The following is a 112,918-nucleotide window of genomic DNA, read 5'->3' as shown; positions in this document are numbered from 1 at the left end:
TAGGCGATGCGGTCGCCGGGCTTCAGCCAGTCGACGCCGGTGCCGAGCGCCAGCACGACGCCCGCTGCCTCCCCGCCTGGTATCAGCGGAAAGCCGGCAGGTGGCTGATAAAGCCCGGAGCGATAGTAGACGTCGATGAAGTTGAGGCCGATCGCCGTGTGCCGGATCAGGATCTGGCCTTCTCCCGGCTGGCCGGGATCGGCATCTTCATAGGCCATGACTTCGGGACCGCCATTGGCGTGGATGCGGATTGCCTTGGACATCGCTCAACTCTCTGAAGGATACGTACACGATATGGAACATGATCCCGAAAGGGAGAACCGGTTTTCGGAAATCATGGGCCGATATACAGCTAGGGCCAGGATGGTCATTCAGCCAAAAATATCCTGACCCAGGATCAGGACTTCTTGGCGCCCAGATTGGGAAACATCTGCATGACGCCTCCGATGCAGGCGAGATAGAGGCCCGTGATCGTGATGCCGATCTTGGTGAAGGTGCTGACCTGCTCTCCCAGCACGCCGATCTTGTCATAGAAGGCGGCAAGTGCTGCCTGCGCCAGCGCCAGTGCGCCGAAGGCGCACCATAGAAGCGTCATGCCGAGATTGGCCGGCCTCAGCCGCGCCACGCGAACCGGATGGATGAAATTGATCGGCACGAAGGTCAGGATGCCTGCGACCACCACAACAGCGAAAGACACCCATGGCCCCGGCTCTATGACGAAGAGCGTGAACACCACCATGTTCCAGACGACCGGGAACCCCTTGAAGAAGTTCTCCTTCGTCTTCATGCCGGTGTCGGCATAGTAGATCGCGCTGGACACGACGATGATGGCCGCAGATAGGAAAGACAGGTTCTCGCCCATGAAGCCGCGCTGATAGAGCGCGAAGGCCGGAATGAGCACGTAAGTGACATAGTCGATGATGTTATCGAGGAGCTCGCCCGACCACGTCGGCAGGATTTCCTTGACTTCGAGCCGCCTGGCGATCGGGCCGTCGATGCCGTCGACGAAAAGCGCCAGCCCCAGCCACCAGAACATCGCCGTCCAGCGTTGCTCGCTCGCCGCCACCAGCGACAGGAAGGCAAGGAACGATCCTGACGCCGTGAGCAGATGAACGGAGAACGCGCGCGCCTGCGGCCACGTCACCTTCTTCTTCGGCAGCGGAAGCCGCTCCGCGATCTTCTTGGCTGCCTTCCTGGCCGCTGTGTTCTTGCTCACGGTCCCCGCCAGTCCAGCTTGCAGATTTCGGCCGAGCGGCCGGCGAAATTCCAGTTGCGGCCGAAGGCACGCATCTTGCTCTTGTCGGACTTCGCCACAATGATTTCCGGCGCGATCCAATATTCCGAATTGGCGATCACCGTATCCTTCTCGCGATCCTTGCCGGGAATTGGCGTCACCGCACCGTCTATGATCTTCGGTATCTGGAAGACGCGCGTCTTGTCGCGCGTCTCGTAGGTGATCGGTACCTGCTCGACGCCGAGGAATTTCCCGACGAGGATCGAAAGCAGCGATGTCGTGCCGCCGGCCTTGCCGGTGAAGATCTTCGTCAGCGCCTTCACCGCATAGACCGAGGCGCGCTTGTCGATGAACAGTCCGGCCGTCCAGTTGCCGCGGCTCATATAGCCGGGGATTTCCATCACCAGCCCGAGATTGAGGCCTGACAGGTCGACGTCGCCGAAATGGCCCGCGTCGATGCGGAAGCCGGCCCAGGTCTGGCAATAGCCCTCGGTCGGCGGATGGCTGCCAAGCGACAGCACGCAGGGACAGAAAACCGTGCAATTGCAGGAGAGTACCAACTCCCCTTTCATTGCCCAGCTTGGGTCGGTCATCGAATTCTCCCTCACCCCGAAACTAATAGCAGGGCAGCCGCCCACACAAGCAGTATCGCACCGGCAACCCGGCTGGCCACCCTGCCAGTGGTCTGTTTTTCGATCAACGTGAACAGGCCGATCAGCGCCATCCAGAAGACGTTCATCGCCCCGACGGCGAACATCACCAGCATCAGCGCCCAGCAGCAACCGAGACACCAAACGCCCTGCTCCAGCCCCAAACGGAAGATACGGCCTGGTTTCGCGCTCCAGTTGGCGAACAGGATCGAGAACGGGTTGCGGCACTTTTCCAGGCATGCCTGTTTCAGGCCGCTGAACTGATAGAGGCCGGCGACGAGCAGCGCGGCGGCGCCGGCAATGCCGATGGCGGGATCGAGCAACCGGCCGGAGCCGGCAAAGGCGTAGATCGCAATCGTCAACAGCGTGAAGCCCGCGGATGCGCCAAGCCATGTGGTAAGATATCCAGCGACAAGCACCAGCGGATGAACGACCGGTTCGCCCTTGATCCTCGCCGTGTCGGCGATTTCGCAATAGGTGCGGATCAGCGGCGCCGCCGAAGGCAGCATCGTCGCCACGGCCATCAGGAACCACATCAGCACCAGCGCCGACGCCTGCAGGCCGGCCGGGCCGGCAAGCGGCGCCGGCGCGAGGCAAAGAGCGAAGAACCGGTCCAGAACACCCGGCAACGGCAGGCTCGGCAGATTCTTCAGCAGCATGTCGCCGGGGACGCCGGCGGGGCTGCTTTCAGCGCCGCGGATCGCCATCGCGCCGAGCAGGAGCCAGGCAAGAGCGACGCCCATGCCGATCGCCAGCATGACAGCGCGACGCGGGCTGCGCGCCACATCCGCCGTCGCCCGGCCCGCCCGGTCGAGATGGCTGAAATCGTGCTGCTCACCACTCATGACAATCGAATGGGCTGAATCGCCGCGTTGATCAAGCCGGCTGATCTGCCCTATATCCACACAAAGGCCCGACGGGTCGCCTCGCATTGTGGAAGCCTGGCGTGGAGCACAACGACAAAGCCCGCATCCTGGTTGCCGGCAGCGGTCCGGCCGGCTTGATCGCGGCGCTCGGCTTTGCCGAGGCCGGCTTCGGCGTGACGCTGGTCGGCCCTGAGGCCAACACCACCGACGGCCGCACCACCGCCCTGATGAATCCAGCGCTCAAGGTTCTCGACCGGCTGGGCATCCTTGCCGAACTGAAGCCGCAGGCCGCGCCGCTCAAGGTGATGCGCATCGTCGACGCAACCCGCCGGTTGATCAGAAGCCCGACCGTGACCTTTCGCGCCAGCGAGATCGGCGAGGAACAGTTCGGACTCAATTTGCCGAACAAGGTTCTGATCCCGATCCTCGCCAAGGCCGTTTCGGCCCATCGCGGCGTCGAATGGCTGAAATCCATTGTCGAGTCATGGCGCCTCGACGCCGATCAGGCCTGCGCCCGGCTGGCCGACGGCAGCGAAATCTCCGCGTCCCTGGCGGTCGCCGCCGACGGACGCCTGTCCCCGGCACGAGAGGCCGCCGGCATTCACGCCTCCGCCCGGCCCTATCCGCAATCAGCGCTCGTGCTCAATTTCGGCCACCGCAGCGAGCACGGCTTCGTTTCGACCGAATTCCACACCGAAAAAGGGCCGTTCACGCAGGTTCCGCTGCCCGGCAGGCGCTCGAGCCTTGTCTGGGTGGTCAAGCCGGAGACCGCGCAGGAGCTTGCCGCGCTCGACGATGCAAGCCTGTCGGAGCGTGTCGAGGAGCAGATGCAGTCGATGCTTGGCCGGGTCTCGGTCGAGCCGGGCCGCCAAGTCTATCCTTTGTCGGCGGCCTCGTCCGGTCGCTTCGCGCAAAACCGCGTGGCGCTGGTCGGCGAGGCAGCGCATGTGTTTCCGCCGATCGGCGCCCAAGGCCTCAACCTCGGCATCAGGGATATCGACGATCTGGTTGGAATCGCGAGTGAAAATAGCGGCGATCCCGGATCACGCCGCAGCCTGGCCTCCTATGACACGAGGCGCCGGCCCGACATATGGGCGCGCAGCGGCGCGGTGAACCTGCTCAATATGTCGCTCTTGTCCGACATGCTGCCGGCGCAGCTGGCGCGCAGCGCCGGCCTCAACGCGCTGGGCGGCTTCGCGCCGCTGCGCGCCTTCTTCATGCGCGAGGGACTGCGGCCCGGCAGCGGTTTTCGCGCGATTGCCGGCGGCCTGAGGAAAGAGGTTGGCCGGTAGGATTCCGTGCCGGAACAAGGCCGATGACGTTTTTTTTCGCTCAGGCGGGAAAACTCCTGCGCGGGCTACCCCGTTGCTTCGGCCAAGGTCAAGGACTTGGCTATTGAATTGCGGCCGCGTCTGCGCCAAAAGGCACCAAGCCGAAAGTTGGGGTCGATTTTTGGCCGGGTGACGTGTAAATTCAAGGTCTTAGGCTCCTTGCGCGCAGCCACGACAGGCGCCTCGGAACAGCGCATGACCCGAAAATCGGATCGATTTTCGAAGAGGATCATGGGCAAAACTAAAGTGCTGCAGCGTCCGTTGCGCGTCCGAGAGGACGCGCGGCGCTGCAGGTGGTGAACGTGATGAAAACGGCCAAATTCTCGATCGGGCAAGTGGTTCGCCATCGGCTGTTTCCGTTCCGCGGCGTGATCTTCGACGTCGATCCCGAATTCGCCAACACCGAGGAATGGTACGAGGCCATTCCCGCCGACGCGCGTCCTCGCAAGGACCAGCCTTTCTACCATCTTCTGGCGGAAAATTCGGAGACTGAGTACATCGCCTATGTGTCCGAGCAGAACCTGCTCGAGGACCGCTCGGGCGAGCCGGTGCGGCATCCGCAGATCGGCGAGATGTTCGACAAGCTGCCGGACGGCCGCTACGAGCCAAAGCGTCAGTCGAAGCACTGAAGCGCTAACGAACGTCGCCCAAGGCGCGCAGCGCGGCGCAACAAAAAAGCGAGGCATTTGCCCCGCTTTTTTGCTTTCCGAGAATCGCGCTTGCGCGATCAGTTCGCGGTCTTGGCCTTGTCCTGCTCGTCCTTGAGCTTCTTGGCGAAGTCCTGATTGTTCTTGGCGACGAAGTCCTGCAGCTTCTTCTGCCGGTCCTCGATGTCCGACTGCTGCAGCGGCGGACCGTCATAGGCGCCGCTGAAGCCGGTGAGCGCGATCTTGATTGGGTTCGGCTGGTTCTGGAAGTTGATCGACGTGAGCGTGATGCCCTGGCCCTTCTTGAAGGACGCGACGAGCTGGTCGCTCAGCGGCACTTCCGCGACGCAGCGATCCGGGAAGCAGATCACATAGTCGAGCTTCTGCGCCTTGCCGGCATCGATCTGGAGCGCAATGCCCGGAGGAACGAGGCGGCCGGTCGGAACCGTAACCTGGAAGACCTTGCGGTTCACCTTGCCCTTGAGCTCGATCAGGCTGACGCCGGTGACGAGCTGGCCGTTGCCGGCGGTGACGATGTTCTGCACATTGCAGATGTCGACGTCTTCCTGCTTGGTGCAGGCCTTGAACCAGCCCTGCGGGATCTGCGGCTGCTGTTGGGCCGAGGCGGTGAAAAGCCCGGCGCCCAGAACGCCGACCACGCCTGCGGCCAGCACCGAAAGGCGGTACGCGTTGATCGTCATATGGTGCACTTTCCTCTCAAATGATCCCGGGGACCGGCTTCTTCGTGCCGTGTGGTCCAGCTACCTGTTGCCCAAATGAGGCAACAGGATGACTTTGGAGCGCGTGTTACACTGCCAGCGGCATCGAATCCAGCCCGGTTTCCGCGATTTCTTCGCTGTTTGCTCTCCCGGGGCGAGCGTCGATAGGTGCCGGAGCGGCTGAACCCGATTCCCAATCGGGCACCGATTCAATCGGGTAAGGAAATGCTCTAGGGTGCATGGCGAATCACAAAGCCGCCCGGCAAGGAGACGGTCATGGACCGCGTTCTCGTTCGGCTGATCGCCGCGACCTCGTTTCTGGCTCTTTCGCTCCTTCCGGCACAGTCGGAGCCGAAGCACGGCATTGCCATGCAGGGCGAGCCGGCGCTGCCGCCCGGCTACCAGCATTTCGACTACGTCAATCCGGACGCGCCGAAAGGCGGAAGCGTCACCTATTGCGTCGTCGGCTCCTTCGACAACCTCAACCCCTTCATCCTGAAAAGCCTGCGCACCACGGCGCGCGGCATGATCGATACCGTTTACGGCAATCTCGTCTTCGAGCCGCTGATGCAGCGCAGCTATGACGAGCCCTTCAGCCTCTACGGACTGTTGGCCGACAGCGCCGACATGGACCCGGAGCGCAAGAGCATCGAGTTTCATCTCAACCCCAATGCGAAATGGTCTGATGGCCAGCCGGTGACGCCGGAAGACGTGCTGTTCACCTATGACGTCTTCACCGACAAGGGCCGCCCACCCTACAGCGACCGCATGAGCATGATCGCCAAGCTGGAAAAGACCGGCGACCACAGCGTGAAATTCACCTTCAACGACAAGGCCAACCGCGAATTCCCGCTGATCGTCGCGCTGACGCCGATCGTCCCTAAGCACGCCTTCGACAAGGACACGTTCGACAAGACCACGCTGAAGCCATTGACCGGCAGCGGACCCTACACCGTCGACAAGGTGCTGCCGGGGCAGCGCATCGTCTTCAAGCGCAACCCGGACTATTGGGGCAAGGACATTCCGTCGAAACGTGGCTTCGACAATTTCGACCAGATCACCATCGAGTATTTTCTCAACGCCAACGCCAAGACGGAAGCGTTCAAGAAAGGCATCTGCGCCCTCGATGACGAGACCGATCCGGTCAAGCGTGAGCGCGACATCGACTTTCCGGCCTTCCGAAAGGGCGATGTGAAGGAAGAATATTTCAACACCGGCATTCCCCCGGTGGTGACCGGCTTCCTGTTCAACACCCGGCTGCCGAAGTTCGAGAATCCCGTTGTCCGCCGCGCCCTCGGCATGCTCTACGACTTCGAATGGACGAACAAGAACCTGTTCGGCGGCAAGTTCAACCGCACCATGAGCTACTGGCAGAATTCCGAGCTTTCGGCGCTCGGCCACCCGGCCGACGATCGTGAAAAGGCGCTGCTTGCACCCTATCCCGGCCGCGTGCCGCCAGATGTGATGGACGGCACCTGGCGCCCGCCGGTGACCGACGGTTCGGGCCAGGACCGCAAGGTGCTCAAAGCGGCCTTCGAACTGCTGAAAGGTGCAGGCTTCCGTGTGCAGGACGGCAAGATGCTCGACGCGCGGGGCAACCCGTTCGGCTTCGAGATCCTGACCTCATCGCAGGACGAAGAGCGGCTGGCGGCCGTCTACCAGCGCACGCTGGAGAAGATTGGTATCGACGTCGGCATCCGTACCCTCGACGGCGATCAGATCCAGTCGCGCAAGCAGCGGTTCGACTTCGAGGTTCTGATCGGGACGAGCGGCTTCAGCAATTCGCTGTCGCCCGGCAGCGAGCAGCTCGGCCGTTGGGGATCGATCGCCGCGAAGACGGAAGGATCGTTCAATCTCGCCGGCGTCGCCGATCCGGCGATCGACGCCGCGATCGACGCCATGCTGAACGCCCGCACCAAGGAAGACTATGTCGCCGCGGTGCGCGTGCTCGACCGGCTGCTGATCTCGGGCAACTACCTGGTGCCGATGCAATACAACACGCAGCAATGGCTCGCTTACTGGAGCTATCTGGAACATCCGCAAAAGACCCCCATATTCGGCTATCAGCTGCCGACCTGGTGGCGAAAGCCAAACTGACGCAAGCCCAGCCATAATCGGGAACCGAAAAGGAGACGAGCATGAGCGCCGAGAACTCCATCACAGTCGATGTCGTGTCCGATGTCGTCTGCCCCTGGTGCTTCATCGGCCAGAGGCGGCTGGACAAGGCCATTGCTTCTGCAAGCGACGTCGACGTGCATGTCAGCTGGCGGCCGTTCCAGCTCGATCCGACCATCCCGCCAGGCGGCATGGATCGCCGCCAATACATGCTCGGCAAGTTCGGCAGCGAGGAACGCATCCAACAGATCCACGCGCGCATCGAGCCGCTCGGCGAGGCCGAGGGCATCCATTTTGCATTTGGCGCCATCAAGGTCGCGGCCAACACGCTTGACGCTCATCGCGTGATCCGCTGGGCGGGAGCCGCGGGTGAAGACGTGCAGAACCGGCTGGTGCGCCGCCTCTTCCAGCTGAATTTCGAGGAAGGCGTGAACATCGGCGACCACGCCGTGCTGGTAAAGGCCGCCGGCGAGGCCGGCATGGATGCGTCGGTGGTCGAAACGCTGCTGCCGACCGATGCCGACGTCGAGGCCGTCCGCAACGAGATCGCCACCGCTTCGCGCATGGGCATCACCGGCGTGCCCTGCTTCCTGCTCGAAGGCAAATACGCGGTGATGGGCGCGCAGGATGCCGACACGCTTGCCGACGCGATCCGCCAGGTGGCCCAAGCCAAGGCGCGCGGCGAGCTCGAAACCGTCGCAGGCTGAGCTTCCTTCTACGCAATTCCGCACGGAAAGCGGTCACGCACTTTTCCCGGAATTGCTCCTGCTCGCCAAACACGATCTGGTGAATCGCTTTGTACGCCACGCTAAGCTAGAACCGCCAAGGGTTTGGCTGATTTGGGGGCGACATAAATGGCAGTCAGGCGTCGCGCATTGTTGCTGTTGTGCTTGCCTTTCGCCTTCGGCCTTCCGCTGACATTGCAGCGCGTATCGGCCGAGGAAGCCGTTATGTCGGCGACCTTCGAAGGCAAACCCTGGACGGTGTCTTTCACCCTGGCACAGACGATGCAGATGGGCGGCAAGCCGGTTTTGAACCTGTCAGGAACAGAACAGGGCTCGCCGACCATGACCTTCAATTCGATGCTGGTCTTGAAGGATCCGAACGACTTTGCCGGCACCTATCCGCTCAAGACCGGGTCGTCCGCGAACAGCGCCAGCTTCAACATTCTCGATTCCGGCGCCATGGTTGGCCATGTCCGTTTCGCCAGCGGCGAGATCGTCGTCGACAAATACGATCCCGCCGCCAAGACCGTTTCCGGTCATTTCAGCGCGTCGGGAAAAGACGAATCGGGCAAGCCCGAAGATCTCATTGACGGTAAATTTTCGGGCATTCCGGTCACCGCCCAATAGCCGTTCCGGCCAGCGGATACCTCTTTTCCATTCACAAACCCGTGTTTTCCGCTTCCCCAAGGGAAGGTTGCCGCCGGCTGGCGCAATCGTCTTTAACGCACTGGAATAAAAGGCGAAATCAGAGCAGCTAACGACCCATGGGCTCGGCCTTTCTGTTGCCCTCGCGCCACGGCAGGTAACCCTGTTCACATTCCTCGGCAGAAAATTAATGGAAAATGATCAATTGGTGTTACCATGTGTAACAAAACTAAGAAAGGTTTGGGCGGGATCGTGACTGGGGTCGGTAGACCGCGACGTACAGTACCGGAGCAAACATCCAGCGAGGCAAAGACCTCGCCTCTGACGCCGGTATCGTCGATGCGTACATTCTGGGGGCTGATGCGAGCCTACTGGTTCTCCGACCGGTGGAAGGAAGCCTGGACCCTCACCATCGTCATCGCGCTGCTGACGGCGTTGTCCAGCAAGGCTGGCGTCTGGTTTGCCGTGGCATTGGGCGAATTGGGCAATTCGATCGCCTTTCTCCACGACGCTGCGAACACCCACCCGTTGCAGACCATCCTGACCAATGCCGGCATATTGGTGCTGCTGGTCATGCTGAAGGATGCCGGCTTCACCGGCGTGCGCAATCTCGTTTCAACGACCTTGCACCGCAAATGGCGGGGCTGGCTGAACAACCAGTTCAATCAGGCCCTGCTCGACGGCAACCATACCCATTTCCATGCCCAGCATGGTTCGGTGGCCGGCGGCATCGTCGCTCCGGACAACATCGATCAGCGCATCCAGGAATCGATCAAGGACATGACCGGCGGCGCTATCGGCCTTGCCATGGGCGTGCTGGGTGTCGCGACTTCGCTCTATTTCATCGGTGAAAACCTGATTGGGTCCTCGGTCGAGGTCAAGGGCCTGGAATTCCTGGGCAGCTACGGCACCGCGGTGCTGGCTTTCCTTGCCGTCGCCATCTACGTGCCGCTGAACACCTGGATCGCGGTCAAGCTCGGGCGCCTGCTCGAGCGGCTCAATGTGCGCATGCAGCAGGCCGAGGGCAGCTATCGCAGCGAGCTGACGACATTCCTGCGCCGCAGCTTCCACGTCGCCGCCTCGCATGGCGAGGGCGTGCAAAAGTCGATGCATGACAGGCTCTATGTCGACATCGACAAGACATGGGGACGGCTCAATGTCGTCAACACCAGCTACACGTCGTTCGAGCTGATCTACAATTTCGTCGGCGCCCGCATCGTTGCCTACTCGCCAGGCCTCGTGTCGTTCATCCACAACCGCCTCGATTACAAAGGCTACATCACCGGCTCCGAAATGGTCGCCCAGTTGATCAGCCAGTGCTCGTGGTTCATCCATGTGATGCCGGCGATCGCGACGCTCAGAGCCAACAGCCAGCGTGTGACCGAACTCGCCGGCGCCATCGAGAACGTCCAGCATCCGCGCGAATTCTATCAGCAGACCGGCCGCTCCGACTTCGGCTACGCCACCCAGAACCCGGTGTTCGGCCTGACCATCCAGAAGCTCGAGCTGGCGCATCAGGGCGAGGACGCCACGCCCTTCCTCAGCGCGGCCAATTTGCGTTTCCGCCGCGGCGAATGGACTTTCCTCAAGGGCGAGTCCGGCTGCGGCAAGACTTCGCTGATCAAGGCGATCAATGGCCTGTGGCCGTACGGTCGTGGCACCATCGTCTTCCCGGAGGGCGTGACGAGTTTCTACGCCGCGCAGGAGGTGAAGCTGCAGCAGGTCTCGCTGAAGCAGCTCGTCTGCCTGCCGGGTTCCGAGAACGACCATAGCGACACGCAGGTCGCGGCGGCCCTGCACAAGGCCGGGCTCGGCGACTTCATCGGCCACCTGGCCGACGAGAGCCGCGAGGGCAAGCTCTGGGACCAGGTGCTTTCGGGCGGCCAAAAGCAGAAGCTGGTGGTCGCGCGCATCATCCTGCAGCAGCCCGGCCTTCTGTTCCTCGACGAAGCGACCGGCGCGCTCGACCCCGAAGGCAAGATCGCCTTCCACCAGGCGATCAAGGACAATTGCGCGAACGTCACCGTCATCAGCGTCATGCACGAGGCGGTGGCTCCGCGCTCGCTTTCCGGCGAGGAATTCTACCACAGCGTGGTCTCGATCGCCGACGGCGTGGCTGTCAAGAAGCCGCTCGCTCCCAGCCTGCCGCGCGAGCTCACCACCATTCTCGCCCAGCCGCGGCCGGTCGAGGACAAGTGGCTGCGCTTCCGCCGACTGAAGCAGAAATAGCAGTCATACCAAGCCTTTGCCCGAGGACCACGCCCCGGCTTCGGCTGCCTGCGATCACAGTCTCGCGATCCGGCCTCCCCGCATCAATTTTCAGGGCCCTGCGCGATTGACTCGGCAAAAACCGCTCGTATGTTGCGCCCGCTCGCCAAATTCAAACCTACAGCGCCGCGCGTCGCTTGGACGCGCAAAGGACGCTGTAGAAACTTAGAATTTGCGCATGATCCTTTCCGAAAATCGAAACCGATTTTCGGGGTCATGCGCGAACCCCGCGAGCAGAAAGGTCAACCCGCCATGCCTGGCGACAGTCACAGTCGAACGCAACCGCCGTCCGCCCTGACGTGACCTGACGGCTCACGTCCTGCCGGACGGCAAGGAGTGAGCCATGAACGAATTCGCACCCGTATTGGACGACGAAGCCGTCGCCGTCGCCCGTGTTCTTGCCAACGATCACGTCGCCGACGTCGTCGAAGCCCTCAACCACGAGCCCCGCGAGACGGCCATCGAGCTGCTCTGCGCCGTGCCGTTCGAGCGGCTGGTCGAGATTTTCGACCAGCCGGAACTCGAAGCAGCACCTGAACTCGCCGAAGCCCTGCCCCGCCCCAAGGCGAGCAAGCTCCTGACCGCCATGTCGGTCGACCGCGCGGCCGACATTCTGCGCGAGCTGGATGAGCCGGCCCGCTCGGAGCTGCTCGGCGCTTTGGCCCCGCCGCTGCGCGCCACGCTGCTCTCCATCCTTGGCTATCCGGAAGGCAGCGCCGCCTCGATCATGACGACGGAATTCGTCAGCGTGCCTTCGGACTGGACCGTCGGGCGCACGCTCGACTACATCCGCAAGGTCGAGCGCACGCGCGAAACCATCTACGCCATCTACATCGTCGATCCGGAGACGCAGCTCCTGCTGCGTTCGACCGGATTGCGCCGGCTGATCACCGGCAACCCGGAGGATTCGATCCTGTCGGTGGCGCCCGATCGGGTGCCGGTGACGGTGACGCCGCTCACCGATCGCGAGAACCTGGCGCAGACCATCTCCAAATATGACCTGCTCGCCTTGCCGGTGGTCGACCACGGCAGGATCCTCGGCATCGTCACCGTCGACGACATCATCGACACGATGATCGAGGAGACGACCGAGGACGTGCATCGTTTCGGCGGCATGGAGGCGCTCGACGAGCCCTACATGAAGATGAGCTTCCTCGCCATGATCCAGAAGCGCGCCGGCTGGCTCTGCGCGCTGTTCCTCAGCGAGATGCTTACGGCCAACGCCATGCAGAGCTACGAGGGCGAGTTGGAGAAGGCGATCGTGCTGACGCTGTTCATCCCGCTGATCATGAGCTCCGGCGGCAACTCCGGCTCGCAGGCGACGTCGCTCGTCATCCGCGCGCTCGCGCTGCGCGAGATCGGGCTGCGCGACTGGTGGCGGGTGGCGCTGCGCGAGCTGCCGACCGGTCTGGTGCTCGGCTCGATCCTCGGCATTGTCGGCATCTGTCGCATCGCGCTCTGGCAGTATTTCGGCTTCTACGACTACGGCTCGCACTGGATGCTGATCGCGGCAACGGTGGGCGCGGCGCTGGTCGGCATCGTCACCTTCGGCTCGCTGTCGGGATCGATGCTGCCCTTCGCGCTGAAGCGCATCGGCTTCGACCCGGCAAGCGCCTCGGCGCCGTTCGTCGCCACACTGGTCGATGTCACCGGACTGGTCATCTACTTCTCGGTGGCGCTGGTGGTCCTGCGCGGCACGCTGCTGTAGGTCTGAAAACTTTACCGCTGCCGGACATGCCGGCGGCGGGTTGTCTCTGTCATCCGGCTTGCCGGCCGTAGATCGCGTCGCGCAGCGCGTCCGGGAAAGCGCCCATCATGCCGGCGATCGCCGTGTTGGTAAGCGCCACCACCGTCAGGTCGAGCGTCGGGTCGACGAACCAGGAATGGCCGTAGACGCCGCCCCATCGCCAGGTGCCCGGAGCCTGCGGCGTCGCCGCCGCCACCGGGTCGCGCAACACGCCAAATCCCAGACCCCAGCCCCAGCCTGGCATGGTCGTCTCCAGACCTGCGATCGCGTCCCTGGTCATTGCCGCCGTTGTCCCGGGGCGGATGACCGTCCCGTCTCCGCGCCGCAGCGCTTCGAGCAGCTTCAGGACATCGCCGGCCGTTCCGTTCATGCCGGTGCCGCCGGATGCAAAGGAAGCGGGATCGAAAGTGCGCCCGGGCGTGAACGAGATGGCGCCATCGCCGAAAGGCACGAGATGATGCTCGCCCATGACGACTGCCCCGCCGGGGCCGTCCGCGTAAGGCATCGCCAACCGGGCCGGGTCACGGACGGCAAAGGCGGTGTCGCTCATACCGAGAGGCCTGGCGACCAGGCGCTCGGCAAGGTCCGGCAAGGTCTCGCCCGTGGCCCTCGCCATCGCCTCGCCCAGAACGTCCATCGCCACCGAATAGCCCCAGCCCGCGCCCGGCGCGAAGGAGAGCGGCACCGACGCGATGCGGCGGAGGTTCTCGGCCATGGAAAGGCCCGGTTGGTCGAGGCCATCCGAGATGCCGGCCCGTTGATAAGGACCACCGGCGGGCTGGCGAAAGCCATAATCGAGGCCGGCGGTATGGGTGAGCAAGTGCCGGATGGTCAAGACGGGCTCGCTGCCGTCGGCCAGCTTCGGTCGGAACTCGGGGATGAATTTCGTCACCGGGTCGGCAAGATCGATCACGCCGGCCTCGACCAAGGCAAGCGCCGCGGTGGCGATGACCGGCTTGGTCACCGAGGCCAGGCGGAAGATCGCGTCCTGTCGCATCGGTTCGTTCGCCTCGCGGTCGGCGACTCCGGCTGCGCGGCCATAAAGGATCTCGCCGCGCCGGGCGACGAGAACGACCGCGCCGACGATACGGCGCTCTTCGATCGCGCCGTCCACGACCTGATCCACGCGCCGGGCAAAGTTGCGGTCGAGCGGCGCGGCGGTGGCGGACATTACGGTCTCCTTGAAATCAGGAATTGCGAACCGGCTGAATGTCAGACGCGTTCGCCGTTCTTCACGCGGTAGGTCGGCTTGTACATCGTCACCAGTTCCTCAGCCGCGGTCGGATGCACGGCCATGGTGCGGTCGAAATCGTCCTTGGTCAGGCCCGCCTTCAGCGGAATGCCGAGAAGCTGCGCCATCTCGCCGGCATCGGGGCCGAGAATGTGGGCGCCGATCACCTTCCTGGATGCGCCGTTGACCACCAGCTTCATCAGCATCTTCTCGTCGCGGCCGGACAGCGTGTGGCGCATCGGACGGAACGATGCGCGATAAATCTCGACATCGGGATAGCGCTTGATCGCGTCGTCTTCCGAGAGGCCGACGGTGCCGATCTCCGGCTGCGAGAACACCGCCGTCGGAATGGTATCGTGGTCCGGCGCGGTCGGATTGTCCTTGAAGGCGGTCTCGATGAAGCACATCGCCTCGTGGATCGCGACCGGCGTCAGTTGCACGCGATGGGTTACGTCGCCGATCGCCCAGATGTTGTCGACATTGGTGCGCGAATATTGGTCGACCATGATCGCGCCCGTCTTGCTGAGCTCCACGCCGACGCCTTCCAGGCCCATATTCTCGGTATTGGGAATACGCCCGATAGCCAGCATGACCTGGTCGACCGTCAGGGTTTGGCCGGAAGACAGCAGAACGTCGAGCCGGCCCTCCGCGGTCTTGCGCACCCATTCCGAAACGGTGGGGCAGAGGATCCTGATCCCCTTTTTCTCCATGGTCTCGTGCAGCGAGCGGCGCAAATCCATGTCGAAGCGGCTGAGAATCTCCTGGCCGCGATAGACCAGCGTGGTGTCGACGCCAAGGCCATGGAAGATGTTGGCGAATTCGACGGCGATGTAGCCGCCGCCCTCGATCATGATCGCTTTCGGCAGTTCCTTGAGATCGAAGGCCTCGTTGGAGAAGATGCAGTATTCGTGGCCTGACAGCGCCGGATGCGGCGCCGGCCGGCCGCCAGTGGCGATCAGGATCTGGTCGGCGCTGACCGTGCGGTCCTCGGCAACCAGATAGATGCTGTGCTGGTCGACGAGCACGGCGCGCGAGTGAAACGTCTCGCCGCCGGAGCCCTCGACATTCCTCTTGTAGATCGCCTCGAGCCGCGCGATCTCCTTGTCCTTGTTGGCGACCAGCGTCTGCCAGTCGAAGCTCGCCTCGGGCACCGTCCAGCCATAGCCGGCAGCGTCGGCGAAATGCTCGGGAAATTGCGAGGCATAGACATAGAGTTTCTTCGGCACGCAGCCGCGGATGACGCAGGTCCCGCCGAACCGGTACTCCTCCGCGATGGCGACGCGCTTGCCGAGAGCCGCCGCCACCCGGGCTGCCCTCACCCCGCCGGAGCCGCCGCCGATGACGAACAGATCATAGTCATAAGCGGCCATCGCTTGGGCTCCTGCGGATGAGAAAGACGGGGTCACAGGTAGGCTGCCAAGCAGCAAAAGAAAAGCCCGGGCAAACCCGGGCTTTGTGGTCCAGCCGCCGTCGGCGGATTGACAGGGATCAGTTCTGCGAATCGTCCGCCGGTGCCGAATTGTCGGCGGGAGCCGAATTGTCCGCCGGAGCGGAACCGTCGGCCGGCGCGGTGGCGTCCGGAGCCGGTGCCGCCGGCGCCGCGGCCTTGGCGGCGGCGGCGATCGTTTCGCCGACCTGCTGGGCGAGGTCGCGGGCAACGCCGTTCTGCCAGATCTCGGCGGCCTTCACGAGGTCGCGCGTGACCGCGGGGCCGCTGTCGAGCAGCTTCTTGCCGGCCGCCGAGCTGTAGAAGGTGGCGATGTCGTTGAGCTCCTGCTCGGAAAACACCTTGGCGTAGGCGAGCGCTGCTTCCTTTTCGAGATCCGCGCGCCGCGAGGCAAGGCCGAGCGCTTTCTCGGCCACGGTCTTGCCGATCAGCTCCTGCATGTCGGGGTTCTTCTGGATGAGCTGCGCCTCGAGCGCGCCGGCCGCCTGCGGCAGGATGTTGTCGAACGTGTCCGTGGCATGGATCGCCGCGACGGCCGCGCGCGCCGCCTTCAAATGCGATTCGCTGACATCCTGCGCAAACACCGGCGAAGACAGCGCAAGGACGGCCGAGGCCGCCAGAAGCATCGAAAGGCGGCGAACTCGTTTAGGCAACATCATGGTCGATAGAACTCCCTGGTTTCAGGCTGCATGGACGGTTTCAATACCGTCGCCGCCGGCGATGATGGCCGTTGACGCCAGCCCGATGAATAGACCGTGCTCGACAACGCCTGGAATGGCGAAGAGAGCATTCGACAGCGCTCTTGTATCCGGAATGCGGCCAAAAGATGCATCGAGGATAAAGTGGCCGCCGTCTGTAACAAATGGCTGGCTTCCCGTCATCCTCAATGTAACCGGGCCGGAAAGGCCGAGCTCTGCGGCGGCGGCTCGAACCGCGATTTCGGTGGCGCGCAGGCCGAATTTGTTGACCTCGATGGGCAGCGGGAACCGACCCAGTGTCCCGACCATCTTTGACTTGTCGGCGATGACGATCATGCGGTCGGATGCCGCCGCGACGATTTTCTCGCGCAGCAGCGCGCCGCCGCCGCCCTTGATCAGGGTCAGGTCCGGATCGACCTCGTCGGCGCCGTCGATGGTGAGGTCGAGTTCCGGCGTCTCCTCGAGCGTGGACAGCGGCACGCCGAGCTCGCGGCAGAGCGCCGCGGTGCGCTCCGAGGTCGGCACGCCAATGACCTTGAGGCCGGTCGCAACCTTCTCTGCCAGCAGCCGCACGAACGCCTCCGCCGTGGTGCCGGTGCCGATGCCGAGCCGCATGCCGTCGCCGACATGGGCGAGCGCGGCCCGCGCGGCTTCGACCTTCAACTGCCTTGCATCCATGGGGAGCCCCGATTTCGCCGGTTTCGCGCGCCTCGTAGCATTTTTGCCTGTCCCGTCAAAGGGCCGCGCTGTGGACCGATCGAGGCTTCTTGCTTGAACCCGGCCCAAGCTGTATCGGCTGCGGCAATTCAATCGCTACAGGAACGCACCATGCCGAGCCCGATCATCGTCTTCGACCTGGATGGAACGCTGGTCGATACGGCGCCGGACCTGCTCGACAGCCTCAATCACAGCCTGGCTGCAAGCGACCTCGCCGCTGTCGACGAAGCCGGTTTCCGGCGCTTCGTCGGCCATGGCGGGCGCGTCATGATCGAACGCGCGCATGCCGCTCAGAACAAGGCGCTGGTGGGGGAAGAGCACGACCGGCTGCTGAACCTTTTCCTCGATCATTACACGCTGAACATTCCCGGCAAGTCCCGTCCCTACCCCGGCGTCGTTGCCGCGCTCGATCGTTTCCAGGCCGCTGGCTATCTGATGGCGGTTTGCACCAACAAATACGAAGCCAATTCCGTGGCGCTGATCGGCGCGCTCGGCCTGTCGAGCTATTTTGCCGCGATCTGCGGCCAGGATACGTTCGCCTTCCGCAAGCCCGACCCGCGCCATCTCACGGAGACGATCCGGCTGGCCGGCGGCGATGCGGAGAACGCCTTGATGATCGGCGATTCGCAAACCGACATCGACACCGCCAAGGCTGCCGGCATTCCGGTGGTCGCGGTCGATTTCGGCTACACCGACCGTCATGTGCGCGAATTCGAGCCCACGCTGGTGATCTCGCATTTCGACACGCTGACGCCGCAACTGGCGGAGCGGTTGATCGCGGCGGCACGCTGAGCGCGCAGACCCGTCTTCCCAAGTGCAATTGTCGAAGAATTCGTCGGGCCATTCATCCAACACTATCAAGCTGTTGGATGGTGGGCGATGCAGGGATTGAACCTGCGACCCCACCCGTGTGAAGGGTGTGCTCTCCCGCTGAGCTAATCGCCCGCTCTTTGCCCGAAGGCCGAAGCGAGCCGCGATATAAGGTAGGCAAGCTCTCGAAGTCAAGGCGATGTGCCGACGATCTTCGAAGGACCGCCGAGCCGAGCCGGTTGAGCTCTAAATCAGCCCTCTCCGCACATTCATGCGCGTCACAGCCGTCACCAGAATGGCGCCGGTCATGAAATAGAGCGTGGCGATGATGTGGCCTTGATGGAAATGCAGCCCGGCAAACAAAAGAGCCGTGACCACGGCAAGGAAGGCGATGACGCGCGAGAATTGATCGGGCATGGGGCGACCTTGTGCAATGTGTCGGACGGCCGCCCTCATTCAGCCGCTCGCTCCATAGATCGGTTTTCGATTTTTCGCAATCGGCTCGGTGCGAACCTCAAACCAAATCCACCTCGACCCATAGTCCGCCTGGCCCGCGTGCCGCATCGCGCGGCGCGCTGCGCACCGCCTGGATCGAGCCGGACGGCGCGGCAAAAGCCGGCTTTCCGTTCTTGTCGGCGAGCCATGGATCGTCGGCGCGAATGACGCGGCCCTTGGTCTTCGTCTCGAGCGCGGTCAGGATGCCGTCATAGGGCATCTCGCCCCAGTGCACCCTCACCGCGTCGATCTTGTTGGTCGGGATGAAGGCCGACAGGTCGCTGCTCGTCAGCAGGTCAAAACCCCGTTTTTCCGGCGTGGCGTTCTGGCTGCCGTGATGGGCGACCTTGAGATAGACGGTGCGCGCCAGAAGGTCGGCCGACGTGACGGTGCCCTGCCCCGCCGGCCATGTCAGATCCTTCCAGCTCAGCCAGTTGCCGATCTGGGCATCGCCCGGGAACAGCAGCACCCGGCCCGAGTCGATGAACTCGAAGGCCAGTACAAGGCTGGTGTTGTTGACGCCGCGGTCAAGCTGCAGGGCAAGGTCGGCGGCAATCCCCATCCAGTCGGCGTCGATGCGCCGCCAGGACTGGTCGCGGTCTTCCATCGCGGCCGCGGCCGAAACCGGCCCGGAATAATGCTTGCGGACATAGGCGCCGACATCGATGGCCGGGTCGCTGCCCTTGTCGCCGTCGAGCGCCGCAGAAAGCGGCGTGCCGACATTGCGCTCGAACGGACTGAGCTCGTCGACGTAACCGGCATCGGCCGCCTCGTTAATGTTGAGACCGTTCGCCAGCGCCCGCGCGAACGGACCGCCGCCGGCCAGCGGGAACATCTCGCTCGCCTTCTCCTCCAGCCGAAGCGCCGCCTTGTCGCGCGGCGGGCCGAGCACATAGATGCGCAGATTGGGCAATGCGTCGATAGATACCGGCGGCCCGCCGGGCTCGAAATAGGTCGGCGACGGTTTCTGCGACAGCTTTGCCGCCGCGTCGCGGGCCGAACGCACCCGCTCCCCGGCGGCGCCGAACTGGAAGCCAAGCACGGACTGCAGGCCGTCGCGAACGCCGGCCATGTAGGAACTGAGCCCTTGCATTCCGTCGAGCTTCTGGCCCACGCCCTGCAGCGCGGCGATTGCCTGGCCCTTGAACTTGTCGAGTTCCGCGGCCTCCGCGTCGGCGGGATTTTCGGTCCACCCCATCCAGACATCGGCGACGACAAAATCCTTGAAAAGATCCTTCGCCGTCAGGAACCCGGAGACATGGTCCCAGTGTTCGTGCGTGACGACGAGGATGTCGATCTTGCCGCCGGTCTCCTTCCTGATGTCGGCGACGATGTCGCCGACCAGCGCCGGGCCACCCTTGATCGATACATGGATGCCGCAATCGATGAGCATGCGGAATGGCTTACCGTCCACCTTCTTGAACGTCAGCAGATGGCAATCGCCGATGCCCTGGCAATAATGCCTCACGGTAACGACCGATGCTGGCGCTACCGCTGCGGCCGTTTTTGCCGGCCTTGTCCTTGCCGCCGGCTTTCTAGACATGGTCGTCGTCTCCGTCGCTGGCATGCAGCAAGGCAAAGGGTTCTGACACGTCGCCGCCGAAATAGAGCGCTCGCAGCGGCGACAGATAGTTGGCGGCCATAGTCCCGGCCTGACGCTTCTGCCGGTCCGCGCTGCCGGTGTTCTTGATGATCGAGTAGCGGATCTCCTCGAACCCCTCGCGCGGGTCTATGATGATGGTGGCGCCGCCCCGGAACCAGAAGAAGCCGTCGCCCTTGGCCATGCCTTGCGGCATCGCCGTGCCGTCGAGCGCAACCGGAATGCGCTGCTGGATGACCGCCACGACCTCGACGCGGAACGAACCGTCCGGCTCGACGCGGCGCGTCGGGCGCACGCTGTAGATGTCGAAGGTCGTCTCGCCTTTCTTCGGCGCATGCATGACCGTGCCGTCCTCATTGTAGCGCGGCAGATCGGGCAGCAGGCCGAACTGCGTGTAGAGGTTAGGGTTGGAGGCGAAGGCCTTGTGCATCGCCTTCCACAGCGCGTAGCGGTTCTTGTCGTTGAGCGCGAAGATCTCGGCCCGCTTCAATTTCTGGTTCCAGCCGAGGTCGATCCTGCTGAGCAGTCCTTTCAGCCAGGTCGGCGACGGGTCCTCCGGCGCGCTCCAGGCGAGCGTCTCTTCCGAGATGGTGCGCACGTCGCGCGGCAGAAGCTTCCATTTGCGGAACGATTCCAGGAAGGCCAGGCGGTAGTGGAGCGGATCGTCGGGATAGGCGTCGCGGTCGGCGGTGATCAGCGCGCGCAGATATTCGCCGAAGGTGATGTCGACGGAAGGGCAATAGTCGAGCGCGCGGATGCACATGGTCAGCATTTGCCTGGCGGTCTTGGCGACCTCGTCGGTCAGGCGTTCGACCAGGCTCGGATGCAAGGTTCCCGCCGGCAGGATGCCGGAGCCGCCGGTGGCAAGCTGGATCAGATCGTCGGTCCGCCGATCGGCGATCGCCAGGAAGGCCTGGTAGGCGGCGAAGACCAGGATCGAGCCCCGGTCATGCGCCTCGAACGTCTTGTCGTAGTCGAGATCGGCCATGCCGGCGCCGCCATATTCACGCAACGGCCCGGCCCGGCCGCTGCCTTCGCCGAATTGCTTGGCGATGCCGGAAAGCAGCGAAGCGGCCGACAATTCGCCCCTCGCCTTGCCGATCTCGAAGCTTACCAGCTCCTTCAGCGTGAAATGCTGGAACAGCGCGACAATGTCGGCGAAGGCCTCGTGGAAGGCCGGCACGTCCGGGTTGGACGCTTCCTGGAAGCGGCGATGCAGCCCGTCGAGCAGCGCATGTGACATCTCATGCGCGACGATGTCGCTGGACAGGCAGGAGAACACCGTCGTTCCGGGCGTGGTGACATCGCCCTGATTGCTGGTCGCCGGGAAATAGCCGAACAGCAGCGCCTTCTTTTCCGGGCTGTAATAGGCATTCTGCGCGCGCAACGCATGCGGATAGATGCGCAGGCGCGGCACGTAGCGCGCCTTCACCGTCATGTCGCCGGTCCGGCCGGTAGCTTCGGCATAATGCGGCGCCCACAACGCCCGCCGGCCAAGCGCGCGCTCGAAATGGCCGATCGTGGTCATGGCGACGGCGTAGACCATCTGCTGGTGGAATTTCGGATTGCCTTCCGAAGGCGGCAGGCCATCCTGCGCCAGAAGCACCTTGTCGTTGAGGTCTACCGGATCGTAGACGCGGTCGGAGGCGGGGTCGACATCGACCACCTCGAGATATTCGCCGATCGGACCCGGCAGCAACGGCCTGTCCGTCGCCGGTTCGTCGTCCCACGGCACAGAAAGCGTCGCCTGGTAGACCGAAACCGAATCCAGCCGTTTCGCCACCGAAGGATCGAGCGCGTAAATGCGCAGGCGCCGTTGCGGCGGTGGCAGCGGCCGTGGCTTGCGCTTGATGGCCGGCGCGGGGCCCATGACCGGCGCCGGAACCGCTACGCTGGCGCCCGGCCGTCCGAGCAAACCTTCCAGAAAGGCCTTCAGCGGCTTCGACGGGTTGCCTTGGTCGAGCGCCGCTTCGAGATAGCGGTTGCGGGCCGCGGCCGAAATATTGCCCGGATCGCCGTCCGGGTCGGCGATCGCCTGCTCGATTGACGCCGTGGCTTGCGCCATCTGCATCAGTTCAAGCGCAAACATCGTCCGCTGCCGAAGCGTCGCCGGCGGTGGCGCCGCCAACGAATTCCCGCCGGTCAAAAGGTCGAGCCAGCTCCACGTGTAGGTGGCTCGAGCGAGCTTCGTCAGGCTGTTCGCCGCCGGCGGCGGGAAGCTCAGCGCATCGAAGGCCCGCAAAACGCCCTGCCCGATCTTCTCCTTCGTCTCCGCCGCATTCATCTTGGCCGTCGATTTCGAGGCCTTCGCGAACAACGCCTTGCGGACGGCCTCGACACGCATCCAGGGCTGAGGATAATTCTTCACCACGTCCCAGTGCTCGGCCAGCCACAGAGCGGCCGCTGCCGCGACCTGCGGGGTGGCGGCGGAGGTGCCGCTGCCGTCCATGTCGACGACCTTGCGGCAATCGATCTCGGCCCAGGGCACGTTCGGCGTGTAGGCGCCGAGCGCGGTGGCCATCTTCGAAGGCGGGCCATAATTGCCCTGCATGGTGCCGAGGGCGAGCCCGGCATAGGCGCGCCCGTCGCCCATCACGCCGCAGGCCGCAAGCACCCGGTTGTAGCGCGCGGGATAGACGATGCTGCGCGGCGTGATGGTGAAATTGTTGCCCGCCGCCGTGACCATGACCACGCCGTGATCGTAGGCAAGGTTGACGGCGTCGACCAGCGCCTGCGAGGCGAGGCCGCCCATGCTCATCGACAACACCTGCGCGCCCTGCTTACGCGCATAGTCGATGCCTTGCACCATGGTGCCGGTGGTCAGCCGCACCACCCAGTCGGCGATGCGCACCGGCAGGATTTTCGCCAGTGGTGCGCCGCCGACGAAATCGTTGAAGCCCGGCCAGTGCGGCGAGGAGCCATCGAGCTTGTTGCCGGCAAGCAGGCTGAGCGTGCCGGTGCCATGGCCGCGATTGCTGGTCAGCGTGCCGGCCGGAGCGTGGTCGGTCGCGTTGTTCGGGCCGGTCCCGTCGTTGACGAAATTGCGCTGCTGCGCTGTAAGAAGTCCTGCTGGAAGGGTTTCGTGACCAGGATCGAAACCGGTATCGAGATGGGCGATGGTGATGGTGGCCTGCTTGGCGCCGACGCTTTCGCGCGCGGCCTTGAACTGGCTGAAGTCCGGCGCGGCATTCCATGCGACGCGCCCCGCGACCACCGCCTGTCCGCCCTGCGGGTCCTGATCGTCGAATGCACAGACCGGAGCTGCGCTTGCCGCCATGCCGCGATCGCCGCCGCTGTCCTTGTAGTCCCACTGCTGCACGATATCGGGCTCGATTGCGAGCACCTCGGCGCCCGCGGCGGCCAGCGCCGGAGTCCGGGCGGCAAAACCGTGGGCGTGGTCCCAGGGATTGTCCGCATCGGCGGTATCCGTGGCCAACCGCAACCAGGTGGCGCCGCGATCAGCGACCGCGGCCGTACCGGCGCTAGCGTCGGCCGGCAGAGTAAGGATCGGCTCGGCTTCGATCCCGCCAATCCGCGGCGGCCCGCCTCGCACCGAGAGCCCCGCGCCGTCGCCGCGAATCTTTACAAGGAGACCCTTCGCGGCAGCCATGGCGTGCCCTCCCCCAAAGATGAACCATGGCGCCGACCGTCCGCTACAGTCAAGCCGAGGTTCCAGCCACGCTCTGACTGATCTCTTTGCCGACTAGGCAATCATACCGGCTGCAAGGCAACGATTGATCGAGGCGTGAACCATGCATCTCCGAAATAACCATCGGTCCGCCCGGCGCACATATCTGTGAGCACCTTCACATACGTCGGACAGGGCTTGCGCTCAGATGTTGCGACGGCGGCATCGACGGCCCTAGCTGACTACGGCGTCCGCAGCTGCTGCCCGACTGCGATTTGGATGCGGTTGTCGAGGAGAAATTTCGATCACCTAGCCATTTTCAGGTTTGCTGTCTGCGCGCATGGGCACCTCCCACCCAAGCGCGCGGACGGCGTTCCAAGGATCGGCCCGCAACCGCCAGTGCGCCCGGTCTCCTTACAGTTTGCCGGCTTATCCGATTTCGGCGTGTCAGGCGTGACTTTGGTCTTCCGTCCGTCACCCCGAGAATTCGGCAAGCCACCACAGAAGGAGACGACGCTTTGATCGAGCACGCACTTATCCTACAATTTCCGTCTAACGAGAGGCGGAATCGTATCATGGCTACAAACGGCGCGGATGACAGGAACCTGCCGCGCCTGGCGCGCATCGACCCGCGCCAGTTCGACCTGCTGTTCGGCGGCTGCAAGCTGGAACGCTATGCGGCCGGCCAGCATTTGTTCGTCCAGGAGGATGCGTCCGACCGCATCTATGGCGTGATGAGCGGCACCGTCGAGATTTCGATCTATTCGCCCGGCGGGCAGAAGCTGGTGGCCAACATCGAGCTGTCGCGCAGCCTCGTAGGAGAGATCGGAGCGCTGGACGGGCGCCCGCGCACGGCGACCGCCATCTGCCTCACGGCATGCGAGCTGGTTTCGCTGAGCCGGACACAACTCTTTGATCGCATTGAGAAAAACCCGCTTCTGGCCCGCGCGATGATCGAATTGCTGTGCACGCGGCTGCGCTGGGTCAGCGGCGAGCTGGGCGACCAAGCCTTTTTCGGCATCGAGGCCAGGCTGGCAAAGCGGCTGGTGTTCCTGAGCGGCGTCATGGCGGACACGGCCGGCTGGATTCCGATTTCGCAGTCGGAGCTCGGCGAATTCCTCGGCGCGACGCGCGAATCCGTCAACAAGACGCTGAACGACTGGCGCAGCCGGCAGATGATCGCCATCAGGCGCGGTGGCTTGCGCATCACCAACGCCGCCGCGCTGAACCAGATCGCCGATTCGCAGGACGACGACTGAGCAGGCTCGGCGACTTCGCCGTAGCAGGCTCGGCGGTTTCGCCACAGCTCCGTCGATTCGCCGCACCCGGTCAGAGCCGCGAGATCAGATAGCGCAGCGCCGAGCGGCTCGGCATGAAGAAATAGCCGCCGCCTTTGGTGGTGACGAACTGCGGCACATCCTTGAGCACGGTGACCTTTTCCCAGGATGGAATCGAGAACCGGCCGCCGCCGCCTCGCGCACCGATCGTCGGATCCGTCTCGCCGACAAGGCCCTGGAACGAGTTCGACGAGACCCAGGTCTGCTGGATGAACTCGTATTGGCGTTCGATATCGGCGTTGAGGCACATGAAGAGCAGGCCCTTCTCGGTCTTTCCGCCCCTGTCCTTCTTCTCGTAGGTGCGGCCGACGCGCAGGATGCGGTGGCGCTTGCCGATCCTGATCTGCGTCTCGCGGTCCTCGCCGAGCGAATCGCGCGGGTTGGACCGGCGTATGTGCGAGCCGAGCGGACAGGCATGTCCCTGCGGATCCTCGGCGCCGAGCGCGAAGTCATTGTCGATGCCGCGGCCCGGGCGCCCGTTCGGATTGCGCACCAGCGAGCTGCCGTCCTGCCAGCGGCCGAGCATCTTTGCCGCCACCCAGCGCTGATCGATGGCGGAGTCGCCGGTCTCATCGGCAGCCTGCGTCGCGGCTTTCCTGCAATAGTCGTCGAACAATTCGACATGCTGCTCGAACTGGCGCACGACGAGGAAGGTGCCGTTGCGGCCGAAATCGCGCGGTGGAGGTGGTTGCCCCGGCACCTGACGGTTGCGCCGCACTTGCGACAGGATGCCGGTTCGGTCCAGCGCCGCCTCCACCGACGGCGAAGCCGGATAGAAGCCATGCTCGTCGCGATAGCCGAACAGGAACTCGCCGGGCGCCAGCAGATGCATGGGCGCCGCTCCTTTGGCGGCGCGCTGCGTGCCCCGGACGATCGGCTGCGAGACGCCGTCGACGAAGCCGAAATGCTCGACCGCCCGCTTGCCGTCGCGCCGCACCATCAGCGGCAGTTCGGCGGCCACGGACATCCCTGCGCCTATCGTCTGTCGCTTCATGGCTGCGATTTCTGCCTTCAACGCCGCCGGCGTCCCGCCATAGCAGACGATGACGACGTCGACGGGCTTGGCGGACGACCCCCACTGCCATTTGTCGGGTGCGTCGGGACCGGTGTCGTTGAGGATGCGGCTGCGCTCGGGCGTTCCCATGCCTTGCCGGAAGGCGACAGGAAACGTGTCCAACGGCTCGTCGTCGACGCCGCCTTCCAGTCCGAGCCGGCGCAGCCCGTTGGGGCCGAACGCCACGGTCATGGCGCGGCCGGCGGGCACGCCGTCGCCGAAACTGGTTTTGTCGATGACGAAATCGAGCCACGCCTTGCGCTTCGTTGCCGGCAACCCTTCCGGCACCTGGATCGCAAGCATATGCGCGTGGCCGAGCGCGCCGAAGGGTCCGAAGAAGATGGATTGGATTTCCCCCGATTCCAGCTCTTCGAGCGGCGCGGACGCCGATTCAGGCAAGCTGGTCGCGTCCGCCGGCCGTGCTTGCGGGCGCGGCAGCGAACCGAACTGGCTCAGCCAGTCGCGCGCCTCGTTGCCGGTGGCCGATGCGATGCCGCGCCTGATCCTGGAGTTGATGCGGATGCGCGGTGTGTTGAGGTGCGGATAAGCGCTGTACCAGAACAGCGTCGGCACCTGCTGGCGCCGCGCCCAGCGCTTGAAACGGTCGCCGTCGCGCGCGCCGTCCAGGAACAGCCAGCGCGTGCGCGGATAGCCTTCGGTGTTGCTCCATACGCCGGTCAGGCCGGCCGAGGCCTTGGCGATGAAATCCTCCAGATAACTTTCCCAGCTGCCACCGTAATTGGAGAAGAACACCAGCCGGTCGGTGCCGGGCAGCAGCACCCAGCGGGCGAAATGAATGGTGTTGATGGTGGCGAGGAAGCCCGGCCTGAACACTTTCTGTGCCGATATCGAGATCAGGTAGAAGGAGAACCTTAGCGCCAGCCGCCGCAAGATGCCCGGCTTCATCGTCGAGATCGCGGTCAGGTTGTTCTGCGCGCAATGGTCCTCATTGGCGAGGATCTTTTCGAGTGCGCCGATGTCGACGGGCGTGTTCGCCGGCCGGTCCTTGTCCTCGAGCCGCCGCAGCGCAAGGAAGCAAAGGCCCACGAACAGGGCGAAAATGGCCAGCAGACCCAGCACCGTAAGCAGAAGCGCGGCGCCGGCGATAGCGATGTTGGCGAAGGTGATGCCATGCGGATTCCCGAACACCAGCACATAGGTCATGCGCCAAAAGGCCAGAATGACGATCGCGACAGTGGCGAACATCGCCGGCGTCAGCAGCGTCGTCGTCAGCGCGCGCGCCCAGTGGCCCGGCGGTCTTTCCAGCAGGCTTTCGGCGGGCTCGAACGCCCAGCCGAATTGCCCGAGGCAGCGGACATGCCGGCGCGCCTCGGCGAGCACATCCATCGCATTGCCGGCGCCCGCGCGCGGCTTCTCGACAATCTCGCGCACGCTGTCGGCGAGCCGCGCCTCGGCAAGGATGCGGCGTACGGAATGACCGGGCGTGCCGGAGAAAACCAGTCCCGCGGCGCTGCCGAAGGACGGCGATATCTCTATGTGATTCCTCTTGAGGAAATCCTCCAGCGAGCCACCGTCCGGCAGGCCGCAGACATCCCTGAAGATCGGCCGCAACCGGTGCCCGATCGATTGCGCGATGGCGGTAATGACATCGTCGGTGCTGCCGTCGCCGGAGATTTCGAACACCAGCGCGCCGGCCTCCATCCCCGTCTTTTCATCCTTGCCGGTCGGAGCGACGGCCAGGCTGGTGAAATGTATGGTGCCGACCTTGTCGAGCGCGGCGCTGAGCTCGCCGATCGCGGGATTGCCGAGGTCGGCGACCTTGTCGCGCACCGCGTCGAGCGGCATGGAGCGGGTGATCGGGCAGACAACCGTCACCATCGACTGGTCGGCTGCACGGCAAAGCGCCGAACGCTCGAAATCGACCTTGAGGCTTGCCGGGTAGGCGCCGACATTGACCATCTTGCCGGCCCTGCCCCGAACGCGGCCAAGCTTCGGTTTGCTGAACAGGGCGCGGATGCATTCGCCGATCTGGATGCGGGCGATCTCGGCGCCGATGCACAAATGGATGCCGTAGCCGAAAACCATGTAGTCGCGATGCGGGCGCGACGTATCGAACTCGTTCGGCCGCTGCACGATCTCCGGATCGAACATCGCTGAAAGCGTCGCCGGCATGACCACCGTTCCGGCCTTGACCAGGCGCTCGCGGCGCGTGCCCTTGCCGATGACGGCGTCACGCCTGGTATAGCGCCAGGGCCCGATCCAGATCGGCTTGAACCGCATGGCTTCCATGATCGCCCGGTCGAGCTTGCCGGTATCGCCGGCGGCAATGGCCTCATCTATGGCCTGCCGCGCATCGGATCGCGACAGGATCACATCCAGGCAGTTGCTGCCTGCAAGCACATTGGTCGGCACGAAGCCGGCGACCATGCCGAGCATGATGGAATGGATGTCGGGCAGCGACAGGCGCCCCTGATCCATCAGCGCTACGAGGCGGGCAAGCGGCCGGTCGTCCTTGCCCGCTCTTTCCCTGACCGCGGCGATCGAGCGGTTTATGACCTTGATCAGCCGATCGCCGCCGACCACGGCAAGCTGGCGCGTGGTGGGACTTGCCGTCGGATCGGAAAAGAACAGCGCGCTGAGCGCGATCGACCAGTCGGCGAACTCGGTTTCGTCGTCGATCTCGAGGCCGAAATAATCGCGGCAGATGCGCACCGGCACGATCTTCATCAATCCGGCGATGGCATCGAAGCCGGGGCTGGCGCGGGTCATGATGTCGTGCGAATGGCGCTCGGCGATCGGCCTGACGGCGGCTTCGACCTCCGCCGGCGGGAAAGCGCTCAGCACCGCCGATTTCATCTGCCGGTACGCGGCGCCGTCCTGCATGCCGAGAATGAAATTCGAGCCCCGGGCGAGCTCGGCCATTTCCGGCCCGTAGGGCGTTTCGAACTCGTCGCCCCGCTCCAATATGTCGCGGACATCCACGCCCTTGGTGACGAGCAGGAAGTTGCCGAAGCCGAGATTCGGCCAGAAACGGCGCAGCAGCGCCAAGAGCCAGCGTGGATCGCCAAGAAGAAAGCCGGCGATGCGGGAAGCAATGCCGCTCTTGGAACGCAGCCGGTCGATGTCGAACGGCGGCATCTCGGCGAGCGGACGCTGGCTCTTCTGAGCGGCGCGGACGGCGGCGAAGTATTTTAAAGTGATCATCGCGTTCAAGCCCCCCGGCTGTCCACGTCAATGCGATGCCGGCATTGTCTGGCCTAGGTTTGCATCGGTCCGGCGTATGTGAATTCGTTCACAGTCATTTGTTGTCGGCCCCGGCGATCATGCGGCAGACTTGGCTCGATCGAAATTACCGATCAGGAAATTGTTCTTGGCCGGGTCGACGAACGGTATCCAGCGTATCCTCTGCTCGGAAAAATCGGGGTGCCTGGTCATGAAAATCGCGAGTTCATGCGCCGCCTCGTCGCGCCGCCCGCTTCGCATCAGGGCGCCAATCTTCAGGAATCTCGCGTAAAAGTAACCTGGCGACAGGTTGAGCGAGCGCTCGGCGGTGGCGATCGCGGCCTGCCAGTCCTCGACGAAGCAATAGGCCGCGGCCAGTTCCCCCAGATTGTGGAAGCGATAGAGGTCGAACGGGCTCAACCGCTCGGTGTCGAGGAAGAACGGTATCGCGCCGGTCGCGTCGCCAAGCAAAAGGTACGCGCTGCCCATGGCCGAGCGGGCGAAGGCGAAGCTCGGATTGATGTGGATCGCTTCGGCAAGATGCTCGGCCGCCAATGCCGGAAGGCCACGCATGATGTCGGCCGCGCCGAGATAGGCATGCGGACGAGCATCGAGGCTGTCCATCAGAAGCGCCTTGCGCGCAAGCGTCTCGACTTTCTCAAGATCGTCGCTGTCGCCGAAACGCAGCCAGGCCCGCCAGAAATACCACCATGCGAGCTCGTTGAGCACGGCGCTCGAATTCGGATCGTCCCGGTAACCCTTGTCGAAGAAGTCGAGGGCGATTTCGGTGTCGCGCCGCGTGCGCCTGTTCATGTGCCAACGGCCGCGCCTGACCAGCTGCCAGGTTTCGAGGCTTTCCCACGGCACCTGGAACGTGCGCGCCTGCTCGGCGCGATCGACCTCCTTGTCGAGGATGGAAACGATCTCGCTGCCGATCTGGTCGCGCAGGTTGAAGATATCGACGAGATCGCGGTCGAAACGTTGCGACCACACCAGGCGCCCGTTCGAGGTGTCGGTGAGCGACGCGTTGAGACGAATCTGCCTGTCGGAGCGCGCCAGCGTGCCGCTGACGATGTAGCGCGCGCCTAGCGCGTTGCCGATGAGCCTCGTGCCGAGGCTGTCGTCGCGAAACTGGAAGCTCGAGCCCTTGGCGATGACAGAGAGCCAGCGCGTGTTGGAAAGACCGTAGATGATGTCCTCGGCGATACCGTCGGCCATATAGCCGGCATCGGGTTCGCCTCCGTTGCCCTGGAACGGCAGCACGGCGATTGCCGGGGGGCCCTTCGGGGCCGGCCTATAATGGCCCGGCGCGGCGGGGATGGAAGCGAAGGAAACCGCCGGAGCAGGTCCGTTGCCGCCACGACCGGCGATCAGCACATGCACCGGCAGGGCGATGTTCTTCAGGCTGAATTCGCCGAGATCGGTGAAGACCGCCGCCGTCTTGTCCTTCACGTGATGCCATGTCGTCGCCGAGATGGCGACGCCGTCATGCGGCGCGAATTCCTGAAGCCTGGCTGCGATATTCACGTCGTCGCCATAGAGACGGCCTTCCCGGACGATGACGTCGCCGGTATTGATCCCGGCGCGAAACGGCATGCGCATGTTCTCGGCGACTGCAGCGTTCAGCGCCACGATCCTGGCCTGGAAATCGAAGGCCGCCCGCAAGGCTTCGATCGGGTTGCCGAATTCGGCCATGATGCTGTCGCCGGCATCGCCGAACGTGCGCCCGCCAAATGCGCCGCAACTGCCGGCAATGATGTCGCGCCTTTCCTCGAAGGCGGCGACAGCCGACTCGTCGTCGATGCCCATAAGCCTCGAGAACCCTACGGCGTCGATCGAAATGATTGTCGCAAGCTGACGGGTATAGTTCCGTTCAGCCATGATCGAGCCCCCAGTCCCTGCTTTCAGTCCAGACAGGTGACCTGCGCTCTAAAGAAACGCGTCGCCGTCTGCCGACGGAAATCCTCGGCAGGCCCGGCGCACTGTTGCCACCCTGTTATGACCGGAATTCTATCAGGGTCTTGCCGAAAGCTCTACCACGAACAGCTAATATGACGAACTCTGGGTCCAGCGCATAGTTAGTCGTTCCTTACGTCAGGAGGCACATCCGAATCGTAACTTTACCATTTGAAATTATTTCCTTTTTCTCTGCCAGATAACGCTGGCCTTGCTCCTGCCGGCAAGGATAGGTCGTATCGAGGCATGCGCTGCAAAAATCCGTTATTGTGGCGCTGCGGAACCAACCCGCCTTGTGCGAGTTTCTGACGGCACTTACGCCGACGAGATTTGAGGGCTCTCATGCGCACTGTTGTTTTAGCAACCGGCATCGCTTTCCTGCTTATCAGTGGACAAGCCTTCGCGGCAGACGACCAGCCACTGCCGCCGCAAAATGCAAAGAAGCTCTCGGAGATCGTCGCCAAGGTCGAGCACCGCACCGACTTCCGCTATGTGAAGGAGGTCGATTGGGATAGCGACGGCTACACCGTCACCTACTACACCACGGACAAGGCCAAGGTCCAAATCACCTACGATCCCGTGACCGGCGAACCCAAATAGGCCTCGTTCGGTTGCCTGCCTCCGCCATTTCGCGGTGCCTGCGTTCGGCATAGACTTGATCGTCGAAACAGGCCGGACCGGAGGACAGACATGCGGCTTCTCATCTGCGCTAACGCCCTGCTGGTAGTCGCATCGATATTTGCGACATCGGGCCAGGCGCTCGCGGATGGCCCCTCTTTCGACTGCCGAAAGGCGCGGTTGCCAACCGAGAAGGCGATTTGCGCCGACCCGCAAATGTCAGCCATCGATGCTTTGGTCACCAAGGCCTATGCCGGTTTCGAACCCGCCTTCGGCGGCGACAAACGCGGGATCGCCAGGAAACTGGTCGCCGATCGGAATGCCTGCAAGACGGACGCAGCCTGCATCGTCAGCGCGCAGAACAATGCGCTGCAGACTTACGGCAACGCACCGCAATGGGTGCAGGACTACAATATCGCGCTCATCGGCAAGAAGGCGCTCGACTTTGCTGCAAGGACGCCGAAGCCGACCGATCAGCCCCTGCCCGTTTCGATCGGAAAATGCGGCTTCACCCATATCGCGGCGCTGACGACGAGGCTGGGTGACGACCCGCTGGAAACCGCCAGCCCGGACGCCGGCAGCGCGGCGCGATTTACCAATGGCGGCACGGCGGTCTCCTATGACCGCGAACCGGGACTGGCGAGTTCCAAGGTCGGCGATCCGGTCGTCACGTGCCTGATGGCGATCCCGCGCGACTGTCCGAAAGACGATCTGCGCGGCAGGGTCTACTACGCCGTCGACCTCGCCGCCAAAGGCACATGGGCCCTGCCCGACTCCCAGCATCTGTGCGGCGGCGCCTGAGAACCCTGACGCCGCGTCGCGGAACCAGCGCTATGGACGCCCTTGCATCGGCAAAACTTTGGTGGCTGACTGCGCCATGATTGCGGGCACGGGGGTGCATGGCAATGATCGGCTACGTCCTGAAACGCATCCTGATGGTGCTTGTCGGCTATCTGGTCGCGGTGCTTGTCGGGTTGATCGCAGTGGCGGTGATCTACGCGATACTGAGCTCGCTGCCCAACGCGCCGGGTTACTTCGAGCTTATGGCGTTCACACCCGTCGCCGCGCTGGTGGTGCCGCCGCTCGGCATGTTCATCTACTTTCTGACGATCATCCTGACGGCGATGCAGACGCTGCTCTTCGCCCTGATCGCCGAGTTCCTTTCGCTGCGAAGCTTTTGGCTGCATATCCTGTTCGGCGCTGCTGCCGCGGCTGCCGGTTTCATGCTGATCTGGCCGGACGCCGCCGATGATCCGGAACGCTGGGCCGACATGGGCATTATTGCCGCCGCCGGCCTCGTGGCCGGGCTGGTCTACTGGCTTATCGCCGGGCGCGAAGCCGGCTTCCGCCGGCCGCTCATCAAAGCACTTCCAGGAAACGTGTGAAGCGGTCAGGTTCGGCAGCTTCGCCGTGGCCTTCCGTCCGGAATTGCTTGAAAGCAGACAGCGCTCAGCTTGACGGCGTGCGCACCGCTTCGGTCGCGTCGAGCGCCTGCATCAGCTTGGAATCGCGGTCGTAGACGTCGTCGAAATACTCGACCTTGCCGGACATGTCCGGCCATGCGGTGAAATAGGCGACATAGACCGGAATGACACGCGTGACGTTCTCGGTCGAATGCCCATGCTTCAGCTTCTCGGCGATATCGTCGACGGTGGTGCCGAGCACGGCGGCGGCCATGCCGCGCGGATCCTGCAACCGCACGCAGCCATGGCTGAGCGCGCGCATGTCGCGTGCGAAGAACGACTTCTGCGGCGTGTCGTGCATGTAGATGGCATGCTTGTTGGGGAACAGGATCTTCAATTCGCCCAAGGCATTCGCTTCGCTCGGCTGCTGCCGCACGCTGAAGGGGATGTTGGCGCCATAGGCACCCCAATTGACCGCCGAGGACGGGATGCGCTTGCCGCGAGAATCCGTCACCTCATAGCCGGCGCGGTCGAGATAGCCCGGGTCGCCGCGCAGCCTCGGCAGCATCTCGTTGACGATAATCGACTGCGGCACGCCCCAATAGGGATGGAAGTCGACCTGCTTGATCTGGTTGTAGAAGAAGGCGGTCTGGTTGGTCACCCGGCCGATGACCGCGCGGGTCTTCAGCTTCTCCTCGCCATTGTCGATATAGCTGGCGGTAAAGGCCGGCTGGTTGATGAAGACGCGCGGGCTGCCGAGATCCGACGGCATCCAGCGCAGCTCCTCGAGCGCCACCTTGACCTTCTCGATCTTGTCGGCCTTCGAGGCGCCGGCCAGTGAGGCCACGGTGCGCGGGCCGATGACGCCGTCGCCCTTCATGCCGGCGCGCTGCTGCACGACCTTGATCACCGGCACCAGCTCGGGATCGTAGAACTCGCTCTTGCCCAGCCTGGCGAGCACCTCGCCATAGTTGCCGCCCATCTCATCGTCGAGATTGCGGGAAATCAGCGTCAGCAACTTCGGCAGTTCCGGGCTGCTTTCGCCGGGCTTGAGCAGGAGCTTGGGATCGACGACGATCTCGTTTTCCTCGCTCGCCTCGAGTGCTTCCAATTCGACGCGCAGCGACTGGTACTCGGCATTCTGCGGGTGGCGCGATTCGAGATAGGTGCGGACCTCCTGGGTATGCGCCAGCGTCTTCAGCGCGCCTTCGAGATCGAACGGCTTGGCCGGGAAATCGTAGTAACCGGTCATCCGGTTGGGGTCGACGCGGCCACTTTGGGCATCTTGCGCATAGCGCAGCACGCGCGCCGACAGCGCCATCTCGAAGCGGGCCAGTTCCTTGGTCCGCTCTTCAGGCGTAGCGGAAGTCGCGGCAGCCGGAACATCGACGGAATAATCGGCAGGCGTCAGGCCGTAGCTTGCCGCCTCGCCCAGGACGCGCACCGCATCCTGCGCTCGGCTGTTGGGGACGTTGTCGCTCACCCAGATGAAATCCGGATTGGCCGAATAATAGGCGATCAGCGCCTTGGCGATATCCGGCTCGGCAAACAGCTCGTAATCACTCAAGCCTGCGATGGCGTCGCGGAAGCTATTGCCCGTCACCGACGGGACAAAGGCGGCGTCCTGCGCGGTCGCCGGCTGCGGTGTCGGCAGCAGCGACTTGAAATCGATCCGCACGAGCTTGTCGGCCCTGTAGGTGCTGTAGGTCGGGCTGCTGATTCTGACACTGCCACCGCCCTCTCCCGCTGATGCTGCCGGCCGTATCTTGCGTGGCTTCGGCGGCGGCGGAAATTCACCTTGCGGGTTATGCCGGATACCGCCGCCGAACAGCATGTCGAACAGCCCTTGCGCGCTTGCCGGCTGCTGTCCGAAGGCCAGGGTCGCCGCGATGGCGATCGGCAGGACGGTTTTCGTGTTCCCGAGGATTTTCATGCTTCACCCGCACCGGTTGTAACCGGTTCCCGTTCCGCGCCGCTGGACGGTCCCGCCCTCCGCATGGCGGATGTATGACGTGACTATACCGATTCATACCGATTTCGTTAAGCTTCCATAAATTTTCGCGGCCGTGTTGCAGAACAGTTTCACATCATTGTGAGACCCGAGGCAGCGATTTGCCCCGGGCCTCACGTCCTCGCGAAGGCGCAGAAAACAATCAGGCGTTGGCGCCGCCGTCGATGGTCAACGAGGCTCCCGTGACGAAGCGGCCTTCGGGGCTAGCCAGCCAAGCCACCATTCCCGCGATCTCCTCGGCCTCGCCGAAGCGCGGCGTCGCCATCTTCCGGCGCTGGTGCTCCGCATGCGGCCCGTTGGCGGGGTTCATGTCGGTGTCGGTGGAACCTGGATGCACGATGTTGGCGGTGATGCCGCGAGGGCCGAGGTCGCGCGCGAGCGCCTTCGTCAACCCGATCAGCGCCGCCTTGCTGGTCGAATAGGCGCTGAGCCCGGTATCCGTCACGCGTTCGGCCAGATTGCTGCCGATCGAGATGATCCTGCCGCCGTCCACCATGTACCGGGAAGCGGCCTTGGATGCGACGAAAGGCGCCCGCAGATTGACCTCCATGCTCTCGTCGAAATCGGCGAGCGAAAGGGCATCGATCGGCGCGGCGCGCCATATGCCGGCGCTGTTGACCAGGATGTCGAGCCGCCCAAACGTGTCCATCGCCTGGTCGACGGCGCGCTCGATCGCCAAGGCATCGCGGCTATCGGCCTTGATGGCGACGGCACGTTCGCCTGCCGCCGCGATCTCATCGGCGACAGCCTGCGCCTGCGCCTCGCCATTCACATAGGTCAAAGCAACGCTCGCGCCCTCACGCGCCAGCCTTTTGGCGATTGCCGCGCCAATACCGCGGCTGCCGCCGGTCACTAATGCGGTCTTGCCGCGCAGTTGGTTGGAAGACATCGAATTCTCCTTTATGTAGCGATCGATACATAAATACCTGTCAAGCTTGCCCGGCGCCGTCAAGTGAATTATGTATCGATCGACACAGAAAGAAGAAGGACGTCATGTCGGACAGAGGCCGCCCACGCAGCTTTGATCGAGCCGCAGCCTTGCATCGGGCGATGGAAGTTTTCTGGGCCAAGGGCTATGAGGGCGCATCGCTCAGCGACCTGACCGCGGCCATGGGCATCAACTCGCCAAGCCTCTACGTCGCCTTCGGCAGCAAAGAGGCGCTCTTCCTCGAAGCAACCGACCTCTACACACGCAGCGAGGGCACCGATATCTGGTCGACGCTCGAAGAAGCCCCGACCGCGCGGCTGGCCATCGAGGGATTTTTGACCGAGACGGCCAAGGCCTATTCGCAGACCGACCGGCCGCAAGGTTGTCTTATCGCGCTCGGAGCCTTGCATCAAGATTCGACGCAAGGGCTCATCTGCCAGGATCTGCGCCGCCGCCGCGCCGAAAACCAGACGGCGCTCGAAACGCGTCTGAAGCGGGCCGTGGCTGAAGGCGAGTTGCCGGCCGACTTCGATTGCCAGGCCGCTGCCACCTTCTTCGCCACCGTACAGCATGGCATGTCCATCCAGGCGCGCGACGGCGCGACCCATGCCGCCCTGATGGCGACCGTCGCCGGCGCCATGGCAGCGTGGACGACGATGGCCGGTGCCAGAGCATGATCCCGAAAAGTGGGAACCGGAGAAAGATCATGCTCCAACAAAGAGTTAGATCGTGATGGCGATTCAACGAACGCCATCACGATCTAACGCCTGCCCCCGTGACAAACGCAAGGCTTTGTGATCGAAATTTCGGCGGCCGCGGCAAGCGTGGCCGGGAGGATTTACCGTGAAGAAAGGTTATCGCCAGCTGCTCGACGAGGCGAATGCCGAGATCGAAGTGGTTTCGCCGGAAGAGGCAGCGGGGCTGCTGGAGGACGACGATACCATCTTCGTCGATCTGCGCGATCCGCGCGAGGTCGAGCGCGACGGCAAGATCCCCGGCGCCAAGCACGTGACGCGCGGCATGCTGGAATTCTGGATCGATCCCGAAAGCCCCTATCACAAGCCGTTCTTCGCCAGCGGAAAGACCTTCGTCTTCTTCTGCGCCGGCGGCTGGCGCTCGGCCTTGGCCACCAAGACGGCGCAGGACATGGGCCTGACGCCAGTCAAGCACATCCTCGGCGGCTACACCGCCTGGAAAGCCGCCGGCCTGCCGATCGAGCCGGGGCAGAAAAAGAAGGCAGACTGATTGCAGTTTTCCGCAACGTCTGGAATCGATCGATGGTTTTCTGGATAGCGAGTGCGGTCGGATTGGCGGTCGCCTATCTGCTCGGCTCCACGCCCACCGGCTACCTGGCCGGCAGACTGCTCAAGGGCATCGACATACGCGAGCACGGCTCCAGATCCACCGGCGCAACCAATGTGCTCAGAACCTTGGGCAAGTGGCCGGCATTGGCGGTTCTGCTTGTCGATGTGCTGAAAGGCGTGGCGGCGGTCGTCTTTGTCCGCTGGTTTTATCCCTGGTGCTACGCGATATCGTCCGCCACGCCACCGACGGCGCTTGTACTGCAGACCTTGGCACCCTGGCTCGTTTGCCTGGCCGGACTTGCCGTGCTGCTGGGGCACGGCCGGTCGATCTGGCTGAATTTCGCGGGCGGAAAATCCGCCGCGACGGGACTTGGCGTGCTGCTGGCGATGTCGTGGCCTGTAGGATTGGGTGCCGTCACGGCATTTGCGGTCACCCTCGCTCTTTTCCGGATCGTTTCCCTGAGCTCGATGCTGGCGGCGCTGACGTCGGTCGCGCTTGTCTGCGGCTTGGAGCAACCATTGCCTTATCGGTTGCTGGTGATCGCGGGCAGCCTCTACGTGATCCTGCGCCACCGCGCCAACATTCAGCGGCTGCTGGCGGGAACGGAGCCACGCCTTGGCGGCGGCGGCCCGGGACCGAACGCAGGCCCGCAAATCCCCTAGTGGATGTCGCCCAGAAGTGTGCAGCGGTTCTGGGACAACGACATGCATCAAAACAAAGACCTAAAGCGCGTCGCCTGAATCCGTTTCAGCGCGACGCGCTTTAGTGCAGGGTCGCTTCCCGCTGCCCGGTCACAAAACCCACTGCGCGCGCGACCACATCCTTGTCCGCGAGGATACGGCGGTGGCCAAGCCCGTCGGCCCAATGCAGGTGGACATGCTCGCCGGCGCCCGCGTAACGCTTCGCATGCTCGGCATGGACTTCACGATCGTCCGAAGCGTGGATGATCAATGTCGGCACCGACGCCTCCACGAGCTGGCGGTCGCCGGTGAACTCGCTGAGTGGCCGGCCCGACAGATGCTTTACCCGATCCGCCATGGCGACGCGGGAGCGCGGCCCGACATTCATCATATCGCTGAAGTCGTCGAAGATTGCCGGCAGCGAGCTCGGCGCGGCAATCAGCACCAGCTTTTGCGCCGCAAGCGGCGGCATGTCCTTGACCGATGCGGCAACGGCATTGGCGGCAATCGCGCCGCCGAAGGAATGGCCGACGACGGCGGCAAAGGGGCCGAACCATTCGCCGGCGACCCGCGCCGCGTCCACGGCTGTCACCATGTTGAGATGGCGGCCGAGCGAATGGCCATGCCCTGGCAGGTCGAGCGAGACGACCTTGTAGCCGGCGCCGCAAAACCCTTCGATCAGGGCGCGCATATATTCGGTGCGCGAACGCCAGCCATGGATTACGAGCACCGTTCCGCGCGGCTCCCTGCCCGGCTCCGGGCGGAATTCATGCACCGCCACGCAGTCCGTTCTGGTCTTCAGCCGGTGGTGGCGCGCCTCGGCCATGAAATCCGAGGCGCGTTCGACAGCGCGACGCTCACCGTCGCTCAAGGATTTGACATTGGGTGTGCGGCAAAACAATTCGAATGCGGCGCGGCCGCCGAGACGCGGCATGACATGCTCGGCCGCGCCAAAGACGCCGCGGATGACCTTCAATCCAAATGATGCCATATTGGCGATCCATCCATTCGTTCAAGCATGAACATAATAGTTCAAACATGAACATTAAACAAGAGCTGCCCTGGGACAATCCTCGCTTTCGCAACTGGGTTGCGGTGGCGCGCGCCTGCCATGTGCTGGAGCGCACGCTGGCGGTGAAGCTCGCCCCGCTCGATCTCAAGCCGGCGCAGCTCGACGTGCTGATGAACCTCTATCGCCACCCCGGCATGTCGCAGCACGACCTTGCCCGCAAGCTGCTCGTCGGCCGCTCCAACATCACCATGCTGTTGCCGCAGCTGGAAGCCCGCGGCCTGCTGCGGCGCGAAGGCGACGAGAAGGACAAGCGGGTGCTGAGGCTGAACCTCACCGAGGCGGGCGAAGCCCTGCTGATGAAGGCGCTGAAGGTTCACATGGCGCTGATCGAGAAGGCGATGAGCCAGTCGACGCCGGAGCAGTGCGACATGATCGGCGAGCAGATGCGCAAGATCGCCGACGTGCTGAAGGAAGCCTGAGCCGGCTTCCGATTACCACATGGTTTTCTTCGCCCGCTCCGGCCATTCCTTGTCATAGGCCTCGGCATCGATGTTCTTGCGGCTTGTGACCTCGAGGATCTGGCCGGGCGTCGGCAGCGACTTCGGATCGACATGCCTGGCCGGGTTCCAGAGCTCGGAGCGCACGATGGCGCGGGCGCATTGGAAATAGACCGTGTCGACATCGATGACGGTGACCGAGCGAGCCGGCTTGCCGTCGACCGTGAAGGACGCGCAAAGCCCGGCATCGGTTGTGATATGAGCGCGGCCGTTGACGCGCAGCGTGGTGCCCGAGCCCGGCACCAGAAAGAGCAGCCCGACGCGCGGATCGCGAATGATGTTCTTCAGCGAATCGGCGCGGTTGTTGCCGCGCCTATCCGGCATCATCAGCGTCTTGTCGTCGACGATGCGTACGAAGCCCCCGAGATCGCCGCGTGGCGAGCAGTCGAGCCCCTCAGGACCGCTGGTCGCCAGCGCCACGAAGGGCGATGCCTCGATGAAGGCGGCATATTCGGGAATCACATGGTCGAGTTCCTTGACCGTCGAAGCTTCGCCGGGCAGCCCATAGAGCGCTTCGAGCTGTTCGACCGTGGTAATCTCAGACATTTTCCCGCCTCCGAACCTTTGCCGGCGTTACCCCAACTCTATGACGTCCTCGCGACGTGCCAAACCTGACAATCAGGAAACGGGTGTCGACACGATGATTTCCGGCGCAAACCGTGTTCACCGTACAAAACGGACGCGGAGATCGACATGGACAAAGCAGTTGAGCGGCAAAGCACCGCCATGGAACTTCTCGAAAACATGTTCGACGTTGAAATGCGATTCCTGCAATCGGAGTCGGGCAACATCGAGATGCTGACCAGCGCCTTCCACAGGGATGTCGTCGTGCATGAACCGCGCTCACTGCCCTATGCCGGCGACTGGAACGGCCTTGAAGGCATCGCCGCTCTTTTCCAGACGATGCACGAAAGCTGGAGCGGTGTTGCGGTGGAGAACCTTCAGGCGGCGCAAAAAGATGACGTCGTCTTTATGAGCTGCACGCTTTCGCTGACGGCGCGAGCCAACGGCGTGACGATAAAGCAGCCGTTTGCCGAAGTCCTGCGCTTCAGGAATGGTCGGCTGATTGAAGGCACACCCTTCTACTACGACACCAGCGAGATCCTGGCAGCCCTGGCCAAGCCGAAAGACGCGGACAGGATGGCCTAGCGGTCGCGGCTCAGCCCCTTCTCCTGGAGTTCCGCGAGATAGGCATTCCAGCGCTCGTCCTTTTCGTGGCCGAGCGTGTGCAGATAGCTCCAGGTGAAGATGCCGGTGTCGTGGAAGTCGTCGAAGGTAATGCGCACCGCATAGTTGCCGACCGGCTCGATCTTGAGGATCGCGACATTGCGCTTGCCGGGCACGGTGACGCGCTGCTCCGGCGAATGGCCCTGCACCTCCGCCGACGGCGAGGCCACGCGCAGGAATTCCGCCGGCAATTCGAACGGTTGGTGGCCGGGGAAGGTCACGGTCAAGAGCTTGCGGTCCTTCGAGACCCTGAGTTCCTTTGGCGCGGTCATGGCTGTCCTGTCTGGGTTGCGCCCTTACCTACGCCGCTTCGCTCGATCCGAAAAGGATCATTAGGAAGCAGCCGACACGCGATGTCGGTCGGGGAATGTTACCAAAGATCGAGACCTTCTATCTTGAATGCGGCATTGGATCGTATCACATAGCTGTATATAACGAAGCCGCTCAGGCCATGGGAAACGCTTGCAAATGGACATGATCGACCCCTTCGGTCGCACGATCAGCTACCTGCGCGTGTCGGTTACCGACCGCTGCGATTTCCGCTGCACCTATTGCATGGCCGAGGACATGACCTTCCTGCCGAAGAAGGATCTGCTGTCGCTGGAAGAGCTCGACCGGCTCTGCACCGTTTTCATCGAGAAAGGCGTGAAGAAGCTGCGGCTGACCGGCGGCGAGCCGCTGGTGCGCAAGAACATCATGCATCTGGTGCGCCAGCTGTCGCGGCATCTGGAAAGCGGCGCTCTGGAAGAGCTGACGCTGACCACCAACGGCTCGCAGCTTTCGCGCTTCGCCGCCGAGCTCGCCGACTGCGGCGTCAAGCGCATCAACGTCTCGCTCGACACGCTCGATGCCGGCAAATTCCACCAGATCACGCGCTGGGGCAATCTCGGCAAGGTCATGGAAGGCATCGATGCCGCGCAGAAGGCCGGGCTGAAGATCAAGCTCAATGCGGTTGCGCTACGCGACTTCAACGACGCCGAGATTCCCGAGCTGATGCGCTGGGCGCATGGCCGCGGCATGGATCTCACCCTCATCGAGACGATGCCGATGGGCGAGATCGAGGCCGACCGCACCGACCAGTATCTGCCGCTGTCGCTGCTGCGCGCCTCGCTGGAGCGCCAGTTCACGCTCGCCGACATCCCCTACAAGACCGGCGGTCCCGCCCGCTATGTCCATGTCACGGAGACCGGCGGCCGGCTCGGCTTCATCACGCCGATGACGCACAATTTCTGCGAAAGCTGCAACCGCGTGCGCCTGACCTGCACCGGCACGCTCTATATGTGCCTAGGCCAGGAAGACGCGGCCGATCTCCGGGCGCCGCTGCGCGCCTCCGAAGGCAACGAGCTGCTCGACGCGGCAATCGACGAAGCCATCGGCCGCAAGCCCAAGGGCCATGATTTCATCATCGACCGCCGCACCAGCCGTCCTTCGGTATCGCGGCATATGAGCGTCACCGGCGGCTGATTTTTTCTCCGGCTTGATGCATGATCGCTCCCGATCATCGACCAAAGGGGGGATCATGCAACATCTGCATCGTATCGACTTGTTTTCCGCGCTTCTGTTCTTGTCGACGAACTTGACGACAACGGCGCTGGCCAAGCCGTTCACTTATGTCAATGCGCGCTTCGGCACGGTGTGCGCTTTTCCGGACCAGATCTTCACCGAGCGCATGCCCGAGCCCGAAAATGGCGACGGCCTGGAGTGGCACAGCGCCGACGGCGCCAGCGTGGCCTGTTACGGCAGCTACAATGCGCTCGACGACACGCCCAAGAGCCTCGTCGAGAATGAAAAAACGAGCCCCGAGCCAGGCGAGAAAGTAACCTACAGCAAGACCGGCAAGAACTGGGCGGTGCTGTCTGGCACGAAGGGTGACAAAATCTTTTATCGGCGAAGCGTGTTCGGCAAAGAGGACGTAATCCATAGCGTCTTCATTGAGTATCCCGCGGCACTCAAGGCAAAATACGATCCGCTGGTCGGAGCCATCGGCGCCAGCCTGCACGAAGCGTCCGGGCCACACTGGAAATAAACCATCCACACCACCTTCCGTCCGATTTACCCCCGACCTTTTCCAGCCTAGCCTCTGCCTTGCGATTTTCGCTCTAGGGGGAGTGCACATGCGCACATTCATGCTTTCGCTTGCAATGCTTGGGGTTGCTTCCGTATCGGCCGCGGCTCAGTCGATCGGCGGCACCTATACCGTCGCCGGCACGAATTTCGACGGTTCCAAATATGGCGGCGAGGCAACCATCACGCTGACCAGCGACACGACCTGCACGATCCACTGGGAAACCGGCGGCTCGACCTCGGACGGCATCTGCATGCGTAACGACAATGCATTTTCCGCCGGCTACGCGATGGGCAAGGAAATCGGTCTCGTCGTCTACAAGATCGAGAAGGACGGCTCCCTGCACGGGCTATGGACCATCGCCGGCCAGAACGGCAACGGCACCGAAGTTCTGACGCCGAAGTAAGCCTTCCAAAGCTCCGCAAATCGATCTCATGGGCCACGCGGAAATTCGTGGCCCATTTCTTTGCCGTTGCTGTTTTCCGGCTGCCTGCTAGACGGCTGAATTAAAATAAATCCGGAAACGCCCTTGCCCCTCTCGCCAAATCTGCGCGGCGCGCTGTTCATGATCGTGGCCATGGTCGGCTTCACCTTGAACGATGCGATCACCAAATTCTCGTCCGAATCGATGAACATGGCGCAGGTCATGCTGGTGCGCGGCGCCTTCGCGTCCCTGTTCGTCGGTCTGCTGGCCTGGCGGCGCGGCGCGCTTGCCAATCCGGCAGCCATGCTGCAGCCGATGGTGGCGACGCGCGTGGCGGGCGAAGCCGGCGCCACGGTATCGTTCCTGATCGCGCTTGCGCATTTGCCGATCGCCAACGTCTCGGCCGTGCTGCAGGCGCTGCCGCTGGCGGTGACCATGGGCGCGGCGCTGTTCTTCGGCGAAGGCGTCGGCTGGCGGCGCTGGCTTGCCATTGCGGTCGGCTTCGCCGGCGTGATGATCATCGTGCGGCCGGGCTTCGAGGGCTTCAGCGTCTATTCGCTGCTGGCATTGACCAGCGTCGCCTGCTGCGCGGTGCGCGATCTCGCCACCAAGCGCATTCCCGAGGCGATCCCGACCATGCTGGTGTCGACGGCGACCGCGCTTGCCATGACGGTTCTCGGTGCGCTGCTTTTGTCGCCAATGGGCGGCTGGACTCCGATGAGCGGCCGAGCGACCGCGCTTCTGGCGCTTGCGGCGGTGCTGGTGCTCATCGGCTATCAATTCATCATCATGGCGATGCGCTCGGGCGACATCTCCTTCATCGCGCCCTTCCGCTACACCGCCCTGCTCTGGTCGATCCTGCTCGGCCTCGTCATCTTCGGCGACGTCCCAGACCTGCCCATGATCGTCGGTGCAGTCATCATCATCGGCTCCGGCCTCTATGCGCTCTACCGCGAGCGGGTCGTCGGCAGGCGGCAACCTGCCGCCGAAAGCGCTGGACCCGACATGGCACCGGACGGCATATAGGCCGATGGACCGACATGTTGCGGGGATCATTCTGGCGGGAGGCCAGTCGCGCCGGATGGGCGGCGGCGACAAGCCGTTGCTCTCGCTGGGTAATGGCAGGCTGATCGATCATGTCGCCCGCCGATTGAAGCCGCAGGTCGCGACCCTGGGGCTCAACGCGAATGGCGATCCGGCGCGGTTTGCCGCCCTGGACCTGCCGGTGCTGGAAGATACGGTGCCCGGCCACGCCGGACCGCTGGCGGGCATTCTCACCGGCCTCGAATGGGCGACGACGCAAACGAGCTGCCGGTGGCTGATGAGTGCCGCCGGCGACACGCCGTTCTTTCCCGACGACCTCGTCGAGCGCCTGGTCGCGGCAGTTCACGACCGGCCTGGCGCGATCGCCGTCGCCAGTTCGGACGGCAGATGGCACCCGACCTTCGCGCTCTGGCCGCTCGGCCTGCGCGACGCCTTGCATCATTTCCTGGTCGACGAGGACAACCGGCGGGTTTCGGCCTTCATGGGGCGCCATGGTCATGTCGAGGTCGAATTCTCCATGATCGAGGCTGGCAACCAGAAGATCGATCCGTTCTTCAACATCAACACGCCGAACGACCTTGCGGTGGCGGAGCGTCTGTTGCAAAGCCTCGGGCCATGAGACGCGTATTCGGCATCACCGGCTGGAAGAACTCCGGCAAGACGACCCTGACGGAAAAGCTGGTCACCGAACTGGTGGCGCGCGGCTGGACGGTTTCGACGGTGAAGCACGCTCACCATGACTTCGACATCGACAAGCCGGGCGCCGACAGCTTCCGCCATCGGCAGGCGGGCGCCGCCGAGGTCGCGATCGTCTCCGACCGGCGCTGGGCGCTGATGCACGAATTGCGTGGAAAGAACGAACCGACGCTGGACGACATCCTGGCGCGGCTGACGCCCTCGGATATCGTGCTGGTCGAAGGCTATAAGCGCGAAGCGCACAAGAAGATTGAGGCAAGGCGGCTCGAGGCCAAGGACCGGACGCCGCTTTCGGCCAATGATCCCAACATTGTCGCCATTGCCGCCGACTTTACAGTCGAAGGCGAAACGTTGCCGGTTTTCGATCTCAATGACACGAAATCGATAGCCGACTTTGTCGAGCGCAGCACAGGTCTCGTGGCTCAAACCAAGTAACGCAGCGGCACATCCTGATTGTCGTTTGGCGTTGATTTGCAGTTGCTTTTTTCTTGGAAAGAGTGGGAGTATCCGCCTCAGCGGGCGGTAAAGAAGCTCCGCCCACAAGAGCCGCACGGGACAGCGGCCATGACAATATGAGAGGATTATCATGCGTATTGCACTGCGTATCGCGCTTGCCGCTTCGGCCGCGCTGCTGACACTTGGCGTCGCCCAGGCTCAGGAAAAGACCCTGAGGATCGGCACCGAAGGCGCGTATCCGCCCTTCAACAACCTGACCTCGGACGGCCAGCTGGTCGGCTTCGACATCGATATCGCCAAGGCGCTCTGCGACGAGATGAAGGTGAAGTGCACCTTCGTCGCGCAGGATTGGGACGGCATCATCCCGGCGCTCCAGGCCGGCAAGTTCGACGCCATCGTCGCCTCGATGTCGATCACGCCCGAGCGCGCCGAGAAGGTCGACTTCACCCACAAATACTACAACACCCCGTCGGCCATCGCCGTGCCGAAGGATTCGCCGCTCAAGGGCGTGACCAAGGAAGACCTCGCCGGCAAGAACATCGGCGTCGCCACCACGACCACGCATTACAACTATGCTTCGAAGACCTACACCGACAGCACCATCAAGGGCTATCCGAGCAGCCCTGAGGAACAGGCCGACCTCGCCAATGGCCGTCTCGACGCCATCGAGGACGACATCGTCGTGCTGCAGCAGTGGCTGGATTCGCCGGACGGCGCCTGCTGCAAGATCCTCGGCCAGCCTTCGCCGCAGCCGGTCGATATCTTCGGACCGGGCGCCGGCATCGCCGTGCGCAAGGGCGAGACCGATCTGGTCAACAAGCTGAACGAAGCGATCGACACCATCCGCAAGAACGGAAAATACAAGGAAATCAACGACAAGTACTTCAAGTTCGACGTCTACGGCGCCGAATCCTGATCGACAAGCCAAGGGCGGCGAGGAATCCCTCGCTGCCCTTAAATCCTTCCGGGATCGCCACGGAGACACGACCCGTCAATGCCGGCCCAAAGCATTTGGACACTTCTCAGCTGGGGACCGGATGGCTGGAGTGACGACATTGCGTCTGGCGTTCTGGTCACCATTGCGCTGGCGCTTGCCACACTGCCGATTGGCTTGGTGATCGGCTTTTTCGTCGCCTTCGCCAAGCAGCACGAAGAGCCGTCGCTGCGCCTGGCGGGCAACATCTACACCACGGTCTTTCGCGGTCTGCCCGAACTGGTGACCCTGTTCCTGTTCTTCTTCGGCATGCCGCTTCTCCTGCAATATGTCGTGCGGTTGTTCAATCCCGACGCGACGATCGACGTCAACAGCTTCATCGCCGGTATGATCGTGTTGTCGCTGATCTTCTCTTCCTATGCCAGCGAGGTCTTTCTCTCCGCGTTCCGTGCCATTCCGAAAGGCCAGTATGAGGGCGGCTACGCCATTGGCCTGTCGAAATGGCAGACGATGCGGCTGGTGATCCTGCCGCAACTGATACGCATCGCTTTTCCAGGCCTGGAGAATTGCTGGCTGAGCCTGCTCAAGGACACATCCCTGGTCTCGGTGGTCAATCTGGCCGAGACCTTGCGCCAGTCCGGTGTCGCGGCGCGCGTCACCAAGCATTCCTTCCTCTTCTACAGCGTCGCGGCGCTGATCTTCCTGGCGCTGGCCGTCCTGTCGTCGATCGCCACGAGCTACATCCTGCGCTATCTCGGACGGAGGGAAGCGCGATGAGCGCCAGCCAGGCCATTGCGATCGACAGGCCGCCGCCGCAAGCGCGAGGCTGGTCGCGAGCCCGTATCCTCGGCTACGCGCTGGTCGGCGTCTGGGTGCTGTTCGGCGCCGGCATCGTCGCCTATCTGGTCTATGCCTGGAACGCCGAGTTCTTCGCCAGATACGCCCCAGCTTATCTGCAGGGCCTGGGAACCACCCTGTCGCTGGTCGCCATCTCGATGATCCTTGGCGCAATCCTGTCGCTTCCGGTCGCCTATGGCCGCATGTCGAAGCACCCGATCCTGTCCGGGCTTGCCTATTGCTATGTCTATTTCTTCCGCGGCACGCCGCTGCTCGTGCAAACCTACCTGGTCTATTACGGCGTCGGCTCCTTCCGGCCCGAGCTTGAGACGGTCGGGCTGTGGTGGTTCTTCCGCGAAGCCTTCTATTGCGGCGTCTTTGCCTTCTCGCTCAACACCGCCGCCTATCAGGCCGAAATTCTGCGCGGTGCCATCGAGAGCGTGCCGCGCGGCCAGTGGGAAGGTGCGGCTTCGCTCGGCCTCCACAAATTGCAGACGCTGCGCAAAGTGGTCCTGCCCCAGGCGATCATCGTCGCGCTGAGGCCCTATGGCAACGAGCTCATCCTGATGATCAAGGCTTCAGCCATCGTTGCCATCATCACGGTCTACGACCTGATGGGCAACGCCAAGCTCGCCTACGCAAAATCCTTCGACATCCAGGCCTATATCTGGGTGGCGGTAGTCTATCTGGTGATGGTCGAGATCCTGCGCCACGGCGTCGAATGGATCGAGCGCCGCATCACCATCCATCTGCATCGGTAGATTGCCGCCCGGCCGTCTGCACCAGCCGAAGTGGCTCTGCGTGCCTTGACGAATTTTTCGCATGGCCTAGACCTTCCGCCACTGGAAACTGTGTTTTGTTGGAAGGCAGGCTATGGCATCGGTGGCATTTCTCGGTCTTGGCGTCATGGGCCATCCGATGGCCGGGCACCTCAGGAACAAGGGCGGCCATGACGTCACCGTCTACAACCGCACCAACGCAAAGGCCGAGCAGTGGGTGGCCCAGCATGGCGGCAAACTGGCGCTGACGCCGGCCGAAGCGGCCGAAGACAAGGACTTCGTCTTCTCCTGCGTCGGCAATGACGATGATCTGCGCTCGGTCACCACAGGTGCGAACGGCGCCTTCGCCGCGATGAAGAAAGGCGCCATCTTCATCGACAACACCACTGCCTCGGCCGAGGTCGCGCGCGAGCTTGACGAAGCCGCGCGCAAGGCGGGTTTCTCCTTCCTCGACGCGCCGGTGTCCGGCGGCCAGGCCGGCGCCGAGAACGGCGTGCTGACCGTCATGGTCGGCGGCGATGAGGCCGCCTTCGACAAGGCGAGGCCCGTCATCGACGCCTACGCCCGCATGGTCGGCCTGATGGGATCGGCGGGTGCCGGCCAGCTGACGAAAATGATCAACCAGATCGCCATTGCCGGCCTCGTCCAGGGGCTGGCCGAAGGCATCCATTTCGGCAAGAAGGCGGGGCTCGACATCGAGAAGGTGATCGAGGTGATCTCCAAGGGAGCGGCCGGCTCCTGGCAGATGGAGAACCGCCACAAGACGATGAATGCCGGCAAATATGATTTCGGCTTCGCCGTCGACTGGATGCGCAAGGATCTCGGCATCTGCCTGGCGGAGGCCAACCGCAACGGCGCCAAGCTGCCGGTGACGGCGCTTGTCGACCAGTTCTACAAGGATGTGCAGGACATGGGCGGCAAGCGCTGGGACACGTCCTCGCTGCTTGCACGCCTCGAAAAATAGGCAACGCCATGCCCCTGCCCGATCCGAGCTGGAGCGCCGACGACATCGTCGCTCATTTGCGCGCGATCGGCACCGAGGCGAACCGGGCAGGCATGGCGCGCTTCGGCATCAACACCACGAGCGCGCTCGGCGTCGGCAATTCGCAATTGCGGCCGCTGGCGCGCAAGTTGAAGAAGAACCACGAGCGATCGCTTCTGCTGTGGGACAGCGGTGTCCGCGAAGCGCGGCTGATGGCGGCCTTCACCGGCGAGCCGAACAAGGTCGGCATCGATCAATGCCGGCGCTGGGCGGCGGATTTCGACAGCTGGGAGATCGTCGACACAGTCGCGGACCTGTTCGCCGAAACGCCGTTATGGCGCGAACTGATCGACGAGTTTGCCGAAGACGAGCGCGAATTCGTCCGCCGCACCGCCTTCGCCATGCTGGCCTGGAGCGCGGTGCATCTCAAGAAAGAGCCGGATGCGACTTTTCTTGCCCATCTGCCGCTGATCGAGAAACATGCCGGCGACCCGCGCAATTTCGTCCGCAAGGCGGTCAATTGGGCGTTGCGGCAGATCGGCAAGCGGTCGATGAGCCTGCACGCCCCTGCCCTTGCGCTGGCGAAAAAACTGGCGGCATCGCCCGACAAGACGGCACGCTGGATCGGCAAGGATGCAGTGAAGGAACTGACCGATGCCAGACAGATCGAAAGGCTCGCAGCCGCAAAACCCTGACCTTGCCGGTATTCGCTTCGTCGAGGTAACGCCGGAGACGCGCGCCGGCTTCGAGAACCTGTTCGAGCAGCCGGGCGCGCCGAAATATTGCTGGTGCATGGCCTGGCGCCATTCCAGCCGCGAGCACAGTGAGAACGATGAGAAGAAGCGCATGATGATGGCGCTCATCGATGCCGGCACCCCGGTCGGCATCGTCGCCGAGTTGGGCGGCAGACCAGTCGGCTGGTGCTCGGTCGCGCCGCGCGAAACCTACCGGAAACTTTCGAAGCAGCAGAACGACACCGAAACCGACATATGGTCGATCGTCTGCTTCTATGTGCCGAGGGCTTTGCGCGGCGGCGGGCTGGCTTCCGCCCTGCTCGATGCGGCGATCGACCATGCCTTCCGCAAAGGCGCACGCATCATCGAGGCCTATCCCGTCGACGAGGCGGCGCCGAGCTATCGCTTCATGGGTTTTCGCGACATGTTCGTCGCGCGAGGCTTCCATGAAATCGGCACCGCCGGCACGCGCCGGCATGTGATGCGGTTGAGCCGTTGAGCCTGGACCGCTCACGACGCTTTTACTCGATTCCGCAAATCGACTGGCGGAGGATGGAGCGGCCATGAACAAGCGTTTCAGATCGTGCGCGACGCTGGTCGCCGGGCTGCTCTTCGCTGCCTCGGGAGCCGATGCCGCGGCCGATGTCGCGCATATCCTGTGGAAGGACCTGCGTCCAGCCACGCAAGCCGTTGCCGAGGACGCGAACCTGCCGATGATCGCGGCAAAACTGCCAGACCACGGTGAGACCTTGTCGCTCAATCTGCAGGACAAGACGATACAATTAGCCGGCTATGCATTGCCAGTCGATCGCGATGGCGACCTTGTCTACCAGTTCCTGCTGGTGCCGTGGACGGGCGCCTGCAGCCACATGCCGACGCCGCCGCCGAACCAGATCGTGCTGGTGACGCCGGCGCATCCCTACAAAATGAAAGAGACCTACGAGCCGGTCGCCGTCACCGGCGTGCTGAAGCCTGGCATGGAAAAGAGCCAGCTCTTCATCCTCGACGGCGTCTCGATCGTCCAGTCGGGCTACACGGTGCGCAAGGCCGAGGTGGTGAGCGTCGACAGCGTGCCGGACACCGTCACGCTGCCGGTCAACTCGCCGTGGAATTTCCTCAACAAAAACAATAACTAAGCTCGCCGCGCCACTCAAATGCGGGAATCGGCGAGCACCCTGTGATCACGCGGCGTTCGCGCCCGATTCCTTGTCCAGAACCATGTAGTCGAGCGGGATTTCGGTCGTGTATTTGATCTGCTCCATGGCGAAGGACGAGGAGACGTCGCGGATCTCGATCTTGGCGATCAACCGCTTGTAGAAAGCGTCATAGGCGGCGATATCCGGAACCACCACGCGCAGCAGGTAATCGACATCACCGCTCATGCGGTAGAACTCGACCACTTCCGGGAATTCCTGGATGACCTCGGAGAAGCGCCGCAGCCATTCATGGCTGTGCGAATTGGTGCGGATCGAGACGAAGACGGTGACGCGCACATTGACCTTCACATGGTCGAGAATGGCAACGCGCCGCTGGATGACGCCCTCCTCCTCGAGCTTCTGGATGCGCCGCCAGCACGGCGTGGTCGACAGGCCAACTTTCTTGGCGACATCGGCGACCGCGAGCGTCGCGTCCTCCTGCAGGAGGCGGAGAATTTTTCTGTCGAGACGATCCATGGGAAGCTCCAGGGGAATAGTTTGGCTATAATCCCTTTTATCCAAGCCTTTCACAAGAAAGAAATTCTGCCGATGGCGGCAAAAGCGAGTGATTTCTTGCAAGATGCCTAATCGATGCGATAGCGGATTTCCGACCTCAGGAAGGGCAGCAAATCCATTTCAAACCAGGGATTCTTCTTCAGCCAGCCGGTGTTTCGCCAAGATGGATGCGGCAGCGGCAGCACTTTGGGGACGGCCGGTCCATCCCATATGGCGCGCCAGTTCCTGACTGTCTCGGTCAGCGACGGCAGGCGTGTCGTGCCCATATGCCAGGCCTGCGCATAGCCGCCGATGGTCAGAACCAGGTCGATCTGCGGCATCAGCGCCATCAATTGAGCGCGCCAGGCTGGCGCGCATTCGCGGCGCGGCGGCAGGTCGCCACCCTTGGCGTCCTGTCCAGGAAAACAAAAGCCCATCGGAACGATGGCGAATTTTTCGGTGTCGTAGAACTCGTCGTTGCTCACACCGAGCCAGCTTCTCAGCCGGTCTCCGGAGGCGTCGGTGAACGGCGCGCCCGACAAATGCACTTTTGTGCCCGGCGCCTGGCCGGCAAGCAGGACCCGCGCGGTGGAGGACGGCTGCAGCACCGGCCGTGGCTCATGCGGCAAATGCCGGCCGTGCGGCTCCTCGACGCAGATCCGGCAGGCCCTCACCCTGGCGGTGAGGCGCTCCAGCGCTTCTCTCATATCAGGCTGACTATCCAATCGCTGTCGCTCAGGCTGTCGCGCTGGGCCGGCTTGTCAGCGCCGCGTACCAGCGCAGCACGTTCGTGCACTCCTCCGGTACCCTGATGCGGGCCGGCTTCATGAAATCGATGGCGATCATGCCGGTGATGTCGGCGACCGAATAGACATCACCGGCGGCGAATTCGCGCTCCGCCAGCTCGCGGTCAAGGAGGTGCAGGAATTCGATCGCTTTCGGTTTGTTGGCCTCGCCCCATTCCGGGATTTGCGGCACTTCCCACTCCTTCATCGCAGGATGGATGTGCCGGAACGCGGCGGCGACGCTGGCCATCAGGTTCAGTTCCATGCGTCGCTGCCACATCTCCACCATCGCCTTGCCGAGCGCGCCCGTGCCGAACAGCGCCGGCTCGGGGTGCAATTCCTCGAAATAGCGGCAAATGGCGATCGATTCGGTGATGATGGTGCCGTCGTCGAGCTCGAGCACAGGCAGGCGCCGCAGCGGATTGCGCTCGGCCACCTGCTCGCCTCGATGCTCCAGAGCGCCCATGTCGACGGGCACCAGCGGGACCGTCAGCCCCTTCTCGGCAAGGAAGACACGCACGCGCCGGGGGTTGGGCGCACGGCCGCCATCGAATAACTTCATTCCGTCCTCCAGCTTCTCCACCGGATCATAGGCGGCTCCGCCCATCACCAGAAGCGAACAAATTCGCGCAACGCGTCGCCGAACGAGGCGAGCACGCCGTGCTTCCTCTCGACCGGCGCATCATGATGGCTGTCGCGCCACTGCTGCGGCTCCTCGAAGGTGCCAGCCCAGATGCCGGCCTTGGCCGCTCTCGCCACCGCTTCCTGGGTCTCGAAGTCGCCGAAGGCAACCGCCCATCCGGCCTGCACCTGGCTCCGGTTCAGGTCGGTGTCACCTGCCCTGCAGTCGCCGAGCAGGCGTCCGTAGCGGTCGTGCTGCCAGCCGCTGCAGGAAACAGGCCGGCCGGCGATCAGGCGTACCAGCGACTGCCGCGCCAGCTTGCCGCAGGGATAATCGGCGCCGGCCTTCTGGCAGGTCTGCTGATACTCTGGGGCGTCGATGCCGCGCATGCGGATGCGCTCGGTCCCGAGCGTGATCGAATCGCCGTCATTGACGATCGCCGTGCCTTGCTCCTTGCGTGTCTCGAAGCGGTCGAGGCGCGCCGCCACCAGGATAAGCAACCCGAGCAAGAGGAAGGCCAGCCCATAGTCCAGCAGCTTGCGCCAAAGGCTTCGCGGCGAGCTTGCCGCGTAGCGTCGGCGCGGTCCGCGCGGCCCGAAACGGCTCATATGGCAAACAGTCTCTTAATCATTCGAACGTAGCTTAACGAACTGACAGTCGCTGCGCGCAGAAATTGAAGTCTGTATGCCTTTGCAACGCTCGAACACAGCGGATAAATTTATTGTGGACCGCCGTAAACCGCACCGCAACAGCGATGTGGCGCGCGCGGTGCGCAAGACGCGCGACCGTCTCTCGCAGCAGGCGGGCAGCCTCGACTTCGACCGTGAACTGTTGAAACTGCATGCGCGCGCCATGGTGGTCGGCGCGGTTGCGATCCCGCTGCTCGTGCTCACCGTGGCGGCCGTTGGTCGGCTGGCGGGCCTGGATAGCCAAGTCGCCATCTGGGCCTTGTCGATGCTGCTTTGCTACGCGATCGTCGCTTTCATGGCGCGTCGCGTGGAGCGAACCGAGGCAGCCGAACTCGACCCGGCGCAGACGCGTCGCGACTTCCTGATCGGCCACTTCCTGTGCGGCCTTGGCTGGGCGTGGTTCGCCTGGATCGGCTGCGGCACCTGCCAGATCGACCAGTTCCATGTGGCCAAGGCCATGGTGCTGCTGGTCGCCATGGCGACGACGGCCGTGATGGCCTCCTCGCTTGGCGGCGCGTTGTTCGCGACCTTTGCAGTTCCCGTTGCCGTTTATGTCTACACCGTCCTGCGCCTGTGGACGCCGATCGAAGCCACGATGGCGGCGTTGCTTATCGCCGCACTTCCCTTCTTCGGCTACGTCGCGCGTCATCTCAACCGGGCGTCGTTGATGCTGCTCTCCTTTCGCTCGGAGAAGGACGCGCTGATCGCCGAGCTGGAGACGGCGAAATCGATGTCGGACGAGGCAAGGCGGCGCGCCGAGGACGCCAATCTGGCGAAATCGCGTTTTCTCGCCTCCATGAGCCACGAGCTCAGGACGCCGCTCAACGCCATCCTTGGCTTCTCCGAAGTGATGGCCAATGAAGTGCTGGGGCCGATGAACAATCCGACCTACCGCGACTATGCCCACGACGTGCACGAATCCGGACAGCACCTGCTCGACCTGATCAACGAGATCCTCGATTTGTCGCGCATCGAGGCCGGCCGCTACCAGCTCAACGAGGAGCCGGTGGTGCTGCTGACGATTGTCGAGGATTGCTGCCACATGATGGAGCTGCGCGCCCGCAACAAGGACATCCGCGTCATCCAGGAGTTCGAGGAGACCTTGCCGCGGCTCTTCGCCGATGAGCGCGCAGTCAGGCAGATCACGCTCAACCTCCTGTCCAATTCGATCAAGTTCACTCCGTCCGGCGGCGAAGTGCGCGTGCGCGTCGGCTGGACCGCCGGCGGCGGCCAGTACATCTCGGTCAAGGACAACGGCCCGGGCATACCGGAGGAGGAAATCCCGGTGGTGCTTTCCGCTTTCGGCCAGGGCTCCATCGCCATCAAGAGCGCCGAACAGGGAACCGGCCTCGGCCTGCCGATCGTGCAGGGACTGCTCGCCATGCATGGCGGCGAGTTCGAGCTGCATTCCAAGCTGCGTGAGGGCACCGAGGCTATCGCCATCTTCCCGTTGAGCCGGGTGATGGAAGAATTGCCGGCTTTGCCGACCAAGACCGTTGCGGCGCGGGCGCGCCGCTGAGGCAATCCCTGTCGGCTCTAAAGCCGGATGGCCATCGCCATGCCGGAACTGGTCAACGCCGCGGCCTTGACGATTCCGGCGGCGAGAGCGGCCCCTACCCCTTCGCCATGGCTGATGCCGAAATCGAGCAGCGGCCGCAGTCCGAGCCGTTCGGCCGCCTTGGCGTGGCCGGGCTCCGGCGACAAGCTGGCAAGCAGGCAGTGATCGAGCGCGCCAGGATTAGCCGCATAAAGGGCAGCGGCAGCCGCGGTCGCCGCGAACCCGTCGAGCAGGACAGGAATCTTCTCCATGCGCGCCGCCAGAATGGCGCCGCAGATCGCCGCGAACTCGCGCCCGCCGACCCTGCGCAAGGCCTCGAGCGGATCGCCCAGGCCGGAACCGTGGAATGTCAGCGCCCGATCGACGACCTCGGCCTTGCGCGCGGTCATCGCAGCGTCGGCGCCCGACCCCGGCCCGACCCAATCGGCCCCGTTGCCGCCGAACAGCGCGGCGCAAAGAGCGGCGGCGATCGTCGAATTGCCGACCCCGAGATCGCCCAGGCACAGAAGATCGGCGCCGCCCGCCACCGCCTCCATGCCGAAGGCCATGGTCGCGGCGCAGCCGCGTTCGTCGAGCGCGGCCTCCTCGGTGATGTCGCCCGTGGGGATATCCAAGGCGAGGTCGAAGACTTTCAGGCCGAGATCGTTGGCGACGCAGACCTGGTTGATCGCGGCCCCGCCGGCGGCGCAGAGCTCGACTTCATTTGCGGTCGCCGCCACTGGTCGTGGCGAAATTCCGTGCCTGACGGTGCCGTGATTGCCGGCGAAGATCGCCATCAGCGGCCGGTTGATCGCCGGCGGCGCGCGTCCGCTCCAGGCGGCAATCCAGGCCGCGATGTCCTCGATGCGCCCGAGCGATTCCTTCGGCTTGTCCGCTTTGGCGAACAGCGCGCGGACACGGGCCGCCGCCGCGTCATCGGCAGGCGGCAACGCCGCCAGGAGGCTTCGGAAATCGTCGAAAGGCGTTGCGGTCATTTATGTCGGTCGCGGTCCGTTGCGGAAATCGCAAGCGGCATAGCCGCCTTCTCCAGCCGGCACAACCGCCTGACGATGCCGCGAACGCGTTGCCTTGTGGCGTATGGCGGAGGGCTTGCATTGCTCCGGCGGTTGCACCATGTGGAATAAAGGCAAGAGAACAGCATGTCCGCCATCGAATCCCCCTGCATCCTGGTCTGTTCGATCGATATGAAAACCGGCTTCTGCTTCGGTTGCGGCCGCACGCGCGACGAGATTTCCGGCTGGCTGACGATGACCCCCGAAACGCGCCGAGAGGTGATGTCCGAACTGCCGGCACGGCTCGAAACGGTCGAGCGGCGGCCGCGCCGTGAAACCCGGCGTAGCCGCATGGCGCGCGAGCGCGGCCTTTTGTGAGAAGAAACCGATGAACCGGCTGTTCTGGATCGTCATGGCGGTGATCGGCGTCGGGATCGTGCTGCTGATGCTCAACAATTCGGCCGGCCACACCTTCGGCATGGCCAACAACGATTTCGGCCGGCTGATCTGGGTCGGCGTGCTGGTCATGGTCATCGGCGCGAGCCTGCTCCGCTCCGGCCGGCCGATGGGCGACATGGCGCGCAACCTCGGCGTCTGGGCCGCGTTCGTGCTCGTGCTGATCGCCGGCTACCAGTATCGCTACGAGCTGCAGGACGTCGCGAGCCGCGTGACCGCCGGCCTCGTCCCGGGCAGCCCGCTGGCGCTCGGCGTGGAGAACGGCCGCCCGACCGTCACGCTCGACAAAGCCGATAACGGCCATTTCGAAGCGCGCATCCTGATCAATGGCACGCCGGTGCGCGCCGTGGTCGACACCGGCGCGACCAGCACGGTGCTGACGTCCGAAGATGCGCAAGCCGCGGGATTCAACCCAGCGGCGCTCAGCTACAGCGTGGATGTCGCCACGGCCAACGGCATGGCGCGCGCGGCGACGGTCAGGACCGACGAGGTGGCGATCGGCGGCATCGTGCGCAAGGACATGTCGGTGATGGTTGCCGCGCCCGGCATGCTGGATCAAAGCCTGCTCGGCATGAACTTCATCGGCTCGTTGTCGGGTTTCGACGTGCGCGGCGACCGCATGATCCTGCGGGACTGAACAAAGGTCAGGCTGCCTCGGCTTCCGAGGTCGTGAAATCAACCACCGCAAATGCCGTCTTCAACACCTCCGCCCCGGCTCCCGGTTTGTTGGCGTCGGTGGAGAGGATTTGCCGGAAGCGGCGCGCGCCAGGCAAGCCGTGGAACAGTCCGACCATGTGGCGCGTAATGTGGCCGAGCCGCCCGCCCCGCTCGATATGGCGCGCGGCATAGCCGGCCATGGCGTCGATCAGCGCCGCATAGTCGAAGGCAGCAGGCGCCTCGCCATAGAAGGCGGCATCGACGCCGGCCAAGATCCCCGGCGTGTGATAGGCCGCGCGGCCGAGCATCGCGCCGTCGACATGATCGAGATGCGCCGCCGCCTCACCGAGCGATTGAATGCCGCCGTTGATGCCGATGAAATCGCTCGGCTTTCCGATCTTCAGTCGGTAGACGCGCGGATAGTCGAGCGGCGGGATGTCGCGGTTCTCCTTGGGGCTCAACCCCTCGAGCCAGGCCTTGCGGGCATGCACCCAGAGCGCGTCGGCGCCGGCTGCGAGCACGCCGTCGGCAAGCATATCGAGCGCAGGTTCCGGGTCTTGCTCGTCGACGCCGATCCGGCATTTGACCGTGACGGGGACTTTCACGGCGGCCCTCATCGCCGAGACACACTCGGCGACCAGAGCCGGCGCCTTCATCAGGCAGGCGCCAAAAGTGCCCGACTGGACGCGATCGGACGGGCAGCCGACATTGAGGTTGATCTCGTCATAGCCGAAGGCTTCGCCGATCCGGGCCGCTTCGGCGAGTTTTTGCGGATCCGACCCGCCAAGCTGCAGAGCCACCGGATGCTCAACGTCATCGAAGCCGAGCAGCCGCTCGCGAGCGCCATGGATGACGGCATCGGCCACAACCATCTCGGTGTAGAGCAGAGCCCGGCGCGTCAACTGGCGGTGGAAGAACCGGCAATGCCGATCCGTCCAGTCCATCATTGGTGCTATAGCGAGTGTCGTCTGCATGGGCCTATTTTCATTCCCGCGGCCGGCTCGCGGCCAAAACCGTTGCCCCGACCTATTGTATTTTCTTTTATTTTCAAGTGCTTCGAATAAGAAGGGACAAAAGTCTCAGTCAAACAGGGACTATTTCTGATTCACACTTTTTATTAAAAAGCAATAGTCCGATTTGAACTTTCCACAAATAAGCGTAAACTTTTTCTTGCTCAAGTCGTGAGCGGGAGGCGTACAGGCAGTCATGCCTGTCTGAGAGGGGCGGGGTTGAGTATGCCCTCATTGTCGATCCTTGGTGCCCGCCGTTGGTGGGCTGCCGATGCGCGCAGGACGCATCCGCCTAGAATTGCCTGACGGGGCAAGGAGCGGAGGGTTAGCGGCGGCCCCTCCCCAACACCCTCTACCCCCTGAGCCAAATTCACCACTCCAGTTTCTTTTAACGATGGTGCGCAGCGCCGGCTCTGGCCGGCGGATGCGCGCCCATGCGGCCGGTTGCCAGCGTTGGGGCTGAAATCGCGCCTGCCGCATTTGAACGGAGGCGATCTTGACAACCACCATCGACATCAATGGCACGCCGATCCTCGACCAGACGTCGGGGCTTCAGGACGACGACGCCGCAACCAGCGGCATCTCGTGGCCTCCGCGTGACTCCGAGCCGTGCGCACAGCCGCGGCTGCGGTGAACGATGTCTTTAACCGACCAATCACCCGGAAAGGACGAATATCATGGCTACCATTAACATTGTAGGCGATCTGGTACTCGACCAGTCCGCCGGCCTCAGCGACGACGACGTCGCTATTTCCGTCGATGGAAATGGCGTCATTAGCGGCGCTCTCGACGCCGCTTTTCTAACATACCTCAACGGTCTCAACCTGTCCGCCGCGCAGTTGGCTTTTGCCGACACCGCGGAGGCGGCGAGCCAGATCGGTCTCGTCAGCGTGACGCCGTCTGCCGGCGAAACTATCGTTGAGCTGGAGTTCTCGCCCCTGAACCACGCATCGTCCGGTCTGTTTACCCTCGACGGTGAGGAGATCTTCCTCACCACGGTGCAGAACGGCAGCGCGGTGGAAGCGAGAGATGCCGACGGCGATCTCGTCGCGGCCTTCTACATCATCCCCAACGCCGACAACACCTCCGGCACGGTCCAGGCGATCACTTTCGAAGCGATCGATCATCCGCTTAACCCGGACCCTGACGACAGGGTGGACTTCAGCGATATCCTGAAAGTCCGCGCTTTGTCCGAGGTGTCGACGCCCATCGGCGACGACATCAACGTCGACGATGACGGCCCGACAATCACGGCCAACGGTACAGAGCCGACGCTCACCACCGATGACACCGACATCACCGACAGCGACACCGCCAACTTCGCCGGTGCGTTCACCTCCGACCCCGGTACCGACGGTCTCGGAGCAGCCGGCATCACCTACGCTCTCGGTACACCGGGCGGCGCGTCGGGCCTGATCGCTACCCAGCTGAACGAGGGTATCAACCTGGTCGACAACAACGGCGTCATCGAAGGCCGCACGGCAACCACGGACACCTTGGCGTTCACGGTTGAAGTGAACGCCGCCGGCGACGTCACGCTCACTCAACTGCTTGCCGTCAGGCATGATCCCGACAGCGGACCGGACCAGTCGACCGGTCTGTCGGCCGCCAACCTCGTCACCTTGACGGCGACGATCGTCGACGGCGACGGCGACACGGCCTCGGATACCGCTGATATCGGCGACAACCTCATCTTCAAGGATGACGCGCCGAGCATCAGCGCGCCGCTCGACAACGTGATCGTGACCGTGGACGAGTCAACCCTGGCAAGCGACGACACCAAGAGCTTCGCAACCCAGTTCACCTCAGACGGTGGCAAGGACGGTTCAGCTGGTATCACCTACGCCCTGAGTGTGGTCGCGGGTGCGTCTGGTCTGTTCGACACGCTGAGCGGGCAGGCGGTCAACCTGTCGGTCAACGCCGGTGTCGTCGAGGGTAAGACCGCCGTCGGCGGCGACCTGGTGTTCACAGTGAGCGTGGACCCCTCCGGTCAAGTCACGCTGAATCAGATCCGGTCGGTCATCCACGACCCCAATCTCGGGCCGAACGACACCGAGATCCTGGCGACGGACGACCTGATCAAGCTGACGGCGACTATCACCGACAAGGACGGTGACACCGCCTCGGCCGTCCTCAACATCGGCCAGAACCTTGTCTTTACGGATGATGCACCGACGATCGTGAAACCATTCGATGCCGACCCCGCCACCCCAGGTATCCAAACTCCGGAAACCCTGCAAAACGTTATCGGCACGCCGGCTACCGGGGACTTCAAGTACAGCATCGGCGCGGACGGTCGCCTGGTTTATGACGCCACCCACTCCGACTTCGGCGATGCCAACCCCAACGTCGCGGGTGTCCAGCAGTTGGTGCTGACCGGTACGGTCGACAATGCGCAAAACCCGAACATAACCAATGTCCAGACGGCACTCGTTTCGGAGAGCGCGACAAGCGCGCAGTTCTCCTTCTCGTTCCATTACGACAAGGATCCGATCACCGCCGGCGTGCAGGACGCGAGGGCGGGTGGCACGTTGACCTTCGACAAGGTTGCGGGCACGTACTCCATCCAGTTGGATGACGTGATCGACGGGTTCAGCTTCTACGTCTTCCACTCTTCGGAGCTGTTGGCGAAAGCACCTCCCGGCAACGTCGGCCACCCCCAAATCGTGGTGACGGAGTTGGATCATGCCGATACCGGCCCGAACCCGGCCGATAGTGACGGGTTCTACGTGCAGTTCACGGCGAACTCGAACCCCAGCGGCAGCCCCTTCGGCTTTAACGCGACAGGTGACGGTTCGCCGATTGCAGGTGATACCACGTTCAACAATGGTCAGTTCGTCACCAGCAACTTCGAGGATTGGGTGTCCGCCACGCAGTCGACCAACGGCGTGGCCGGCGACACGATCCAGAAGGGCGAATTGCTCACGCTCCGCTTCTTCAACGAGAACATTCTGGGCGACGTGAATCCAGGTGCCCCCGGTGGTGGTACGGAGAAGATCGTGCCGACTGACAAGGTGGACGCTATCGCCATCAAGTTCGACGGCATCGGGAACGCCGAGAACCTCATCGTGGTTCTCGACCTGATCGACGACAAAGGCACGGCATCTACCGCCGACGACGTCCACACGACACGGTCGATCGTCGTGGATAACGCAGACTTCTTCAAGGGGAACACAGTGCCGTCCCCGTACAGCACGGAGTTCTCGCTCGACAACAACGACGGGCTCGTGATCATCGAGAAGGGCGATTACAACAACGCCGCTCTCGGCGAGAACTTCTCAATCCAGGGTATGCAGATCATGCAGTCCAGCAACGGGCTGACGGGATCTGGTATCAACCTGACGAAAGCGACCGACGACCCGAACACTGTCGCGGTGGAGGGCAACAGCCCGGTGGCCGGCCCGCTGCAAGCTTGGGGAGCCACGGATAACGACGTTCTCAAGATCACGGACATCGGCTTCATCCAGACGACTTCCGGACAGATCGGCGCCAACCTCGACTTCGCGGTCAACATCCAGGACGCCGACGGCGACACGACGGGTATCCAGCACCTGGCGGTTGACGTCATCGCCTGACGCCTGACCAAAGGGAGGCGACACACGCCGCCTCCCTTCTCCCCGTGGAGATAATCTCGCGCCCCGCGCGAAACCGGCTCAAACCAACGGCGTCAACCCGCATACAGGGCAGCTACGATCATGATGAAATCCCCGCGCCCCTCTGCCCTGCAGGCGGTGATGAAAGAAGCCAGGCGCGCCGTAAGACCGCTTGTCTGGTTCAGCGCCGGCATCAACATCCTGATGCTGACCGGCGCATTCTACATGCTCCAGGTCTATCACCGCGTATTGGGCAGCCACAGCCTGGAGACATTGGTGATGCTATCGCTGATGGCGGCGGCAGCGATCGCCACAATGGCAGGGCTGGAGGTGGTTCGCGCGCGTCTGCTGGCTAAGGTCGGGGCGTGGCTGAACGCGCGCCTGGCGCCGGTTCTCCTGACCGCATCGGTGGAATATGCCGCCGCGGCGCCGGGTCAGATCAACGCCCGTGCGCTGCGTGACCTCGACCAGGTGCGCAATTTCTTCACCAGCCCGAGCATCTACCCGATCCTCGACGCGCCCTGGGCACCGATCTTCCTGGGCGCCATCTTCCTCATGCACCCTTGGTTGGGCTGGTTGGCAACCTGCGGCGGGATCGTGCTGTTCGCGCTGGCGTTGCTGACCGAATACCTGACCCGAAAGCCAATAGCGGAAGCCGCAACCGCCCAGATGCGGGCTTACATGCAGGCCGAGCAGACGATCCGCAACGCCGAGGTCGTCCAGGCCATGGGCATGCTGAATCCCCTGCTCGAGAGCTGGAAGGCCCAGCAGGACGAGGCAAACAGAGGACAATCTCTAGCCAGCAACCGATCCAGCACTATCTCGGCCCTCGCGCGCGCATTCCGGCTGGCCCTGCAGATGGCCGTGCTCGGCCTCGGCGCGTATCTGGTGCTGAAAAACGAGGCGTCGCCCGGCATCATGATCGCCGCCTCGATCCTGATGGGTCGCGCATTGGCCCCGGTTGAACAGGCGATCGGTACGTGGAAGGCAACGATCGGGGCGCGGGCTGCTTACAGGCGTCTCGCTGCAATGGCCGGTCAACGGCCGGAGGCCACACCGGCGCTGCCGTTGCCGCGCCCAAAGGGCAAGTTTGAGGCCGACAACATTATGCTCGCCAGGCAGGGCGGCGAACCGATCCTGCGGGGAATCAGCTTCCGGCTGAAGCCCGGCGAAGCCATGGCATTGATCGGGCCGAGCGCGGCCGGCAAGACAAGCCTGGCGCGAGTGCTGGCAGGCGCTTGGCGCCCGACCGGCGGTCGCGCGTTGCTCGACGGCATGAGCGTCGTCGAATGGGCGGCCGAGGACCGGGGCCGACACGTCGGTTACCTGCCACAGGATATCGAACTCTTCGCCGGCACCGTTTCCGAAAACATCTGCCGCTTCGCGCCACTCAACCCGGCGGTCTTCAACAACGTGGTCAAGGCTGCGCAATTGGCAGGCGTCCACGAGCTGATCAAGGGGTTGCCGAAGGGCTATGCCACCGAGATCGGTGAAGGTGGCGCGGCACTATCCGGCGGGCAACGCCAGCGCATCGGGCTGGCGCGGGCGCTGTACGGCGACCCAGCCTTCCTTATCCTGGACGAACCTAATTCCAATCTCGACCACGAGGGCGAGCAGGCACTGGCTACGGTCATCGGCGGGCTCAAGGCCGCAGGCACGACGCTGATCTTGATCTCGCACCGGCCAAGCATTTTGGAGAAGGTCGACAAGGTGCTGGTGCTTAACCATGGCGCACAGGACCTGTTCGGGCCGCGCGACGCCGTGTTCAACGAACTTGCCGCGCGCGTGCGGCAGGTGAGTCAGATGCCGGCCACAGCCGCGAACCAAACCGCAGCGCCGAACCAAACCATAGCGGCGAACCAGGACAGCGTCCCTGCTCCGGCACGCCGATACGCAACCCGAAAATTGCGGCCGAGCCTCAATCTTGTGCCCGAGCAGCAGGAACTGCCGCCAAAGCAGGCAAGCGTTCGAGGGAGTGGCGCAGACGCGGCGCAAGCCAGAAAACGAGAACAGATATGAACATCGTGCCGTTACCCCTCCCGCCACCCTCCCGACTGGAACCGGTACCCCTTCGTATCGCGGGCGTAACGTGCACCGGGTTCGCGATCATGTTCCTGTTCTTCGGCGTGGCGGGGGGCTGGGCGTCGCTGGCACCATTGGACAGCGCCGCGGTGGCACCGGGCGTCGTCAAGGTCGCCGGCGACCGCAAGCTCATCCAGCACCTCGAAGGCGGCATCATCGCGGAGTTGAACGCCGCCAACGGCGATATGGTCAAGGCTGGCAAGGTCCTCGTCCGGCTCGACGACACCCAGGCAAAGTCGCAGCTTGATCTCATCCAGAACCGGATAGCCACGCGCGAAGCGCTGGCCGCGCGTCTCAGGGCCGAGCGCGACGACAAAGCCGAGATCGAATTCGATCCGGCATTGCTCGCAAACCCGGCCACCGCCGCAAAGGACGCGGTGGCTGCGCAGCGTGACGTGTTCGCGGCCAAGCACCACAATTTGAAGGATGAGCGGGAAATTCTCGGTCAGCGCCGCCACCAGACCGAGGAGGAGACAACCGGACTGCAGGAGCTCACCGCCACGCAGGATAAGCAGATCGAGGCGATCGAAGGCGAGACCAAGGACCTTCAGGGTCTGCTCGACAAAGGGCTGACCACCCGCGAGCGGTACCTGTCGCTCAAACGGCAGCAGCGCGAGATCGAGGGACAGCGCGCTACCAACGTCGCGGCGATCGCTCGCGCCAGAAGCGCGATGGCCGAGATCGACATGCAGATCCTGAACCTCAGCACGGTGCGGCTGAACGAAGCCGTCGACGAGTTGAGCAAGGTCGAGGCGGAGCTGTTCGACCTCGGACAGGAAGCGCGTTCCGCCAAGGACGTGCTTGCTCGTACGGATATCGTGGCACCGGTTGACGGCATCGTCATGGACCTGAAGGTCCACACGGCAGGCGGTGTCGTGAAACCCGGCGAGACATTGATGACCGTCGTGCCGCTCGGACAGCAACTTGTGATCGAAGCCCTCGTCAAACCGGAGGATGTCGAAACGATCGCCCCCGGACAGCCCGCGCGGGTCAGCTTTCCAGCCTTCGCCCGCTACAACCTGCCGCCGCTCGAGGGCGTCGTAGGGGTAGTGTCCGCGGACCGTATGGTCGATGAGCACAGCGGCGCGCCGTATTTCGCTGCGACCGTGTTGATCGACAAGGGCGAGCTCACCAAGCTCGATGGCCGCAAGCTTCTGCCCGGCATGTCGAGCGAGGCGATGATCCGGACAGGCGCTCGAACCGTACTTTCCTACCTCGCCGAGCCGATCACGCAGAACTTCCGCCGGGCTATGCGGGAGAAATAGCCCTAATGCATGTCGCGCAAAAGTGCACTCCAGTTTTGCGACAACGACATGCATCAAGCAACGACCTAAAGCGCGTCGCGTGAATCCGTTTCGACGCGACGCGCTTTAGGCACGGATGTCAACAAAGACAAACACTTACAGGCGCCGGCCATAGGCCAACGCCTCATCATCGCATCTGTCAGCGCAGTCGCAGGGGCGTGACGGCGCTACCGCCTCAGGGCGTGGACATTGTCCATCGACGCGCCGCCCAGCGGCAGCGCCATGTCGTCGTCGAGCAGCCGGGTAATGCGGGCAAAGCCGACAAAGGCTTTGCGCGCTTCCTCGGCCGACATCTTGCCCGACACAGCCGCCGCGCAGCAATTCAGGGCGCATTGATAAACCGGGCCGCGTCTGCCCGTTGGCCACTTCCGCAGGAACACCATCGCCTCGGAGACGCTATCGACTTCCTCCACAGGGTATCCCTGCCCGCGCGCAATTCGCACTGGGGTAAAGAAATGCAAGCGATCCATGATTATCCTCCCGGTCGGCCGCAGAACAGCCGAACTTCATTAAACGCACGTCTTATGGATCGGTTCCAAACAAATTTGGTTGCTGTCGGAAAAATTCGGAACCGGCCGGCCTGTGCGAAACACACCGGCGACTCAAGCTCGGTTCAGGCCTGGAGCCGTCGAATAACGGCGATTCTCATTGAATATCTTTAAGGCGAAAGCCGGCAAATGGGTTGCTTGCCGGTCCCCCGGCGTCAGGCTTAACCTCTGCGGTCAAACGCGTGAGGGCGCGTTTTGCAACAAGGGGAAAACTTGCAATGACCATTCAAGGCGCATCGCCTGACCTCTACAACGAGGATCTGGCTCCGGCAACGGTCAGGAACTGGGGACCGTTTTCGATCTTCAACGTCTGGACCTCGGACGTCCACAGCCTCTGGGGCTACTACCTGGCGGCCAGCCTGTTTCTGTTCTGCGGCGGCTTCGTCAACTTCGTCATCGCCATCGGCATCGGCTCGCTGATCATCTACGCGCTGATGAACATGGTCGGCTATGCCGGCGTGAAGACCGGCGTGCCCTACCCCGTGCTTGCCCGCGCCTCCTTCGGCATCTGGGGCGCCAACGTCCCGGCTCTGGTGCGCGCGATCGTCGCCTGCTTCTGGTACGGCGCCCAGACGGCCGCGGCGTCGGGCGCAATCGTGGCGCTGCTGACGCGCCTGCAATGGTTCGACGAGTTCAACAAGAGCTCGCATCTTCTGGGACATTCGACCTTGGAGGTGATCTGCTTCGTCATCATCTGGGCGCTGCAGTTGCTGATCATCCAGAAGGGCATGGAAACCGTCCGCCGTTTCCAGGACTGGGCCGGCCCGGCGGTGTGGATCATGATGCTGATCCTGGCCATCTATCTTTGCGTCAAGTCGGGCACTTTCGCCTTCACCAGCGACATCCCGATGGATGTGCTGCTGGACAAGACCAAGGACGCCGGCGTTCCGGGCGAGCCCGGTTCCTGGACCGCGCTGTTCGCGGTGGCGGCGATCTGGGTGACCTATTTCTCGGCGCTCTACCTCAACTTCTGCGACTTCGCCCGCTATGCGCCGGACAAGGCGGCGCTGCGCAAGGGCAACATCTGGGGCCTGCCGGTCAACCTCATCCTGTTCTCGCTGGTGGCCGGCGTCACCACGATCGCCGCTTATGACGTCTACCATGAGGTGCTGCTCCATCCCGACCAGATCTCGGCCAAGTTCGACAGCTGGTTCCTGGCCGCACTCGCCGCGCTGACCTTCGCGGTGGCGACGCTGGGCATCAACGTCGTGGCGAATTTCGTCTCGCCGGCGTTCGACTTCTCCAACGTCTTCCCGCGCCAGATCGACTTCAAGAAGGGCGGCTACATCGCGGCGCTGATCGCTCTGGTGCTCTATCCCTTCGCGCCATGGGAAGGCAGTGCCGCTTCCTTCGTCAACGTCATCGGCGCGACGATGGGACCGATCTTCGGCGTGATGATGGTCGACTACTATCTGATCCGCAAAAGCGAAGTCGACGTCGAGGCGCTCTATCGCGAGGACGGCGAGTTCCGTTTCCAGGGCGGCTGGCATGTCAACGCCTTCATCGCCGCCGGCATCGGCGCCATCTTCTCCTCGATCCTGCCCAACTTCACCAACTGGCTGCCGTCCTGGTGGGGCGTCTATGGCTGGTTCTTCGGCGTGGCGATCGCGGGCGCCGTCTACTACGTGCTGCGCACCATGGCGCTCGGAGCAGGTGCGAAGGTGGCAAAGGCGTAAAAATGGGGGAGTAAGGGAGTAGGTCAGTAAGGGAGTAGGGAGACAGTGCCCCCTATTCCCCTAACCATCTCCGCCAAGCGCCGCACGGTGTTCCAGTTGCGGGAAGTGCCGATGCCCATGCGCTTGTGATTGGAAGCGGCGAGCAGCCGTGAACTCGGCCGCTCGCGCGAAAAGACGACCCAGATGTCACCGTCGACCGACGCCACCTTCTCATCGTCGGCGGCATAGGCCTGGAGCGCTGCGACGCCATCGGCGGGCGCAGGCTTCCGCATCACCCGCACCGCCACCTGATCGCCAGTTTCGGCCGACTCGGCCGGGAATGGATTGCCGGTGGCAAGCTTGAGCCAGTCTTCGGCGCGACGAACGATGATGACGACATGACGGCCGAAGGTTTTTTCGAAGGCCGTTTCGAGCCGCTGTTCCAGTTTGGCGACATCCATCGCCCGCGCTTCAAAGACCAGATTGCCGGTCGCCACCAGTGTGCGCGGGTTCTTCAGCCCGAGGCCTTCGGCCATCGCCTTGAGGTCGGACATGACGACCCGGCGACCTTCGCCGAGGATGATGCTGTAGAGCAGCGCGACATAGGTTTGCATCAGCTGCTAAACCCGCAGGCAGCTAGACGAGCCGCGACTGATCCACCGCCGCCGAGATGAAGCTCGCGAACAGCGGATGCGGGTCGAGCGGGCGGCTCTTCAGCTCGGGGTGATACTGCACGCCGATAAACCACGGGTGGTCGGGATATTCGACCGTCTCAGGCAGCACGCCGTCGGGCGACATGCCGGCAAACACCAGGCCGCAATCCTCGAGCCGCTGCTTGTAGTCGACGTTGACTTCGTAGCGGTGCCGATGGCGCTCGGAAATCTGCGTGTCGCCGTAGATATCCGCTATTTTCGAGCCCTTGGCGAGTTCTGCCTGATAAGCGCCAAGCCGCATCGTGCCGCCGAGATCGCCTGTGACCCTGCGCTTCTCAAGCATATTGCCCTTCAGCCACTCGGTCATGAGGCCGACGACCGGCTCGTCGGTCGGACCGAACTCGGTCGACGATGCATGGTCGACGCCCGCCAGCGAGCGGGCCGCCTCGATGCAGGCCATCTGCATGCCGAAGCAGATGCCGAAGTAAGGCACCTTGCGTTCGCGCGCGAACTTTGCCGCCAGGATCTTGCCTTCCGAACCGCGCTCGCCGAAGCCGCCGGGAACAAGGATGCCGTGCACCTTCTCCAACCACGGCGCCGGATCTTCCTTCTCGAAGATCTCGCTTTCGATCCAGTCGAGCTTGACCTTGACGCGATTGGCGAGGCCGCCATGCGACAGCGCCTCGATCAGCGATTTATAGGCGTCCTTGAGGCCGGTGTATTTGCCGACGACGGCGATCGTCACCTCGCCTTCCGGATTGTGGATGTGGTTGGAAAGCTTTTGCCACGGCTCCATGCGCGGCTTCGGCGCCGGGTCGATGCCGAAGGCCGCCAGCACTTCCGAATCGAGGCCTTCCTGGTGATAGGCCAAAGGCACGTCGTAGATATGCGGCACGTCCAGCGCCTGGATGACGGCGCTTTCGCGCACGTTGCAGAACAGTGAAAGTTTCCGGCGCTCCTCCTTCGGGATCGGCCGGTCGGCGCGCACCAGAAGGATGTCCGGCGCGATGCCGATGCCGCGCAGTTCCTTGACCGAATGCTGCGTCGGCTTGGTCTTCAATTCGCCGGCCGTCGGGATGTAGGGCATCAGCGTCAGATGCACATAGACCGCATTGTTGCGCGGCAGGTCGTTGCCGAGCTGGCGAATCGCTTCCAGGAACGGCATCGCCTCGATGTCGCCGACCGTGCCGCCGATCTCGCACAGCACGAAGTCGTAGTCGTCATTGCCATCCAGCACGAAATGCTTGATCTCGTCGGTGACGTGCGGGATCACCTGCACGGTGGCGCCGAGATAATCGCCGCGCCGCTCGCGCTCGATGATGTTCTTGTAGATGCGGCCGGTGGTGATGTTGTCCTGCTGGTTCGCCGAGCGCCCGGTGAAGCGCTCGTAGTGGCCGAGATCGAGGTCGGTCTCGGCGCCGTCATCGGTCACGAACACTTCGCCGTGCTGGTACGGCGACATCGTCCCGGGGTCGACATTGAGATAAGGATCGAGCTTTTTGATCCGCGCGCGATAGCCTCGCGCCTGCAGAAGAGCCCCAAGAGCTGCTGCGGCAATGCCTTTTCCGAGTGAGGAAACCACACCGCCTGTGATGAATACATATCGCGCCATGGGAGTCATCGCTTAACGCGGCCTGATTGATTCCGCCAGAGAAAAAACCGCCGCGAAGGCTTTTTCCCTAATGGCGCGGGTGCTCGCAAAGAGTCTTTCCCGAAGCATGTCGCCCAAAAGCATGGAACGGTTTAGGGGGAACGACATGCTTCAAGGCGAAGATTCAAAACAAAAGGGCCGGCGTCGCCGGCCCTTTTGGCAGTTTGATGGAGATCGTTAGATGATAACGACCTTGGTGCCGATCCTGACGCGGCTGTAGAGGTCCATGACGTGCTCGTTGATCATGCGGAAGCAGCCGTTCGAGGCGCTGGTTCCGATCGACTGGGGAGCAATCGTGCCATGGATGCGCAGATGCGTGTCCTTCTTGCCGTCATAGAGGTAGATGGCGCGCGCGCCGAGCGGGTTTTGGCCGCCGCCGTTCATGCCGTCCTTGTACTGGCCGTAATGCTTCGGCTCGCGCTTCTGCATGTCGAGCGTCGGGATCCAGCGCGGCCATTCCTGCTTGTCGCCGACAGCCACGGTGCCCTTGAACTGCAGGCCTTCGCGACCGACCGCGATGGCATAGCGCCGCGCCGTCGAAAAGCTCTCGACCAGGTAAAGGCGACGAGCAGTGGTATCGATGACGATCGTGCCCGGCTCATAACCTGAGAACGCAACGTCCTGCGGCACGAATTCCGGCTTCACCTTGAAGGGTCGCTTGGCGTCCTTCTGGGCCAGCGCCGAATCGAGCGCGCGGGTCTCGGGCAGGTAGCTGATCGAAGTCGATCGTACGCCGCCGCCGAAGAGGCCGTCGAACAGACCGCCGCTGCTCGCCTGTTTCTGGCCGGGCTGCTCACTGCGCAGTTCACCGTTGTTGCCGGTGGCGGCGATGTTCATGGCCTCAGCAGGGATAGGCTCTTCGGCCTTGACCGGGACGATCGGCGCGATCGGCTCCAGCGGCGCGATGATCTTGGTGGTCTTCTTGGCCGGCTTGGCGTCGGCGACTTCAGCCGGCGCGGCCGTACCCTTCTTGGCGAGCCATTCTTGGCGCGCCGCGTCGGCCTTGGCCTTGGCGGCCTCGCGCATTGCCATCTTGCGAGCCTCGAGCGCCTTATCCTTTGCCGCCTGCTTGTCGGCGGCGATCTTGGCCTCGAGCTTGCCGATCTGCGCGAGATCGTCGGAGGTCGGATTTTTCTTCTTCTTGAGAAGCTTCAACTGCGATGCGTCGCTCTTGGCGGCGACAGGAATTGCGTCGGTCTTCTCTACCGACGGTGAAGAGACCATGTTTGCCGGTCCGGCGATGGCCGCGGAACCCATGCCGAGGACGGCACAGACTCCCAAAATGATGAAGCTGCGAAGCTGCATGGCGAAGATCCGATCGTTCAAATGCAAGTTGCCCACGGCGTCGCCCGGCGCCCCCCAAGGGCGCCGAAAAGTGCCGCGCGCAATCTATAATCGATTAGCCGTCATCGCCTCAAGCTGAGGCAGGCGCTACGCCCGGTTGAATCTTCGTGATCGGGCGCGCATTTGCCGCGACTGTGTTCAAAGAACAACAGATCGCGGCTGCGAGCTAGCCCGGCTACTGGTTCGGAACCTGAGGGGTGACCGGCAAGGTGACGCCGTTGGCCGCCGGCGCGGTGGTCGGATTCGCGGGCGCCGGAGCAGGCGTTGTGGCCGGAGCCGGCGCGGTGGTGCCATTGGCAAGCGGCGTGGTGGTCGTCGCGCCGCCAGCCGGAGCCGCGGGCTGCGAGCCGCCCACCGGTCCATTGGAACCCGGCAACTGGTTGAGCACGCCCTTACCCTGGCTCGACGTCGCCGGACGGTCGAGGATGTCGATCGGCTTTTCGCCGTAGCGGGCAATGATCGACAGCGCCAGCGACGTCACGAAGAAGGCCGCCGCCAGGATCGCGGTGGCGCGGGTCAGCGCGTTGGCGGCGCCCCGCGCGGTCATGAAACCGGAACCGCCGCCGATGCCCAGGCCGCCGCCTTCGGAGCGCTGCAGCAGCACCACGCCGACAAGGGCAAGCACGACCATGAGGTGGACGACGATCAGTACGGTTTCCATAATTTATCCTGGCGAGGCCTTGCGCGACCGCGCATACGACCGATGATTTGGAGGCGGCTCCTTACAATGCTTTGGCGGCATTTCCAAGCCCGTGGCCGGGAATATGGGAAGCAATGCGGCCATTACAACGATTTATGCTGCATCAGCCTAAACCATGTTCATGTAAGCTTCCGCGATAGCCAGGAAGTCGGCCGCCTTCAGGCTGGCGCCGCCGACCAGCGCGCCGTCGACATTCTCGACGCCGAGCAGTTCCACCGCGTTGGAAGGCTTTACCGAGCCGCCATAAAGAATGCGCATCCTGGCCGCGGCATCGCCGAGCAGCGCCGTCAGCTTGCCCCGGATATGCGCATGCGCCTCGGCGACATCGGCGGCGGTCGGCGTCAGGCCGGTGCCGATGGCCCAGACCGGCTCGTAGGCAATGATGGTGTTGGCGGAGGTGGCGCTCGCCGGCACGGAACCGTCAAGCTGGCGCGACAGGACATCGAGCGTGGCGCCCGCCTCCCGCTCGGCGCGCGTCTCGCCGATGCAGATGATGGCCACCAGTCCTGCTCGCCAGGCCGCCGATGCCTTGGCATGGACCATTGCATCGTCGTCGCCGAACAGCTCGCGGCGCTCGGAATGTCCGACGATGACGTGGCTCGCGCCGGCATCCTTGAGCATCTCGGCCGAAATCTCGCCCGTGAAGGCGCCGCTCTCCTTGGGATGGCAATCCTCTCCACCGGCCCGCACCGGCGTGCGCGACAGGATCTCGGCGGCGCGCTGGAGCAATGTCGCCGGCACGCATACCAGCGCTTCGGTCTCCGCGTCGAGCCCGCTCATGAACCCGTTGCCGATCGACCGCAGCTCGTTGAGCGAGGCGCTGGTGCCGTTCATTTTCCAGTTGCCGGCGACAAGCGGGCGGATTCCAGGGGTCATGGGGCGCGTTCTCCGAGCGACATTAAGCAGCGCCCTCACTACCAAAATCAGGTCACAAAGCAATCGACAGTGGACCGGAAGGGCGCTATTGCGCTTGTTTCAGACTCGGCGCATGCGAAAATGCGCAAAAATCGGAAGTATGCATGCTTGGTATATTGAGAAGCGCGGCGGGCACCTGGGTCGCGAAGGCGTTGCTGTCCTTGCTGGTGGTGAGTTTCCTCGCCTGGGGCGCGACCACGCGCATGGTGGGTGGCGTATTGGGCGGTCATCACGCGGTGATCACCGCCGGCGGCACAGAGGTCTCGATCAACGAGTACCGCCTCGCATATGACCGCCAGCTCAGCCTTCTGTCGCAGCAATATGGCCAGCGCGTCACCCATGAACAGGCCAAGCTGCTCGGCGTCGACAACCAGGTGCTGGCGCAGCTCGTTTCGGGCGCCGTGCTCGACGAACAGGCGCGCAAGCTCGGGCTCGGCCTCTCCAAGGATCGGCTGGCCGAACTGACGCGCGAGGATCCGGCTTTCAAAGGCCCCGGCGGCCAGTTCGATCGCCGTACCTTCGAGTATCTCCTGCGCGAGCTTGGCATGCGGCCTGAGGACTACCTCAGGAACCGCTCGCAGGTGGCCGTGCGCCAACAGATCGTCGAGGCGATCTCCGACGGCCTCAAGGTTCCGCAGACCTTCCTGAAGGCGGTCTCTCTCTATCGCGGCGAGGATCGCACGATCGACTATGTCGTGCTGCCGAAGACGCTGGTGCAGCCGATCGAGGCGCCGTCGGACAGCGCCCTCAACGCCTATTTCGACGCCGACAAGAAGAACTACGCCGCGCCGGAATACCGCAAGTTCTCCTATGTCCGGCTGGAGCCGCAGGACATAGCCGATCCATCCGCGGTGACCGACCAGCAGGTCAGCGAGGACTACAACAAGAATGTCGCGCGCTACACGACGCCCGAGATGCGCACCATCGAGCAGCTGGTGTTCAAAACGACGGATGCCGCCAAGGCCGCTTTGGATTCGCTGAAGGCTGGCGCTACCTTCGACAAGCTCGTCACCGCTGAAGGCAAGACGCAGGCCGACACGGTGCTCGGCACGCTGGCCAAGGACAAGATCGCCGACAAGGCGGTGGCCGATGCCGCCTTCTCGCTCAATGCCAACGAGGTGAGCCAGGTCGTCCAGGGCGCCTTCGGTCCCGTGCTCTTGCGCGTCACCGAGATCAAGCCGCAAGTGGTGAAGCCGCTCTCGGAAGTGTCCGCCCAGATCCGCAAGGACCTGGCGCTCGGCGAAGCGAGCCGCATCCTGCTCGATGTGCATGACAGCTACGAGGACACCCGCGCCTCGGGCGCCTCGCTTGCCCAGGCCGCCTCCAAGCTGAAGCTCAAGGCCGTCACCATCGATGCCATCGACCGTACCGGCCAGCGGCCGGACGGCACGATCGTCAACGACCTGCCGGAATCGGCCGAGCTGATCAAATCGGTGTTCGCGGCGGAGCCCAATACCGAGAACGAGGGCCTGACGACTGCCGACAACGGTTTCGTCTTCTACGAAGTGCAGTCGGTCACGCCGGCGCGCGACCGCACGCTGGATGAAGTCCGCAAGAAGGTCGCGGCCGACTGGACGGAGGCCGAGACCGACAAGCGGCTCGACGTCAAGGCTCAGGAACTGGAGAAGCGCCTCAAGGCAGGCACCGCGCTCGACGTCATCGCCGGCGAGCTCAAGCTCGACAAGCAGACCAAGCGCGGCCTGAAGCGCGAAGCCGACGATGCCGATTTCGGCAAGGAAGGCGCCGCGGCCATGTTCGGCGTCGGCGAAGGCGGTACCGGTTTGATCCCCTCGCCCACCGGCGACGGCCAGATCCTGTTCAAGGTCGCCGAGGTCTTCGAGCCGGCAGGCGCCGATGGCAGCGCGGTGCCGGACGACGCGCAGAAATCCTTCGGCGCCGGCATGTCCGACGATCTGCTCGACCAGCTGGTGGCGCAGTTGCAGTCGCAATATGGCGTTCGCATCGATCCGAACGCGGTTTCGCAAGCACAGACACGATGAGCGCTCTCAAGACACACATAGCCAAGGTCGCCACAGGCACCGCGCTTTCCTTCGAGGAAGCGCGCGAGGCGTTCGACATCATCATGTCGGGCGACGCGACGCCCGGCCAGATCGGCGGCTTCCTGATGGCGCTGCGCGTGCGCGGCGAGACGGTGGGCGAGATTTCCGGCGCGGTCGCCACGATGCGCGCCAAGATGCTGCGCGTCGAGGCGCCGCACGGCGCCATCGACATCGTCGGCACCGGCGGCGACAATTCGCATTCGGTCAACATCTCGACCGCTTCGGCCTTCGTCATCGCCGCGGCCGGCGTGCCGGTCGCTAAGCATGGCAATCGCGGCCTGTCCTCGCTGACCGGCTCCGCCGACGTGCTGACCGCGCTGGGCGTCAGAATAGACATCCCGCCGGAGATGATCGGCCGCTGCATCCATGAGACCGGCGTCGGCTTCATGTTCGCGCCGGCGCATCATCCGGCGATGAAGCATGTCGGGCCGACCCGCGTCGAGCTCGGCACGCGCACCATCTTCAACCTGCTCGGGCCTTTGTCGAACCCCGCCGGCGTCAGCCGCCAGATGGTCGGCGTCTTCCTGCCGGAGTGGATCATGCCGGTGGCCGAGACGCTCAAGGCGCTGGGCGCCGATCACGCCTGGGTCGTTCATGGCGACGGCTACGACGAGATCACCACGACGGGCGAGACCCAGGTGGCCGAACTCGCCGGCGGCGAGATTCGCAGCTTCACCCTGACGCCGGAAGCCGTCGGCTTGAAGCGGCACACCAAGGAAGAGCTGCGCGGCGGCGACGCGGCCTACAACGCCAAGGAACTGCGCGATATGCTTGGCGGAGCCGCCGGCGCCTATCGCGATACGGTGCTGATGAATGCCGGCGCCGGGCTGGTTGTGGCCGGCAAGGTGACGACGCTGGCCGACGGCATCGCGGCGGCGGCGCAAGCGATCGACAGCGGCCGCGCGCTTGGCGTGCTCGACAAGCTCGTCGAGATTTCGAACGGATAAGGCCTTGTCGGACATCCTGCGCAAAATCGAAGCCTACAAGCGCGACGAGATCGCGGCAGCCAAGCTCGCCATGCCGCTCGCCGAGATCAAGGCGAAGGCCAGGGACGCCGAGCCGCCGCGCGGCTTCCTTGCGGCGCTCGAGGCCAAGCGCCGGGGCGGCAGCTTCGCGTTGATCGCCGAGATAAAGAAGGCCAGCCCCTCCAAGGGCCTGATCCGCGCCGATTTCGACCCGCCAGCCTTGGCCAAGGCCTATCAGAAAGGTGGCGCGGCCTGCCTTTCGGTGCTGACCGACGCGCCATCCTTCCAGGGCGCGCCGGAATTTCTCACCAAAGCGCGCAAGGCGGTGTCCCTGCCCGCATTGCGTAAGGATTTCCTATTCGACCCTTACCAGGTCTACGAAGCACGAGCCTGGGGCGCAGACGCCATCCTGATCATCATGGCAAGCGTGGACGATGTTCTGGCGAGCGAATTGGAAGCTATCGCCTTCGAACTCGGGATGGACGCGCTGATCGAGGTGCATGACGAGGCCGAAACGGAGCGCGCGCTAAAACTGTCGTCGCAACTGATCGGTATCAACAACCGCAATCTGCGGACCTTCGAGACCAGCCTTGAGACTTCCGAGCGGCTGGCGAAAATGGTGCCGGGCGGCTACCTGCTGGTCAGCGAGAGCGGCATCTTCACCCACGACGACTGCCTCAGGATGCAGAAGGCCGACATCAGCACCTTCCTGGTCGGCGAGAGCCTGATGCGACAGGCGAACGTGGCCGCGGCGACCGAGCTTCTGCTGACAGGCAAGGCAGCGGCCGAGGCCATCTGAGATGGCCCTCACCCATCTTGGCGCCAAGGGCGAAGCCAATATGGTCGATGTCGGCGACAAGGCCGAGACGACCCGCACGGCGATCGCCGAAGGTTTTGTCTCGATGCGGCTGGAAACGCTGGAGATGATTCTCGCCGGCGATGCCAAGAAGGGCGATGTGCTGGGCACAGCCCGCATCGCCGGCATCATGGCCGCGAAGAAGACGCATGAGCTGATCCCGCTCTGCCATCCGCTGCTTCTGACAAAAGTTGCCGTCGAGATCGAGCCGGACCGCACGCTGCCTGGCCTCAGGGTCACCGCGCTTGCCTGCGTCACCGGCAAGACCGGCGTGGAGATGGAGGCGCTGACCGCGGCGTCGGTCGCCTGCCTCACCATCTACGACATGGCCAAGGCGGCGGACCGCGGCATGGTGGTTTCCGGCATCCGGCTGGTCGAGAAGACCGGCGGCAAGTCCGGCGACTACAAGGTGGATGCCTGATGGCCTTGGTTCCGGTCGCCGAAGCGCTCGAACGCCTGCTCGACGGCGCAGCACCTTTGCCCGGCGAAAGCATTCCGCTCGCCGAAGCAGCCGGCCGCGTGCTGGCCGAGCCGGTGGTGGCGCTGCGCACGCAGCCGCCCTTCAACGCGTCCGCGATGGACGGCTATGCCGCGCGCTTCTCCGATGTCGCTTCGGCGCCCGCGCAACTCGAGGTCATAGGCATGTCGCCCGCCGGGCGCGGTTTCTCAGGAACCGTCGGGAAAGGCCAGGCCGTGCGCATCTTTACCGGCGCGCCGCTGCCTGAAGGCGCCGACACCGTTGTCATCCAGGAAAACGTCCGCGACCTTGGCAACAGCCAGATCGAAGTGACGGAGCCGACCGCCGAAGGACGCAATGTCCGTCGCCGCGGGCTCGACTTCGGCCAGGGCGACGTGCTGCTCGAAAAAGGCCGCGCGCTCGACGCGGCGGCCCTTTCGCTGGCGGCGTCGGCCAACCACCCCGCCTTGAACGTCGTGCGGCGGCCACTGGTTGCGATTATCGCCACCGGCGACGAATTGCTGCCGCCGGGCAGCGCGCTTGGCCCCGACCAGATCATTTCGTCCAACGCCTATGGTGTCGCTGCCGCCGCCCAGTCGGTCGGTGCGCGCGCGCTCGATCTCGGCATCGCCGCCGACCGCCAGGAGGCAATCGCCGCGCTGGTCAGGAAAGCGGTCGAGGCGAGCGCCGACGTCATCGTCACGCTCGGCGGCGCCTCGGTCGGCGACCACGACCTGATCCATGACGTGCTGACCGGCGAAGGCATGAAGCTCGACTTTTGGAAGATCGCCATGCGCCCCGGCAAACCGCTGATGTTTGGCAGGCTTGGCAATGTCCGTTGCATCGGCCTGCCCGGCAATCCGGTGGCAAGCATCGTCTGCTCGCAACTCTTCCTGAAGCCGCTGCTCGCCAGGCTCGGCGGCCGCGATCACCGGCAGGACGTGCGAACGGCCAGACTGGGCGCCGCGATGCAGGCCAACGACCTCAGGCAGGACTACGTGCGCGCCGCTGTGCGCGAGGACGCCGGCACCCTGGTCGCGACGCCTTTCGGCATCCAGGACTCCTCGATGCTGCGCATGCTTGCCGACGCCAACGGCCTGATCGTGCGCCAGCCCTTCGCGCCCGCCGCGCAGGTCGGCGCCGAGTGCAGCGTGCTGATGCTGCGCTAAAGTCGATCATCTATGCGTCGACGAAGTCGATCGTTATGCGTCGACGAAGTCGATCGCTATGCGTCGACCAACGTGCGGGTCAGCGGATGGTCCGGATCAGCAAGCCCATCGACAATGTTGAAATGATGCCGGTCCGGCTCGACCACTGAACCGGTGGCGGCGCCGAGCCCAGTCCAGATGTTGGCGAGCAATGTACTCTGGCGCAGGAATTCCGGACGCTCGCCGCCGCCGACCCAACAGGTGACGCGGGCTCCCTGCCGAGGCCGCAGCAAAGCCGGGCTTTCGCCCAACGCTTCCTTCTCATCGATATTCAGGGTCTCGTTCAGCGCGGTGAACATCAGCGGCCGCAGGTCGTGCAGGCCTGAAATCGAAACGACCTGGCGTATGCGCCGCGTCACATCGGACGACAGCGGCGAGGCCGCGGTCACCATCCGGCTGGCGAGATGCCCACCGGCCGAGTGCCCGGTCAGCATCAGCTGTCCATCGATCATGGCCGCCGCCTTCTCGATCGCGCCCGCAATCTCGTTGACGATGCCGCTGATCCTGGTCTGCGGGCAAAGCGTGTAAGAGGGCATGGCGACGGCAAAACCGTGGCCGACAGCACCTCCAGCCAGATGCGACCAGGAGGTCTTGTCTGATTCCATCCAGTAACCGCCGTGGATGAACACGACGAGCCCCTTTGGCGCAACAGGTGGGAGAAACAGATCGAACCGGTTGCGCGGCGCTTCGCCGTACACGATATCGAACCGCGCCCTGCCTTGCGCCAGCAGCTTTTCCCCAAAGGCCCGCGCCGGTTGATCCCAGGCCGCAGGCCAGCGGTCGCCGCCGGCGATGTTCGCGCCGTTGGCATAGGCGTCGTCCCAGTCGGCAATACGGTTTTCGAGCACGGCCCCTCCGCGATCAGGTCGATGTCGAGTGGTTTTGATTGGCATCGCCGCGGTCAGGTAACGGTTGTCTTGACCGCGAAGCGGGCTTCTCGCCAGACGCCGGTCCGCAAGATGTCTTCGAGCGCTTCGACAGCATTCCAGACATCCCTGTAGCCGACATAGAGCGGAGTAAAACCGAAGCGCATGGTCGACGGCGCCCGAAAATCACCGATCACGCCGCGTTCGATCAGGGCCCGCATGATCTGGTAGCCATGCTGGTGAATGAAGGAAATCTGGCTGCCGCGTTTGGAGCCGTCGCGGGTGCTTTCCAGCGTAAGATCGTAACCGCCGCACCGTGCCTCGACGAGTTCGATGAACAGATCGGCCAGCGCAATGCTCTTCCTTCGCACCGTCGCCAGGTCAACGCCGTTCCAGATGTCGAGCGCGCCTTTCAGCGTCCGCATCGACAGGACCGGCTGCGTGCCGCACAGAAATCGGCGGATGCCAGTGCCTGGCGCATAGGCTTGCTCGAAGGCGAACGGCCGTGCATGGCTCCACCACCCGCTGAGCGGCTGCCGCACATCGGCAAGATGCCGCTCGGCCGCATAGATAAAGGCAGGAGAACCCGGCCCGCCATTGAGATATTTATAGGTGCAGCCGACGGCGAAATCGGCGCTTGCCCTGTCAAGCTCAACCGGCATGGCGCCCGCGCTGTGGCAGAGATCCCATACAATCAGCGCACCGGCGTCATGCGCCATGCGCGTAAGTGCCGCCATGTCGCGCAACTCGCCGGATTTGTAATTGACGTGGTTGACCAACACCACCGCCACGCGTTCGTCGATCAGTTCCTCGATGGTCGGCGCGTCCACGCCAGCCAGGCGCAGGACAGTGTTCTTTCCGGTCGAGGCCACCCCTTCGGCCATATAGATATCGGTCGGAAAACTGTCGCCCTCGGCAACGATCACGGGTCGGTCCGGCCGCATCGCCATCGCCGCGTGCAGCACTTTGTAGATGTTGATCGACGTGGTGTCGCAGACCACGGTCTGGCCCGGCGCCGCGCCGATCAGGCGCCCGAGCTGGTCGCCCAGCTCGACCGGCATGTCGAACCATCCATCCTTGTTCCAGGCACGAATGAGGTCTTGCGCCCACTCCTCGGCAGCTGCCTTGCGCAACTCGTCGAATGCGGCGTGCGAGGCCGCTCCCAACGAATTCCCGTCGAGGTAGATCACGCCCTCCGGCAGGACGAAGCGATCGCGCAGGGCGCGCAGCGGATCCGCGGCATCCATCGCCTCGATCTCGGCGAGATCAGGAATTCCCCCCATCATGCTACCGCCTCCATCTCGGCACGGCGCCTCTCACGGTTGGCCAAGGGCGGTTGTCTCATCACCGTCCGTGCCACGGCAAGAACCTTCTGCGTTGTGTTAGCTGGTCCATAGACGGCGAAGACCATGTATCTGAATCATGCCGAAGTTGGCAATTTGGGTCCGTTTCGTTCACGGTGAAGCACGTTCGCGCAAGAGCCGAAGCGATCCCGCCCGCGCCTTTGTGATGGTGTTGGAGCGCGCTTCAGCTTGAGGAGGGCCGCAAAATCGAGCGGAATCAATGACGCCGCCGACCTGGCTCGGCCGAGTATCCCTTGGATGCAACATTGTTTCCGAAGCCTCAATAAATTCACTAAACTTTAAACGGTTGCGGAACACAACTGGAACAGATAGTGTTTGTTCTGGGTTTGTTTTTCTGATTCTGGTTTCAGAACCCGTGGGGGCCGCCGATGCTAACGCGCAAACAACATGAACTCCTGATGTTCATCCATGAACGCCTGAAGGAGAGCGGGATTCCTCCATCATTCGACGAGATGAAGGAAGCGCTCGACCTCGCCTCCAAGTCGGGCATCCATCGGCTGATCACGGCGCTGGAAGAACGCGGCTTCATTCGCCGGCTGCCGAACCGGGCGCGCGCGCTTGAAGTGCTGCGGCTGCCCGACTCGATCGCGCCTGGCCTGAATGCCGCGAGAAAGTTTTCGCCGAGCGTCATCCAGGGCGGCCAGGGCAATCTCGGCCGCCAGGTCAAGCCAGCCACGCCATCGCGCACGCCGACACCCAGCAATGACGACGACGCTGTTTCGGCCGTATCCATTCCGGTGATGGGCCGCATCGCCGCCGGCGTGCCGATAGACGCCATCCAGCACCAGACGCATTCGATCTCGGTGCCGCCGGACATGATCATGGGCGGCGAGCATTATGCGCTGGAGGTCAAGGGCGACTCGATGATCGAGGCCGGCATCTTCGACGGCGATACCGTCATTATCCGCAACGCCAATACGGCAAGCCCGGGCGAGATCGTGGTGGCGCTGGTCGACGACGAGGAAGCGACCTTGAAGCGATTTCGTCGCAAGGGTGCCTCGATCGCGCTCGAGGCCGCCAACCCGGCCTATGAGACCCGGATCTTCGGACCGGACCGGGTCAAGGTTCAGGGTAAGCTCGTCGGACTCATTCGCCGCTACTGAGCAGAACCGCGCGGCGGTCTTCGCCGGAATTGCGTGCCATCTATTCTGTAGGCTGCGGCGCGATTGCCGGCTTTTCCGGTCGTTGATAGGGCGGCAGCCCCCTCGCCTCACGCGTGTATTTCCGCTGCTCGTGCCAGGGTCGGTATGGTTCTTCGACCGCGTAGCGAACGGTTGGTCGCGCGGTTGCCGATTGCGGATCGAAGAAGATGGCGGCGCTGCCGTCGCGCGCCAGCTGCCGCTTGGTGACGACAAGCACGCGCGGATCGCGGCATGGATTGTAGGCCGTGGCGTCGTCGATGACGATGAGGTCGGCGAAACCGCAAGCAGGCCGGGCGCTGGCGCGATTCTCGGCGAGCGCGACGATGGCGCCGGAAGGATGCCGGCCGATGCAGAGGTGGTCGGTGCAATAGAAGGGCGAGCCGGGCGGCAGGTCGACGGGATCGGCGATATCCAGCCCATCTTGGGCGAACGTCTCCGGCGGTACGATGTCCTCGGCTTTCAGCGCCCGTTTCCAATTGTCGGTGGTGAAGTCGTTGGAGCGCGCGCGGTTGATGGCAAGCTCGCCGCCGCCGATCGGCATCGCCACCAGATGCGCGTCCTCCGAGACAAGCACGTCCGGGGCGCGGGCATGGGGAATGGCCAGCAGCGCGGCGAGCGCGAAGGGTACGGCGGCAAGCCTCAGCCAGGTGGTGGCCATCGTCGCGATGACCAGCGCGACCGTGGCCAGCAGCACCGACTGGATCGAGATCAGCCCGACGGCATCGACCGGTGAGCGCTCGGAAATCCACGCCGAAATGGCGATCATCGCCGTCAGGCCCTTGCCCATCACATAAAGGAAGGGGCCGTCGAAGCCGAAGGGCATGGCCAGCGCGCTCAACACGGCAAACGGCATGACGATCAACGAAACGATCGGCATGACCGCCAGATTGGCCAGCAGGCTGAGCGGCGACACGCGCTGGAAGTGCCAGATCGCAAACAACAGTGTCGCACTGCCCGCGATGAGCGACGTTATAGCGGCGCCGGCCACTCCAACCGCTACTTTTCGCGACACGAAGCCGAGGAACGAACGCTTTGCCGGCGGCGTGGTCGTTTTGCCGGCGCGATAGTCGGCAAAGCCGGCATAAGCGCCGACCAGGGCGGCGGTGGCGGCGAAGGACATCTGGAAGCTCGGGCCGACCACTTCGTGCGGCGAGACAAGGATGACGGCGATGGCCGAGATCACCAGGTTGCGCATGGTGAGCGCCGCGCGGTCGAAGAGCACGGCGGCGAGCATCACGCCGAGCATGATGAAACTCCGCTCGGCCGCCACCACGATGCCGGAGATCACGAGGTAGGCGGCGATCGAGAGCAGCGCGATTGCAGCGGCATATTTCTTCACCGGCCGGCGCGACGAGAAATCCGGGAACAGCGCGAAGGCGCCGCGCAAAAGGACCATGATCGTGCCGGCGACCAGCGCCATATGCAGTCCGGAGATCGAGATGATGTGGTAGATGCCGGTTCGCCGCATCGACTCGTTGATCGCTTCCGGAATGCCGGCGCGGACGCCGACGATCAGCGCGGCTGCGATCTCGCCTTCGGACCCGCCGATGGCGCTCCTGATGTGATCGGCGATCCCTTCGCGTGCGTTCTCTATGGCCGATGCGATGCGCGCGCCAAACGGCGCCTCCACTGGCGCAATCAGCTTTGGATCACCCAGGAAAAAACCGCTGCCGCCGATGCCGGCAAAATAGCTGTCGAAGGAAAAGTCGTAGCTGTCCGGCCGAACCGGGCCGGTCGGCGGCAACAGCTTGGCATAGCCGGTCAGGATCGACCCGGCTGTCATGTCGGGCGGGATCCTGCGCGCCGACAGCCTGACGCGGTCCGGGGCGTAGCGCAGCTTCGGATGCTCCGTGGATATGAGATCTATGGTGAGCCGGACACGGCCATTGGCCATCGCCTCGGCGGTGACGAGGCGACCCGTCAGCCGCGTCTGGATTTCGGAACCCAGCATCGGGGTTGCCATCCGCCAGGTCTCCACCTTCGCGGCGAGAAAGCCCAAGGCGCAGAAAAGCGTCGCCATGAAGAGAAGATGCGTTCTCTGCCAGGAACGCGAGGCCGCCGCGCAGATAGCCATCAGGGCCACCGCCGCGAGCGGCCTGTAGAGATCCGGCTCAGTGCTCAGCGAGAAGTAATAGATGACGCCGGCGGCCAAAAACACCGGCACCAGCAGGAAGCCGATGCCGCGGTCGAGCTCGGTGGCGGCAGCGGTGCCGATGCTTCGGCGCAGTGCGGGAAGCGAGGCGCGGCCAAGCTGTTTGCGGATTCGGCTGACGCTCGCCGTTGGCGAGACCGGCTGTATTGCGCCGTCACCGAGCAGTATAAGCTCGGTAGGTGCCCGCGGCTCCGGGAACGAAACCGGCGCGGTCTCTTCGGGCGTAGCATGGGAAAACATCAGGCGTTCGCTGACGCCAGCTGTCGTTCCCCCGCCCTCCTCCGCGCCCCGGCCACGTCCAGCCATCGGGTCTGCCCCTTGCGCCCCAGACCGCCTATGCTACATGAACGCCGGTCGCGTGGAAGTCCGCGCGAAACATGCATTTTTTCAGTGCTTCCTCGAGAGTTCCATGTCCGACAACGTCGTCACCCGTTTTGCCCCCTCGCCCACAGGCTACCTGCATATTGGCGGGGCGCGCACGGCGCTGTTCAACTGGCTCTATGCCAGGCACACCGGCGGCAGGATGCTGCTGCGCATCGAGGATACCGATCGCGAACGCTCCACCGAAGCCGCCACCGCCGCCATTCTCGACGGGCTGACCTGGCTCGGCCTCTCCTGGGATGGCGAGGCCGTCTCGCAGTTCGAGCGCGCGCCGCGTCATCGCGAGGTGGCCGAGGAGCTCGTGCGCATGGGCAAGGCCTATTACGCCTATGAGACGCCGGCCGAGCTCGAGGCGATGCGCGAGGCTGCCCGCGCCAAGGGTCTGCCGCCGCGCTACAACGGCCAGTGGCGCGACCGCGGCCCCTCCGAGGCTCCGGCAGGCGTCAAGGGTGCGATCCGCATCAAGGCGCCGACCGAAGGCGTGACGATCGTCGACGACCGCGTGCAGGGCGAGGTGCGCTTCCCCAACAAGGATCTCGACGACTTCATCATCCTGCGTTCCGACGGCGTCCCGACCTACATGCATGCCGTCGTCGTCGACGATCACGACATGGGCGTCACCCACATCATCCGCGGCGACGATCACCTGACCAACGCCGCGCGCCAGACGGTGATCTACAACGCCATGGGCTGGGATGTGCCGTCGATGTCGCACATCCCGCTGATCCACGGCGCCGACGGCGCCAAGCTGTCGAAGCGGCACGGCGCGCTCGGCGTCGAGGCCTATCGCGCCATGGGTTATCTGCCCGAGGCTCTGCTCAACTATCTGGCCAGGCTCGGCTGGAGCCATGGCGACGACGAGGTGATGTCGGTCAAGGACATGGTCGCGTGGTTCGACATCGGCGACGTCAACAAGGGCGCGGCGCGCTTCGACTTCGCCAAGCTCGAGGCGCTGAACGGCGTCCATATGCGCAAGATGGATGATCAGGCGCTGTTCGACATCTTCGTCGCCACCTTGCCCTATCTCGAAGGCGGCCCGACGCTCGCGGCAAAGCTCGACGACAGGGGCAAGGCGCAACTGCTTGCCGCCATGCCCGGTCTCAAGGAGCGGGCCAAGACCCTGGTGGAGTTGGTCGACGGAGCGGCGTTTCTGTTCGCCGAGCGGCCGTTGCCGCTGGATGAGAAGGCGGCCGGCTTGCTCAACGCGGATGCGCGCGCGATTCTGCGCGGCGCGCATGGCGCATTGTCTGCCATCGAGGGCGACTGGAGCGCCGCCTCGGCCGAGGCTTCGATCCGCGACTTTGCGCAGGCCGGCGGGCACAAGCTCGGCGCCGTGGCACAGCCGCTTCGGGCCGCGCTGACCGGCCGCAGCACCTCGCCCGGCGTGTTCGACGTGCTTGCCGTGTTGGGTCGCCAGGAAAGCCTGGCGAGGATCGGAGATCAAATCGATTAGGAGCGAACTGGCCCAAGAAGATTGGCATTGAAAGGTGTGTTTCGCAGTGCAACATTAGGCCTTGGCCCAATCTGGCACGCACCTCCTAAAATGCGATGGCAAGTTCGCGCATTCCGGTGATTTCGACGTGTCGTTTGCAGGAATTGCCTTGCCGGCATGAGGAACATAAAGGAGTTTGCAATGAGCGAAGCTGCGACAAAACTGGAACCGAGCGGCAAGGCGCATGAGTCGACCGCCAGGCTCGAACTCGCCGGCAAGACCCATGAATTCAAGGTGCGAAGCGGGTCGACCGGGCCTGACGTGATCGATATCGGCGCGCTCTACAGCACGACCGGCGCCTTCACCTACGACCCCGGCTTCACCTCCACGGCAAGCTGCGAGTCGGCAATCACCTTCATCGACGGCGACGCCGGCATCCTGCTGCATCGCGGCTATCCGATCGACCAGCTTGCCGAACATGGCGACTTCCTCGAGGTCTGCTACCTCCTGCTCTACGGTGAACTCCCGACCAAGGCGCAGAAGGAGGATTTCGACTATCGCGTGACGCGCCACACGATGGTGCACGAGCAGATGTCGCGCTTCTTCACCGGCTTCCGCCGCGATGCGCATCCGATGGCCGTCATGTGCGGCGTGGTCGGCGCGCTGTCGGCCTTCTATCACGACTCCACCGACATCTCGGATCCCTACCAGCGCATGGTCGCCTCGATGCGCCTGATCGCCAAGATGCCGACGATCGCGGCGATGGCCTACAAATACCACATCGGCCAGCCGTTCATTTATCCGAAGAACGAGCTGAACTTCGCCGCCAACTTCCTGCACATGTGCTTTGCCGTGCCGTGCGAGGAGTACAAGATCAACCCGGTGCTGGCGCGCGCCATGGAGCGCATCTTCATCCTGCACGCCGACCACGAGCAGAACGCCTCGACCTCGACAGTTCGCCTTGCCGGCTCCTCGGGCGCCAACCCGTTCGCCTGCATCGCCGCCGGCATTGCCTGCCTATGGGGTCCGGCGCATGGCGGGGCCAACGAAGCAGCCCTCAATATGCTGGGCGAGATCGGCCATGTCGACCACATCCCGGAATTCATCGCCCGCGCCAAGGACAAGAACGATCCGTTCCGGCTGATGGGTTTTGGCCATCGCGTCTACAAGAACTACGATCCGCGCGCCAAGATCATGCAGAAGACGGCGCATGAGGTGCTGGGCGAGCTCGGCATCAAGGACGATCCGTTGCTCGACATCGCCATGGAGCTGGAGAAGATCGCGCTGACCGACGCCTACTTCATCGAAAAGAAGCTCTACCCGAATGTCGACTTCTACTCCGGCATCACGCTAAAGGCTTTGGGCTTCCCCACCACCATGTTCACCGTGCTGTTCGCCGTTGCCCGCACCGTCGGCTGGATCGCGCAGTGGAAGGAAATGATCGAGGATCCGCACCAGAAGATCGGCCGCCCGCGCCAGCTCTACACCGGCGCCACGGAACGCGATTACGTGCCGATTGCGAAAAGGTAATTGAGCGAATAGCGAAATAGCGAGTAGCGAATAGGGAAAGCCAGCGAGTGCACTATTCGCTATTTGCTACTCTCTATTCGCTTTCTTGATACACCCCATCACCACCTCGGCGGCGATCTCGCCCGAGGGCCGCTCGGTCGCCATGCGCCGGGCAATCTCGGCAAAGCCAGCCTTTTGCCAGGCGCGCATGCCGGTGTCGGCAAACAGGGCTTCCAGCTGCCGGGCCAGGTTTTCCGGCCGGACATACTGATCGTAGAATTCCGGCACCAGCGCGCGGTCGGATATCAAATTGGGCAGCAGTGCCGACCACGTCGTCACCATATGCTGCAGAATCTGGCGCGCGATCGGGTCGAGCTTGTAGCAGGAAACCATCGGAACGCCTGCGAGCGCCAGTTCCAGCGAAACCGTTCCAGACGCGATCAACGCCGCATCGGCCTTGCCGAAGGCTTGCCATTTGCGCTCCGGCTCGGTGATGATTTCCGGCTTGTCGTCCCAGCTGGCGACAGAGGCCTTCACCAGCTCGGCGACATGCGGCACCGTCGGCAACAGCAAGCGCAGGCGGTGGCCGCGCTGGCGCAGCGCCGACATCGCCTTGCCGAAGGGCTCCATCAGCCGGCGGACTTCGCCGCGGCGCGAGCCGGGCAGAACCAGCACCGTCTTGACGCCGCCCTCGGCGAGGTCGAGCGGCTGGCTCTGCGCCTTGGCAGCGCCGAGGATGCCCGGATCCTGCGTCAACCTGTGACCGACATAAGTGCCGGGCGGCCCGCCGAGACGGGCAAGCGCCTTCACCTCGAACGGCAGGATGCACAGGATGTGATCGACGTAGGGCTTCATCGCCACCGCCCGGCCCGGCCGCCAGGCCCATACGCTCGGGCAGACATAGTGGACGATCGGAATGGCCGGCGCCGTTGCGCGGACCTTCTTCGCGACGCGCAGCGAAAAGTCCGGACTGTCGATGGTGACCAGGCAATCGGGCCGCTCGGCCGCGATCATCGCCGCCGTCTGGCTGATACGGCGCATCAGCCGTGGCAGGTCGCGCAGCACCGCGCTAAAACCCATCAGCGCGATCTCGCCGCCGTCGAAGAGCGGGTTCAGTCCCAGCTGCTGCAGGTGGCGGCCGCCAATGCCGACGAGCTGCACCTTGCGGCCGGTCGTGCGTTCGAGCGCCCGCACGATGTCGGCGCCGAGCAGATCGCCGGATTCCTCGCCGGCGACGATCGCGAGCTTGAGCGGCTTGTCAGCGACCATTAGCCGGCTCCCCATTGGCCAGCTCAGTTGCGGGCAGACCGACGATGAACAGGCCGAGCGCATTGGCGCGCGCCAGTGTTTGCGGGCCCTCGAGAACGAGCGAACGGCCCGCCTCGACGGCTATGCCGGCAAGGCCGGCCGCATGCGCGGCTTCGATCGTCTGCGGGCCGATGGTGGGCAAGTCGGCGCGCAATTCCTGGCCGGGCTTGGCGCATTTGACCAGCACGCCGCGCGCCTTGCCGGCCAGCCTGCCGTGGCCGCGCAATTCGCGCATTCTGTCGAGCAGGCCGGCGGTGCCTTCAATGCCTTCGAGAGCGACGGCTCGACCTCCAATCGCAATCGCTGCCTGGCCGATATCGAGCGCGCCGATGGCCTTGGCCGCCTTACGGGCGGCTTCGATGTCACGCCAGTCGGACTGGTTTGGCTCGGTCACCGTCAATGAGCCTTCGTCAGCCGTCAGTTCCGGAACGACTTCGTGCGCGCCGACGACCTTGACGCCTCGTTTTTCGAGGCCTCGGGTCAACACCTTCAGCAGGCCGTCGTCGCCGCGTCGCAACGCCCTGACCACGGAGGGAATTATCGCCAACAGACCAAGTGTCGGTCTTATCCTGCTCAGCCGCGGTCTGCGCTTGATCTCGCCGGCCAGGACAAGATGCGTGATGCCCTGGCGCCTCAGCAGTGGAAGCAGCAGCCCGATGTCTTCCAGGGCGAGTTTTTCCTGATCGTAGGCCGCGAAGTCCGCCTCGCGGTCGACCTCACCGGCGGCGATGATGATGAAGGGCACAAAACCGTGCTTGACCAGGCCATCGGCGACTTCGACGGGTAGGCTGCCGCCGCCGGCAATGATGCCGACCTTCGAGCCCGGCGCGAGTTGGAACCCTGATGCGGCGCGCTCAGACCTCGTCATCGCCGCTGTCATCGTCGCCGCCACCTTTGAGCGAAGGGACGGCAAAGTGTCGCTTGTCGCGACTGGTGATGAAATCGATGATCTTCATGGCCGTTGGCGACCCGGCGAACTCGGCCTTGGCGAGTTCCACATTCTCACCGACGGTGCGGGAACGATCGAAAATCGTCCTATAAGCCTTGCGCAGCAGGTAGATCTCGGAACGCGGCAGACCGGAGCGTTTGAGGCCGATGATGTTCAAGCCGCGCAGGCTGGCGCGGTTGCCGACGGCAATTGCGTAGGGAATGACATCGCCGACAAAAGCCGAGCAGCCGCCGAGAAAGGCGTTGTCGCCGACGCGCACGAATTGGTGAACCGCGCTTAGGCCGCCGATATAGACGTTGTCGCCAATCTCGCAATGTCCGCCGAGCGTCGCGCCATTGGCGAAGGTGGCGTTCTTGCCGACGACGCAATCATGGGCGATGTGGGCGTAGGCGAGGAAGTTGCCGTTGTCGCCGACAGTTGTCTCGCCACGGCTGGTGTCGGTGCCGACATGCATTGTGACGCCTTCACGAATGGTGCAGTTCGCTCCGATGACTAGCGTGGTGCGACCGCCCTTGTGCTTAGTGTTTTGCGGCGGCGCGCCGAGCGTCGCCATTGGATAGACCTTTGTCCCGGCCCCGATGGTCGTGGCGCCCATCACCGAAACATGGCTGACCAGTTCGACGCGGTCGCCGATGATCGAATCGGCGCTGATATGGCAGAAGGGTCCGATGCGGACGCCTTCGCCGAGCCTGGCTCCTTCTTCGACGACCGAGGAAGGATGAATGGATGTCTCGACTTTCATGAGCATTTCGAACCGTCAGCCGGTAACCATCATGGCCGAAACCTCGGCTTCGGCGGCTTTCGCGCCGTCAACCATCGCCTCGCAGGCGAATTTCAGCAGGTTGCCGCGTTTCTTGATCTTTTTGACGTGGATCCTGAGTTGATCGCCCGGAACGACCGGCTTGCGGAATTTCGCGTTGTCGATGGTCATGAAATAAACCAGCGACGGCTTCTCGGTGTTGAGGCTGCGAATGCAGATCGCGCCCGCGGTCTGGGCCATGGCCTCGATGATGAGCACACCGGGCATGACCGGCTGCTGGGGAAAATGGCCCTGGAAATGCGGCTCGTTGATGGTCACGTTCTTGATGCCGACAGCGGACTCGTCGCCGTCTATGTCGACGATGCGATCGATCAGCAGGAATGGATAGCGATGCGGCAGGAGCTTCATAAGCCCCATGATGTCGACCGCGTCGAGTGTCGTTGCCACCATATCAGCCATTTCCGTCGCCTTGCTTGCGCGTCCTGGCCATCCTGCGCAGCATCGCTATCTCGCGCATGGCTTCCGCCATGGGCTGCGCCGGGTAACCTCCCCAGACCTCGCCTGCCGGCACGTTGTTCATGAATCCACTTCTCGCAGCAAGCTTGGCCCCTGGTCCGATGGTCAGATGATCGGCAAGGCCGACACCGCCGCCCATGGTGACGTTGTCGCCGACGACGACGGAACCGGAAATACCCGAAAGCCCGGCTATAATGCAATTGCGGCCGATGCGAACATTGTGGGCGATCTGCACCAGATTGTCGATCTTGGTGCCTTGGCCGATGATGGTGTCGGACATGGCGCCGCGGTCGACGGTCGAATTGGAGCCAATCTCGACATCGTCCTGGATGATGACGCGGCCGATTTGCGGCACGCGTTCAGGTCCTTTGGCGCCGCCGACGAAGCCGAAACCATCCTGGCCGATCCTGGCGCCGCCATGGATGATGACGCGATTGCCGACAAGCGCATATTGAATGCTGGTACCGGGGCCGACGAAACCGTCGCGGCCGATCTGGCAGGAACGGCCGACAACGGCGTGGGGTGCAACGACCGTGCCGGTGCCGATGGATACGCCGGGACCGATCACGGCGCCCGCCTCTACGATCGCCCCGTCCTCGACATGCGCGGATGGATCGATGAAAGCATGGGGCGATATGCCGGTTTCTCCGGTCATTGGCCCCGGAGTCGCGGCCTGCGGAAACAACAGGCGCCCGACCATTGCGAAAGCTTGCTGCGGACGCGGATGCATGAGCACCGCGATACCCGGCGGCGCCTTGCTGGCAAAATCGGCAGGGCACAGGACCGCGGCCGCCCTGAGCGACTGCATCAAGGCGAAATTGCGCTTGCCGTCGACAAAGACGAGCGCGCCGTTGCCACCCTCGTTGGCGGGAGCCAGCGCCTCGATGGCAATTTCTGCCTGGTCGGAATCGAGCAGGCTGGCGCCGGTCAGATTCGCGACCTCGCCAGCCGTATATCGGCGTGAAGGCGCGAAGAACACCGGATCGGTCATTCCAGAAGCAATATCCAGCTGGGTCGGATCAGTCCACTCCGGGCCGTCAGCCGGCCCGGAACCATCGCAACCATGAAATTAGAAGCGGGTCGCGATACCGAAGTTGAATTCCTGCACATCGTCGGTCGACTCTTTCTTGACCGGGATCGCATAGTCGATGCGGATCGGGCCGAACGGCGAAGCCCACATCAGGCCGATACCAACCGAGGCGCGGAGCTTCATGGCGGTCGATTCCTGTGCGACCGACGTAATCTTGGAGCCGTAAAGGGTCGCAGCGTCGGCAAAGACAGCGCCACGCAAGCCGAAGCTCTCCGGAATGACCGGCAGCGGGAACTGGGCTTCCGCCGAAGCATTGAAATAGGTCGTGCCGCCGAGATGGTCACCCGTAAGCGGGTCAACCGGGCCGATGCCACCATATTCAAAGCCGCGGATCATGCGATCGTTGCTTTGGAACTGATCGAAGATGCGCAGACCATTGTCGCCATAGCCTGCAATGTAGCCGGCTCCGCCCGAAACGAGGCCGACAAGGTCAAGTTGCTCGGACAACGTCTGATACACGCTCGCCCGCCCAGTCACCTTTACCCACTTGGCATCGCCGCCAAGACCGGCAAACTCGGTGGTGCCGGTGAGGTAAAGACCTTCATGCGGGTTCTTCATGTCGTCGATGGTGTTGTAGGTGAGACCCAAGCTGACTGACGACTTCAACCACGAACCTTCATTGATGGCATCTACTATGGCCTGCGAAAGATTGCAGTCGCCCTCGATGCCGTCATTGTTGTCGTCACAATCGTTGAACTCGTACTTCTCCTGCGAGATATTGTACGCCAGCTGCGTCGAAATATTGTCGGTGATCGGCAGGCCGAACCGAACGGTCGCGCCGGTGGTGTCCGTATTGTAGTGATCGTATTCGCGGGTCGACTTGTAGATGTCGAAGCCCGCCGCGATGCGCCGGCCGAGGAAGTAGGGCTCGGTGAAGGAAAGGGCGAAGTCGCGCGAATTCTTGCCGCCGCCGGCCGACAGCTTGATGTACTGGCCGCGGCCGAGGAAGTTGCGCTCGGTGATCGAGCCTTCGATGGACGGGCCGGGCGTGTCGCCGCCGGTCGAATAGCCGGCGCCGACCGAAAACTCGCCGGTCGACTTCTCGACCACGGTGACCACCAGCACGACCTGGTCAGGGGCCGAGCCCGGAACCGTCGAAATGTCGACGGACTGGAAGTAATCAAGGTTTTCCAGGCGCTTCTTCGCGCGCTGGATGAGAACCTGGTTGAAGGCGTCGCCTTCGCTGACATCGAATTCGCGACGGATGACATAGTCGCGCGTGCGGTCGTTGCCGCGGATCTCGATGCGCTCGACATAGGCCTTGGTGCCCTGGTCGATGGTGTAGACGACTGAAATGGTGTGGTTCTCGAAATTACGGTCGCCGCGCGGCGTCACCTGGGCGAAGGCATAGCCCGAGCCCGCGACCTTCTCGGTCAAGGCGACGATCGAATCCTCGACGTCCTTGGCGTTGTAGACGTCGCCCTTGTGTGTCTCGACCGCGGATTCCAGCGATTTCGAGTCGACCTCGGGGATGGTGCTTTCAACGCTGACGTCGCCGAACGTATAGCGATCGCCTTCCTGCACGGTGATGGTGACCGTGTATTTGTTGGTGGTGTCGTCGAGCTCGCCGACGGCCGAGACGACCTGGAAGTCGGCATAGCCGTGATTGTAGTAGAAGCGGCGCAGCAGCTCCTGGTCGGCGCGCAGCTTGTCCTCGTCATAGACGTCGTCGCGCAGCACGAAGGAGAGCCACGACGAGCGCTTGGTGTTGATGACGTCCGACAGGCGGCGGGTGGAATAGGCGTGATTGCCGACGAAATTGATCGCAGCGATCTGGGTGCGACCGCCTTCGTTGATGTTGAAGACCACGTTCACGCGGTTGTCACCGAGATCCATGATCTGGGTGGTCACCGCGGCGTCGTCACGGCCGATGCGCTTATAGGCGGACTTGACCGACTCGACATCGGCATCGAGCGCCTGCTGCGAGAAGGTCGCGCGCGGCTTCAGCTGGATGGCGGCCTGGAGCGCGTTGTCCTTCAGCTTCTTGTTGCCCTGGAACAGGACCTGGTTGACGACCTTGTACTCGGAAACCTTGACGACCAGGCTCGAACCGACCTGGTTGATCTGAACGTCCGAGAACAGGCCGGTGCCGAACAGCGCCTTGACGGCATCGTCGATATCGGAGCTGGAGAAAGGCTTGCCCGGCTTGATCGAAATGTAATTGCGGATGGTTTCCGCATCGACGCGCTGGTTGCCGCTGACCTCGACACGCGAAATGACCGCGGCCTCGGCCACCGACGTGGCGGCGAACTGCACTGCGAGCGCGCCTGGCAGGACCAGAGCGGCGGACAAAGCCGCCGCGGAAGCGGCGCTCAGAAACTTGGATGCTGCCTTCATCGGGCTTTTGTACCTTTTTCTCGTAGTCCCCACGGCGAGAAAACCGGACGTGCGGTATTTTCCCTTACCGTATTAACCGGATTTTCCCTACACGCAAGGCTCCCGGTTAATTTGTATTTACTTAACCGTACCGCGTGGCTTTCGCGTCACGCATATCCCCACGCATGGTAAACGGCATCTCAATATGACTGGGGCTGAAGCCAAATTTCTTCATGATTTCAGCACCCAAACAGATCATTCCAAAATACGAAGCCCATGAAGCCGAGCACCAGGAACAGCCCGGCCCGGTAGGCCATCTCCATCGTTCGCTCCGAAACGGGCCGCCGTATGACGGCCTCCACGCCGTAGAACAACAGATGGCCGCCGTCGAGAGGGGGAATCGGCAGGAGATTGAGAAATCCTATCCCGACTGACAGAAATGCAACAAGCTGCACCAGCCACTCGAAGCCGAGCTTGGCTGCCTGACCCGACATCTTCGCGATCTTGATTGGACCGCCCAGCTGGCATTTGTCCTCGCGTCCAAGCGCAAAGCGCTGCAGGAACTGGCCGGTGCGCTCGATCACGTGCCCGGTCTCCTCCACCGCCGCCACCACGGCGCCGGCCGGCGTGTAGGAGATCAGGCGGGGCTGGCCGAGCTCGGCGTTGTTGACGACGCCGATAACTGCGACCTTGACCTTGTTGCCCAGCGCGTCCTGCTGCTCCATGGGCTCCGGCGCGGCCGTAACGTCGATTTCCTTGCCGTTGCGCAGCATGGTGAAGGTGATGGCGTCGCCAGCCCGGCCGGAAACCAGCCGCTGCACGTCGGCGAATGTCTCTACCTTGCTGCCGTCGACTTTGACGAATCGGTCGCCTGGCTGGATTCCAGCCTTTTCCGCTGGGCTGCCCTTGGTGACTTCGGCGACTGTCGGCTCCAGGACCGGACGGCCATAGAGCGAAAACAGCACCGCGAACACGGCGATCGTCAGCAGAAAATTGAACAGCGGCCCCGCAACGACGGTAGCGGCGCGCTTCCAGATGGGTTGCGTGTGAAAGGCGACCGCGCGCTCGGCTTCCGTCAGCGATTCGAGCTCTTCCGTGCTCGGCTGACTCGATGTCGCGTTCATGTCGCCGACGAATTTGACGTAGCCGCCTAGCGGTATGGCGCAGAGCTTCCAGCGCGTGCCGCGGCGGTCGTAAAAGCCGAAGAGCTCGGGGCCGAAGCCGATGGAAAAGGCCTTCACGCCGATGCCGCACCAGCGGCCGATCAGATAGTGGCCCATCTCGTGGACGAACACGACCACGGTCAGCACGAACAGGAACGGCAGCAGCGTGCCAAGGACGAAGCCTTGTGTGCTGAAGACCGCGTGAAAGATGTCGTTCAAGTCATGCCCTCAAATTCGCCCGCACGCGATGTTCCACCGCGACTGTGGCATCAATCCGGGCGAATCCGTGGCGCGCGCCCTTTTTCGCCTTACCGCTGCGTCGTTCAGTTCGGAAACAGCCCCTGTGCCGGATGCTCGGTGCCCGCCGCGATCCAGCCTATGACGTACAGCGCCAACGCGGCGGCGACAAGCCCGTCCACCCTGTCCATGACACCGCCATGGCCGGGAATGAGATTGCTGGAGTCCTTGGCACCATGCCGGCGCTTGACCCATGATTCGAACAGGTCGCCGGCTTGCGAAACGATCGACAGAGCGAGTGCCACGAGACCAAGCTGGACGAGATTGCCGGCGCCGGCCGCGATTGCGAGCAAAACTCCGGCGATAACGCCGCCGGCCGCGCCGCCCAGCGCTCCGCTCTGCGTCTTGCCGGGCGAGATCGACGGCGCGAGCTTCGGGCCGCTGATGGCGCGGCCGACGAAATAGGCCGCAATGTCGGTCGCCCAGACCACGGCGAACAGGAAGAGAATCGCAATCAGCCCGGAATGATTGTCGTCACGGAGATAGGCGAGCGAAAAGCCGGAAAGAGCCGCATAGGCCAGTCCAGGGGCTTCCCACGGCGCAGGCCCCCCGACGCGGGCGGCAATGGCCGCGACCGCCACAAGGATCGCGACAAGCAAGAGCAGCCACAAAGCCGGCACGCCGGCAATCAGCGCGCCGATGAAAACCAGAATCAGTGCTTCCGGCAGGAAGGCGAGAGCCGCCCCGCTCGCGGGGCGCGCCATGCGCGTCCATTCATAGAAGATCAGCGCCGCTATTCCCGCGCAGAACAGCCGGAACGGCAATCCGCCGAGCCAGGTGAGCGCAAGCGTCAGAGCCGCCATCACGATTGCCGAGATGACGCGCTGCTGGAGGTTGCTCATGCGTGGCGGCGCCTAAAGCGCGACATCGCGGGCGGCGAGCCCGCCAAAGCGTCGTTCACGGCCGGCAAAGTCGCGCAAGGCGTCGGCCAGGTGCTCGCGACTGAAGTCCGGCCAATAGCAAGGCAGGAAGACGAGCTCACTGTAGGCAGCCTGCCAGAGAAGGAAGTTCGACAGCCTGAGCTCGCCGCTGGTCCGAATCACCAGCTCGGGATCGGGAATGCCCTTTGTGTCGAGCGAAGCGGCGAAGCTTTCGGCCGTGATCGCGTCGCTCGCCATGTCGCCGCGCGCGACGGCCTCCGCCAGCTTGCGCGCTGTCCGCACGATCTCGTCGCGGCCGCCGTAATTGAAGGCGATGACCAGTGTCAGCGCCTCGTTGCCGGCGGTCAGCGATTCGGCCTCCTGCAGCAGCCCCCTGATATCGGGCTGCAGCGCCTCTTTGTCGCCGATCACCCTCACCCGCACGCCGTTCTGATGCAGTTCGGCGAGATCGCGGCGGATGAACAGCTTCAAAAGTCCCATGAGGTCGCTGACCTCGGATTTCGGCCGCGACCAGTTCTCCGAGGAAAATGCGTACACGGTCAGGTAGGAGATGCCGAGCTCGGGTGCGGCGCGGACCGTCTTGCGCAGGGCCTCGACGCCGGCGCGATGCCCGGCAAGGCGCGGCAGGCCGCGCGCCTTGGCCCAGCGTCCGTTTCCATCCATGATGATCGCGACATGCGCGGGCGTTGCCATGGTCTCGCTTTCGGGCCGGGAAACCCGACCCTAAACCTGCATGATTTCAGCTTCCTTATCGGAAAGCAGGTGATCGATGCTGCTGATCGTCTCGTCGGTCAGCTTCTGCACCTGGTCGGAGCGCTTGCGCTGATCGTCCTCGCTGATGGTGCCGTCCTTCTCCGCCTTCTTGAGGAAATCCATGCCGTCGCGCCGCACATGGCGCGCCGCGACGCGGGCGTTCTCGGCATAGCCATGCGAAATCTTGACCAGTTCCTTGCGGCGCTGCTCGTTGAGCTCCGGCAGCGGGATCCTGAGATTGGTGCCGTCGACGATCGGGTTGAAGCCGAGATTGGCTTCGCGGATAGCGCGGTCGACAGCGCTGACCATCGATTTGTCCCAGACCGAGACCGAAATCATGCGCGGCTCCGGCACCGTCACATTGGCCACCTGGTTGATCGGCATCGTCGTGCCGTAGGCCTGGACCTGGACGGCATCGAGCAGGTTGCTGGACGCGCGGCCGGTGCGCAGCGAGGCCAGATCGTGCTTGAAGGCGGCGATCGCCCCGTCCATGCGTCGCTTCAGGTCTTCGAACTCGCCACTCATGATCATCTCCTCGACCCGTTCGCCGGGTTCACTGCTTGTGCCGTCGTCCCGTCCGCGGTTCCGTCTGACGGATCCCGGCCTCGGTTATTTGTCCGCGACGACCGTGCAATGGCCGCCGCCCCTCAGAATATCGCCGAAACCACCTTTTTCGTGGATCGAATAGACGATTATCGGAATGTTGTTTTCGCGCGCAAGTGCAATCGCGGCGGTATCCATGATCGCAAGCCCGCGTTTGATGACTTCCGCGTGGCTGATGCGGTCAAAACGGACGGCGTTCGGGTCTTTCTTTGGATCGGCCGAATAGACCCCATCGACCTGCGTGCCCTTGAACAGCGCATCGGCGCCGATCTCGGCGGCGCGAAGGGCCGCGGCCGAATCGGTGGTGAAGAACGGATTGCCGGTGCCGCCGGCGAAGATGACGACCTTGCCTTGGTTCATGTAGGCGGTCGCCTGGCGTTGGGAAAAACTCTCGCAAAGTTCCGGCATGGCGATCGCCGAAAGCACGACGGCGTCGACGCCGATCTTGTTGAGCGAGGTGCGCAGCGCCAGCGAATTGATGACGGTGGCGAGCATGCCCATGTGATCGCCGGTGACGCGGTCGCCACCCTTCGAGGCCACGGCGACACCGCGGAAGATGTTGCCGCCGCCGATGACGACACCCACTTCGACGCCCAGCGCGCGCGCCTCGGCAATGTCGGCGGCGATGCGGTCGACAACGGAGACATCGATGCCGAAATGCTGCTCGCCCATCAACGCTTCGCCGGAAGCCTTCAGCACGACACGTCGATAGAGGGGCTTCACCGTCATCTCATTCCTCGAATATCTCGGCGCGACAATTTTGGAGGCAAAACCGCCCCCGCTTCATCCGGCGATGCTGTCATGACGGGTTGACCCGATACACGAAGGGCGCGGCGATGTCACGCCGCGCCCTCGTGCAAAATCCCAGGCTTTTTCGGTCAGTTGCTGCTGATGCTGACGACCTCGCCCTCGATCGTCACCGGTGGCGCAAAGCCGGAAGGCTTGTCGCCGATCACCACCCCGCCGGCCACCCTGACCTGTATCTCGGGACCGAAATAGGAGTACGGGTACGGCACCGGAACGCGGCTCACCTTATCCAGCCGCTGGCGAAGCTCGACGGGAATAGAAAAATCCAGCGCCGCTAGATTGTCCTGCAGCTGAGCGACCTTCGTCGCTCCGAGGATGACCGTGGCGACGCCGGGCTGTGTCGCCACCCAGTTCAGCGCAATTTGAGCCATGCTGAGGCCGAGCTCGGTGGCCACCTTTTCGAGTTCGGCCACGATCGTCCAGTTGCGTTCGCTGAATTTCTGGAAACTCGGATGGGTGGTGTTGCGAAAACCGTCAAGCCGTCCGGCGTTGCCCGCTTGTGTCGGGCGGTACTTGCCGCTGAGCAGCCCGCTCGCCATCGGGCTCCACACCATGACGCCTGCGCCGTGACGCATGGCGAAGGGCACGAATTCGTGCTCGATGTCGCGTTGGGCGAGCGAATATTCGAGCTGCAGGGCGCAAATCGGCTCATAGCCGCGCAGTTCGGCGATCGCCTGCGCCCGGCCGGCATACCAGCCCGGCACGTTCGACAGGCCGATGTGGCGCACCTTGCCCGCACGCACCAGGTCGTCCAGCGTGCGCAGGACTTCCTCGGCCGGCGTCAGCCTGTCCCACACATGCAGGAGATAAAGGTCGATATAGTCGGTCCCGAGCCGTTTCAGCGAGGCGTCCACGGCGCGCAAGATGTTCTTGCGGCCATTGCCGCCTGCATTCGGATTGCCGGGATCCGAATTCATGGTGAATTTGGTGGCGATCACCGCCTTGTCGCGCAGGCCGCGCTCGGCGACGAACTCGCCGAGCCAGGTCTCGGCGGTGCCGCCCGTATAGAGGTCGGCCGTATCGAAGAAATTGCCGCCTGCCTCGACATAGGCGTCGAACATGGCGCGGGTGGTATCCTTGTCAGCGCCCCAGCCCAATTCGGTGCCGAAGGTCATCGTGCCCAGCGCGAGCCGGCTGACGCGCAGGCCGCTGTTGCCGAGCGTGTAATAGGTCATGGTCATGGTGGTCTCCCGATTCTGAACTGATTTGCTGCCGGTCACTGGCCGGGGGTCGCCTTGACCCAGGGATTGCCGCGCTCATGCGTCATCCGGAACGTGAAGCCGTCGACCTTCCAGCCGGTGCCCGAACGCGTCAGGTGGTGCTCGTAGGTGCCCCAGACTTCCCAGAGCGGATCGCCATTGCCTTCCATCCGGTTCCAGGCATAGCCGTTGGAGCGGACATTCGCGGCATCGGCTTCGAGCACGACCTGATGGTTGGTGCGCAGATGCAGGCTGGTCTTGCTGCCCTTGAGGTTGCCCGCCCAGGCGCCGATCAGGTCGTCGGACGCGATGTTGGCCGCGGGCTGCCCGGACAGAGTGCTGAAGTCTGCGGTCACCCGATCCGCAAAGTAGCTGCGGGCAAGCGTCCAGTCCTGCGCATCCACCGCGCGGTCGATGGCGTCGGCGATGCGGATGACGGCGCGCTCGTCTGCAAGCGCCTGCCAGCCGGCCGGTTCGGCGCCGCCGGCATCGACCGGCGCCAGCGCCATGCCTGCCGCGAAGGTGATGTGCCTCAACGCATTCATCTTTTTTCTCCCTTGTGCATCAGCCCGCCGCCGGCATCTCGACGACAATGTGGATCGGCGCGTCGGCAACGATAAGATTGCATTGTTCGCATGGACCATGCGATATCGTTCATGAATGGATCGCGACCTGCTCAGCCATCTTCCGGTCATCGTCGCTGTCGCGCGACGCGGCGGCTTTGCGCTTGCCGCGGCCGAGCTCGGAATGAGCGCTTCGGCGGTGAGCCACGCGGTGCGGCTGGTGGAAGAGCGTATCGGCCAGCCGCTTTTTGCGCGCACGACGCGCAGCGTCTCGCTGACGGAAGCCGGCAAAGCGTTGGTGGAGACGGCGGGCCCCGCCCTGCAGGACATTGCCGAGCGGATGGATCGCATCCGCGGCGTGAAGGGAAGACCGGCCGGCCTGCTCAGGATCAACGCCTCCAACATCGCGATCCCCCTGGCGGTGACGCCGGTGGTCGCAGCGATGGCCGAACGCTACCCCGACGTGACGGTCGAGATCGTTGCCGATCAGGGACTTATCGATATCGTCGGCGAAGGGTTTGACGCCGGCATCCGGTTGGGCGAGATGATCGCGCAGGACATGGTCACCGTCAGGATGACGCCGCCGTTCAAAGCCGTGATCGTCGCTTCTCCCGCCTATGTCGCAAAGCACGGCCGCCCGCGCGACGTGCCCGATCTCGCCAATCACAACTGCATCGGCTACCGGCTGGTCCGATCGGGCGCGCTTTACCGCTGGGACCTGAACGACAGCGGCAAGGATGTCGTCGTCGAAACGCGCGGCACGACCGTCGTCACGGATTCGCTTGGCGCCATCGACCTGGCGCTGGCCGGCCTCGGGCTCGCCTACGTCTTCGAGCCGCTGGTGCGCGCCGACTTGGCAGCCGGCCGTCTCGTCCAGATCCTGCCGCAGACGGCGATCGAGGAGCCCGGTCTTTTCCTTTACTTCCCGCGTCGCGCGTCGATGGCGCCGAAGCTCAGGGCCTTTATCGACACCGCACAAGAAATCGGCCGGGCATCCATGCGGACACCCGGCCGAGTCGCCTGAGCTCGTGAACTCTTCACCTTAAGGGAAACGCCGAGCGCTCCCCTCGGATCGGAGCTATTTCTTGACCGCCGCCGCGACTTCCGCCGCGAAGTCGGTCGTTTCCTTCTCGATGCCTTCGCCGAGCGCGAAGCGCAGATAGGCGGTGATCTTCGCCGGAGCGCCGATCTCCTTTTCGGCATCCTTCAGCGCCTTCTCGACGGTGATGTCGGGATTGAGCACGAAGGCCTGTTTCAAAAGCACGACCTCTTCGTAGAATTTGCGCAGGCGGCCCTCGACCATCTTCTCGATGATCGCTTCCGGCTTGCCCGACTGGCGCGCCTGGTCGGAGAAGATCGCTTTCTCGCGCTCGACCAGCGCCGGATCGACTTCCTCGGCGCTCAGCGCGACCGGGTTGCTGGCGGCGACATGCATCGCGACCTGGCGGGCAAAGGCGTTGGCCGCATGCTCGTTGCCGGTGGTCTCGATCGCGACCAGCACGCCGAGCTTGCCCAGCCCATCGGCAACGGCGTTGTGCACATAGGTCGCCACCGCGCCATGCGGCACGGTGAGCTTCGCCGAGCGGCGGAAATTGATGTTCTCGCCGATGGTGCCGACCGCGTCCTTGACGGTCTCGGCGACCGTCTTGTCGGAGCCTGGATACTTGGCCGCGGCAACCGCCTCGGTCGCACCATAGGCGAGCGCGACCTTCGCGACATTGCGGACCAGTTCCTGGAACTGCTCGTTGCGAGCGACGAAATCGGTCTCGGAATTGACTTCGACGACCGCAGCCTCACGCACGCCGGCATCGACGCCGATCAGGCCCTCGGCGGCGGTGCGGCCGGCCTTCTTGTCGGCCTTCGAGATACCCTTCTTGCGCAGCCAGTCGACGGCCGCTTCCATGTCGCCGTTGGTCTCGTTCAACGCCGCCTTGCAGTCCATCATGCCCGCGCCGGTCAAGTCGCGGAGTTCTTTGACCTGTGCAGCCGAAATCGTCATTGTCGCCTCTTTGTTTCAAATGCGCCGACGCACCAACCGGGACTCGGGTGATGCGCTCGGCAAAAGCGCTTTAGCGCGCCAATTTATTGGAAAGATGAAGGCCGGGACGCGGCCTTCCTTATCAAGCTTCCGGAGCTTCGGCAGCCGGAGTGTCGAGCGCGGGCTCGACCGGAGCCTCGGCCGAAGCGCCGATGTCGACGCCGAGAGCGCCCTGCTGACGGGCGATGCCGTCGATGGCGGCCTTGGCGATCAGGTCGCAATAGAGCTGGATGGCGCGGGCCGCGTCGTCATTGCCGGGGATCGGGAAGTCGATCTTGTCCGGGTCGCAGTTCGAATCGATGATGGCCACGACCGGGATGCCCAGGCGCTTGGCCTCGAGGATGGCGATCGCTTCCTTGTTGGTGTCGATGACGAACATCAGGTCCGGCGTCGAGCCCATGTCCTTGATGCCGCCCAGCGCCTTGTTGAGCTTCTCGCGCTCGCGGTCGAGGTTCAGGCGCTCCTTCTTGGTGAGGCCCTGGGCCTCGCCGGAGAGCGTCTCGTCGAGCTTGCGCAGACGCTGGATCGAGTTCGAGATCGTCTTCCAGTTGGTGAGCATGCCGCCCAGCCAACGCGAGTTGACATAATACTGGGCCGAACGCTGCGCGGCGTCGGCAACGATGTCGGACGCCTGGCGCTTGGTACCGACGAACAGCACGCGGCCGCCCTTGGCGACAGTGTCGGACACCTGCTTCAGAGCCTGGTGCAGCAGCGGCACCGTCTGCGACAGGTCGATGATGTGAATGTTGTTGCGGGCGCCATAGATGTAAGGCGCCATCTTCGGGTTCCAGCGGTGGGTCTGGTGGCCGAAGTGAACACCAGCTTCCAAAAGCTGGCGCATGCTGAAATCTGGCAGAGCCATTCTTTAGTTCCTTTCCGGTTGGCCTCCACGGACACAGGCATTTCGGACGCATGTCCTGATGCCACCGGAGGTTTCAGCCGGATTTCTCCCGGGCAGACACCAAAGTCCGTGTGTGGAATGAGCGCGCATATAGAGGGGAAGTCTCATAAACGCAAGCCGGGTCCCGGAAAACGCCCTCACCTGCGGCGATCCGCCCAAACCTCAGCGTTTTACCTTCCCGTTCGGCACCCTGACGCGGCGAAAGATCGCGACGATTTCCTCGCGGCTGCATTCGATGGCGCCAAGCCGGACCGCGCGATCGCGCTCGAAGCCGGTGATGTCGTAATGCGGCGCCGACGTCTTAGGCGGCCCTTGATAGGAGGAAGGCTTGAGGCCGAGCTCGGTGGCGAAGCGGTGCAGCTCGTCCGTGTCGTCGGCAAGGAGATGGCACCAGCGGTGGCCGGCCCATTTCCAGATCGCCGCATCGACATAGACCGCCATCAGGCCCACCGCATTCGGTGAGCCTCACACATGGCGTTCGAAGGCCAGGCCTGTAACCCGGGCCGGCTGCCGTCAGCAATTGCTATTTCGATGCCGGGCAAGGCTTGGTCTGGTCGAACAGCGACAGGTTCACCAGCTTGCCGGTCATCGAGAATTCGCCATAGTCCATGACGAGGTCGCGAGTGATGCCGTTCTCGTGCAGCTTGAAGCTGATCCGGTATTCCGGCACCTCTTCGCCTTTGTTGTCGGTATCGTCGAAATAGGCGATGTCGACCGGCCAGTATTTGTCGGTGGCGAGCTTGGCCAGCGCCGGCGCCTCCGGGTCGGATTTCTGGACATCGGTCTTCTTGCCGACGATGACAGTGGTGGTCATCACCTTGTTGGCATCCTCCGAGCCGTCGAACAGATTGGTCTGGTAGAAATTCTCGCCCTTTTCGGCCTTGCCGATCAGCTCGACCAGATGCTGGGTCGGGAACTGAGTCGCCGCGAGTTCGAGGCTGTTCTTCTCAGGCTTGTCGATCTCGACTTTGAGGCCCTTCTGCTCCCGGGTTGCGGTGCCTTTCACCTCCTTGTCGAGGTTCTGGTCGGTGAAGGATTTCGTCACGAACGAAAAAGTCTTGCCTTCGGCATCCTCGAACGTGGTCGTCTGCTGGTCCGTCAGCTTCGTGCCGTCGGCGGTGGCAATCTGGGTGACGAAGCGGAATTTCACCGTATAGCCTTCGCAGGCGGAACCATTGAACTCATAGACCATGCGGCCGGTGATGCCGGTAATGCCTGAACGGTCGGAGGCCTTGCTGAGCGTGAGATCGTAGACGGCGCGATGCGCCTGCAGCGCGGCCACCGCAAAGGCCGGCGCCGTCGGAAGCGTCGCCGAGAAACAGGCGGCGGCGAGGAAAAGGCGCGTTGCGCGCATGCGTTGCTCCGATCGTCGCGGCCCGGGGGCAGGCCGCAGGGAAAGATGGTCCAGCTTAAAAAAAGTCGTGGCGGAAGCGAGGCAAAAATAGCAATTTCGGCCCCGCCAACGCGGCGTCTTCCAGCAATAGGGAAAACCAATGAGCGAAACAATCGAAAAGCGGCTAAGCGATCTTGGCGTCACCCTTCCGGCCGCCGCCGCGCCCGCCGCCAACTACGTGCCCTATTGCCGCACCGGCAACACGCTGTTCACCGCCGGCCAGCTGCCGCTGAAGGACGGCAAGTTGCAAGCAAGCGGACTGCTCGGCCGCGACATCGACACGGCCGCCGGCAGGGAAGGCGCGAAATTCTGCGCCATCAACATCCTGGCGCAGGCCAAGGCAGCACTCGGCGACCTCGAAAAAATTAGCCGCATGGTCAAGATCACCGTCTTCGTCGCCTCCGCGCCGGATTTCGTCGAACAGCATCTTGTCGCCAACGGCGCCTCCGACTTCCTGGTCGCGGCACTCGGCGAGCGCGGCAAGCACGCCCGTTCCGCCGTCGGCACCGCCTCGCTGCCGCTCAACGCCGCGGTCGAGATCGAAGCGATCTTCGAAGTCGAGTGAGGTTCAAGATGACCGATCTTTCCTGGCTGATCGCGCAGCCTGTCGCGCATCGCGGCTTCCACGACATGAACAAGACGCGCTGGGAAAACACGCTGTCGGCTTTCGCCGCGGCAACCGAGCGCGGCTATGCCATCGAATGCGACGTGCATGTCTCGTCGGACGGCGTCCCGGTCATCATCCATGACGGCGATCTGAAACGCCTGACCGGCCAGGACGGCTTCGTCTGGCAGCGCACCGCGGCCGAACTGGCGACGCTCAAGATCGGCGGCACCAAGGACCACGTGCCGACGCTCAAGGAAGCGCTCGACCTGATCGACGGCCGCGTGCCGCTGGTGGTCGAGCTGAAAGGCGTTCCCGGCCACGATGCCGGGCTGGTGGCGAGCGTCGGCCGGCTGCTCAAGCGCTACAAGGGCAAGGTGGCGATCATGTCGTTCGATCACTGGCTGATCCGCGACTTCGCCAAGGACGCGCCGGGTATCCCCGGCGGGCTGACCGCCTATGGCAGGGACAACCAGTTGATCGAGGCGCATTTCGCCATGCTCGCGCACGGCCTCGCCTTCACCTCCTACGCCGCCGGCGACCTGCCGAACCCCTTCGTCAGCTTCGTGCGCGAAAAGTTGAGGATGCCCGTCATCACCTGGACCGTGCATGACCAGCCGGCCGTCGACCTCACCTTCAAATATGCAGACCAGATGACCTTCGAGGGTTTCGAGCCCGGCCTGATGAGAGTTGGCTGAGCCGAGTGCCTCAAACGTGACTTGTAGCTGCCCCGGCGAAGCTTAAATAAACCCCATGGATCAAGGCGACGACGACGATGGACGGGCAGCGAACGCGGATTATGCGATCCGCGTCGCAGCGGGTATCGGCGCCTTCACCTGCGAGGAATGGAACGGCTTTGCCGGAACCACGCGCGGCGATAAAGAAAACGGCTACAACCCACTGGTTTCATTCGCTTTTCTGAGCGCATTGGAGGATTCTGGATGCGCCGTCCGGCGCACCGGCTGGCAAGGCCATCACCTGCGGTTGGAAACCGCGCAAGGCAGGCTTCTCGGCGCCGTCCCCTGTTATCTCAAATCGCACAGCCAAGGCGAATATGTCTTCGACCATGGCTGGTCGGACGCCTTCGAGCGCGCCGGTGGCCGCTACTATCCCAAACTGCAATGCTCGGTGCCGTTCACCCCGGTCACCGGCCCTCGCCTTCTGGTCGGCAAAGGCGAGAATGAAGGCGCCGTGAGAGCCGGACTGGCGGAAGGCCTGAAACTCGTGACCGACAAGCTCGGCGTTTCTTCCGCGCATGTCACCTTCGCCAACGAGCCTGACGTCGCGACGCTGGAAGCGGCGGGCTTCCTGCATCGCACCGACCAGCAGTTCCATTTCTTCAACGAAGGCTTTTCGAGCTATGACGACTTCCTCGCCACGCTTGCCTCGCGCAAGCGCAAGGCGATGAAGAAGGAGCGTCGCGAGGCGCTTGCCGACGGCATCTCGATCGATTGGTTGACCGGCAAGGACATCACCGAAAGCGCCTGGGACGATTTCTTCGCTTTCTACACGGATACCGGCGGCAGGAAATGGGGCCGGCCCTATCTCAACCGGCAGTTCTTCTCCCTGATCGGCGAGCGCATGGCCGATGACATTCTTCTGGTGATGGCCAAGCGGAACGGCCGCTACATTGCCGGCGCCATCAACTTCATCGGTTCCGACGCGCTTTACGGGCGCAACTGGGGCTGCATCGAGGACCACCCCTTCCTGCATTTCGAGGTCTGCTATCACCAGGCAATCGACTTCGCCATCGAGCGCAAGCTGAAGGTGGTGGAGGCCGGCGCGCAGGGCGAGCACAAGCTGGCGCGCGGCTACCGGCCCGTGACCATGCATTCGGCGCACTACATTTCGCATCCCGGTCTGCGCAATGCCGTCGCCGACTATCTCAGGCGGGAGCGGCGCGAGGTCGAGCGCATGGGCGAATATCTCGAAGAGCACACGCCCTTCCGCAAAGACCTTGGGGAATAAAGCAAATGACGCCGGGAGCATTTCAGGAAAAGTGCGAGCGGTTGGGCTAGGCGCCTTCGCCGTAGCCTAGCCGCCCCGACGTCGTCATTCTATGGCGGAGCAAGGAGCGAAGCGACGCGGCGCAGACCATAGAATCCATGCCGTGACTTGGAAGCGCCGCCACGGTGCGGAATTCTGCTCCGTTGCATTCCTTGGCGAAGGTAACGGCATGGATTCCAGGGTCTTCGCGACGGAGCTTCGCTCCTGCTCCGCCCTGGAATGACGATCGTGGTGGGCGTTTCGGCCAACGCATGCCACCTGCCAGCGCAAACAGAGCAGACCGATCAAAATCCCTGTGCAGTGCCACTAGCGCTGCTGTTTACCGGATCGGCGGAATCCGCTAAGTCACCGCCAGGGGCATTGGTGCGCGAGCACCGCGGGGTGGGTATGCTGGTTTTGGCATCTTGGGGCGTCGGGCAATGGCTCGGTGTGGCGGGGCTTGCGGCCGCGCTGCTGTTGACTGTCCGGCTCGAAGGCAAGCCGGGAACCTGGCCTCTCGGCTTTTCCACCTTCTTCCTTCTCTTTGCTTTCCTGCACCTGTTTTTTCCAGGCGCGATCGTCGCGCTCTGGATGACGCTCATGCTGACGGCCATCATCGGCATCGCCTCGAAGCTGAAATACCGCTATCTCGGCTTCAATCTTCTGGCCGGAGATCTCTATCATCTGGCCGCGAGCAGTTGGCGCAGCGTCTTTGTCGACAACGCCCGAATGGCGATCCCGGCCCTCTTCGCCGGAGCGGCGATCGTTGCGGTCGCCATGCTTATCGACATAACTCTGATGGAACGGGCGACGTCGCTCTCGCTGCGCCTCGCGATTTTCGCCGTGGCCGTGCTGATCTACATGGCAGTCTATCGGTTGAGCGGCGGAGCGCCTCGTTTCCGCTTCGACCTGCTCACCAGGGATCGCGCGCATCTCTCCGCCTTCGTGGCGTCGTGGCTCGGCGCGGGACCTTCGCGACGGCCGGGCTTCATCGACATCGCTCCCGATCCGCTGCCGTTTCTGTCGTCTGTGCCGGCTAAGCGGGAGAACGGCGAGGCTCGGCCGCACATCTTCATGATCCTGCATGAATCGACATTTGATCCGAGGCACCATGGCGTGCCGATCAACCGTGCTTTTGAGCAATTCTTCTCGCCCGCGGACGGTCTGTCTGGGGCTTTGCATGTCGATGTTTTCGGCGGCAGCACGCTGCAGACCGAATTCTCGGTGCTGACCGGCCTGTCCTCGCTTTCCTTTGGCAACGACAGCCGCTTCGTCTTTCATCTGCTGGCCGGGCGGGTGCGCCACTCATTGCCCTCGGCGCTTTCAGGCATGGGATATCATGTGTCGCATGTGAGCTGCGACCGTCCCAACTTCGTCAATTGCGATCGCTTCTATAAATCGATCGGGTTCGAGGACGTCGCCTATGTCGCGACCTTGCCGCCGCCCTTCGATCTGGGGCGCTGGCGTCGCGAGCGCCATGACGAACAGCTTTACAGCCATGCTCTGAGCCGGATTGCGGACCGCTTGGGAAACGAGAGGCCCTGTTTCCTCTCGATAATGACGCTGATGAACCACGGCGATCACCGTCGCCGCATCTTTCCTCCCGAGCTTCAGGCCGATATCCGCCGTGAAGCCGTCGCGCTGACCGGCGACGAGAATTACGGCGAATATGCCGTGCGGCTGGCAGAAAGCGTCGAGGCCTATGCCGCGTTTCGCGGACAGCTCGAAACAGCGCTGAATGGCCGGCCTGCTATCGTCGTGCGTTATGGCGATCACCAGCCGTCGTTCACGGCCGCCCTCACCGGCCTGCCGCCTTCCGACAGAGCCTTGTACAAGACGTTCTACGCGATCGAGGCGATCAACAGCGCTTTGCCCGCCGACATGGCCGTTCCTGCCATGCTCGACGCGGCATTCCTGTCGACATTGACCATGTCCGCCGCGCGTCTGCCGCTCGATCCGGTATTCGCGACCAGGACGGCCCTTCTGGCGGACTGTGCCGCCCCCTATTTCGCAAGCGAGTCCGTGCGCAAAAAACGCTTCCACCGGGCTCTTGTCGAAGCGGGCATGGTCGATCTCGCCTGAGCGCCTTGCCGCCCATCGGCGGCTTCGCTACACCGGACGGCGAATGCAATTGGGAGTGGACCCCATGGCCGAAGCCTATGATCCCGGCAACATCTTCGCCAAAATCCTGCGCGGCGAGATTCCCTCGCACCGCGTCTACGAGGACGACGCGGTCGTCGCCTTCATGGATGTGATGCCGCAAGGCATGGGCCACACGCTGGTGGTGCCCAAGGCGCCGTCGCGCAACATGCTCGACGCCGATCCTGCAACGCTCGGCCCATTGTTCGGCGTGGCGCAGAAAGTTGCGGTCGCGGTGAAAAAGGCTTTCAACGCCGACGGCGTCACCTTGATGCAATTCAACGAGCCGGCTTCCGGGCAGACCGTCTACCATCTCCATGTCCATGTCGTCCCGCGCTTCGAGGGCGTGCCGCTGAAGCCGCATTCGGGCCAGATGGAGAAGCCGGAGGTGCTGGCCGCGAACGCCGTCAAGATCCGGGCGGCGCTGGGAGGCTGAACGGACCGGCATTCAGGCGGCCGGCAAATTCGCCAATGCCCGGAAAGCCATTGGCGCTGGTCCGGCGATGAGCCTCTCCCGGATCGACGCCGCGCATGCCCGTGGGCTGAGCAGCGACGTATCGAGCTCCAAGTCGTAAAGGCCGGGCTTGTGCACCTCCTCCTGCCAGAGGCGCACGGGCAGCGGCGTGGGATCGTCGTCCGTTCCGATGACATATGGCGTACCAGCCCCGCCTGCGGCACGCCTTTGCAGGATCACCTCGATAGGACAGCGGACGCCGGCGAAGAGGACAGGCAGGCCGGCCAGGCGTCGCGCACAATCGGGAAGGATGTTCAGCGATCTGGAATAGGCGTCGTGGTGACCGATATCGACGACGACATTGAGCCCCAGCCGGCTGTGAGCCGCGATCGAATCGTAAAGCGCGGCGTAAAGCAGCGGCACAAAAGCCTCGATGTCGGGGCGTTCGCCGCCGGGACGCAGGCCGATACCCGGGCGCAGCCGCGGCGGCGTGGCTTGGGCGCAAGCGTCGACGCCAAGATTGATCCACACACCGTCGAATGTCTCCTGGATCGCCGCGGCGATGCTCGACTTTCCCGAGCGCGGCGCACCGTTGAGGATGATGATTTGCCCGGCTTCCAAGTCGCGGTCCTTTCAACGAAAAAAGGCCCCGTTTCCGGGGCCTTTGTATTTCAAGCGGGCGCTTGTCAGCCCTTGCGCGGCAGTTGCGGCACAAGGCTGCGCTTGTTGCCGTCCTTGCCCTTCGGCTCAGGCTTCTGCGCCACCGGCTTCTTGGGCGTAGGCTTGGGCGCAGGCTTCTTGGCCACCGCCTTTTTCGACTTCGGCGCGTCTTCCGGCTCTTCCTTTTTCGGCTGCACCGGCGACTCGTCGGCGAGCGATTCGAGCTTCAGGCCGGACTCGCCGGTTTCCTTCTTCTCGACGGTGACGCGCACCGTGCCACCCTTCTTGAGCTTGCCGAACAGCACTTCGTCGGCCAGGGGCTTCTTGATGTGCTCCTGGATAACGCGGCCGAGCGGACGCGCGCCCATGCGCTCGTCGTAACCCTTGTCGGCCAGCCAGGCGATCGCGTCCGGCGACAGGTCGAAGGTAACGCCACGCTCGGACAGCTGCGCCTCGAGCTGCATGACGAACTTCTGCACCACCTGATGGATGACCGGCACCGGCAGCGAACCGAACGGGATGATCGCGTCCAGGCGGTTGCGGAACTCCGGCGTGAACAGCCGGTTGATCGCCTCGACGTCGTCGCCTTCGCGCTTGGTCGAGCCGAAGCCGATCGCCGCGCGCTGCGCATCCGACGCGCCCGCATTGGTGGTCATGATCAGGATCACATTGCGGAAGTCGATCTGCTTGCCGTTGTGGTCGGTCAGCTTGCCGTGGTCCATCACCTGCAACAGGATGTTGAACAGGTCCGGATGCGCCTTCTCGACCTCGTCAAGCAGCAGCACGCAATGCGGATGCTGGTCGACGCCGTCGGTAAGCAAGCCGCCCTGGTCGAAGCCGACATAGCCGGGAGGCGCGCCGATCAGCCGCGAGACGGTGTGGCGTTCCATGTATTCCGACATGTCGAAGCGGATCAGCTCGACGCCAAGCGAGGCGGCAAGCTGCTTGGCCACCTCCGTCTTGCCGACGCCGGTTGGCCCTGAGAACAGGTAGGAGCCGATGGGCTTCTCCGGTTCGCGCAGGCCGGCGCGCGCCAGCTTGATCGCCGAGGTCAGCGCGGTGATGGCCGTATCCTGGCCGTAGACGACGCGCTTCAGCTCGATATCGAGCCCCTGCAGCACCTTCTCGTCGTCGGCCGAGACCGTCTTCGGCGGGATGCGCGCCATGGTGGCGATCGTCGCCTCGATCTCCTTGATGCCGATCGTCTTCTTGCGCTTGGCTTCCGGCACCAGCATCTGCGAGGCGCCGGTCTCGTCGATCACGTCGATCGCCTTGTCCGGCAGCTTGCGGTCGTTGATGTAGCGGGCCGACAGCTCCACCGAGGCCTTGATGGCTTCGCTCGTGTAGCGGACCTTGTGGAACTCCTCGAAATAGGGCTTCAGGCCCTTCATGATCTCGATGGCGTCCTCGATGGTCGGCTCGTTGACGTCGATCTTCTGGAAGCGCCGCACCAGCGCGCGGTCCTTCTCGAAGAACTGGCGGAACTCCTTGTAGGTGGTCGAGCCGATGCAGCGGATGGCGCCGGACGACAGCGCCGGCTTCAGAAGGTTCGATGCATCCATGGCGCCACCCGAGGTGGCGCCCGCCCCGATCACCGTGTGGATCTCGTCGATGAACAGCACAGCGCCCGAATAGTCCTCGAGTTCCTTGACGACCTGCTTCAGCCGCTCCTCAAAGTCGCCGCGATAGCGGGTGCCGGCCAAGAGCGTGCCCATGTCGAGCGCGAAGATGGTGGCGTCCTGCAGCACTTCAGGCACGTCGCCTTCGACGATGCGCTTGGCGAGGCCTTCGGCGATCGCCGTCTTGCCGACGCCCGGGTCGCCGACATAGAGCGGGTTGTTCTTGGAACGGCGGCACAGCACCTGGATGGTGCGGTTGATCTCGCTGTCGCGGCCGATCAGCGGGTCGATCTTGCCGGCCCGCGCCTTGTTGTTGAGATTGACGCAGTAAGCCGTCAGCGCATCCTGCTGCTTCTTCTTGCCGCCCTCTTCCTGCGGCTCGGCGCCGTTCTGGCTGCCCTGCTCGTCATCGGCGCCGCGCGGCGTGCGCGATTCCGAAGCGCCCGGGCGCTTGGCAATGCCATGCGAGATGTAATTGACCGCGTCGTAGCGGGTCATCTGCTGTTCCTGCAGGAAATAGGCGGCGTGGCTCTCGCGCTCGGCGAAAATGGCGACGAGCACGTTGGCGCCGGACACTTCCTCGCGGCCGGACGACTGCACATGGATCACGGCGCGCTGGATGACGCGCTGGAAACCTGCCGTCGGCTTCGAATCCTCGTCGTAGCCGGTGACGAGGTTGTCGAGCTCGGTGTCGATATAGGTGAGAACCGTATGCTTGAGCTCGTCGAGATCGACGTTACAGGCACGCATGACCGCGGCCGCCTCAGTGTCGTCGATCAGGGCGAGCAGCAAATGTTCGAGCGTCGCATATTCATGATGCCGCTCGT

General features: G+C 63.6%; 104 protein-coding genes, 1 tRNA gene and 1 pseudogene (2 of these 106 running past the window's edge). 52 read left to right on the top strand and 54 right to left on the bottom strand.

Annotated elements, in window-relative coordinates; genetic code table 11:
• The 4 genes from FJ956_RS06665 to FJ956_RS06650 all read right to left on the bottom strand — a co-directional run.
• Positions 1-263, bottom strand: partial view of a quinone oxidoreductase gene (locus FJ956_RS06665; protein ID WP_140672950.1) — the 5' end (the start) only. Its footprint begins 715 nt before the window's first position; 263 of the gene's 978 nt are visible here — the first part of the coding sequence; its start codon is at positions 261-263; its stop codon lies off the left edge, out of view.
• A gap of 134 nt (positions 264-397) precedes the next feature.
• Positions 398-1,216, bottom strand: a complete 819-nt coding sequence (gene pcsA, locus FJ956_RS06660) for a phosphatidylcholine synthase (RefSeq protein ID WP_181170078.1) — start codon at positions 1,214-1,216, stop codon at positions 398-400.
• Positions 1,213-1,827, bottom strand: coding sequence for a DUF1326 domain-containing protein (locus tag FJ956_RS06655; RefSeq protein ID WP_140672949.1), 615 nt, complete (start codon positions 1,825-1,827; stop codon positions 1,213-1,215). Before FJ956_RS06655 ends, pcsA begins: the two co-directional genes overlap by 4 nt.
• An 11-nt stretch (positions 1,828-1,838) precedes the next feature.
• Complete coding sequence (locus FJ956_RS06650) at positions 1,839-2,729, bottom strand: DUF2182 domain-containing protein (protein ID WP_140672948.1); 891 nt, start codon at positions 2,727-2,729, stop codon at positions 1,839-1,841.
• 101 nt (positions 2,730-2,830) lie between these two features.
• Here FJ956_RS06650 and FJ956_RS06645 point away from each other — a divergent pair, with 101 nt between their 5' ends.
• Both FJ956_RS06645 and hspQ read left to right on the top strand, forming a co-directional pair.
• On the top strand, positions 2,831-4,042 hold the full coding sequence (locus FJ956_RS06645; protein WP_140672947.1) for a UbiH/UbiF family hydroxylase: 1,212 nt from the start codon (positions 2,831-2,833) through the stop codon (positions 4,040-4,042).
• A gap of 344 nt (positions 4,043-4,386) precedes the next feature.
• A complete protein-coding gene (hspQ, locus tag FJ956_RS06640) occupies positions 4,387-4,710 on the top strand; it encodes a heat shock protein HspQ (protein WP_181170077.1) in 324 nt (107 codons plus the stop codon).
• 98 nt (positions 4,711-4,808) lie between these two features.
• Here hspQ and FJ956_RS06635 read toward each other — a convergent pair whose 3' ends face one another.
• Positions 4,809-5,429: an invasion associated locus B family protein gene (locus tag FJ956_RS06635; protein ID WP_095765425.1), complete on the bottom strand. Its 621-nt coding sequence runs from the start codon at positions 5,427-5,429 to the stop codon at positions 4,809-4,811.
• Between the two features lie 294 nt (positions 5,430-5,723).
• Between FJ956_RS06635 and FJ956_RS06630 the strand changes: the two genes are divergently transcribed.
• The 5 genes from FJ956_RS06630 (at position 5,724) to mgtE (ending at position 12,908) form a co-directional block, all read left to right on the top strand.
• Positions 5,724-7,544 carry an extracellular solute-binding protein gene (locus tag FJ956_RS06630; protein WP_140672945.1) on the top strand — a complete coding sequence of 607 codons (1,821 nt, stop codon included), beginning with the start codon at positions 5,724-5,726 and terminating at the stop codon, positions 7,542-7,544.
• Between the two features lie 41 nt (positions 7,545-7,585).
• Positions 7,586-8,269: a DsbA family protein gene (locus FJ956_RS06625; RefSeq protein ID WP_140672944.1), complete on the top strand. Its 684-nt coding sequence runs from the start codon at positions 7,586-7,588 to the stop codon at positions 8,267-8,269.
• A gap of 147 nt (positions 8,270-8,416) precedes the next feature.
• Positions 8,417-8,914 (top strand): DUF6252 family protein, encoded by a 498-nt coding sequence (locus tag FJ956_RS06620; protein ID WP_140672943.1) that lies wholly within the window; start codon positions 8,417-8,419, stop codon positions 8,912-8,914.
• Positions 8,915-9,271: 357 nt separating this feature from the next.
• The gene (locus FJ956_RS06615) at positions 9,272-11,161 is read left to right on the top strand and encodes an ABC transporter ATP-binding protein/permease (RefSeq protein WP_181170076.1); all 1,890 of its coding nucleotides are present in this window, start codon (positions 9,272-9,274) and stop codon (positions 11,159-11,161) included.
• A 382-nt stretch (positions 11,162-11,543) separates the two neighbouring features.
• Positions 11,544-12,908: a magnesium transporter gene (gene mgtE, locus FJ956_RS06610; protein ID WP_140672941.1), complete on the top strand. Its 1,365-nt coding sequence runs from the start codon at positions 11,544-11,546 to the stop codon at positions 12,906-12,908.
• 49 nt (positions 12,909-12,957) lie between these two features.
• Here the strand turns inward: mgtE and FJ956_RS06605 are convergent, their stop codons facing one another.
• The 4 genes from FJ956_RS06605 to rpiA form a co-directional block, all read right to left on the bottom strand.
• Entirely contained in the window at positions 12,958-14,118 is a 1,161-nt protein-coding gene (locus tag FJ956_RS06605; RefSeq protein ID WP_140672940.1) for a serine hydrolase domain-containing protein, read from the bottom strand.
• 41 nt (positions 14,119-14,159) lie between these two features.
• Positions 14,160-15,548 carry a glutathione-disulfide reductase gene (gene gor / locus FJ956_RS06600; RefSeq protein ID WP_140672939.1) on the bottom strand — a complete coding sequence of 463 codons (1,389 nt, stop codon included), beginning with the start codon at positions 15,546-15,548 and terminating at the stop codon, positions 14,160-14,162.
• A gap of 118 nt (positions 15,549-15,666) precedes the next feature.
• A complete protein-coding gene (locus tag FJ956_RS06595; RefSeq protein ID WP_140672938.1) occupies positions 15,667-16,284 on the bottom strand; it encodes a DUF2059 domain-containing protein in 618 nt (205 codons plus the stop codon).
• 21 nt (positions 16,285-16,305) lie between these two features.
• Entirely contained in the window at positions 16,306-17,001 is a 696-nt protein-coding gene (rpiA, locus tag FJ956_RS06590) for a ribose-5-phosphate isomerase RpiA (protein WP_140672937.1), read from the bottom strand.
• Positions 17,002-17,151: 150 nt separating this feature from the next.
• On the opposite strand from rpiA, the gene FJ956_RS06585 reads away from it, so the two are divergent.
• Positions 17,152-17,832: a phosphoglycolate phosphatase gene (locus FJ956_RS06585; protein WP_140672936.1), complete on the top strand. Its 681-nt coding sequence runs from the start codon at positions 17,152-17,154 to the stop codon at positions 17,830-17,832.
• Positions 17,833-17,910: 78 nt separating this feature from the next.
• Here the strand turns inward: FJ956_RS06585 and FJ956_RS06580 are convergent.
• The 4 genes from FJ956_RS06580 to FJ956_RS06570 all read right to left on the bottom strand — a co-directional run bounded on the left by FJ956_RS06580 (position 17,911) and on the right by FJ956_RS06570 (position 23,555).
• Positions 17,911-17,985: transfer RNA gene (locus tag FJ956_RS06580), tRNA-Val, on the bottom strand.
• A 111-nt stretch (positions 17,986-18,096) separates the two neighbouring features.
• Positions 18,097-18,267, bottom strand: a complete 171-nt coding sequence (locus FJ956_RS30450) for a hypothetical protein (protein ID WP_181170075.1) — start codon at positions 18,265-18,267, stop codon at positions 18,097-18,099.
• A gap of 97 nt (positions 18,268-18,364) precedes the next feature.
• A complete protein-coding gene (locus FJ956_RS06575; protein WP_140672935.1) occupies positions 18,365-19,888 on the bottom strand; it encodes an MBL fold metallo-hydrolase in 1,524 nt (507 codons plus the stop codon).
• Positions 19,881-23,555: a S8 family serine peptidase gene (locus tag FJ956_RS06570; RefSeq protein WP_140672934.1), complete on the bottom strand. Its 3,675-nt coding sequence runs from the start codon at positions 23,553-23,555 to the stop codon at positions 19,881-19,883. The genes FJ956_RS06575 and FJ956_RS06570 overlap by 8 nt, the downstream gene beginning before the upstream one ends.
• A gap of 593 nt (positions 23,556-24,148) precedes the next feature.
• Between FJ956_RS06570 and FJ956_RS06565 the strand changes: the two genes are divergently transcribed.
• The gene (locus FJ956_RS06565; protein WP_140672933.1) at positions 24,149-24,832 is read left to right on the top strand and encodes a Crp/Fnr family transcriptional regulator; all 684 of its coding nucleotides are present in this window, start codon (positions 24,149-24,151) and stop codon (positions 24,830-24,832) included.
• 70 nt (positions 24,833-24,902) lie between these two features.
• Here FJ956_RS06565 and FJ956_RS06560 read toward each other — a convergent pair whose 3' ends face one another.
• Together FJ956_RS06560 and FJ956_RS06555 are read right to left on the bottom strand one after the other, a co-directional pair.
• A complete protein-coding gene (locus tag FJ956_RS06560; protein ID WP_140672932.1) occupies positions 24,903-29,129 on the bottom strand; it encodes a cytochrome P450 in 4,227 nt (1,408 codons plus the stop codon).
• A 117-nt stretch (positions 29,130-29,246) separates the two neighbouring features.
• On the bottom strand, positions 29,247-31,028 hold the full coding sequence (locus tag FJ956_RS06555; RefSeq protein WP_140672931.1) for an adenylate/guanylate cyclase domain-containing protein: 1,782 nt from the start codon (positions 31,026-31,028) through the stop codon (positions 29,247-29,249).
• A gap of 417 nt (positions 31,029-31,445) precedes the next feature.
• Between FJ956_RS06555 and FJ956_RS06550 the strand changes: the two genes are divergently transcribed.
• From FJ956_RS06550 to FJ956_RS06540, 3 genes are all read left to right on the top strand, one after another.
• The gene (locus FJ956_RS06550; protein ID WP_140672930.1) at positions 31,446-31,703 is read left to right on the top strand and encodes a PepSY domain-containing protein; all 258 of its coding nucleotides are present in this window, start codon (positions 31,446-31,448) and stop codon (positions 31,701-31,703) included.
• A 234-nt stretch (positions 31,704-31,937) separates the two neighbouring features.
• Entirely contained in the window at positions 31,938-32,522 is a 585-nt protein-coding gene (locus tag FJ956_RS06545) for a hypothetical protein (protein WP_246671966.1), read from the top strand.
• Between the two features lie 98 nt (positions 32,523-32,620).
• Positions 32,621-33,106 (top strand): hypothetical protein, encoded by a 486-nt coding sequence (locus FJ956_RS06540; RefSeq protein ID WP_140672929.1) that lies wholly within the window; start codon positions 32,621-32,623, stop codon positions 33,104-33,106.
• Positions 33,107-33,170: 64 nt separating this feature from the next.
• Here FJ956_RS06540 and FJ956_RS06535 read toward each other — a convergent pair whose 3' ends face one another.
• Positions 33,171-35,057: a murein L,D-transpeptidase gene (locus FJ956_RS06535; protein WP_140672928.1), complete on the bottom strand. Its 1,887-nt coding sequence runs from the start codon at positions 35,055-35,057 to the stop codon at positions 33,171-33,173.
• Between the two features lie 220 nt (positions 35,058-35,277).
• Positions 35,278-36,024, bottom strand: a complete 747-nt coding sequence (locus tag FJ956_RS06530) for a 3-oxoacyl-ACP reductase family protein (RefSeq protein ID WP_140672927.1) — start codon at positions 36,022-36,024, stop codon at positions 35,278-35,280.
• A gap of 104 nt (positions 36,025-36,128) precedes the next feature.
• Between FJ956_RS06530 and FJ956_RS06525 the strand changes: the two genes are divergently transcribed.
• From FJ956_RS06525 to plsY, 3 genes are all read left to right on the top strand, one after another.
• Positions 36,129-36,740, top strand: coding sequence for a TetR/AcrR family transcriptional regulator (locus FJ956_RS06525; RefSeq protein WP_140672926.1), 612 nt, complete (start codon positions 36,129-36,131; stop codon positions 36,738-36,740).
• A gap of 166 nt (positions 36,741-36,906) precedes the next feature.
• The gene (locus FJ956_RS06520; RefSeq protein WP_140672925.1) at positions 36,907-37,308 is read left to right on the top strand and encodes a rhodanese-like domain-containing protein; all 402 of its coding nucleotides are present in this window, start codon (positions 36,907-36,909) and stop codon (positions 37,306-37,308) included.
• 32 nt (positions 37,309-37,340) lie between these two features.
• Complete coding sequence (gene plsY / locus FJ956_RS06515) at positions 37,341-38,030, top strand: glycerol-3-phosphate 1-O-acyltransferase PlsY (protein ID WP_140672924.1); 690 nt, start codon at positions 37,341-37,343, stop codon at positions 38,028-38,030.
• 100 nt (positions 38,031-38,130) lie between these two features.
• Here the strand turns inward: plsY and FJ956_RS06510 are convergent, their stop codons facing one another.
• Positions 38,131-39,039 (bottom strand): alpha/beta hydrolase, encoded by a 909-nt coding sequence (locus FJ956_RS06510; protein WP_140672923.1) that lies wholly within the window; start codon positions 39,037-39,039, stop codon positions 38,131-38,133.
• Between the two features lie 47 nt (positions 39,040-39,086).
• Between FJ956_RS06510 and FJ956_RS06505 the strand changes: the two genes are divergently transcribed.
• Complete coding sequence (locus FJ956_RS06505; RefSeq protein ID WP_027169363.1) at positions 39,087-39,539, top strand: MarR family transcriptional regulator; 453 nt, start codon at positions 39,087-39,089, stop codon at positions 39,537-39,539.
• A gap of 12 nt (positions 39,540-39,551) precedes the next feature.
• On the opposite strand, the gene FJ956_RS06500 is transcribed toward FJ956_RS06505, so the two are convergent.
• On the bottom strand, positions 39,552-40,163 hold the full coding sequence (locus FJ956_RS06500; protein WP_140672922.1) for a pyridoxamine 5'-phosphate oxidase family protein: 612 nt from the start codon (positions 40,161-40,163) through the stop codon (positions 39,552-39,554).
• Positions 40,164-40,310: 147 nt separating this feature from the next.
• Here FJ956_RS06500 and FJ956_RS06495 point away from each other — a divergent pair, with 147 nt between their 5' ends.
• On the top strand, positions 40,311-40,766 hold the full coding sequence (locus FJ956_RS06495) for a nuclear transport factor 2 family protein (RefSeq protein ID WP_140672921.1): 456 nt from the start codon (positions 40,311-40,313) through the stop codon (positions 40,764-40,766).
• On the opposite strand, the gene FJ956_RS06490 is transcribed toward FJ956_RS06495, so the two are convergent.
• A complete protein-coding gene (locus tag FJ956_RS06490; RefSeq protein WP_140672920.1) occupies positions 40,763-41,116 on the bottom strand; it encodes a DUF971 domain-containing protein in 354 nt (117 codons plus the stop codon). The genes FJ956_RS06495 and FJ956_RS06490 overlap by 4 nt on opposite strands.
• A gap of 196 nt (positions 41,117-41,312) precedes the next feature.
• On the opposite strand from FJ956_RS06490, the gene moaA reads away from it, so the two are divergent.
• From moaA to FJ956_RS06425, 13 genes are all read left to right on the top strand, one after another.
• Entirely contained in the window at positions 41,313-42,308 is a 996-nt protein-coding gene (gene moaA, locus FJ956_RS06485; RefSeq protein WP_140672919.1) for a GTP 3',8-cyclase MoaA, read from the top strand.
• Positions 42,309-42,363: 55 nt separating this feature from the next.
• Positions 42,364-42,870, top strand: a complete 507-nt coding sequence (locus FJ956_RS06480) for a hypothetical protein (RefSeq protein ID WP_140672918.1) — start codon at positions 42,364-42,366, stop codon at positions 42,868-42,870.
• A gap of 88 nt (positions 42,871-42,958) precedes the next feature.
• Positions 42,959-43,315, top strand: coding sequence for a hypothetical protein (locus FJ956_RS06475; RefSeq protein WP_140672917.1), 357 nt, complete (start codon positions 42,959-42,961; stop codon positions 43,313-43,315).
• Positions 43,316-43,438: 123 nt separating this feature from the next.
• On the top strand, positions 43,439-44,359 hold the full coding sequence (locus FJ956_RS06470) for a DMT family transporter (RefSeq protein WP_140672916.1): 921 nt from the start codon (positions 43,439-43,441) through the stop codon (positions 44,357-44,359).
• A gap of 4 nt (positions 44,360-44,363) precedes the next feature.
• Positions 44,364-44,996, top strand: coding sequence for a molybdenum cofactor guanylyltransferase MobA (gene mobA, locus FJ956_RS06465; RefSeq protein ID WP_140672915.1), 633 nt, complete (start codon positions 44,364-44,366; stop codon positions 44,994-44,996).
• Complete coding sequence (gene mobB, locus FJ956_RS06460; RefSeq protein ID WP_140672914.1) at positions 44,993-45,508, top strand: molybdopterin-guanine dinucleotide biosynthesis protein B; 516 nt, start codon at positions 44,993-44,995, stop codon at positions 45,506-45,508. The genes mobA and mobB overlap by 4 nt, the downstream gene beginning before the upstream one ends.
• Before the next feature lie 151 nt (positions 45,509-45,659).
• Positions 45,660-46,445 carry an ABC transporter substrate-binding protein gene (locus FJ956_RS06455; protein WP_140672913.1) on the top strand — a complete coding sequence of 262 codons (786 nt, stop codon included), beginning with the start codon at positions 45,660-45,662 and terminating at the stop codon, positions 46,443-46,445.
• A 78-nt stretch (positions 46,446-46,523) separates the two neighbouring features.
• Entirely contained in the window at positions 46,524-47,240 is a 717-nt protein-coding gene (locus FJ956_RS06450) for an ABC transporter permease (protein WP_140672912.1), read from the top strand.
• Entirely contained in the window at positions 47,237-48,061 is an 825-nt protein-coding gene (locus FJ956_RS06445; RefSeq protein ID WP_140672911.1) for an ABC transporter permease, read from the top strand. The genes FJ956_RS06450 and FJ956_RS06445 overlap by 4 nt, the downstream gene beginning before the upstream one ends.
• 112 nt (positions 48,062-48,173) lie before the next feature.
• Positions 48,174-49,043 (top strand): NAD(P)-dependent oxidoreductase, encoded by an 870-nt coding sequence (locus tag FJ956_RS06440; protein WP_140672910.1) that lies wholly within the window; start codon positions 48,174-48,176, stop codon positions 49,041-49,043.
• Positions 49,044-49,051: 8 nt separating this feature from the next.
• Positions 49,052-49,756, top strand: a complete 705-nt coding sequence (locus FJ956_RS06435) for a DNA alkylation repair protein (protein WP_140672909.1) — start codon at positions 49,052-49,054, stop codon at positions 49,754-49,756.
• A complete protein-coding gene (locus FJ956_RS06430) occupies positions 49,716-50,294 on the top strand; it encodes a GNAT family N-acetyltransferase (RefSeq protein WP_140672908.1) in 579 nt (192 codons plus the stop codon). Before FJ956_RS06435 ends, FJ956_RS06430 begins: the two co-directional genes overlap by 41 nt.
• A gap of 64 nt (positions 50,295-50,358) precedes the next feature.
• Positions 50,359-50,931: a DUF3299 domain-containing protein gene (locus FJ956_RS06425; protein WP_140672907.1), complete on the top strand. Its 573-nt coding sequence runs from the start codon at positions 50,359-50,361 to the stop codon at positions 50,929-50,931.
• Positions 50,932-50,976: 45 nt separating this feature from the next.
• On the opposite strand, the gene FJ956_RS06420 is transcribed toward FJ956_RS06425, so the two are convergent.
• The 4 genes from FJ956_RS06420 to FJ956_RS06405 form a co-directional block, all read right to left on the bottom strand.
• The gene (locus FJ956_RS06420; protein WP_140642616.1) at positions 50,977-51,468 is read right to left on the bottom strand and encodes an Lrp/AsnC family transcriptional regulator; all 492 of its coding nucleotides are present in this window, start codon (positions 51,466-51,468) and stop codon (positions 50,977-50,979) included.
• A 107-nt stretch (positions 51,469-51,575) separates the two neighbouring features.
• On the bottom strand, positions 51,576-52,193 hold the full coding sequence (locus tag FJ956_RS06415; protein WP_140672906.1) for a uracil-DNA glycosylase family protein: 618 nt from the start codon (positions 52,191-52,193) through the stop codon (positions 51,576-51,578).
• A 28-nt stretch (positions 52,194-52,221) separates the two neighbouring features.
• Positions 52,222-52,833: a glutathione S-transferase gene (locus FJ956_RS06410; protein WP_140672905.1), complete on the bottom strand. Its 612-nt coding sequence runs from the start codon at positions 52,831-52,833 to the stop codon at positions 52,222-52,224.
• Positions 52,834-52,877: 44 nt separating this feature from the next.
• Positions 52,878-53,501: a thermonuclease family protein gene (locus tag FJ956_RS06405; protein WP_140672904.1), complete on the bottom strand. Its 624-nt coding sequence runs from the start codon at positions 53,499-53,501 to the stop codon at positions 52,878-52,880.
• 76 nt (positions 53,502-53,577) lie between these two features.
• On the opposite strand from FJ956_RS06405, the gene FJ956_RS06400 reads away from it, so the two are divergent.
• Positions 53,578-55,101: a HAMP domain-containing sensor histidine kinase gene (locus FJ956_RS06400; RefSeq protein WP_140672903.1), complete on the top strand. Its 1,524-nt coding sequence runs from the start codon at positions 53,578-53,580 to the stop codon at positions 55,099-55,101.
• Between the two features lie 17 nt (positions 55,102-55,118).
• On the opposite strand, the gene FJ956_RS06395 is transcribed toward FJ956_RS06400, so the two are convergent.
• The gene (locus FJ956_RS06395; RefSeq protein WP_140672902.1) at positions 55,119-56,114 is read right to left on the bottom strand and encodes a nicotinate-nucleotide--dimethylbenzimidazole phosphoribosyltransferase; all 996 of its coding nucleotides are present in this window, start codon (positions 56,112-56,114) and stop codon (positions 55,119-55,121) included.
• Between the two features lie 165 nt (positions 56,115-56,279).
• On the opposite strand from FJ956_RS06395, the gene FJ956_RS06390 reads away from it, so the two are divergent.
• Both FJ956_RS06390 and FJ956_RS06385 read left to right on the top strand, forming a co-directional pair.
• Positions 56,280-56,510 carry a DUF1289 domain-containing protein gene (locus tag FJ956_RS06390; RefSeq protein ID WP_140672901.1) on the top strand — a complete coding sequence of 77 codons (231 nt, stop codon included), beginning with the start codon at positions 56,280-56,282 and terminating at the stop codon, positions 56,508-56,510.
• A gap of 10 nt (positions 56,511-56,520) precedes the next feature.
• Positions 56,521-57,225 (top strand): TIGR02281 family clan AA aspartic protease, encoded by a 705-nt coding sequence (locus FJ956_RS06385; RefSeq protein ID WP_140672900.1) that lies wholly within the window; start codon positions 56,521-56,523, stop codon positions 57,223-57,225.
• Positions 57,226-57,232: 7 nt separating this feature from the next.
• Here FJ956_RS06385 and dusA read toward each other — a convergent pair whose 3' ends face one another.
• Positions 57,233-58,219, bottom strand: coding sequence for a tRNA dihydrouridine(20/20a) synthase DusA (gene dusA, locus FJ956_RS06380; protein WP_140672899.1), 987 nt, complete (start codon positions 58,217-58,219; stop codon positions 57,233-57,235).
• 532 nt (positions 58,220-58,751) lie between these two features.
• On the opposite strand from dusA, the gene FJ956_RS30445 reads away from it, so the two are divergent.
• The 4 genes from FJ956_RS30445 to FJ956_RS06365 all read left to right on the top strand — a co-directional run bounded on the left by FJ956_RS30445 (position 58,752) and on the right by FJ956_RS06365 (position 65,195).
• Positions 58,752-58,889: a hypothetical protein gene (locus FJ956_RS30445; protein ID WP_181170074.1), complete on the top strand. Its 138-nt coding sequence runs from the start codon at positions 58,752-58,754 to the stop codon at positions 58,887-58,889.
• A 43-nt stretch (positions 58,890-58,932) separates the two neighbouring features.
• A complete protein-coding gene (locus FJ956_RS06375) occupies positions 58,933-61,830 on the top strand; it encodes a DUF5801 repeats-in-toxin domain-containing protein (RefSeq protein ID WP_140672898.1) in 2,898 nt (965 codons plus the stop codon).
• Positions 61,831-61,950: 120 nt separating this feature from the next.
• Complete coding sequence (locus FJ956_RS06370) at positions 61,951-63,867, top strand: type I secretion system permease/ATPase (RefSeq protein ID WP_246671965.1); 1,917 nt, start codon at positions 61,951-61,953, stop codon at positions 63,865-63,867.
• On the top strand, positions 63,864-65,195 hold the full coding sequence (locus tag FJ956_RS06365; RefSeq protein ID WP_140672897.1) for an HlyD family type I secretion periplasmic adaptor subunit: 1,332 nt from the start codon (positions 63,864-63,866) through the stop codon (positions 65,193-65,195). The genes FJ956_RS06370 and FJ956_RS06365 overlap by 4 nt, the downstream gene beginning before the upstream one ends.
• Before the next feature lie 206 nt (positions 65,196-65,401).
• Here FJ956_RS06365 and FJ956_RS06360 read toward each other — a convergent pair whose 3' ends face one another.
• Positions 65,402-65,704 carry a DUF982 domain-containing protein gene (locus FJ956_RS06360; protein WP_140672896.1) on the bottom strand — a complete coding sequence of 101 codons (303 nt, stop codon included), beginning with the start codon at positions 65,702-65,704 and terminating at the stop codon, positions 65,402-65,404.
• A 296-nt stretch (positions 65,705-66,000) separates the two neighbouring features.
• Between FJ956_RS06360 and FJ956_RS06355 the strand changes: the two genes are divergently transcribed.
• Positions 66,001-67,458, top strand: a complete 1,458-nt coding sequence (locus tag FJ956_RS06355; protein ID WP_140672895.1) for an NCS1 family nucleobase:cation symporter-1 — start codon at positions 66,001-66,003, stop codon at positions 67,456-67,458.
• 23 nt (positions 67,459-67,481) lie between these two features.
• Here FJ956_RS06355 and FJ956_RS06350 read toward each other — a convergent pair whose 3' ends face one another.
• The 5 genes from FJ956_RS06350 to tpiA all read right to left on the bottom strand — a co-directional run bounded on the left by FJ956_RS06350 (position 67,482) and on the right by tpiA (position 72,661).
• The gene (locus FJ956_RS06350) at positions 67,482-68,051 is read right to left on the bottom strand and encodes a DUF1697 domain-containing protein (protein WP_140781952.1); all 570 of its coding nucleotides are present in this window, start codon (positions 68,049-68,051) and stop codon (positions 67,482-67,484) included.
• 22 nt (positions 68,052-68,073) lie between these two features.
• Positions 68,074-69,711, bottom strand: coding sequence for a CTP synthase (locus tag FJ956_RS06345; protein ID WP_140672893.1), 1,638 nt, complete (start codon positions 69,709-69,711; stop codon positions 68,074-68,076).
• A 207-nt stretch (positions 69,712-69,918) separates the two neighbouring features.
• Positions 69,919-71,046, bottom strand: a complete 1,128-nt coding sequence (locus FJ956_RS06340) for a L,D-transpeptidase (protein WP_140672892.1) — start codon at positions 71,044-71,046, stop codon at positions 69,919-69,921.
• A 214-nt stretch (positions 71,047-71,260) separates the two neighbouring features.
• Positions 71,261-71,746, bottom strand: coding sequence for a preprotein translocase subunit SecG (gene secG / locus FJ956_RS06335; RefSeq protein WP_140672891.1), 486 nt, complete (start codon positions 71,744-71,746; stop codon positions 71,261-71,263).
• A gap of 147 nt (positions 71,747-71,893) precedes the next feature.
• A complete protein-coding gene (gene tpiA / locus FJ956_RS06330; RefSeq protein ID WP_140672890.1) occupies positions 71,894-72,661 on the bottom strand; it encodes a triose-phosphate isomerase in 768 nt (255 codons plus the stop codon).
• 143 nt (positions 72,662-72,804) lie between these two features.
• On the opposite strand from tpiA, the gene FJ956_RS06325 reads away from it, so the two are divergent.
• Genes FJ956_RS06325 through glp form a run of 5 tightly spaced genes read left to right on the top strand, consistent with a single transcriptional unit; the run spans position 72,805 to position 78,207 of the window.
• Entirely contained in the window at positions 72,805-74,700 is a 1,896-nt protein-coding gene (locus tag FJ956_RS06325) for a peptidylprolyl isomerase (protein WP_140672889.1), read from the top strand.
• Positions 74,697-75,707: an anthranilate phosphoribosyltransferase gene (gene trpD / locus FJ956_RS06320; protein ID WP_140672888.1), complete on the top strand. Its 1,011-nt coding sequence runs from the start codon at positions 74,697-74,699 to the stop codon at positions 75,705-75,707. The genes FJ956_RS06325 and trpD overlap by 4 nt, the downstream gene beginning before the upstream one ends.
• 4 nt (positions 75,708-75,711) lie before the next feature.
• The gene (trpC, locus tag FJ956_RS06315) at positions 75,712-76,524 is read left to right on the top strand and encodes an indole-3-glycerol phosphate synthase TrpC (RefSeq protein WP_140672887.1); all 813 of its coding nucleotides are present in this window, start codon (positions 75,712-75,714) and stop codon (positions 76,522-76,524) included.
• 1 nt (position 76,525) lies between these two features.
• The gene (gene moaC, locus FJ956_RS06310; RefSeq protein ID WP_140672886.1) at positions 76,526-77,002 is read left to right on the top strand and encodes a cyclic pyranopterin monophosphate synthase MoaC; all 477 of its coding nucleotides are present in this window, start codon (positions 76,526-76,528) and stop codon (positions 77,000-77,002) included.
• Positions 77,002-78,207 (top strand): gephyrin-like molybdotransferase Glp, encoded by a 1,206-nt coding sequence (glp, locus tag FJ956_RS06305; RefSeq protein ID WP_140672885.1) that lies wholly within the window; start codon positions 77,002-77,004, stop codon positions 78,205-78,207. The genes moaC and glp overlap by 1 nt, the downstream gene beginning before the upstream one ends.
• Before the next feature lie 56 nt (positions 78,208-78,263).
• Here the strand turns inward: glp and FJ956_RS06300 are convergent, their stop codons facing one another.
• Both FJ956_RS06300 and kynU read right to left on the bottom strand, forming a co-directional pair.
• Positions 78,264-79,094: an alpha/beta hydrolase gene (locus FJ956_RS06300; protein ID WP_140672884.1), complete on the bottom strand. Its 831-nt coding sequence runs from the start codon at positions 79,092-79,094 to the stop codon at positions 78,264-78,266.
• A gap of 53 nt (positions 79,095-79,147) precedes the next feature.
• The gene (kynU, locus tag FJ956_RS06295; RefSeq protein ID WP_140673019.1) at positions 79,148-80,395 is read right to left on the bottom strand and encodes a kynureninase; all 1,248 of its coding nucleotides are present in this window, start codon (positions 80,393-80,395) and stop codon (positions 79,148-79,150) included.
• Positions 80,396-80,844: 449 nt separating this feature from the next.
• On the opposite strand from kynU, the gene lexA reads away from it, so the two are divergent.
• Complete coding sequence (gene lexA / locus FJ956_RS06290) at positions 80,845-81,579, top strand: transcriptional repressor LexA (RefSeq protein ID WP_140672883.1); 735 nt, start codon at positions 80,845-80,847, stop codon at positions 81,577-81,579.
• 40 nt (positions 81,580-81,619) lie between these two features.
• On the opposite strand, the gene FJ956_RS06285 is transcribed toward lexA, so the two are convergent.
• Complete coding sequence (locus tag FJ956_RS06285) at positions 81,620-84,076, bottom strand: ComEC/Rec2 family competence protein (protein WP_140672882.1); 2,457 nt, start codon at positions 84,074-84,076, stop codon at positions 81,620-81,622.
• A 103-nt stretch (positions 84,077-84,179) separates the two neighbouring features.
• Here FJ956_RS06285 and gltX point away from each other — a divergent pair, with 103 nt between their 5' ends.
• Complete coding sequence (gltX, locus tag FJ956_RS06280) at positions 84,180-85,604, top strand: glutamate--tRNA ligase (RefSeq protein WP_140672881.1); 1,425 nt, start codon at positions 84,180-84,182, stop codon at positions 85,602-85,604.
• 180 nt (positions 85,605-85,784) lie between these two features.
• Positions 85,785-87,113, top strand: a complete 1,329-nt coding sequence (gene gltA / locus FJ956_RS06275) for a citrate synthase (RefSeq protein WP_095818701.1) — start codon at positions 85,785-85,787, stop codon at positions 87,111-87,113.
• Between the two features lie 66 nt (positions 87,114-87,179).
• Here gltA and lpxB read toward each other — a convergent pair whose 3' ends face one another.
• From lpxB to FJ956_RS06210, 13 genes and pseudogenes are all read right to left on the bottom strand, one after another.
• On the bottom strand, positions 87,180-88,361 hold the full coding sequence (gene lpxB, locus FJ956_RS06270) for a lipid-A-disaccharide synthase (protein ID WP_140672880.1): 1,182 nt from the start codon (positions 88,359-88,361) through the stop codon (positions 87,180-87,182).
• Complete coding sequence (gene lpxI, locus FJ956_RS06265; protein ID WP_140672879.1) at positions 88,351-89,268, bottom strand: UDP-2,3-diacylglucosamine diphosphatase LpxI; 918 nt, start codon at positions 89,266-89,268, stop codon at positions 88,351-88,353. The genes lpxB and lpxI overlap by 11 nt, the downstream gene beginning before the upstream one ends.
• Positions 89,255-90,091 (bottom strand): acyl-ACP--UDP-N-acetylglucosamine O-acyltransferase, encoded by an 837-nt coding sequence (lpxA, locus tag FJ956_RS06260; RefSeq protein ID WP_140672878.1) that lies wholly within the window; start codon positions 90,089-90,091, stop codon positions 89,255-89,257. The genes lpxI and lpxA overlap by 14 nt, the downstream gene beginning before the upstream one ends.
• 15 nt (positions 90,092-90,106) lie before the next feature.
• Entirely contained in the window at positions 90,107-90,568 is a 462-nt protein-coding gene (gene fabZ / locus FJ956_RS06255) for a 3-hydroxyacyl-ACP dehydratase FabZ (RefSeq protein ID WP_140642679.1), read from the bottom strand.
• Complete coding sequence (gene lpxD / locus FJ956_RS06250; protein ID WP_140672877.1) at positions 90,561-91,616, bottom strand: UDP-3-O-(3-hydroxymyristoyl)glucosamine N-acyltransferase; 1,056 nt, start codon at positions 91,614-91,616, stop codon at positions 90,561-90,563. The genes fabZ and lpxD overlap by 8 nt, the downstream gene beginning before the upstream one ends.
• Before the next feature lie 78 nt (positions 91,617-91,694).
• Positions 91,695-94,052, bottom strand: coding sequence for an outer membrane protein assembly factor BamA (gene bamA / locus FJ956_RS06245; RefSeq protein WP_140672876.1), 2,358 nt, complete (start codon positions 94,050-94,052; stop codon positions 91,695-91,697).
• 218 nt (positions 94,053-94,270) lie between these two features.
• A complete protein-coding gene (rseP, locus tag FJ956_RS06240) occupies positions 94,271-95,413 on the bottom strand; it encodes an RIP metalloprotease RseP (protein WP_140672875.1) in 1,143 nt (380 codons plus the stop codon).
• Between the two features lie 104 nt (positions 95,414-95,517).
• Positions 95,518-96,333: a phosphatidate cytidylyltransferase gene (locus tag FJ956_RS06235; RefSeq protein WP_140672874.1), complete on the bottom strand. Its 816-nt coding sequence runs from the start codon at positions 96,331-96,333 to the stop codon at positions 95,518-95,520.
• A gap of 12 nt (positions 96,334-96,345) precedes the next feature.
• Positions 96,346-97,077, bottom strand: a pseudogene (locus FJ956_RS06230) (isoprenyl transferase); the annotation flags it as partial.
• A gap of 18 nt (positions 97,078-97,095) precedes the next feature.
• Positions 97,096-97,650 carry a ribosome recycling factor gene (gene frr / locus FJ956_RS06225; protein ID WP_140672872.1) on the bottom strand — a complete coding sequence of 185 codons (555 nt, stop codon included), beginning with the start codon at positions 97,648-97,650 and terminating at the stop codon, positions 97,096-97,098.
• 84 nt (positions 97,651-97,734) lie between these two features.
• Entirely contained in the window at positions 97,735-98,457 is a 723-nt protein-coding gene (gene pyrH, locus FJ956_RS06220; RefSeq protein ID WP_095765617.1) for a UMP kinase, read from the bottom strand.
• Between the two features lie 149 nt (positions 98,458-98,606).
• A complete protein-coding gene (locus FJ956_RS06215) occupies positions 98,607-99,716 on the bottom strand; it encodes an aldo/keto reductase (RefSeq protein WP_140672871.1) in 1,110 nt (369 codons plus the stop codon).
• A 35-nt stretch (positions 99,717-99,751) separates the two neighbouring features.
• Positions 99,752-100,279: a nuclear transport factor 2 family protein gene (locus FJ956_RS06210; protein WP_140672870.1), complete on the bottom strand. Its 528-nt coding sequence runs from the start codon at positions 100,277-100,279 to the stop codon at positions 99,752-99,754.
• A gap of 115 nt (positions 100,280-100,394) precedes the next feature.
• Here FJ956_RS06210 and FJ956_RS06205 point away from each other — a divergent pair, with 115 nt between their 5' ends.
• Positions 100,395-101,321, top strand: a complete 927-nt coding sequence (locus FJ956_RS06205) for a LysR family transcriptional regulator (protein ID WP_140672869.1) — start codon at positions 100,395-100,397, stop codon at positions 101,319-101,321.
• Positions 101,322-101,375: 54 nt separating this feature from the next.
• On the opposite strand, the gene tsf is transcribed toward FJ956_RS06205, so the two are convergent.
• The 4 genes from tsf to FJ956_RS06185 form a co-directional block, all read right to left on the bottom strand.
• Positions 101,376-102,296 (bottom strand): translation elongation factor Ts, encoded by a 921-nt coding sequence (tsf, locus tag FJ956_RS06200; protein ID WP_140672868.1) that lies wholly within the window; start codon positions 102,294-102,296, stop codon positions 101,376-101,378.
• 121 nt (positions 102,297-102,417) lie between these two features.
• The gene (gene rpsB / locus FJ956_RS06195) at positions 102,418-103,197 is read right to left on the bottom strand and encodes a 30S ribosomal protein S2 (RefSeq protein ID WP_140672867.1); all 780 of its coding nucleotides are present in this window, start codon (positions 103,195-103,197) and stop codon (positions 102,418-102,420) included.
• Positions 103,198-103,398: 201 nt separating this feature from the next.
• Complete coding sequence (locus FJ956_RS06190; RefSeq protein ID WP_140672866.1) at positions 103,399-103,677, bottom strand: DUF4031 domain-containing protein; 279 nt, start codon at positions 103,675-103,677, stop codon at positions 103,399-103,401.
• Positions 103,678-103,759: 82 nt separating this feature from the next.
• Positions 103,760-104,590, bottom strand: coding sequence for a cell envelope integrity EipB family protein (locus FJ956_RS06185; RefSeq protein ID WP_140672865.1), 831 nt, complete (start codon positions 104,588-104,590; stop codon positions 103,760-103,762).
• A gap of 139 nt (positions 104,591-104,729) precedes the next feature.
• Here FJ956_RS06185 and FJ956_RS06180 point away from each other — a divergent pair, with 139 nt between their 5' ends.
• The 5 genes from FJ956_RS06180 to FJ956_RS06160 all read left to right on the top strand — a co-directional run bounded on the left by FJ956_RS06180 (position 104,730) and on the right by FJ956_RS06160 (position 109,794).
• Positions 104,730-105,194, top strand: coding sequence for a RidA family protein (locus FJ956_RS06180; protein ID WP_140672864.1), 465 nt, complete (start codon positions 104,730-104,732; stop codon positions 105,192-105,194).
• Positions 105,195-105,202: 8 nt separating this feature from the next.
• Positions 105,203-105,931: a glycerophosphodiester phosphodiesterase gene (locus tag FJ956_RS06175; RefSeq protein ID WP_140672863.1), complete on the top strand. Its 729-nt coding sequence runs from the start codon at positions 105,203-105,205 to the stop codon at positions 105,929-105,931.
• Positions 105,932-105,986: 55 nt separating this feature from the next.
• Positions 105,987-107,201 (top strand): GNAT family N-acetyltransferase, encoded by a 1,215-nt coding sequence (locus FJ956_RS06170; protein ID WP_140672862.1) that lies wholly within the window; start codon positions 105,987-105,989, stop codon positions 107,199-107,201.
• A 258-nt stretch (positions 107,202-107,459) separates the two neighbouring features.
• Positions 107,460-109,301 carry a sulfatase-like hydrolase/transferase gene (locus tag FJ956_RS06165; RefSeq protein ID WP_140672861.1) on the top strand — a complete coding sequence of 614 codons (1,842 nt, stop codon included), beginning with the start codon at positions 107,460-107,462 and terminating at the stop codon, positions 109,299-109,301.
• 64 nt (positions 109,302-109,365) lie between these two features.
• The gene (locus tag FJ956_RS06160) at positions 109,366-109,794 is read left to right on the top strand and encodes an HIT family protein (protein WP_140672860.1); all 429 of its coding nucleotides are present in this window, start codon (positions 109,366-109,368) and stop codon (positions 109,792-109,794) included.
• Positions 109,795-109,806: 12 nt separating this feature from the next.
• On the opposite strand, the gene FJ956_RS06155 is transcribed toward FJ956_RS06160, so the two are convergent.
• Positions 109,807-110,433: a chloramphenicol phosphotransferase gene (locus tag FJ956_RS06155; RefSeq protein ID WP_140672859.1), complete on the bottom strand. Its 627-nt coding sequence runs from the start codon at positions 110,431-110,433 to the stop codon at positions 109,807-109,809.
• 65 nt (positions 110,434-110,498) lie between these two features.
• Positions 110,499-112,918, bottom strand: the 3' portion of a protein-coding gene (gene clpA, locus FJ956_RS06150) for an ATP-dependent Clp protease ATP-binding subunit ClpA (protein ID WP_140672858.1). It continues 58 nt past the right edge of the window; only the last 2,420 of its 2,478 coding nucleotides appear in the window; its start codon lies off the right edge, out of view — the gene reads right to left on this strand; its stop codon occupies positions 110,499-110,501.

It is taken from the genome of Mesorhizobium sp. B2-4-3 (assembly GCF_006442815.1).
Classification (GTDB): domain Bacteria; phylum Pseudomonadota; class Alphaproteobacteria; order Rhizobiales; family Rhizobiaceae; genus Mesorhizobium.
Note: the sequence above shows the minus strand (reverse complement) of the source record. Positions and strands in the feature narration are given on the sequence as shown.

Excerpts from the sequence above, each read along its gene's own strand:
- gor (WP_140672939.1), bottom strand. The coding sequence starts at position 15,548 with ATGGCCGCTTATGACTATGATCTGTTCGTCATCGGCGGCGGCTCCGGC.
- tpiA (WP_140672890.1), bottom strand. The coding sequence starts at position 72,661 with ATGACCCCTGGAATCCGCCCGCTTGTCGCCGGCAACTGGAAAATGAAC.
- FJ956_RS06395 (WP_140672902.1), bottom strand. The coding sequence starts at position 56,114 with ATGACCGCAACGCCTTTCGACGATTTCCGAAGCCTCCTGGCGGCGTTG.
- kynU (WP_140673019.1), bottom strand. The coding sequence starts at position 80,395 with ATGGGGGGAATTCCTGATCTCGCCGAGATCGAGGCGATGGATGCCGCG.
- FJ956_RS06285 (WP_140672882.1), bottom strand. The coding sequence starts at position 84,076 with ATGGCTGGACGTGGCCGGGGCGCGGAGGAGGGCGGGGGAACGACAGCT.
- FJ956_RS06525 (WP_140672926.1), top strand. The coding sequence starts at position 36,129 with ATGTCGGACAGAGGCCGCCCACGCAGCTTTGATCGAGCCGCAGCCTTG.
- rpsB (WP_140672867.1), bottom strand. The coding sequence starts at position 103,197 with ATGGCTCTGCCAGATTTCAGCATGCGCCAGCTTTTGGAAGCTGGTGTT.
- FJ956_RS06210 (WP_140672870.1), bottom strand. The coding sequence starts at position 100,279 with ATGAATGCGTTGAGGCACATCACCTTCGCGGCAGGCATGGCGCTGGCG.
- hspQ (WP_181170077.1), top strand. The coding sequence starts at position 4,387 with ATGAAAACGGCCAAATTCTCGATCGGGCAAGTGGTTCGCCATCGGCTG.
- FJ956_RS06475 (WP_140672917.1), top strand. The coding sequence starts at position 42,959 with ATGCGCACATTCATGCTTTCGCTTGCAATGCTTGGGGTTGCTTCCGTA.
- lpxA (WP_140672878.1), bottom strand. The coding sequence starts at position 90,091 with ATGAAAGTCGAGACATCCATTCATCCTTCCTCGGTCGTCGAAGAAGGA.
- FJ956_RS06440 (WP_140672910.1), top strand. The coding sequence starts at position 48,174 with ATGGCATCGGTGGCATTTCTCGGTCTTGGCGTCATGGGCCATCCGATG.
- tsf (WP_140672868.1), bottom strand. The coding sequence starts at position 102,296 with ATGACGATTTCGGCTGCACAGGTCAAAGAACTCCGCGACTTGACCGGC.
- mobA (WP_140672915.1), top strand. The coding sequence starts at position 44,364 with ATGGACCGACATGTTGCGGGGATCATTCTGGCGGGAGGCCAGTCGCGC.
- FJ956_RS06190 (WP_140672866.1), bottom strand. The coding sequence starts at position 103,677 with ATGGCGGTCTATGTCGATGCGGCGATCTGGAAATGGGCCGGCCACCGC.
- FJ956_RS06170 (WP_140672862.1), top strand. The coding sequence starts at position 105,987 with ATGGATCAAGGCGACGACGACGATGGACGGGCAGCGAACGCGGATTAT.
- FJ956_RS06530 (WP_140672927.1), bottom strand. The coding sequence starts at position 36,024 with ATGTCTTCCAACCAACTGCGCGGCAAGACCGCATTAGTGACCGGCGGC.
- FJ956_RS06585 (WP_140672936.1), top strand. The coding sequence starts at position 17,152 with ATGCCGAGCCCGATCATCGTCTTCGACCTGGATGGAACGCTGGTCGAT.
- FJ956_RS06490 (WP_140672920.1), bottom strand. The coding sequence starts at position 41,116 with ATGACCGCGCCAAAGGAACTCAGGGTCTCGAAGGACCGCAAGCTCTTG.
- FJ956_RS06605 (WP_140672940.1), bottom strand. The coding sequence starts at position 14,118 with ATGTCCGCCACCGCCGCGCCGCTCGACCGCAACTTTGCCCGGCGCGTG.
- glp (WP_140672885.1), top strand. The coding sequence starts at position 77,002 with ATGGCCTTGGTTCCGGTCGCCGAAGCGCTCGAACGCCTGCTCGACGGC.
- FJ956_RS06575 (WP_140672935.1), bottom strand. The coding sequence starts at position 19,888 with ATGTCTAGAAAGCCGGCGGCAAGGACAAGGCCGGCAAAAACGGCCGCA.
- FJ956_RS06430 (WP_140672908.1), top strand. The coding sequence starts at position 49,716 with ATGCCAGACAGATCGAAAGGCTCGCAGCCGCAAAACCCTGACCTTGCC.
- plsY (WP_140672924.1), top strand. The coding sequence starts at position 37,341 with ATGGTTTTCTGGATAGCGAGTGCGGTCGGATTGGCGGTCGCCTATCTG.
- pyrH (WP_095765617.1), bottom strand. The coding sequence starts at position 98,457 with ATGACGGTGAAGCCCCTCTATCGACGTGTCGTGCTGAAGGCTTCCGGC.
- FJ956_RS06540 (WP_140672929.1), top strand. The coding sequence starts at position 32,621 with ATGGCAATGATCGGCTACGTCCTGAAACGCATCCTGATGGTGCTTGTC.
- mobB (WP_140672914.1), top strand. The coding sequence starts at position 44,993 with ATGAGACGCGTATTCGGCATCACCGGCTGGAAGAACTCCGGCAAGACG.
- FJ956_RS06350 (WP_140781952.1), bottom strand. The coding sequence starts at position 68,051 with ATGCAAACCTATGTCGCGCTGCTCTACAGCATCATCCTCGGCGAAGGT.
- FJ956_RS06205 (WP_140672869.1), top strand. The coding sequence starts at position 100,395 with ATGGATCGCGACCTGCTCAGCCATCTTCCGGTCATCGTCGCTGTCGCG.
- FJ956_RS06355 (WP_140672895.1), top strand. The coding sequence starts at position 66,001 with ATGACCATTCAAGGCGCATCGCCTGACCTCTACAACGAGGATCTGGCT.
- FJ956_RS30450 (WP_181170075.1), bottom strand. The coding sequence starts at position 18,267 with ATGCCCGATCAATTCTCGCGCGTCATCGCCTTCCTTGCCGTGGTCACG.
- FJ956_RS06405 (WP_140672904.1), bottom strand. The coding sequence starts at position 53,501 with ATGAGCCGTTTCGGGCCGCGCGGACCGCGCCGACGCTACGCGGCAAGC.
- lpxD (WP_140672877.1), bottom strand. The coding sequence starts at position 91,616 with ATGACCGATCCGGTGTTCTTCGCGCCTTCACGCCGATATACGGCTGGC.
- FJ956_RS06420 (WP_140642616.1), bottom strand. The coding sequence starts at position 51,468 with ATGGATCGTCTCGACAGAAAAATTCTCCGCCTCCTGCAGGAGGACGCG.
- FJ956_RS06620 (WP_140672943.1), top strand. The coding sequence starts at position 8,417 with ATGGCAGTCAGGCGTCGCGCATTGTTGCTGTTGTGCTTGCCTTTCGCC.
- FJ956_RS06545 (WP_246671966.1), top strand. The coding sequence starts at position 31,938 with ATGTCAGCCATCGATGCTTTGGTCACCAAGGCCTATGCCGGTTTCGAA.
- FJ956_RS06375 (WP_140672898.1), top strand. The coding sequence starts at position 58,933 with ATGGCTACCATTAACATTGTAGGCGATCTGGTACTCGACCAGTCCGCC.
- FJ956_RS06435 (WP_140672909.1), top strand. The coding sequence starts at position 49,052 with ATGCCCCTGCCCGATCCGAGCTGGAGCGCCGACGACATCGTCGCTCAT.
- FJ956_RS06550 (WP_140672930.1), top strand. The coding sequence starts at position 31,446 with ATGCGCACTGTTGTTTTAGCAACCGGCATCGCTTTCCTGCTTATCAGT.
- FJ956_RS06505 (WP_027169363.1), top strand. The coding sequence starts at position 39,087 with ATGAACATTAAACAAGAGCTGCCCTGGGACAATCCTCGCTTTCGCAAC.
- FJ956_RS06425 (WP_140672907.1), top strand. The coding sequence starts at position 50,359 with ATGAACAAGCGTTTCAGATCGTGCGCGACGCTGGTCGCCGGGCTGCTC.
- rpiA (WP_140672937.1), bottom strand. The coding sequence starts at position 17,001 with ATGGATGCAAGGCAGTTGAAGGTCGAAGCCGCGCGGGCCGCGCTCGCC.
- FJ956_RS06340 (WP_140672892.1), bottom strand. The coding sequence starts at position 71,046 with ATGCAGCTTCGCAGCTTCATCATTTTGGGAGTCTGTGCCGTCCTCGGC.
- moaA (WP_140672919.1), top strand. The coding sequence starts at position 41,313 with ATGGACATGATCGACCCCTTCGGTCGCACGATCAGCTACCTGCGCGTG.
- FJ956_RS06165 (WP_140672861.1), top strand. The coding sequence starts at position 107,460 with ATGACGATCGTGGTGGGCGTTTCGGCCAACGCATGCCACCTGCCAGCG.
- FJ956_RS06215 (WP_140672871.1), bottom strand. The coding sequence starts at position 99,716 with ATGACCATGACCTATTACACGCTCGGCAACAGCGGCCTGCGCGTCAGC.
- FJ956_RS06480 (WP_140672918.1), top strand. The coding sequence starts at position 42,364 with ATGCAACATCTGCATCGTATCGACTTGTTTTCCGCGCTTCTGTTCTTG.
- FJ956_RS06650 (WP_140672948.1), bottom strand. The coding sequence starts at position 2,729 with ATGAGTGGTGAGCAGCACGATTTCAGCCATCTCGACCGGGCGGGCCGG.
- FJ956_RS06175 (WP_140672863.1), top strand. The coding sequence starts at position 105,203 with ATGACCGATCTTTCCTGGCTGATCGCGCAGCCTGTCGCGCATCGCGGC.
- FJ956_RS06370 (WP_246671965.1), top strand. The coding sequence starts at position 61,951 with ATGATGAAATCCCCGCGCCCCTCTGCCCTGCAGGCGGTGATGAAAGAA.
- secG (WP_140672891.1), bottom strand. The coding sequence starts at position 71,746 with ATGGAAACCGTACTGATCGTCGTCCACCTCATGGTCGTGCTTGCCCTT.
- FJ956_RS06510 (WP_140672923.1), bottom strand. The coding sequence starts at position 39,039 with ATGGCATCATTTGGATTGAAGGTCATCCGCGGCGTCTTTGGCGCGGCC.
- FJ956_RS06555 (WP_140672931.1), bottom strand. The coding sequence starts at position 31,028 with ATGGCTGAACGGAACTATACCCGTCAGCTTGCGACAATCATTTCGATC.
- trpD (WP_140672888.1), top strand. The coding sequence starts at position 74,697 with ATGAGCGCTCTCAAGACACACATAGCCAAGGTCGCCACAGGCACCGCG.
- FJ956_RS06410 (WP_140672905.1), bottom strand. The coding sequence starts at position 52,833 with ATGAAGTTATTCGATGGCGGCCGTGCGCCCAACCCCCGGCGCGTGCGT.
- lexA (WP_140672883.1), top strand. The coding sequence starts at position 80,845 with ATGCTAACGCGCAAACAACATGAACTCCTGATGTTCATCCATGAACGC.
- FJ956_RS06455 (WP_140672913.1), top strand. The coding sequence starts at position 45,660 with ATGCGTATTGCACTGCGTATCGCGCTTGCCGCTTCGGCCGCGCTGCTG.
- FJ956_RS06325 (WP_140672889.1), top strand. The coding sequence starts at position 72,805 with ATGCTTGGTATATTGAGAAGCGCGGCGGGCACCTGGGTCGCGAAGGCG.
- FJ956_RS06235 (WP_140672874.1), bottom strand. The coding sequence starts at position 96,333 with ATGAGCAACCTCCAGCAGCGCGTCATCTCGGCAATCGTGATGGCGGCT.
- FJ956_RS06365 (WP_140672897.1), top strand. The coding sequence starts at position 63,864 with ATGAACATCGTGCCGTTACCCCTCCCGCCACCCTCCCGACTGGAACCG.
- FJ956_RS06625 (WP_140672944.1), top strand. The coding sequence starts at position 7,586 with ATGAGCGCCGAGAACTCCATCACAGTCGATGTCGTGTCCGATGTCGTC.
- FJ956_RS06185 (WP_140672865.1), bottom strand. The coding sequence starts at position 104,590 with ATGCGCGCAACGCGCCTTTTCCTCGCCGCCGCCTGTTTCTCGGCGACG.
- dusA (WP_140672899.1), bottom strand. The coding sequence starts at position 58,219 with ATGCAGACGACACTCGCTATAGCACCAATGATGGACTGGACGGATCGG.
- FJ956_RS06535 (WP_140672928.1), bottom strand. The coding sequence starts at position 35,057 with ATGAAAATCCTCGGGAACACGAAAACCGTCCTGCCGATCGCCATCGCG.
- gltA (WP_095818701.1), top strand. The coding sequence starts at position 85,785 with ATGAGCGAAGCTGCGACAAAACTGGAACCGAGCGGCAAGGCGCATGAG.
- gltX (WP_140672881.1), top strand. The coding sequence starts at position 84,180 with ATGTCCGACAACGTCGTCACCCGTTTTGCCCCCTCGCCCACAGGCTAC.
- FJ956_RS06360 (WP_140672896.1), bottom strand. The coding sequence starts at position 65,704 with ATGGATCGCTTGCATTTCTTTACCCCAGTGCGAATTGCGCGCGGGCAG.
- FJ956_RS06630 (WP_140672945.1), top strand. The coding sequence starts at position 5,724 with ATGGACCGCGTTCTCGTTCGGCTGATCGCCGCGACCTCGTTTCTGGCT.
- FJ956_RS06450 (WP_140672912.1), top strand. The coding sequence starts at position 46,524 with ATGCCGGCCCAAAGCATTTGGACACTTCTCAGCTGGGGACCGGATGGC.
- frr (WP_140672872.1), bottom strand. The coding sequence starts at position 97,650 with ATGAGTGGCGAGTTCGAAGACCTGAAGCGACGCATGGACGGGGCGATC.
- FJ956_RS06445 (WP_140672911.1), top strand. The coding sequence starts at position 47,237 with ATGAGCGCCAGCCAGGCCATTGCGATCGACAGGCCGCCGCCGCAAGCG.
- FJ956_RS06385 (WP_140672900.1), top strand. The coding sequence starts at position 56,521 with ATGAACCGGCTGTTCTGGATCGTCATGGCGGTGATCGGCGTCGGGATC.
- FJ956_RS06160 (WP_140672860.1), top strand. The coding sequence starts at position 109,366 with ATGGCCGAAGCCTATGATCCCGGCAACATCTTCGCCAAAATCCTGCGC.
- FJ956_RS06345 (WP_140672893.1), bottom strand. The coding sequence starts at position 69,711 with ATGACTCCCATGGCGCGATATGTATTCATCACAGGCGGTGTGGTTTCC.
- FJ956_RS06565 (WP_140672933.1), top strand. The coding sequence starts at position 24,149 with ATGGCTACAAACGGCGCGGATGACAGGAACCTGCCGCGCCTGGCGCGC.
- moaC (WP_140672886.1), top strand. The coding sequence starts at position 76,526 with ATGGCCCTCACCCATCTTGGCGCCAAGGGCGAAGCCAATATGGTCGAT.
- FJ956_RS06500 (WP_140672922.1), bottom strand. The coding sequence starts at position 40,163 with ATGTCTGAGATTACCACGGTCGAACAGCTCGAAGCGCTCTATGGGCTG.
- mgtE (WP_140672941.1), top strand. The coding sequence starts at position 11,544 with ATGAACGAATTCGCACCCGTATTGGACGACGAAGCCGTCGCCGTCGCC.
- FJ956_RS06390 (WP_140672901.1), top strand. The coding sequence starts at position 56,280 with ATGTCCGCCATCGAATCCCCCTGCATCCTGGTCTGTTCGATCGATATG.
- FJ956_RS06655 (WP_140672949.1), bottom strand. The coding sequence starts at position 1,827 with ATGACCGACCCAAGCTGGGCAATGAAAGGGGAGTTGGTACTCTCCTGC.
- FJ956_RS06615 (WP_181170076.1), top strand. The coding sequence starts at position 9,272 with ATGCGTACATTCTGGGGGCTGATGCGAGCCTACTGGTTCTCCGACCGG.
- fabZ (WP_140642679.1), bottom strand. The coding sequence starts at position 90,568 with ATGGCTGATATGGTGGCAACGACACTCGACGCGGTCGACATCATGGGG.
- FJ956_RS06180 (WP_140672864.1), top strand. The coding sequence starts at position 104,730 with ATGAGCGAAACAATCGAAAAGCGGCTAAGCGATCTTGGCGTCACCCTT.
- bamA (WP_140672876.1), bottom strand. The coding sequence starts at position 94,052 with ATGAAGGCAGCATCCAAGTTTCTGAGCGCCGCTTCCGCGGCGGCTTTG.
- FJ956_RS06595 (WP_140672938.1), bottom strand. The coding sequence starts at position 16,284 with ATGATGTTGCCTAAACGAGTTCGCCGCCTTTCGATGCTTCTGGCGGCC.
- FJ956_RS06400 (WP_140672903.1), top strand. The coding sequence starts at position 53,578 with ATGCCTTTGCAACGCTCGAACACAGCGGATAAATTTATTGTGGACCGC.
- lpxI (WP_140672879.1), bottom strand. The coding sequence starts at position 89,268 with ATGACGAGGTCTGAGCGCGCCGCATCAGGGTTCCAACTCGCGCCGGGC.
- lpxB (WP_140672880.1), bottom strand. The coding sequence starts at position 88,361 with ATGGTCGCTGACAAGCCGCTCAAGCTCGCGATCGTCGCCGGCGAGGAA.
- FJ956_RS06495 (WP_140672921.1), top strand. The coding sequence starts at position 40,311 with ATGGACAAAGCAGTTGAGCGGCAAAGCACCGCCATGGAACTTCTCGAA.
- FJ956_RS06635 (WP_095765425.1), bottom strand. The coding sequence starts at position 5,429 with ATGACGATCAACGCGTACCGCCTTTCGGTGCTGGCCGCAGGCGTGGTC.
- FJ956_RS06560 (WP_140672932.1), bottom strand. The coding sequence starts at position 29,129 with ATGATCACTTTAAAATACTTCGCCGCCGTCCGCGCCGCTCAGAAGAGC.
- FJ956_RS06570 (WP_140672934.1), bottom strand. The coding sequence starts at position 23,555 with ATGGCTGCCGCGAAGGGTCTCCTTGTAAAGATTCGCGGCGACGGCGCG.
- FJ956_RS06415 (WP_140672906.1), bottom strand. The coding sequence starts at position 52,193 with ATGAGAGAAGCGCTGGAGCGCCTCACCGCCAGGGTGAGGGCCTGCCGG.